The organism is Paraburkholderia sp. BCC1884, assembly GCF_900996225.1.
GTDB lineage: Bacteria > Pseudomonadota > Gammaproteobacteria > Burkholderiales > Burkholderiaceae > Paraburkholderia.
The window spans coordinates 1,775,005-1,870,948 of record NZ_CAAJGL010000068.1; the positions used below are offsets into that span (position 1 = coordinate 1,775,005).

Annotated in this window: 79 protein-coding genes and 1 riboswitch (1 of these 80 cut by a window edge); of the genes, 48 read left to right on the forward strand and 31 right to left on the reverse strand. The window is 63.2% G+C overall.

Annotated features, from left to right (window positions below; all coding sequences use genetic code 11):
- Together FQ705_RS14690 and FQ705_RS14695 are read left to right on the forward strand one after the other, a co-directional pair.
- A protein-coding gene (locus FQ705_RS14690) for a GntR family transcriptional regulator (protein ID WP_144142114.1) crosses the window boundary here: on the forward strand, positions 1-12 show its final stretch. The gene continues 723 nt to the left of window position 1, outside the view; the window shows 12 of its 735 coding nt (coding positions 724-735); its start codon lies beyond the left edge, outside the window; its stop codon occupies positions 10-12.
- Positions 13-22: 10 nt separating this feature from the next.
- The gene (locus FQ705_RS14695; protein WP_144142116.1) at positions 23-613 is read left to right on the forward strand and encodes a flavin reductase family protein; all 591 of its coding nucleotides are present in this window, start codon (positions 23-25) and stop codon (positions 611-613) included.
- Between the two features lie 10 nt (positions 614-623).
- Here the strand turns inward: FQ705_RS14695 and FQ705_RS14700 are convergent, their stop codons facing one another.
- The 3 genes from FQ705_RS14700 to FQ705_RS14710 are packed head-to-tail and all read right to left on the reverse strand — an operon-like array spanning position 624 to position 4,217.
- The gene (locus FQ705_RS14700) at positions 624-2,210 is read right to left on the reverse strand and encodes a gamma-glutamyltransferase family protein (RefSeq protein ID WP_144142119.1); all 1,587 of its coding nucleotides are present in this window, start codon (positions 2,208-2,210) and stop codon (positions 624-626) included.
- A gap of 10 nt (positions 2,211-2,220) precedes the next feature.
- Positions 2,221-3,420 (reverse strand): amidase, encoded by a 1,200-nt coding sequence (locus FQ705_RS14705; RefSeq protein ID WP_144142121.1) that lies wholly within the window; start codon positions 3,418-3,420, stop codon positions 2,221-2,223.
- Positions 3,417-4,217, reverse strand: a complete 801-nt coding sequence (locus tag FQ705_RS14710; RefSeq protein ID WP_144142123.1) for a cysteine hydrolase — start codon at positions 4,215-4,217, stop codon at positions 3,417-3,419. The genes FQ705_RS14705 and FQ705_RS14710 overlap by 4 nt, the downstream gene beginning before the upstream one ends.
- A gap of 209 nt (positions 4,218-4,426) precedes the next feature.
- Between FQ705_RS14710 and FQ705_RS14715 the strand changes: the two genes are divergently transcribed.
- From FQ705_RS14715 to FQ705_RS14780, 14 genes are all read left to right on the forward strand, one after another.
- Complete coding sequence (locus FQ705_RS14715; RefSeq protein WP_144142125.1) at positions 4,427-5,404, forward strand: BMP family protein; 978 nt, start codon at positions 4,427-4,429, stop codon at positions 5,402-5,404.
- A 1-nt stretch (position 5,405) separates the two neighbouring features.
- Positions 5,406-7,052, forward strand: coding sequence for an ABC transporter ATP-binding protein (locus FQ705_RS14720; RefSeq protein WP_186307853.1), 1,647 nt, complete (start codon positions 5,406-5,408; stop codon positions 7,050-7,052).
- Complete coding sequence (locus FQ705_RS14725; RefSeq protein WP_144142127.1) at positions 7,049-8,146, forward strand: ABC transporter permease; 1,098 nt, start codon at positions 7,049-7,051, stop codon at positions 8,144-8,146. The genes FQ705_RS14720 and FQ705_RS14725 overlap by 4 nt, the downstream gene beginning before the upstream one ends.
- Positions 8,146-9,063, forward strand: coding sequence for an ABC transporter permease (locus tag FQ705_RS14730; RefSeq protein ID WP_144142129.1), 918 nt, complete (start codon positions 8,146-8,148; stop codon positions 9,061-9,063). Before FQ705_RS14725 ends, FQ705_RS14730 begins: the two co-directional genes overlap by 1 nt.
- Positions 9,064-9,151: 88 nt before the next feature.
- The gene (locus FQ705_RS14735; RefSeq protein WP_144142131.1) at positions 9,152-9,868 is read left to right on the forward strand and encodes a TetR/AcrR family transcriptional regulator; all 717 of its coding nucleotides are present in this window, start codon (positions 9,152-9,154) and stop codon (positions 9,866-9,868) included.
- Between the two features lie 242 nt (positions 9,869-10,110).
- The gene (gene atzF / locus FQ705_RS14740) at positions 10,111-11,961 is read left to right on the forward strand and encodes an allophanate hydrolase (protein ID WP_144142431.1); all 1,851 of its coding nucleotides are present in this window, start codon (positions 10,111-10,113) and stop codon (positions 11,959-11,961) included.
- 23 nt (positions 11,962-11,984) lie between these two features.
- On the forward strand, positions 11,985-13,082 hold the full coding sequence (locus FQ705_RS14745; RefSeq protein ID WP_144142133.1) for a BMP family ABC transporter substrate-binding protein: 1,098 nt from the start codon (positions 11,985-11,987) through the stop codon (positions 13,080-13,082).
- Positions 13,083-13,116: 34 nt separating this feature from the next.
- Positions 13,117-14,241: an ABC transporter permease gene (locus FQ705_RS14750; RefSeq protein WP_144142135.1), complete on the forward strand. Its 1,125-nt coding sequence runs from the start codon at positions 13,117-13,119 to the stop codon at positions 14,239-14,241.
- The gene (locus tag FQ705_RS14755; RefSeq protein WP_144142137.1) at positions 14,234-15,160 is read left to right on the forward strand and encodes an ABC transporter permease; all 927 of its coding nucleotides are present in this window, start codon (positions 14,234-14,236) and stop codon (positions 15,158-15,160) included. The genes FQ705_RS14750 and FQ705_RS14755 overlap by 8 nt, the downstream gene beginning before the upstream one ends.
- Positions 15,161-15,217: 57 nt before the next feature.
- Positions 15,218-15,910, forward strand: a complete 693-nt coding sequence (locus FQ705_RS14760; protein ID WP_144142139.1) for a cysteine hydrolase family protein — start codon at positions 15,218-15,220, stop codon at positions 15,908-15,910.
- Between the two features lies 1 nt (position 15,911).
- Positions 15,912-17,525 carry an ABC transporter ATP-binding protein gene (locus FQ705_RS14765; protein WP_144142141.1) on the forward strand — a complete coding sequence of 538 codons (1,614 nt, stop codon included), beginning with the start codon at positions 15,912-15,914 and terminating at the stop codon, positions 17,523-17,525.
- On the forward strand, positions 17,522-18,205 hold the full coding sequence (locus tag FQ705_RS14770) for a cysteine hydrolase family protein (RefSeq protein WP_144142143.1): 684 nt from the start codon (positions 17,522-17,524) through the stop codon (positions 18,203-18,205). The genes FQ705_RS14765 and FQ705_RS14770 overlap by 4 nt, the downstream gene beginning before the upstream one ends.
- Positions 18,206-18,207: 2 nt before the next feature.
- The gene (hpxZ, locus tag FQ705_RS14775) at positions 18,208-18,594 is read left to right on the forward strand and encodes an oxalurate catabolism protein HpxZ (RefSeq protein WP_144142145.1); all 387 of its coding nucleotides are present in this window, start codon (positions 18,208-18,210) and stop codon (positions 18,592-18,594) included.
- A gap of 37 nt (positions 18,595-18,631) precedes the next feature.
- Positions 18,632-19,387: a GntR family transcriptional regulator gene (locus FQ705_RS14780; RefSeq protein WP_144142147.1), complete on the forward strand. Its 756-nt coding sequence runs from the start codon at positions 18,632-18,634 to the stop codon at positions 19,385-19,387.
- Between the two features lie 13 nt (positions 19,388-19,400).
- Here the strand turns inward: FQ705_RS14780 and FQ705_RS14785 are convergent, their stop codons facing one another.
- Positions 19,401-20,444 carry a rod shape-determining protein gene (locus FQ705_RS14785; RefSeq protein ID WP_144142149.1) on the reverse strand — a complete coding sequence of 348 codons (1,044 nt, stop codon included), beginning with the start codon at positions 20,442-20,444 and terminating at the stop codon, positions 19,401-19,403.
- A gap of 327 nt (positions 20,445-20,771) precedes the next feature.
- Between FQ705_RS14785 and FQ705_RS14790 the strand changes: the two genes are divergently transcribed.
- Positions 20,772-21,977: a GNAT family N-acetyltransferase gene (locus FQ705_RS14790; protein WP_144142151.1), complete on the forward strand. Its 1,206-nt coding sequence runs from the start codon at positions 20,772-20,774 to the stop codon at positions 21,975-21,977.
- Positions 21,978-22,013: 36 nt separating this feature from the next.
- Here FQ705_RS14790 and FQ705_RS34090 read toward each other — a convergent pair whose 3' ends face one another.
- The 4 genes from FQ705_RS34090 to FQ705_RS14805 all read right to left on the reverse strand — a co-directional run bounded on the left by FQ705_RS34090 (position 22,014) and on the right by FQ705_RS14805 (position 26,194).
- Positions 22,014-22,184, reverse strand: a complete 171-nt coding sequence (locus tag FQ705_RS34090) for a hypothetical protein (protein ID WP_186307854.1) — start codon at positions 22,182-22,184, stop codon at positions 22,014-22,016.
- 167 nt (positions 22,185-22,351) lie between these two features.
- Positions 22,352-23,497: a substrate-binding domain-containing protein gene (locus FQ705_RS14795; RefSeq protein WP_144142152.1), complete on the reverse strand. Its 1,146-nt coding sequence runs from the start codon at positions 23,495-23,497 to the stop codon at positions 22,352-22,354.
- Between the two features lie 70 nt (positions 23,498-23,567).
- A complete protein-coding gene (locus FQ705_RS14800; protein WP_144142154.1) occupies positions 23,568-24,569 on the reverse strand; it encodes an ABC transporter permease in 1,002 nt (333 codons plus the stop codon).
- On the reverse strand, positions 24,566-26,194 hold the full coding sequence (locus tag FQ705_RS14805) for a sugar ABC transporter ATP-binding protein (protein ID WP_144142156.1): 1,629 nt from the start codon (positions 26,192-26,194) through the stop codon (positions 24,566-24,568). The genes FQ705_RS14800 and FQ705_RS14805 overlap by 4 nt, the downstream gene beginning before the upstream one ends.
- Positions 26,195-26,446: 252 nt before the next feature.
- On the opposite strand from FQ705_RS14805, the gene deoC reads away from it, so the two are divergent.
- From deoC to FQ705_RS14840, 7 genes are all read left to right on the forward strand, one after another.
- The gene (deoC, locus tag FQ705_RS14810) at positions 26,447-27,460 is read left to right on the forward strand and encodes a deoxyribose-phosphate aldolase (RefSeq protein WP_144142157.1); all 1,014 of its coding nucleotides are present in this window, start codon (positions 26,447-26,449) and stop codon (positions 27,458-27,460) included.
- Positions 27,461-27,476: 16 nt separating this feature from the next.
- Positions 27,477-29,873, forward strand: coding sequence for an aldehyde dehydrogenase family protein (locus FQ705_RS14815; protein ID WP_144142159.1), 2,397 nt, complete (start codon positions 27,477-27,479; stop codon positions 29,871-29,873).
- A gap of 168 nt (positions 29,874-30,041) precedes the next feature.
- Positions 30,042-31,004, forward strand: coding sequence for a ribokinase (rbsK, locus tag FQ705_RS14820; protein ID WP_144142161.1), 963 nt, complete (start codon positions 30,042-30,044; stop codon positions 31,002-31,004).
- 34 nt (positions 31,005-31,038) lie between these two features.
- A complete protein-coding gene (locus FQ705_RS14825; protein ID WP_144142163.1) occupies positions 31,039-32,088 on the forward strand; it encodes an ABC transporter permease in 1,050 nt (349 codons plus the stop codon).
- Positions 32,089-32,187: 99 nt separating this feature from the next.
- Positions 32,188-33,192 (forward strand): autoinducer 2 ABC transporter substrate-binding protein, encoded by a 1,005-nt coding sequence (locus tag FQ705_RS14830; protein ID WP_144142165.1) that lies wholly within the window; start codon positions 32,188-32,190, stop codon positions 33,190-33,192.
- Positions 33,193-33,257: 65 nt separating this feature from the next.
- Positions 33,258-34,826: a sugar ABC transporter ATP-binding protein gene (locus tag FQ705_RS14835; protein WP_186307855.1), complete on the forward strand. Its 1,569-nt coding sequence runs from the start codon at positions 33,258-33,260 to the stop codon at positions 34,824-34,826.
- 15 nt (positions 34,827-34,841) lie between these two features.
- Complete coding sequence (locus FQ705_RS14840) at positions 34,842-35,900, forward strand: ABC transporter permease (RefSeq protein ID WP_144142167.1); 1,059 nt, start codon at positions 34,842-34,844, stop codon at positions 35,898-35,900.
- 48 nt (positions 35,901-35,948) lie between these two features.
- Here the strand turns inward: FQ705_RS14840 and FQ705_RS14845 are convergent, their stop codons facing one another.
- Positions 35,949-36,674 (reverse strand): DeoR/GlpR family DNA-binding transcription regulator, encoded by a 726-nt coding sequence (locus FQ705_RS14845; RefSeq protein WP_144142169.1) that lies wholly within the window; start codon positions 36,672-36,674, stop codon positions 35,949-35,951.
- 210 nt (positions 36,675-36,884) lie between these two features.
- Here FQ705_RS14845 and FQ705_RS14850 point away from each other — a divergent pair, with 210 nt between their 5' ends.
- The 4 genes from FQ705_RS14850 to FQ705_RS14865 all read left to right on the forward strand — a co-directional run bounded on the left by FQ705_RS14850 (position 36,885) and on the right by FQ705_RS14865 (position 38,991).
- Positions 36,885-37,844: a DnaJ C-terminal domain-containing protein gene (locus FQ705_RS14850; RefSeq protein ID WP_144142171.1), complete on the forward strand. Its 960-nt coding sequence runs from the start codon at positions 36,885-36,887 to the stop codon at positions 37,842-37,844.
- Positions 37,841-38,161 (forward strand): chaperone modulator CbpM, encoded by a 321-nt coding sequence (locus FQ705_RS14855; RefSeq protein WP_144142173.1) that lies wholly within the window; start codon positions 37,841-37,843, stop codon positions 38,159-38,161. The genes FQ705_RS14850 and FQ705_RS14855 overlap by 4 nt, the downstream gene beginning before the upstream one ends.
- Positions 38,162-38,248: 87 nt before the next feature.
- Positions 38,249-38,665: a MarR family winged helix-turn-helix transcriptional regulator gene (locus FQ705_RS14860; protein ID WP_144142175.1), complete on the forward strand. Its 417-nt coding sequence runs from the start codon at positions 38,249-38,251 to the stop codon at positions 38,663-38,665.
- A gap of 53 nt (positions 38,666-38,718) precedes the next feature.
- Entirely contained in the window at positions 38,719-38,991 is a 273-nt protein-coding gene (locus FQ705_RS14865) for a hypothetical protein (RefSeq protein WP_144142176.1), read from the forward strand.
- Between the two features lie 84 nt (positions 38,992-39,075).
- Here FQ705_RS14865 and FQ705_RS14870 read toward each other — a convergent pair whose 3' ends face one another.
- A complete protein-coding gene (locus FQ705_RS14870) occupies positions 39,076-40,155 on the reverse strand; it encodes a catalase family protein (RefSeq protein WP_144142178.1) in 1,080 nt (359 codons plus the stop codon).
- A 212-nt stretch (positions 40,156-40,367) separates the two neighbouring features.
- Between FQ705_RS14870 and FQ705_RS14875 the strand changes: the two genes are divergently transcribed.
- Together FQ705_RS14875 and FQ705_RS14880 are read left to right on the forward strand one after the other, a co-directional pair.
- The gene (locus FQ705_RS14875; protein WP_144142180.1) at positions 40,368-40,640 is read left to right on the forward strand and encodes a DUF2934 domain-containing protein; all 273 of its coding nucleotides are present in this window, start codon (positions 40,368-40,370) and stop codon (positions 40,638-40,640) included.
- Between the two features lie 205 nt (positions 40,641-40,845).
- Positions 40,846-41,856 (forward strand): aliphatic sulfonate ABC transporter substrate-binding protein, encoded by a 1,011-nt coding sequence (locus tag FQ705_RS14880; RefSeq protein WP_144142433.1) that lies wholly within the window; start codon positions 40,846-40,848, stop codon positions 41,854-41,856.
- A 78-nt stretch (positions 41,857-41,934) separates the two neighbouring features.
- On the opposite strand, the gene uca is transcribed toward FQ705_RS14880, so the two are convergent.
- The 6 genes from uca to FQ705_RS14910 all read right to left on the reverse strand — a co-directional run bounded on the left by uca (position 41,935) and on the right by FQ705_RS14910 (position 49,832).
- Positions 41,935-45,558 carry an urea carboxylase gene (gene uca / locus FQ705_RS14885; protein WP_144142182.1) on the reverse strand — a complete coding sequence of 1,208 codons (3,624 nt, stop codon included), beginning with the start codon at positions 45,556-45,558 and terminating at the stop codon, positions 41,935-41,937.
- Between the two features lie 198 nt (positions 45,559-45,756).
- Positions 45,757-46,398 (reverse strand): urea amidolyase associated protein UAAP2, encoded by a 642-nt coding sequence (locus FQ705_RS14890; protein WP_144142184.1) that lies wholly within the window; start codon positions 46,396-46,398, stop codon positions 45,757-45,759.
- Between the two features lie 13 nt (positions 46,399-46,411).
- The gene (locus tag FQ705_RS14895) at positions 46,412-47,116 is read right to left on the reverse strand and encodes an urea amidolyase associated protein UAAP1 (protein ID WP_144142186.1); all 705 of its coding nucleotides are present in this window, start codon (positions 47,114-47,116) and stop codon (positions 46,412-46,414) included.
- A gap of 11 nt (positions 47,117-47,127) precedes the next feature.
- Entirely contained in the window at positions 47,128-47,919 is a 792-nt protein-coding gene (locus FQ705_RS14900; RefSeq protein ID WP_144142187.1) for an ABC transporter ATP-binding protein, read from the reverse strand.
- On the reverse strand, positions 47,916-48,731 hold the full coding sequence (locus FQ705_RS14905; RefSeq protein ID WP_144142189.1) for an ABC transporter permease: 816 nt from the start codon (positions 48,729-48,731) through the stop codon (positions 47,916-47,918). Before FQ705_RS14905 ends, FQ705_RS14900 begins: the two co-directional genes overlap by 4 nt.
- A gap of 33 nt (positions 48,732-48,764) precedes the next feature.
- A complete protein-coding gene (locus FQ705_RS14910; RefSeq protein ID WP_144142191.1) occupies positions 48,765-49,832 on the reverse strand; it encodes a putative urea ABC transporter substrate-binding protein in 1,068 nt (355 codons plus the stop codon).
- A 58-nt stretch (positions 49,833-49,890) separates the two neighbouring features.
- Positions 49,891-50,000: riboswitch (guanidine-I (ykkC/yxkD leader) on the reverse strand.
- Between the two features lie 414 nt (positions 50,001-50,414).
- On the opposite strand from FQ705_RS14910, the gene FQ705_RS14915 reads away from it, so the two are divergent.
- The 5 genes from FQ705_RS14915 (at position 50,415) to FQ705_RS14935 (ending at position 54,710) form a co-directional block, all read left to right on the forward strand.
- Complete coding sequence (locus FQ705_RS14915; protein ID WP_144142193.1) at positions 50,415-51,284, forward strand: STAS domain-containing protein; 870 nt, start codon at positions 50,415-50,417, stop codon at positions 51,282-51,284.
- A gap of 1 nt (position 51,285) precedes the next feature.
- Complete coding sequence (locus FQ705_RS14920) at positions 51,286-51,669, forward strand: STAS domain-containing protein (RefSeq protein ID WP_144142195.1); 384 nt, start codon at positions 51,286-51,288, stop codon at positions 51,667-51,669.
- A gap of 71 nt (positions 51,670-51,740) precedes the next feature.
- On the forward strand, positions 51,741-52,067 hold the full coding sequence (locus FQ705_RS14925) for an anti-sigma regulatory factor (protein WP_313955669.1): 327 nt from the start codon (positions 51,741-51,743) through the stop codon (positions 52,065-52,067).
- Complete coding sequence (locus FQ705_RS14930; RefSeq protein WP_144142199.1) at positions 52,052-53,044, forward strand: ATP-binding SpoIIE family protein phosphatase; 993 nt, start codon at positions 52,052-52,054, stop codon at positions 53,042-53,044. The genes FQ705_RS14925 and FQ705_RS14930 overlap by 16 nt, the downstream gene beginning before the upstream one ends.
- Before the next feature lies 1 nt (position 53,045).
- The gene (locus FQ705_RS14935) at positions 53,046-54,710 is read left to right on the forward strand and encodes an ATP-binding protein (RefSeq protein ID WP_144142201.1); all 1,665 of its coding nucleotides are present in this window, start codon (positions 53,046-53,048) and stop codon (positions 54,708-54,710) included.
- A gap of 78 nt (positions 54,711-54,788) precedes the next feature.
- Here the strand turns inward: FQ705_RS14935 and FQ705_RS14940 are convergent, their stop codons facing one another.
- The 3 genes from FQ705_RS14940 to FQ705_RS14950 all read right to left on the reverse strand — a co-directional run bounded on the left by FQ705_RS14940 (position 54,789) and on the right by FQ705_RS14950 (position 58,464).
- The gene (locus tag FQ705_RS14940) at positions 54,789-55,412 is read right to left on the reverse strand and encodes a response regulator transcription factor (RefSeq protein WP_144142203.1); all 624 of its coding nucleotides are present in this window, start codon (positions 55,410-55,412) and stop codon (positions 54,789-54,791) included.
- Complete coding sequence (locus FQ705_RS14945; RefSeq protein ID WP_144142204.1) at positions 55,409-57,394, reverse strand: ATP-binding protein; 1,986 nt, start codon at positions 57,392-57,394, stop codon at positions 55,409-55,411. The genes FQ705_RS14940 and FQ705_RS14945 overlap by 4 nt, the downstream gene beginning before the upstream one ends.
- Positions 57,395-57,696: 302 nt before the next feature.
- Entirely contained in the window at positions 57,697-58,464 is a 768-nt protein-coding gene (locus FQ705_RS14950; protein WP_144142206.1) for a hypothetical protein, read from the reverse strand.
- 220 nt (positions 58,465-58,684) lie between these two features.
- On the opposite strand from FQ705_RS14950, the gene FQ705_RS14960 reads away from it, so the two are divergent.
- Together FQ705_RS14960 and FQ705_RS14965 are read left to right on the forward strand one after the other, a co-directional pair.
- Entirely contained in the window at positions 58,685-59,047 is a 363-nt protein-coding gene (locus FQ705_RS14960) for a response regulator transcription factor (RefSeq protein ID WP_144142208.1), read from the forward strand.
- A 38-nt stretch (positions 59,048-59,085) separates the two neighbouring features.
- A complete protein-coding gene (locus FQ705_RS14965) occupies positions 59,086-59,493 on the forward strand; it encodes a hypothetical protein (protein WP_260854501.1) in 408 nt (135 codons plus the stop codon).
- 44 nt (positions 59,494-59,537) lie between these two features.
- Here FQ705_RS14965 and FQ705_RS14970 read toward each other — a convergent pair whose 3' ends face one another.
- The 8 genes from FQ705_RS14970 to FQ705_RS15005 form a co-directional block, all read right to left on the reverse strand.
- Positions 59,538-60,755, reverse strand: coding sequence for a hypothetical protein (locus FQ705_RS14970; RefSeq protein ID WP_144142210.1), 1,218 nt, complete (start codon positions 60,753-60,755; stop codon positions 59,538-59,540).
- Between the two features lie 11 nt (positions 60,756-60,766).
- Positions 60,767-61,762 (reverse strand): DUF2950 domain-containing protein, encoded by a 996-nt coding sequence (locus FQ705_RS14975; protein WP_144142212.1) that lies wholly within the window; start codon positions 61,760-61,762, stop codon positions 60,767-60,769.
- Positions 61,763-61,845: 83 nt separating this feature from the next.
- Positions 61,846-63,336, reverse strand: a complete 1,491-nt coding sequence (locus tag FQ705_RS14980) for a DUF3300 domain-containing protein (RefSeq protein ID WP_144142214.1) — start codon at positions 63,334-63,336, stop codon at positions 61,846-61,848.
- Positions 63,337-63,444: 108 nt separating this feature from the next.
- Positions 63,445-65,544, reverse strand: a complete 2,100-nt coding sequence (locus FQ705_RS14985; protein WP_222105645.1) for an HlyD family efflux transporter periplasmic adaptor subunit — start codon at positions 65,542-65,544, stop codon at positions 63,445-63,447.
- A complete protein-coding gene (locus FQ705_RS14990) occupies positions 65,541-66,887 on the reverse strand; it encodes an efflux RND transporter periplasmic adaptor subunit (protein ID WP_144142216.1) in 1,347 nt (448 codons plus the stop codon). The genes FQ705_RS14985 and FQ705_RS14990 overlap by 4 nt, the downstream gene beginning before the upstream one ends.
- The gene (locus FQ705_RS14995) at positions 66,884-67,660 is read right to left on the reverse strand and encodes an efflux RND transporter periplasmic adaptor subunit (RefSeq protein WP_144142218.1); all 777 of its coding nucleotides are present in this window, start codon (positions 67,658-67,660) and stop codon (positions 66,884-66,886) included. The genes FQ705_RS14990 and FQ705_RS14995 overlap by 4 nt, the downstream gene beginning before the upstream one ends.
- Positions 67,641-69,308: a TolC family protein gene (locus FQ705_RS15000; RefSeq protein ID WP_260854502.1), complete on the reverse strand. Its 1,668-nt coding sequence runs from the start codon at positions 69,306-69,308 to the stop codon at positions 67,641-67,643. The genes FQ705_RS14995 and FQ705_RS15000 overlap by 20 nt, the downstream gene beginning before the upstream one ends.
- Positions 69,309-69,386: 78 nt before the next feature.
- A complete protein-coding gene (locus FQ705_RS15005) occupies positions 69,387-80,003 on the reverse strand; it encodes a VCBS domain-containing protein (protein ID WP_144142222.1) in 10,617 nt (3,538 codons plus the stop codon).
- Positions 80,004-80,739: 736 nt separating this feature from the next.
- Between FQ705_RS15005 and FQ705_RS15010 the strand changes: the two genes are divergently transcribed.
- Entirely contained in the window at positions 80,740-81,366 is a 627-nt protein-coding gene (locus FQ705_RS15010) for a DUF2092 domain-containing protein (protein WP_222105647.1), read from the forward strand.
- Positions 81,367-81,376: 10 nt separating this feature from the next.
- Positions 81,377-81,853: a hypothetical protein gene (locus tag FQ705_RS15015; RefSeq protein WP_144142225.1), complete on the forward strand. Its 477-nt coding sequence runs from the start codon at positions 81,377-81,379 to the stop codon at positions 81,851-81,853.
- A gap of 68 nt (positions 81,854-81,921) precedes the next feature.
- Here the strand turns inward: FQ705_RS15015 and FQ705_RS15020 are convergent, their stop codons facing one another.
- From FQ705_RS15020 to FQ705_RS15030, 3 genes are all read right to left on the reverse strand, one after another.
- A complete protein-coding gene (locus tag FQ705_RS15020) occupies positions 81,922-82,509 on the reverse strand; it encodes a YSC84-related protein (RefSeq protein ID WP_144142227.1) in 588 nt (195 codons plus the stop codon).
- Positions 82,510-82,674: 165 nt separating this feature from the next.
- Complete coding sequence (locus FQ705_RS15025) at positions 82,675-83,472, reverse strand: hypothetical protein (protein WP_186307857.1); 798 nt, start codon at positions 83,470-83,472, stop codon at positions 82,675-82,677.
- Positions 83,473-83,538: 66 nt separating this feature from the next.
- Entirely contained in the window at positions 83,539-83,940 is a 402-nt protein-coding gene (locus tag FQ705_RS15030) for a YidH family protein (protein WP_222105648.1), read from the reverse strand.
- Positions 83,941-84,408: 468 nt separating this feature from the next.
- Between FQ705_RS15030 and FQ705_RS15035 the strand changes: the two genes are divergently transcribed.
- From FQ705_RS15035 to FQ705_RS15075, 9 genes are all read left to right on the forward strand, one after another.
- Positions 84,409-85,752, forward strand: a complete 1,344-nt coding sequence (locus FQ705_RS15035) for an anaerobic sulfatase maturase (protein ID WP_260854517.1) — start codon at positions 84,409-84,411, stop codon at positions 85,750-85,752.
- Positions 85,753-85,904: 152 nt separating this feature from the next.
- Positions 85,905-87,395 carry an arylsulfatase gene (locus FQ705_RS15040; protein WP_144142233.1) on the forward strand — a complete coding sequence of 497 codons (1,491 nt, stop codon included), beginning with the start codon at positions 85,905-85,907 and terminating at the stop codon, positions 87,393-87,395.
- Positions 87,396-87,431: 36 nt separating this feature from the next.
- Entirely contained in the window at positions 87,432-87,653 is a 222-nt protein-coding gene (locus FQ705_RS15045) for a hypothetical protein (protein WP_144142234.1), read from the forward strand.
- The gene (locus FQ705_RS15050) at positions 87,653-88,477 is read left to right on the forward strand and encodes a transporter (protein ID WP_260854503.1); all 825 of its coding nucleotides are present in this window, start codon (positions 87,653-87,655) and stop codon (positions 88,475-88,477) included. Before FQ705_RS15045 ends, FQ705_RS15050 begins: the two co-directional genes overlap by 1 nt.
- A 66-nt stretch (positions 88,478-88,543) precedes the next feature.
- The gene (locus FQ705_RS15055) at positions 88,544-90,595 is read left to right on the forward strand and encodes an alkyl/aryl-sulfatase (protein ID WP_144142236.1); all 2,052 of its coding nucleotides are present in this window, start codon (positions 88,544-88,546) and stop codon (positions 90,593-90,595) included.
- A 45-nt stretch (positions 90,596-90,640) separates the two neighbouring features.
- Positions 90,641-91,141, forward strand: coding sequence for a hypothetical protein (locus FQ705_RS15060; RefSeq protein ID WP_144142238.1), 501 nt, complete (start codon positions 90,641-90,643; stop codon positions 91,139-91,141).
- A gap of 188 nt (positions 91,142-91,329) precedes the next feature.
- Positions 91,330-92,283 (forward strand): hypothetical protein, encoded by a 954-nt coding sequence (locus FQ705_RS15065; protein WP_144142239.1) that lies wholly within the window; start codon positions 91,330-91,332, stop codon positions 92,281-92,283.
- A gap of 143 nt (positions 92,284-92,426) precedes the next feature.
- Complete coding sequence (locus tag FQ705_RS15070; RefSeq protein ID WP_144142241.1) at positions 92,427-93,209, forward strand: aldolase; 783 nt, start codon at positions 92,427-92,429, stop codon at positions 93,207-93,209.
- A 184-nt stretch (positions 93,210-93,393) separates the two neighbouring features.
- Complete coding sequence (locus tag FQ705_RS15075; protein ID WP_144142243.1) at positions 93,394-93,975, forward strand: helix-turn-helix domain-containing protein; 582 nt, start codon at positions 93,394-93,396, stop codon at positions 93,973-93,975.
- A 76-nt stretch (positions 93,976-94,051) separates the two neighbouring features.
- Here FQ705_RS15075 and FQ705_RS15080 read toward each other — a convergent pair whose 3' ends face one another.
- Positions 94,052-95,386, reverse strand: a complete 1,335-nt coding sequence (locus FQ705_RS15080; RefSeq protein WP_144142245.1) for an MFS transporter — start codon at positions 95,384-95,386, stop codon at positions 94,052-94,054.
- Between the last annotated feature and the right edge of the window lie 558 nt (positions 95,387-95,944).

Here is a 95,944-nt window from a genome sequence, read left to right on the forward strand (position 1 = left end):
ACTTCCAACTAGGCGGTCCAGCATGGAAATCGATTTCGAAGCGATCACCGAATACCAGCGTTACAAGCTGATGGCGAGCCTGATCGTGCCGCGTCCGATTGCGCTCGTCACGACGCTCGGTGCGGACGGCACCGTCAACGCGGCGCCGTTCTCAATGTTCAATATGCTCGGCGAAGAACCGCCGATCGTGATGATCAGCATCAACCGGGTGTCCGACGGCACGCTGAAGGATACGGCGGTCAACATCGTGCGCACCGGCGAGTTCGTCGTGCATCTCGCCGACGAAGCCATCGCCGAAAAAATGCATCGCTGCGGCGAGCGCCTGCCGCCCAACGTGAGCGAACTCGCCGAAGTCGGCTTGACGCCGGTGCCGAGTTCGCACGTCGCGCCGCCGCGTATTGCCGAAGCGCCGGTGGCCTTCGAGTGCACGATCTGGGAGACGCTGGAGACGAGCAGCCGGCAGATTTTCATCGGCCGGGTGCATCGGCTGCATGCACGCGATGAGTTGATCGACACCGAAACGTGGCGCGTGCGCTTGCAGCATTACTTTCCGGTGGGCCGCTTCGGCGCGAGCGACTACATCACGACGCGCGACAGGTTCACGCTGGGTTGAATCGCCGGCATCAAACACCGAGGGCGCGGCCGTCGCTGCGCGGGTCGTGTGCGCCCGTGGCCGAGCCGTCCGCCGCGATGCGAATCACGCCAGGATGTCCCGCTAGCGGACTCTGTGCTGGAATGGCGCTGACCTCGTGACCGCGCGCGGCGAGCGCTTCGAATACTTCGGTGCCCGCGTCCGCTTCGAGCTTCAACGCATCGCGCGCATCGGAGAAGGTTCGGCCGAGCAGAAAGCGCGGACGGGCAAGGGCCGCGAGCGGGTCCATACCGTAATCGATCAAACGCGTGAGAATCGCGGCGAGCGTCTGCGGCTGACCATCGGCGCCTTGCGTGCCGAATAGCAGATGCGGCCGGCCGTCGCGCAGATACATGCCGGGATTGAGCGTATGGAATGGCCGCTTGCCCGGCTGCACGGCATTGTGATGCGCGGGATTCGTGCTGAACGACGCGCCGCGGTTGTGCCACAGAATGCCGGTATCGCCCGCTACCACGCCGCTGCCCCAATCGAAGTAGACCGTTTGCAACACGCTCGCGCTACGGCCTGCGCTATCCGTCGCGCCGATGAAGACGGTGTCTCCGGGGCGGAACAGATGCGGCCACGCGCGCGCTTCACGCTGGCTGATGACGCGGGCATGCGCATCGAGCGCAGCGGCCGACAGCATCTGCTCGACCGGCACCGCATTGAAGTCCGGATCGCTGACGAAGCGGTCGCGATCGACGAATGCGCATTTCACTGCCTCGACCAGAAGATGATAGTAGTCGGCGCTACCTTCCGGAATCGCGGCAAGGTCGAAGCGATCCAGGATGCCCATGATCTGCAAGGTCGTGACGCCCTGAGTGGGCGGGCGCATGCTGACGAGTTCGCCGCCGCGATAGGCCACGCGCAAGGGCGCTTCGTCGCGGGCGTGGGTGCGGGCGAGGTCGCTCGAACGCAGTGGTGAGCCGGCCTCGCGCAGTCCGCGCGCGATTTGCCCAGCCAGGTCGCCTTCATAGAATTCGCGCGCGCCGAAGCGTGCAATCCGCTTGAGGCTCTTCGCCAGCGCGGGTTGAACGAAGCGCTCGCCGATTGCGGGAATCCGCCCGTGCGGCGCGAATGTCGTCGCGAAACCGGGCAGGGTGCGCAATTCGTCGGCGCGCAGGCTTTGCCAGAAATGCTGCGACGGCGTGACGGGGAACCCTTCGGTGGCGTAGTCGAGCGCGCGGTCGAAGAGCGACGACCAGGGCTGCGTGCCACCCCACGCGCACTGACTGATCTCGTAAGCCTGATGCCACGTGTCGACGGTTGCGGCGCTGGTGATCGCGGCTGCCGCGCCACGCGACGGAATCGCAGCGTCGTACGCGGGCAGTTGCGCGGCGGCCTGGCCGATGCCCGAGATCGTGCGCAACATGCCGTGCCGATCGCCGATCACCCAGAATGCGTCGCCGCCCAATCCGGTGAAATGCGGATACGTCACGCACAGCGCCGCGCCGATGGCGATGGCCGCTTCGATTGCGTTGCCGCCCGCGCGCAGCACGTCGCGGCCCGCTTCGCTCGCGAGCGCATGCGGACTGGTGACCATGCCGCCGCGCGTGCCGGCGAGTATTGGATTCTGCATAAAGGCTCCGCTACCGAAGGTTCGCCGAAGCGTGTCGCGAGTATAGATCGCGCGCGATGCCCAGCAAGGCGCGATCGCTGCCGCGCGGACCGACGATCGAGAGCGCGAGCGGACGGTCGATGGCGTCGGCAAACGGGAGCGTGATTTGCGGCAGGCCGCCGAACGCGGCGATCGAATTCATCGTGAGCGCGTCCTGGTAGAAGGCGCCGAGCGTCTCGTTCGAGGCGTCTTTGGGCAAGAGCGCAACGGGTGTGGTGGGCAGTAGCAAGATGACGTTCTCTGATTCGAACAGCGTGTCCGAAGCGGCACGCAACTCACGCAGAACCGCGTACCAGTGGGCGGCATGTTGCTTATCTAGCGTATCGAGCCGCGCGAAGCGAGGGGCGATGGATGGGCCGAATCGTGGCCGCGTCGAACGGATCCAGTCGCCTAGCGAGGCGTCGATTTCGTGGTCTTGCACGGCCTGGTAGCACGCGAGCCAGCGTGAGCCGTCGCCGTCGAACATATCGAGTGACGTCTGTGCGCCCAACGATTCGGCGATGGCGGTGAGCCGCGCGGCATCGTCAGGTTCGTGGCGGGCGCGGGCCGCGAAGGCTTCGTTGACGCGAATGAGGCGCATGGGTTGCTCTGGAACAGCAGGGGTGCCTGGCGCCTCAGGCAACAAGACGTTGCCCACTGCCGCCAGCACGTCGATCGACCGCGCGAACCAGCCCACCGTATCGAAGCGCGGCGCAAACGGCAGCACGCCGTCGAGCGGGATCGCGTCGTGAGTCGGGCGCATACCGAACAGCCCGCAAAACGCCGCGGGCACACGCACCGAACCGCCCGTGTCGGTGCCGAGAGCAAAGTCCACCGCGCCGCCTGCCACCGCCGACGCCGAGCCGCTCGACGAGCCCCCCGGCAACGCATGCGGCCAGCGCGGATTGAGCGGCGTGCCGTAATGATGGTTCGCGCCTTCGAGGCTATAGGCGAGTTCGTCGGTGAGGGTCTTGCCGTCGAGCATCGCGCCGGCCGCGAGGAGGGCATCCACACAGGGCGCATGGGTGAGGGCTGCGGTATGGCTTGCGAGCCAATCCGGATTGCCGCCGCCCGTCGTCACGCCGGCGACGTCGATCAGGTCCTTCACCGCAAAGCGCAACCCGTCGAGCGCTCCACCCGACGTCGCAACCACTCGCACAGGCGGGCCGGGGACAAACGCACTCGCGTTCATGCAACGTCCGCCAGCGCGTCGACGATCCGCACCGAATCGGTGACGAAGCCAAAGCATTTCTTCACGTTCCACACGGTCGCTTGCGTGCAGAAGTCCGGCGACGACGTCGCGCAACAGTCCTCCACCAGCACGCAGCCATAGCCCAGAAAATTGGCGTCTGTCAGCGAATGCATCACGCACTGATCGGTATTGACACCCGCGAACATCACCGTGCGAATGCCGAGGTTGCGCAGGATGCTGTCGAGCGGCGTGTCCCAGAAGCCGCTGATCCGGTACTTGTCCACGCAGATATCTTCCGGCAGCGGCGCGAGTTCGTCGACCACGGCCGCCGCCCACGAATCCTTTTCGAGCACATGCGAGCCGTTGCTCGCGAGCGGCTCGCCGAGACCGGTTCCGGTGCCGGTCGGCTTATATAGATGCAACTGGTTCGGCGGCATGTTGGCGAGGTCGGGGCGATTGCCCCAATTCACCCAGATGACCGGCACGCCGTTTTTGCGCAGCACGGGCAGGAGGCGCTGCAATGGTGCAATCGGCGCGCGGTCCACATCGAAATCGCCCCCAATCTGGGCAACCCATCCTCCCTTGGTGCAGAAGTCGTTTTGCATGTCGATCACGATGATCGCCGTGCTGCGCAGATCGATCCGCACGTTTTGCGGCTCGCACGGCAGCGTCGCGACGACCGGTGCGGGCGCCGGCAAGGCCATGTCGACGAGCGTCGCGCTGGCGCTCCAGCGGGGCCGGCCGTCGCGCCCCAACTGACCGGAAACGCTTGTGCCATATGCGTCGTGCTGTTTCATCGAAGCTTCTCCATCGGGTCTGAATCGCGAGTGAACTGAGGTGGCGGGGACGTCGTTCGAGCGCGTCATGAGCCGCGTTCGATGCGCTGTTTCCGCCAGCCTGGAACGAAGGCCAGATGCTGCCGGAACTACGGGATGGCATCGAAGTTGCATTGCTTTCGTTCATGAATAACCTACTTACCGAAACTCAACGCAAAAGGAATGCCAGAATGTCGATCGTCAAGTTCAAAACCCTCGCTACCTGCGTCGTCGCACTCGCCGCATCCACCAGCGCGATGCATGCGGTGGCGGCCGATCCGCTGCGCGTCGGTGTGCTGATTCCCGGCTCGAAGTCGGACAAGGGCTGGATGGAGTCCGGCTATGACGGTCTGGTCGCCGCGCAGAAAGAACTCGGCCCGAAGCTCAAGACGCAGATGATCGAGAACATCAACTACGCCGACATGGAACAGGCGTTGACCAATCTGGCTTCGAAGAACCAGCTGGTGATCGGCGTGGGCGGACAGACGCAGGCTTCGGTGCTGAAGATCGCCCGGCGCTTTCCCAATGTGAAGTTCGCGATCGTCGGCGGCAACAAGGGGCAGGACATGCCGCCGAACGTGGCCGGCTATGACGTTAAGCAGGCCGAGATCGCCTACGTGGCCGGCGCGGCCGCGGCGATGCTGTCGAAGAACGGCGCGGTCAGCTACGTGGGCGGCATGGAGATTCCGTCGATCGTCAATGCGGGCAAGGAATTCGGCAACGGCGCGCGCTCGATCAATCCGAAAATCAAATACTTCGAGAGCTACACGGGTGACTTCGACAACGTGTCGAAAGCGAAGGAAGCGACGCTCGCCGCGATCTCGCAAGGCGCGGACGTTCACTATCACATTCTCAATCTCGGCTTGCGCGGCATGGAGCAGGCCGCCAACGAGAAGCACACGCATGTGATCGGCAGCTATACGGATCGCTGTGGCACCGACCCGCTGTATATCGCGTACTCGATCACCGGCGTCGGCTATCAGGTGCAGTACGCGATCGACCAGATGGCGGCCGGTACGTGGCAGCCCGGCTATAAGGCGTTCGGTCTGGCGATGGGCCCGAAGGCGTCGGGCATGGTCGTGTGCAAGCCGACCCCGGAGATGTCGACGAAGATCAAGCAGATCGAAGAAGACATCGAAAGCGGCAAGATCAAGGTCTCCGAAGGCTGACATGGACGCGATTTCCCCTTCTGCTACCGCGGCGGCCGACCTGAGCGCGCAGGCGGCTGACGATGCACCGCGCGCCGCGGTGCTGCGCATGGAAGGCATCGTCAAACGCTTCGGCGCGTTTCAGGCGTTGGGCGATGTCTCGCTCGAACTCTTCGCGGGCGAAGTGCATTGCCTGCTGGGCGAAAACGGCGCGGGCAAGTCGACGCTGTGCAACGTGATGTTCGGCGTGCACCAGCCCGACGCGGGCGCCATGTGGCTCGACGGTGCGCCGTATCGGCCGCAGAGTCCGCGCGATGCGTTGACGCACGGGATCGCGATGGTGCATCAGCATTTCAGCCTGGTCGAAGACGTGAGCGTGCTCGACAACCTGCTGCTCGGTCAGGTGCGTGGCTGGCTCGATCGCCAACGCGAGGCCGCGCGCGTGCGCACCCTGGTGGCGGAACTCGGGCTCACGCTCGATCCTGATGCACGCGTCGCGGACTTGTCGGTGGGCGAAAAGCAGCGCGTCGAGATCGTTAAGTGTCTGATTCGCGAGCCGCGTCTACTGGTGCTGGACGAGCCGACCGCGGTGCTGTTGCCGGCGGAAATCGACGCCTTGCTCGACACCTGCGCCCGCGTGGTCACGCGCGGCTGCGCGGTGGTGCTGGTCACGCACAAGCTGGCCGAGATCCGTCGTATCGCCGATCGCGCGACCGTGCTGCAAAGCGGGCGCGTCGTGGCACGTTCGAGCACGCCGTCCACCGATGTCGACGCGCTCGTGCGAGCCATGATTCAGCGGCCAGGCAATGATGAACACCACGGCACGCCAGCCGCGATCCTGCACGCACGGACAAACGCGGCGCCGCGTTCGGCCACGCTCAGTGCGTCGCCCTACGGCCGTCCGCTCGCCGACGAAGCGTTACAGATCGACGGCCTGACCGTGCGCGACGCGGACGGCGTGACGCGCCTCGAAGACTGCACGCTGGTGGTCAACCGTGGCGAGATCGTCGGCATTGCGGGAGTGGAAGGCAATGGCCAGAGCGAACTCGGCGCGGTACTCGCCGGCATGCAGAAGGCGAGCGCGGGGCGTTTTTTCGTGCAGGGTAAAGACTGCACCCAGGCCGCGCCGCAGACCTTGACGAAGGCGGGCGTCGGCGTGGTGCCGGAAGACCGTCACGCGGTCGGCTGCGTGCCCGACATGAGCTTGACCGACAACCTCTTTCTCAATCGCCTCGACGACTATGCGCGGCGCGGCTTCATGCGGCGTCGCGCGATGCGGCGCGATGCGCGCGCGCTGATGCAGCGTTTCGACGTGCGCGCGGCCAGCCCCGATGTGGCGTTTCGCGGACTCTCGGGCGGCAATCAGCAGAAAGCCGTACTGGCGCGAGAGTTGACGCTCGACGGCCTCGCCGTGCTGGTCGCCGCGCAACCGACACGCGGACTCGACGTCGGCGCGGTGGCCGCCGTCTACGACCACATTCGCGCGGCGCGCGACGAGGGCGTGGGCGTGCTGCTCATCTCGTCCGAACTCGACGAGTTGCTGTCGGTGGCCGACCGCGTTCTCGTCATGTATCGCGGCCGCATCATGGGCACCTGTGTGCCGGATGCGTCGCAACTCACTCTTCAACGCGAGCGCATTGGCGCATGGATGGCAGGGCAGACAGCATGACTCCGACCACTTCATTGGCAAGCTTCACCCGCGCCGGCTGGCGCGGTTCGCGGCGCGTGCGAACCGCCGCCGTGCTGGGCGGTGCGGCGCTCGTCGCGATCGCGGCGGCGCTGGCGCTGATCGCGATCGTCCACGTGCCGCTCGGCGACGCGCTCGCGGCCTTCGCCGACGGCGCCTGGGGCTCGGCGTATGCGATCGGCGCGTCGGTCAATCGCAGCCTCGTGTTTGCGCTGGTGGGCAGCGGCTTCGTGCTGGCCAATCGCGCGCAGTTGACCAACGTTGGTGGAGAAGGGCAGATCGCGATGGGCGGCATCGCGGCCACGGCGGTGAGTCTCTATGGACACGTGGCGCATCTGCCGTTTGGCCTGGCGTTCATCGTGCCGATGCTGGCGGCCGCGCTCGCGGGCGCCGTGTGGGGCGCGATTCCGGGTTGGCTCAAAGCGCGCGCGGGCACCAATGAAGTGATCAGCACGTTGCTGCTGACCTTCATCGCAGTCTGGTTTCTCTACTGGTGCGTGCAATCCGAAACACTGCTGCGTCAGCCGATGAGCAACGGGGCGACGCTGCCCGAATCACTGGATATTCCCGACTCGACGAAGCTGCCCATGCTCTCCAGTGCGAGCTCGACGGGCCTGCATATCGGTTTGCCGGTCACCATCGTGCTGTGCGTCGCGGTGGCGATCGCGCTGCTGTACAGCCGCTTCGGCATGCATCTGCGCGCGGTCGGTCTGAACGCGCTGGCCGCGCGGCGCGCGGGCATGCCGATCACGTCGACGATCGTCGGCGCGCTGGCCCTGGCGGGCGCGCTGGGCGGTCTCGCCGGTGCGTTGATGTTGCAGGGCGACCAGTACTCGCTGAAGGCGGGCTTTTCCTCGGGCTATGGTTTCGACGGCCTCGTGGTTGGCCTGCTCGCGCGCGGCTCGATCACCGGCGTGTGCGCGGCGGCGCTGCTGTTCGGCTTTCTGCGCTCGGGCGGCATCAATATGGAAATGGTGGCGCAGGTGCCGTCGGCGCTGGTGCTGGTGGTGCAGGGCATCGTGATCGTCGCGCTGGCGGGCGGTTCGTTGTGGCTCGAACCCAAAGGGGCACGGTAATGAATGCGGAATTCGTGGCGGTTTTCGTCGGCTCGTCGATTCGCTTCGCGGCGCCCTTGATGCTGGCATCGACCGGCGAGTTGATCAGCGAGCGCGCCGGTGTGCTCAATATGAGCGTGGAAGGCATGATGCTCTCGGGCGCTTTCCTTGGCGCGGCCGGCGCATGGGCGACCGGCAATGCGACGCTCGGGCTCGCCATCGGCATGCTCGGCGTGTTGCCGATCGCCTTGCTGCAAGCGTTCCTGAGCGTGACCTTGCGAGCCAATCAGATCGTGACGGGCATCGGCATCAATATCCTCGCACTCGGCGCGACGACGCTCGCGTATCGCGAGATGTTCGGCGAGCGTTCGAGCGCCGTGATTCCGGGTTTGGCGCGCTGGTCGCCGCCGGGGCTCGGTGCGATTCCCGTGATCGGCGAGCCGGTGTTTCATCAGGTGTGGCTCGTCTATCTCGGCCTTGCGATTCTGCTCGCCACGTCGCTCGTGATGCGCCGCACTGCGCTCGGCGTCGCGCTGCATGCGGTGGGCGCAGCGCCGAAATCGGTCGATCAATCCGGGCTCTCGGTGACCAGACTCCGCTATGGTGCGGTGCTGTTTTCCGGCCTCATGTCAGGCGCGGCAGGCTGCTTCATTTCGATCGGCGACATTCACACGTTCACCGAAGGTATGACGAGCGGCTCCGGCTATCTGGCGATTGCCGCGATCATCTTCGGCAACTGGAAGATCGGGCGCACGGTGGGCGCGTGTTTGCTGTTCGGCGCGGCGAGCGCGTTGCAATTCCAGTTGCCGCTGATCGGCGTGCATGTGCCGACCGCGCTGCTGGTGATGCTGCCGTATCTGCTCGCGCTGATCGCGGTGGCAGGGTTGATCGGCCGGCAAACCGCGCCGCTTGCGCTGACCCAGCCGTTCAGGCGCTGAGGCGGCGCTTACAATGCCAGCAGGCGCGCCCCGGCGCGTCCTGTCGATGCCACCATGCAGCCGTTTGGCTTTAATTCGCTTTGACCTTATGACACGAGCTTCAGCCCGATCAGGTTACGCAACCCCCGCCGCCAACCCGTCCTCGGCTGCATCGTCGACGGCGCCCGCGACCCAGCGTCAGAAGCTCGCGGCGGCGACCCGTCAGCGGATCTTCAGGATCGCGATAGCCGAGTTCTCGGACAAAGGCCTGAGCGGCGCGCGCGTCGAGACGATCGCCAGCCGCTCGAAGGTCAACATCCGCATGATCTATCACTACTTCGGCGGCAAGGAAGCGCTCTATCTGGAGGTGCTCGAATTCGTGCTGGCGCGGCTGCGTGAAGCCGAACTGAAACTCAAGCTCGACGTCGACCAGATCGAGCCGGTCACGGCCATCGTGCAGCTTTACGATTTCATCGAAGGGCATTTCGCGGCGCATCCCGAACTGTCCAAGTTGCTGTCGTTCGAAAATCTGAATCGCGCTCGCGTGATGAAACGTTCGAGCGCGATTCCGGAGATGTCGTCGCCGGTGCTCGCGCTGCTGAGCACCGTGATCGCGCGTGGCGAAAACGACGGCTCGTTGCGCCGGGGCATGGACCCGCTGCATCTGTATGTCGCGCTCGTGAGTCTCTGTTCGTTTCATAAGTCGAACGCTTATACGCTGTCGCGCATCTTCAACACCGACATGCTGGCGAAGCAGTGGCAGGAAGATCACAAGGCACAGGCGCATGAGATGGTGCGCGCGTTCGTGGTGACAGGGGCGGCATAGCCGGGTGCGAATGCGGGGCGTGAGAGCCCCGAGTTGGTGAGCGATGCACCGCCGCCGCCACGGCGAAAGGTACCTGCAAGCAAGGCAGGCTGCCTGAAACTTTGCCATGCAGATGCGCTGGTCAAGGGTTTGCAAGGATTTTCCGGGTTACATCACGCACTTGGCATACCTCCTGCTAAGTTGAGTCCAAACTTGTATTCAAGATTGAACTCAAGGAAAAACAGGTGCCAAATTCGTTACCCATGACCGTCAAAGGACTCCTCGACGCCTACGCATCGGGAAGCCTCACACCGAGCCAGACTGCAACCGCGGCGTTGGCGCAAATCGATGCCATCGACCGGCCTGAAGTCTGGATCCTGCGTGTGCCGTCCGCCGAGGTGCAAGCACGCGCCCGGACGCTGGAAGCTTTATACGCAGCCCAAGGCAACGCCATCTTTGCGCAGATGCCTTTGTTCGGCGTGCCGTTCGCGGTCAAGGACAACATCGACGTCGCCGGCTTGCCGACCACGGCCGCGTGCGAACCGTTCGTCTATACGCCGGAGGCGTCCGCCTTCGCCGTGCAACGTCTGCTCGACGCCGGTGCGATCCTGATCGGCAAGACCAATCTCGATCAATTCGCCACTGGCCTGGTCGGCACGCGCTCGCCGTTCGGCGCGGTGCGCCACACCGAGTCGCCGCTGCGCGTCTCGGGCGGCTCGAGCTCGGGCTCGGCGGTCGCGGTGGCGGCGGGATGCGTGGCTTTTTCGCTCGGCACCGACACCGCCGGCTCCGGCCGCGTGCCGGCGGGATTCAACGGGCTCGTGGGCCTCAAGCCTTCGCTGGGACTCGTCAGCAAACGCGGCGTGGTGCCGGCGTGCCGCAGCCTCGACACGATCTCGGTGTTCGCGCACGACGTCGACGACGCATGGCGCGTGTTCAGCGAGATCGCCTGCTTCGACGCGCTCGACGGCTTCTCGCGCAAAGTGCCGAGTCTCGGCTTGCTGCGTTCGGCGCCGCGCATCGGCGTGCCGGAACAGCTCGAATTCTATGGCGACGCGACTGCGAGCCAGGCCTTCTCCGCAGCGCTGGACTCGCTCACCACGCATCTGCATCTGCCGAGCCAGACGATCGACTTCGGGCCGCTCAAGGCGGTCTCCGCCTTGCTTTACGACGGCCCGTGGGTCGCGGAACGGCGTGCCGCGCTCGGCACGTTTTTCGAAACGCATCACGAGGCAATCGATCCGGTCGTCGCCAGCGTGATCGGCAAGGCCGCACAATTCAGCGCCGCGGACGCGTTCAACGGCCAATACGCGCTCGCCGACCTGAAACGCCATGCCGAGGCGCTCTTCGAAACGATCGACATCCTGGTCGTGCCCACGACGCCGACGCATCCGCTGATCGCCGACGTGCAGGCCAATCCGGTCGAACTGAATAGCCAGCTCGGTCTCTACACGAATTACGTCAACCTGCTCGATCTGTGCGCGCTGGCGGTGCCCTGCCAGCGCCGCAGCGACGGTCTGCCCGCCGGCGTCACGCTGATCGCGCCGAGCGGCGCCGACCGGCGTCTCGCCGAACTCGGTGCGCGGATTCAGGCGCTGTTTGCCGACGCGGGCGATGCCGCCGGCGCCGATACGAATGCGACGGGCATCGAACCGCTGCCGTTCCAGGAGCCGACTGTCACGCTTGCGGTGGTCGGCGCGCATCTGCGCGGCGAGCCGCTGAACTGGCAACTGCAGGAAGCGGGCGCACGTTTCGTCGAAGCGACTCACACCGCGCCGGACTACAAGCTCTACGCGCTCGCCGGAACGCAGCCGCCGAAACCCGGCCTCGTTCGCATCGCGCAAGGGCAGGGGCAAGGCCAGCCGATCGCCATTGAACTCTGGCAGGTCCCGTTGCGCACCTTCGGCAAATTCGTAGCCGAGGTGCCCGCGCCGCTCGGCATCGGCACGCTGCAACTCGCGAGCGGCCATACCGTGAAGGGCTTTATCTGCGAACCGTCCGCCGTCGCGGATGAGAGCGGCGCGCTCGACATCACCTCGTTCGGCGGCTGGCTCGCATACCTCGCCAGTCTGACGGACAAGCCCTCGGCAACCACACAGCCCATCGCTCTTTAACCTTCGATCAGGAATCGGACACCATGACCAGCCGCCGCCATTTCATCAAGAGCGCCAGTCTGCTGACGCTCGGCAACATTCTGCCCATCCAGTCGGTGTTCGCTGCGCCGAAAACCACCGTCGGCGTGATCTACGTCGGCGCGCGCGGCGACTATGGTTACAACCAGGCGCAGGCGCAAGCCGCCGCCGTGATCAAGAAAATGCCGGACGTGAAGGTGGTGGAAGAGGAGAACGTGCCTGAAACCATCGCCGTGCAAAAGACCATGGAAGCGATGATCGAGCAGGACGGCGCCACGCTGATCTTCGCGACCTCGTTCGGCTACTTCGACCCGCACGTGCTGAAAATGGCGGCGAAGTATCCGAAGGTGCGATTCGCCCACTGCGGCGGTTTGTGGAAGCAGGGCAACCCGTCGAACATCACCAGCTACTTCGGCTACATCGACGAGTGCCAGTACCTGAACGGCGTGGTCGCGGGTCACATGACGAAGAGCAAGAAGCTCGGTTTCGTCGCGGCCAAACCGATTCCGCAGGTGCTGCGCAATATCAATTCGTTCACGCTCGGCGCACAGTCGGTCGATCCGTCGATCACCACTCAGGTGATTTTCACGGGCGACTGGTCGATGCCGGTCAAGGAAGCCGAAGCGACCAACAGTCTCGTCGATCAGGGCTGCGATGTGCTGACCTGCCACGTCGACGGCCCGAAGGTGGTGGTCGAGACCGCCGAAAAACGCGGCGCAATGAGTTGTGGTTATCACGCGAGCCAGGCCGCGCTTGCACCCAAGGGCTATTTGACCGGCGCGGAATGGGACTGGGCGACGCCGTACCGGCAACTGGTGACGGGCGCGCAAGCCGGCACGCCGCAACCCAACGTATTGCGTGGCGGCCTGAAGGAAGGCTTCGTGAAGATGTCGGCGTATGGCCCGAAAGTTACCGCCGCCGCCAAGCAAAACGCCGACTCGATCAAAAGCAGCATGGTGGCCGGCAACTTCGTGATCTTCAAAGGCCCGATGAAGGACAACAAGGGCGGCGTGGCAATTGCCTCAGGCGCGAGTCACGGGCAGAGCGACTACACGCTGGAAAGCATGAACTACCTGGTCGCGGGCGTCGTCGGCCAGATCTGACGACGGCGGTGTTTGTTTGAACGAAGGAGCCGCGATGCGTGCCCATGCCCCCAATGCCTCTGCCGCGAGAGTGATGCTCGCGCTCCTGCCAGCGCTGCCTACGGTGCTGGCGGTGCTCGGCACCCTGCTGCTGTTTTCGCTGTTCCTGCTGGTGCAGGGGCAGCCGGCGCTCGATGCCATCGTGCTGATCTTTCAGGGCGCGTTCGGTTCGTCGTTCGCGTGGCAAAGCACCTTGCTGCGCGCCGCGCCGCTGATGCTGACCGCCTTGTGCGTGGCCTTGCCCGCTCAGGTCGGGCTGATCGTGATCGGCGGCGAGGGCGCGCTGGCACTCGGCGGCATGTGCGCAGCCATCGTTCCACAGATGCTGCCGCACGGCACGCCCTGGCTCATCGCCACGCCGTTGATGGCGCTCGCCGGCATGCTGGCGGGCGGCGTGTGGATCGGTGCGGTCGGCGCGTTGCGGCAATGGCGCGGCGTCAACGAGACGATCAGTAGCCTGCTGATGTCGTACATCGCGATTGCGCTGTTCAAGCATCTCGTGGAAGGACCCCTGCGCGATCCCGCCAGTCTCAACAAACCGTCCACGCTGCCGGTGCCCGACTCGATGATGATCGGCTCGATCCCCGGACTCGACACGCATTGGGGTTTGGTCTGGGGCATCGTCGCCTGCATCGCGGCGTGGGTGTTCGTCAAGTTCAGCACCAGGGGCTTCGCCATGCGCGTGGTGGGCGGCAGCAATCGCGCGGCGCGTCTGGTGGGTCTGCCGGTCAACCTGCTGGCGCTGACGGCGTGCGTGCTCGGTGGCGCAGCGGCGGGCCTCGGCGGCATGTTCGAAGTCGCGGCCGTGCAGGGCAGTGCGAATGCCTCGCTGCTGGCGGGCTACGGTTACGCGGGCATTCTCGTCGCGTTTGCCGCGCGCCAGAATCCGCTCGCGATCATCGCCTGTGCGCTGATGATCGGCGGCATCGAGGCGAGCGGCAGTCTGCTGCAACGGCATCTCGATCTACCCGACGCCACCACGCTCGTTCTGCAAGGCCTGCTGTTCGCCAACCTGCTGGCGTGGGAAGCGCTCGGCGGCCGCATCGCCGCGTGGCGCGTGAAGTTGCAGGCCGCCGCGCAAACCGATCTTCCCGTGCAACTGGAGCGCACTCATGCCTGATATGCACTCGCCCATCGTGATCCTGTTGCTGTCGCTGTTCGCCGGTGCGATCCGCGTCAGTACGCCGTATCTGTTCGTGAGTATCGGCGAATGTCTGACCGAGAAAGGCGGCCGCGTGAATCTCGGCCTCGAAGGCATTCTCGTGTCCGGCGCGATGAGCGGCTACGCCGGTGCGTTTCTGAGCGGCTCGCCGTGGGTCGGTGTGCTCGCCGCCGGTCTGGTGGGGCTGCTGCTCGGCTGCCTGCACGGGCTCGTCTGCTCGTTGCCGCGTGTATCGGACATTGCCTTCGGCATCGCGTTGATGCTGCTCGGCACCGGACTCGCGTTCTACCTCGGCAAACCTTTCATCGAGCCGCAAGCGCCGATGCTGCCGTTCATCGATCTCGGCACATGGACCTCGTCGCCGCAACTGCATAACGCGCTGCATCTGAACCTGCTGTTCGTGATCGGCGTGGTGCTCGCCTTCGTTCTGCAATGGGGCCTGCGCAATACGCGGTGGGGGATGGTGCTGCGCCTGGTCGGCGATCACGCCGAAACGGCGCGCGCGATGGGCTATCCGCTCACCCGCGTACGGATCGCGGCAACGGCGGTAGGCGGCGTATTCGCTGGAATCGGCGGCGCCTATCTTTCGCTCGTGTATCCCGGCAGCTGGAACGAGGGGCTCTCCAGCGGGCAAGGTCTGATGGCGGTTGCCCTGGTGATCTTCGCGCGCTGGCAGCCGTTGCGCTGCCTGTGGGCCGCCTTGCTGTTCGGCGCGGCCGGTGCGCTCGGCCCCGCGTTGCAGGCCGTTGGCGTGACGAGCGGCTACTACCTCTACAACGCCGCACCGTACGTGCTGACGCTCGTGATCATGATCATCAATTGCCGGCCGGATCGCACGCTCGCGGGTGCACCTGGCGAACTGAGTCTGACTCGCTGATCGCGCCGTGCCGATTCAGGATCTTTGTTTTAGCGAACTCACACAGGATATCCGACCATGACCCGATTCATCGAAGCCAAACCGTACCCGTGGCCCTACGACGGCAACCTGCGCCCGGAGAACACGGCGCTCGTGATCATCGACATGCAGACGGACTTTTGCGGCCACGGCGGCTACGTCGACAAGATGGGCTACGACCTCTCGAACACGCGCGCGCCGATCGAGCCGATCAACAGCGTGCTGAAAGTCATGCGCGAACAGGGCTTCACGATCATCCATACGCGTGAAGGCCACCGGCCCGACCTCTCCGATCTGCCTGCCAACAAACGCTGGCGCAGCCGTCGCGCGGGCACGAACGGCGTGGGTATCGGCGACGACGGCCCATGCGGGCGGATTCTCGTGCGCGGCGAACCGGGCTGGGAGATCATCGACGAACTCAAGCCGCTGGCAGGCGAGATCATCATCGACAAGCCGGGCAAGGGCTCGTTCTGCGCGACCGATCTCGAACTGATCCTGCGCACGCGCGGCATCGACAATCTCGTGCTAACCGGCATTACGACCGACGTCTGCGTACACACGACCATGCGCGAGGGCAACGACCGCGGCTTCGAATGCACGGTGCTGGCCGACTGCTGCGGCGCGACCGACCAGGGCAATCACGACGCCGCGCTGCACATGATCACCATGCAAGGCGGCGTGTTCGGCACGGTGTCCGACTCGACCGCGTTGCTCCAGACGCTGGGTGGCTGACATGTCGACCCCGACGCGCAAGGCCATGGGCGTGGAAGTGCTGCATGCGGGCAAATCGTTCGGTGCGTTTCGCGCGCTCGACGACGTCTCGATGAAGGTCAAGCCCGGCACGATCCACGCGCTGCTCGGCGAGAACGGCGCGGGCAAGAGTACGCTCGTGAAGGGCCTGGTGGGCTACGGCGTGCTCGACGAAGGGCAGATCGCCGCCGACGACCGCGAAGTCCACATCCATTCGCCGCGCGATGCGCAGGCGCTCGGCATCGGCATGGTGTATCAGCATTTCACGCTGGCCGCGGGCTTGTCCGTCGAAGAAAACCTGCTGCTCGCACGCGGCCGACTGCCGTGGAAAATCGACTGGAAAGCGGAACGGGCCGCGCTCACCGCATTCATGCAGCGCATGCCGTTTCGCTTGCCGCTCGACACGCCGGTGTCCGCGCTCGCAGCCGGCGAAAAGCAGAAACTCGAAATCCTCAAGCAACTCTATTTGCAGCAACGTTTCCTGATCCTCGACGAGCCGACCTCGGTGCTGACGCCGCAGGAGGCCGACGAAGTGCTCGGCCTGATGCGCGATCTCACCACGCGCGGCGAGCTGACCGTGCTGATGATTACCCACAAGTTCCGTGAAGTGATGGCCTACGCGGACGACGTCACTGTGTTGCGCAAAGGCCGTCAGGTCGGCACGACCGCGGTGGCCGACACGAGCCGCGACCAGCTCGCCGCATGGATGATGGGCACGGTCGCCACGAGCGACGCGCCCGTGATGGCCGCCGTGACCGTGGAGCGCATCGCGCGCAAGCCGCTCGACGAAGCCGCGCAGGTGCGTCTTGCGCTGCGCGATTTCTCGGTGGAAGACGATCGTGGTCACATGGCGGTGAAGCATGCGAATCTGGCGGTGCGAGCCGGCGAGATCCTCGGGCTTGCGGGGGTGTCCGGCAACGGTCAGAAGGAACTGGTGGAAGCGCTGGTCGGCCAGCGGCGCGTCAGGACCGGCGACATGCAGGTCGCCGGCAAGCCTTATCAGGCGACCCGAGAACAGATGACGCGACGCCGCGTGTTCGCCATCCCCGAGGAACCGCTGAAAAACGCCTGTGTGGGCAGCATGAGTGTGGCGCAGAATCTCGCGCTGCGCGACTTCGACCGGGAACCTCTGCGACGTGGCGGCTGGTGGCTCGACCGCGGTGCGATGCGCGCGCGTGCCGTGCAATTGATCGGCGAATTCAATGTGCGACCGCCCGTGCCGGAGCGCGCGATCGGCACGCTTTCCGGTGGCAACGTGCAGCGCGCGGTGCTCGCTCGTGAGCTCGGGCAACCGGTGGACGTGCTGATCGTCGCCAATCCGGTTTTCGGGCTCGACTTCGCGTCGGTGGCCGACATTCATGCGCGCATCATGGCGGCGCGCGACGCGGGCGCAGCCGTGCTGCTGGTCAGTGAAGACCTGGACGAACTGCTGGAACTCGCGGACCGCATCATGGTGATCGCCGAGGGCGAACTGGTGTTCGAAACGCCTGCCGCGCGCGCCGATCGAACCGTGCTCGGCCAGCATATGGCGGGCCACGGCGATACGCCCGCGCAGCCCGTGGTGCCCGCCGAAAAACAGAAGGAAACGATTGGATGACTTCCGCCCAGATGCTGACCATCGACGCACAACCCAGCCCATTCACTTTCGAGGCCGCGAAAACCGCGCTGATCGTGATCGACATGCAACGCGACTTCATCGAGCCGGGCGGCTTCGGCGAATCGCTCGGCAACGATGTGTCGCTGCTCGCGGAGATCGTGCCGACGGTGGCCGATCTGCTCGCGTTCGCACGCCTGCATGACTGGCTGGTGATCCACACCCGCGAATCGCATGCGGCCGACCTGTCCGATTGTCCGCCGGCCAAACGCCTGCGCGGCGCACCGAATGCGCGGATCGGCGACACCGGCCCGATGGGCCGCATCCTGATTCGCGATGAACCCGGCAATGCGATCGTCGACACGCTCGCGCCGCTAGCCGGCGAACTCGTGATCGACAAACCCGGCAAGGGCGCGTTCTACGCCACGCGGCTTGGCGAAGAACTGGCGATGCGCGGCATCACGCATCTATTTTTTGCCGGCGTGACCACCGAGGTCTGTGTGCAGACCTCGATGCGCGAAGCCAACGACCGCGGCTACGACAGTCTGCTCGTCGAAGACGCGACCGCCAGTTACATTCCGGCCTTCAAACAGGCCACGCTCGACATGGTGCGCTCGCAAGGCGGCATCGTCGGCTGGACCGCGCCTCTTTCCGCCTTGTTGCAACTCGAGGAGACTCACTGAGTATGGAAGTCAATCAGCCCGACATCGTCGCGCAGGTAAGCGCGGCCTTCGTGGAGTACGAGCGCGCGCTGGTCGACAACGACGTCGCGGCGATGAACGCGCTTTTCTGGAATACGCCGGAAACGGTGCGTTATGGCATTGCGGAAATCCAGCATGGCGGCGAAGCGATTCGCCTCTGGCGCGAGAGCTGTCAGCCGGTGCCGAAATCGCGCACGCTGCATCGGACGGTGGTCACGACCTTCGGCTCGGACTTCGCCACCGTCAGCACCGAATTCACCAGCGACGCCACGCCTTTGCTCGGCCGTCAGATGCAAACCTGGGCGAGACTCGGCCCAACCGAAGGCTGGAAAATCGTCGCGGCTCACGTCAGTCTTATCGCCGCGCCGTGAAACGTCGATAATAAGAACAAAGGGGGAATCCGGCCTCATGAACGAACCGACCAATCTGCTTGAGCAGCCGAGTGCTTCGAGTGTGCAGGAGACATCCGCGGCACCTGTTGCGGCCAACCCGCTTGCCGAACAGGTCTATCAGCAGTTGAAGAACGACATCTTCAGCTTTCGCCTGTTTCCCGGCGACCGCTTTTCGGAGAACGGCATTGCGCAGCACTATGGCGTGTCGCGCACGCCGATGCGCGACGGTTTGTTCCGTCTGCAACGGGAAGGCTATCTGGAAGTGGGTTTCCGGCGCGGCTGGAAAGTGGCGCCGATCAACTTCGATCAACTGGACCAGCTTTACGATTTACGCATCGTGCTGGAAGTAGCGGCGGTGGAGCGCATTGGCGCGGGCGGCGACGTCGCGCACGAGGCGGTGGAAGGGTTGAAGGCAGTCTGGTGCGTGGCGCCCGAACTGCGTGAAAGCGATCCGGTGAAGATGTTCGGCATGGACGAAAACTTCCACCGTCAACTGGTTGCCGCCACCGGCAATGCCGAAATGCTGCGGGTACATAACGAAGTGACCGAGCGCATCCGCATCGTGCGGCGGCTCGATTTTCTGAAACCGCATCGCACCAGCGCGACCTACGACGAACACTCCACCATGCTCAATCTGATCGAGCGCAATCGTCTCACCGAGGCGATCATCCTGCTGCGCGCGCACGTCACACAGAGCAAGCTGGAAGTGCGCAAGATCACCTTGTCGATGCTCGCCGCCGCGCGCGACAGCAAGCTGCCCTTCGTTTCCTGAGCGCGCTTCGGGTTCAGTCGTAAGAGAACGCGCCGCCGAATTTGTCGATGCGTTCCAGCGCCATGCCCGAGCCACGCACCACGCAAGTGAGCGGCGCCTCGGCGACGAACACCGGCAGGCCGGTTTCTTCAGCCAGCAAACGGTCGAGGTCGCGCAACAATGCACCGCCGCCCGCCAGCATGATGCCGCGCTCGGCGATATCCGCGCCGAGTTCCGGCGGCGTCTGCTCCAGGGCGATTTTCACCGCCGAGACGATCTGGTTGAGCGGATCGGTCAGCGCTTCGAGAATCTCGTTGCTGGACACGGTGAAGCTGCGCGGAATGCCTTCCGACATATTGCGGCCCTTGACTTCCATCTCCTTGACTTCGGAGCCCGGAAACGCGGAGCCGATTTCCTTCTTGATCGCCTCGGCGGTTTGTTCGCCGATCAGCATGCCGTAGTTACGACGAATGTAGTTGACGATCGCGTCGTCGAACTTGTCGCCGCCCACGCGCACCGAGCCTTTATAGACGATGCCGCCGAGCGAGATCACGCCGACTTCGGTCGTGCCGCCGCCGATATCGACCACCATCGAGCCGGTTGCTTCCGACACCGGCAGGCCGGCGCCCGTGGCCGCGGCCATCGGCTCTTCGATCAGATACACCTGCGAGGCGCCCGCACTGTGCGCGGCTTCCTTGATGGCGCGCCGCTCCACCTGGGTCGAGCCGCACGGTACGCAGATGATGATGCGCGGCGACGGCGCGAACATACGCGTCTCGTGCGCCATCTGGATGAAGCGCTTGATCATCTGCTGGGTGATGTTGAAGTCGGCGATCACGCCGTCTTTCATCGGGCGAATCGCCTCGATGTTGCCCGGCACCTTGCCGAGCATCTGCTTCGCTTCCTTGCCGACCGCCAGAATGATTTTCTTGCCGTTAGGACCACCCTCCTGACGAATCGAGACCACGGAAGGCTCGTCCAGCACGATGCCCTTGCCACGCATGTAAATCAGGGTATTCGACGTGCCGAGGTCGATGGCCAGGTCGTTGGAAAAATAGCCGCGCAAAAAACCGAACATGCAAATTCCTGTCTCTCGGATAACGGGCGCCAGAGCGCCTTTGGGGAGGGCCGCCGGAAGGCGGCCGCCGACCAGCGGGGTCGGAAGAGTGGGAAGCTTAACAGTTTCGGGATTTGTCGCACGGATGTCGGCTCACGGACGGCCTGCGATGCCCCAGCGTCGAAAACGCCGTCACGACGCGAAGAAACGTGCGCCTGCGCACACACCGTAAGCCAACGGCAAGGCATTCTCCTTGCAACCCTTACAGTGTGTACCGCCAGTCCGGCACGCGTTTTCCCGCCCGGAGCGGGAGAGGGAAGCAGTATTGCTCATCTGCAGTGAGGCGATATGGACGAGACAAAGCTGAACGCGCGGCGCTACGACGTCATCACCGATGAAGCCGGATTTCGCGCCTTGCAGCCCGAATGGGACGCGTTGTGGTCGAGGGCAGAGGGCTTCTGTTACCAGTCGTTTGCATTTTGCTGGCTGGCCTGGCTGCACGTGTCGAAACCACATGGACGCAAGCTCAAGTGTCTCGTGTGCCGGGAAGGCGGCCGCCTGGTGATGGTCTGGCCGCTCGAAATGGTTAGACGTTCGCTCTGGACGTACCTCGTTCCGCTCGGACCCGAAGGCGGCGATTTCACCAGCGTGCTGGTGGAGAACGGCGCACAGACCGCCTCGCTCGTGACGGGCGCATGGGAGGTGGCAAAGCGGCGTTGCGGGGCCGACTTCATTCATTTGCCGTATGTACGTGAATCGCTCGTGCTGCATAAGCTCGTGACCGGCGAGCGCAGGATCGTATTCGCCGAGCCGCACAATTCGTCGGCGGCGAAACTGCGCGGCGAGGGAACGTGGGACGAGTATTGCCAGACCCTTGGCACGCTGTTTCGCAAGAAGCCAGGCGGCTTCACGAAGAAGCTCGCGAAAGAAGGCACGGTCGACGTGCGCATGCTCGACCCCGCCGAGGAGAGCGAGACGGCGTCGATCGTCAAATGGATGTTCGAGTGCAAACGTGTCTGGAGCGGCCGGGTGGGCAAGCATAGCGTCTGGCTCGATTCACCCGAGTTCGAGCGCTTCCTGTGCAAGCTGATCTATTCGGGCGACGTGGCTTCGATGGCGCGGCTGATCGTCGTGACGCTGGACGATGCGCCGGTAGCGGCGCTGATCGTCAGTCTCGGCAATCCGTGGGCGAGCGCCATCATTTCCGGCTATGACCCGCACTATGGCAAATGCTGCCCCGGCCTGATCGGCATCGAGCACTGCGTCAAATGGGCGTTCGAAAGCGGCTACGACCTCGATTTCGGCGTAGGCACCGAGGAATTCAAGGCCTATTGGTCGCGTCGCCGGGCGACGACCGCGTGGACCGTTCAAACGATCAACTCGACATGGGGGCTGGTGGCGATGCGCGGGCGGCGTTTGATGCGCGAGGCGATGGAGCGGGTGAGGAAACCGACGCCTGAGGAAGCCGGATCGCCGGAAACGGACGCGGCGCTCGCGCCCGGCATGCGGCTTCAGACGCCCGACGCCGCGAGTCAGCGCGGCATTGGAGAATGAGTTGATGCGACGAAAGGATTTCCTTCCAGAGCACGTCTACGAACGGTCGCGGCTGCGTACCCGCGTCGCGCCGGTAATCACGGCGACGCCGAGCATGATGACGGCGACGATGGCGATCGTATGTTGAGCGACATGCATGGCCATCAATCCCCAGGACACGCCGCCGATCAGGATGATCCAACCAATCAGATAAATAACCAGCGTCATTGTTGTTCTCCTTGTTCGAGTTGACGAAAGGCAACGGGTCTATCGAGTAGCAGATTTCGCGCCCGATACGTTGCAGTCACGCCTGCACGGAGAAAAACGACGCGGTGAGGAACGAAGCACGCACGCCGCAACGCGCGCGCCTCGTCCGCCTCACCAGGACATGCCGATCAACCACAGGCCGGTTTGGCCTTCTTGCACGCATCGGCGAGCTGCGGCGGCGGGTCTTTCTTGAACACCGTCTTATACGATTCGAGCACGTTCGACTGAACCACCGGCAAGGACTGCACGCCGATCCACGCCGGCGGCGTCTGGCCGATCAGCGCCTTCATCATCGCCATGGCTTCGGCCACGCCCTGATCGTACGGACGCTGGGAGCCGGTCGCCTTGAGCGGACCACCCTTGGCGATCTCGATCGCGGATTGCAGGCCCAGATCGACCGTGGTCATCGGAATCGTCACGCCTTGGGCGCGCATCGAGGTGAGCGTATCGAGGGCCGGTTGGTCCCACACCGCGAACAAGCCCTTCACGTCCGGATTGCCGGTGAGAAAGTCACCCGCGATCTGGCCGACCTTCGACGGGTCCGTGAACGCGACCTGCTTGATCTTGATGTCGGGGCGATTCTTTTTGAACCAGTCGTTGACGGCCTTGGTGCGCTCCGTCGTGCTGAAGTAGTCCACGCCGAAATTCACGAGGCCGATCGTCGAGCCTTGCGGCACGCACGAGGCCAGCACCTTCGCCGCGATCTGGCCGTTGCCTTCGCTGTCCGCCGAGATCATCGCGGCATACTGTTCAGGATGCTTCAGGCCGGTTGGCACGTTATCCATGAACACGAGCTTGATGCCGGCCTCGGACACCTTCTTGTAGGTGGCGGCCGTAGCCGTGCCGTCGACCGGAATCGAGATGATGCCGTCGGGATGGCGCTGAATCGTGTTCTCGATGTCGGCGATCTGCTTGTCGACCTGGTACTCAGCCGAGGCCGTGCCGATCACTTCCACGCCGTATTTTTTCAGCGTGTCGGTGATGCCTTGCACCTGCAGTTGCGACCAGTCGAGATTCATCGTCTGCATCGAAATGCCGACCTTGAATTTGCCCGCCTTGATCTTGGCGATGTCCGCATCGCTCAGCTTCACGGCATCCACCGAAGCGGCTTTCTCGCCGTTCGGCCCTTGCCCGACGATGCCCTTCGGGCCGATCTGTCCGGCGGGAATGCCGGTCACGCATTGCGCGTAAGCGCCCGAGGCAGCCAGCGAAGCCACCACGGCTGCCGCCATCACGCTGGCTAACGCCATTCTTGAGCCACGACGTTGTTTCATGTTTCTCCTCCATTGGTTTTGATGTCGGTACTACGTCTCCTGCCAATCCCGTCAACGGGCTGCTTACGGATTACTTCCTCGTGAAGGCGACCGCCGCGACGATGATCACGCCTTTGATCACGAGTTGCAGCGATGAACTGACGCCGAGCAGCACCAGTCCGTTGTTGAGCGTGCCGATGATCAGGCTGCCGAGCAGCGTGCCGAGCACGAAGCCGCGTCCGCCGAACAGACTGCAGCCGCCGAGCGTGACGGAGGCGATCACGTCCAGCTCCATGCCTTGCACGACGTCGGGCCGCGCCGCATGCGAGCGGGCGGACAGCACGAGCGCGGCGAGGCCGGCCAGCGCGCCGGTGAGAATGAAGGCGAGGGTGGTCACGCGCCGCGTGTTGATGCCGGAGTAGAGCGCGGCCGTCGGGTTGCCGCCCGCCGCGTAAATCTGCCTGCCGAACACGCTGTAGTGCAGCAGCAGAATGCCCGCGATCACCGCCAGCAAGGTCCAGATGATCGGCACCGGCACGCCGAAAATATCGCCCTCGCCGAAGATCGAGATGAACGAGTCGTTGTCGATGATGACGGGCTTGGTGGTCGTCACCATCAGCGCCAGTCCGCGTGCGGCGCTCAAGGTGCCGAGCGTGACTAGAAACGACGGGATGTTGATCCGTGTGGTGACGATGCCGTTGATCGCGCCGACGATCGCACCCGTGCCGATCCCCGCAATGGCGCCGATGACCCAGTTGTTGCCGACATACGCCATCGCCAGTGCCGCCGACATGCCGGAGAGTGCCAGCGTCGAGCCCACCGACAGATCGATCTGCCGCGCGATGATCACGAACGTCATGCCGATCGCGATGATCGAGACCAGCGCGGTTTGCCGGCCGATGTTCAGGAAGTTGTCGATGGACAGAAACCACGGCGACGCGAAACTGAACACGACGAGCAGAATCGCGAACGCGGCATACAGCGCATACGGTCGGTCGCCTTGCAGGAGGACTTGCGCAATGCGCCGCATACGGCTTTTTTGCGGCGGCGCGGCCTGCCGTTGCGCCGTCAGCGGCGAGACAGAATCATTCATATTGCGGGCTCTATTGAAGAACGGGACAGTTGGATCATGTGATGCAAGGCTTCGGCGCTGGCCACCTCGTTACGCTCGACGGTCTTCACGATCGCGCCATCCGCGACGATCGAAATCCGGTCGCACAGCCGCAGGAGTTCGTCGAGGTCGGAGGAGACGACCAGTACGCCCGTGCCGGCTTGCGCGGCGTCGTTGACCACGCCGTAGATTTCCTCGCGCGCGCCGACGTCGACGCCGACGGTCGGTTCGTCGAGCATGAGCAGTTTGGGACGCGGGTGATTCCACTTCGCGAAGACCACTTTCTGCTGGTTGCCGCCGGATAGAAACCTGACTGCTGTAGACGAGCCCGGTGCTTTGACGGCCAGCTCTTTCATGGAACGCCTGGCTTGTTGCACGGCGGCCTGGCTGCGCAGCCATCCCCAGCGCGAGAAATGCGGCAGGCGTGGCAGCGTCAGGTTGCGTTCGATCGAATGATCGAGCACGAGGCCCTCCAGATGACGGTCTTCCGGCACCAGGGCGACACCTAGCTGAATGGCTCGCGCCGGTACGATGCGTGGGAGCCGCTGAGCATCGATTTCGATGGTGCCGGTGTCGACTGATCGAAGCCCGAAAATGGTTTGCAGAATCTCCGTGCGGCCACTACCGATCAGGCCCGCGAGTCCATGAATCTCGCCGCGATGAAGCGTCAGGCTGACGTCGCGCAGCCGGTCGTTGCTCACGTTCGACAGTTTGAGCACGGGTGCAGCGGGGGAGTCGGTCTCCACTGCGCGATCTCTCTCCGGTGGCTGCGTGTCTCCCGCAACCGGACGCGCCTGTTGCGCCGCGCCAACCGCCGTCTTTTCTCGCGCCTGCAACGCAGCGTGGCCGGGGCCGACGATCGCGGCCACCAGTTGCTTCATATCGGTTTGCGCGGTCGCAAACGATCCTGCGTTGGCGCCGTCACGAAACACGGTGACATGCTGCGCAATCCGGAACACTTCGTTCAGCCGATGCGTCACATAGATCACACCGACGCCGCGATCGGTAACCGCGCGAATCGCGTCGAACAGAATCTGTTCTTCACCGCCAGTGAGCGCCGAAGTCGGTTCGTCGAGGATCAGCACGCGCACTTCGCCCATCAAGGCCTTGCAGATTTCCGTCATTTGACGGTACGCGAACGGCAGCGAATCGACCTGCGCCTTTGGATCGAGCGGAATGCCGTGCGAGCGCAGAAATTCGCCGACGGTCGCCATCAACTGACGGTTCTTCACAAAACCCAGACGCGTGCGCGGCTCGCGGCCCAGCATCAGATTGGCGCCGACCGAGAGCGACTCGACCAGACTCAAGTCCTGATAGACCACGGCAACGCCGGCATCGCGCGATTGAGCAGGCGAGTCGAACACCACTTTCTGGCCGCCGATTTCGATCACGCCGTCGTCGTACGCATGCACGCCGCTGAGTATCTTGATCAACGTGGATTTGCCCGCACCGTTCTCGCCGAGCAGGGCATGCACTTCGCCAGGGAAAACTTTGAGGTTGACGCCGCGCAGCGCTTGCACGCCGCCAAATCGCTTGGTGACGCCTGCAACACGGATCAATGGAACCCGAGGCGATGACGCGGCCGCGACCGCAACCGGCTCACTCATCTGGCATGTCTCCTTCGTCTAGGTGACGAGATTCTTTTCTTTATCTGACGCTAGTCGGCCGGGACCGTGTTGTGATCTTCGCATCATGAATATGGTGCGTCAATAACATTTACGGGCTTTCCCTAGGCCTTAAGCGCCTGCTTATGTAACGATTACTCGCAAAGCTTGTTATGATTCTATCAATCGTTGTAGCATAAGTGCGAACAAATTGTCGGCGGCAGTTGTGCGCCGCGTCATATTTCCGGATGTCTTATGCCCGAAGCCCCGTTGCAATCTTCTTCCTCGGTCGTCGCCTTACGCGGCATGCCGATCGTTCATCCCGCGCGCAATCCCGGCATGCCGTTCGACGCCTCGTGGCTCGACGGCTTGCGCGTCAATCAGTCGGCCGTGGAAAGGCGCACCGCCACGCTCGGCACCCGCCGCACCGTCAAGAAAGACGCGCAGGCGGCGTGGTTGCTCAAAGCGGTCACGTGCATCGACCTCACCACGCTCAGCGGTGACGACACCGAAGGCCGCGTGCGCAGACTCTGCGCGAAAGCGCGGCAGCCGGTGCGCACCGATCTGCTCGAAGCACTCGGCATCGCCCCGCAAGGCATCACGACGGGCGCGGTGTGCGTGTATCACCGCTTCGTCGGCGCCGCGGTCGATGCGTTGCAGGGCAGCGGCATTCCGGTCGCGGCAGTGTCCACGGGTTTTCCCGCGGGACTGAGTCCGCATCCGCTGAAGCTGAAAGAGATCGAAGCGTCGGTGGCGGATGGCGCGCAGGAAATCGACATCGTCGTCACGCGTGAATACGTGCTGACCGGCAACTGGCAGGCGCTCTACGACGAAGTGCGGGACTACCGCGCGGCCTGCGGGCCGGCGCATCTGAAAACCATCCTCGCCACCGGCGACATCCGCACGCTGTCGAACGTGGCGCGCGCCTCGATGGTCTGCATGATGGCCGGCGCCGATTTCATCAAGACGTCCACCGGCAAGGAGGGCGTCAACGCAACATTGGACGTCTCGCTCGTGATGGTGCGGATGATCCGCGAATACCACGAACGCACCGGCGTGCTGATCGGTTTCAAGCCTGCGGGCGGCGTCTCGACGGCAAAATCGGTGCTGTCCTATCAGATCCTGATGAAGGAAGAACTCGGCCGCGCGTGGCTCGAACCGGAACTCTTCCGCATCGGCGCATCGAGCCTGCTGGCCGATATCGAACGCCAGCTCGAACATTACGTGAGCGGCCGTTACTCCGCTTTCAACCGTCACCCCGTAGCCTGAATAGAAGATCGATCCCATGAGCGTAGCCGAGTATTTTTCATCGATGGAGTACGGTCCCGCACCCGAGGACGATCAACCCGCGCGCGCGTGGCTCGCGCAGCATGAAGCGGGCTTCGGGCATTTCATCGGCGGTGCGTGGCATGCGCCTGCGGCCGGAGAACGTTTCGCGTCGAACGCGCCGGCAACGGGCGAACGGCTGGCGAATATCGCGCAAGGCGACGCAGCCGATGTCGACGCCGCGGTCGCCGCTGCGCGTGCCGCACAAGCTGGCTGGCTGGCGCTGGGCGGCGCAGGACGCGCGCGCCATCTGTATGCGCTCTCGCGCATGGTGCAGCGTCATAGCCGTCTGTTTGCCGTGCTCGAAGCGCTCGACAACGGCAAGCCGATCCGCGAGACGCGCGATATCGACGTGCCGCTCGTGGCCCGTCACTTTTTGCATCACGCCGGTTGGGCGCAGTTGCAGGACAGCGAATTTGCCGACTACGCGCCGCTTGGCGTGGTCGGTCAGATCGTGCCGTGGAATTTCCCGTTGTTGATGCTCGCATGGAAGATCGCGCCGGCCATCGCCACGGGCAATTGCGTGGTGCTCAAGCCTGCCGAATACACGCCGCTCACCGCGTTGCTGTTTGCAGAACTCGCGCATCGTGCGGGTCTGCCTGCGGGCGTGCTGAATGTCGTGACGGGCGATGGCCGCACCGGCGCGGCGCTCGTCGAGCATCCGCAAGTCGACAAGATCGCGTTTACCGGTTCGACCGAAGTCGGCCGCCTGATCCGTTCGGCAACGGCCGGCTCGGGCAAATCGCTGACGCTCGAACTCGGCGGCAAATCGCCGTTCATCGTATTCGACGACGCGGACCTCGACGGCGCGGTCGAAGGCGTCGTCGACGCGATCTGGTTCAACCAGGGTCAGGTGTGCTGCGCGGGCTCGCGGCTGCTGGTACAGGAGGGCGTCGAAGCACGCTTCATCGCCAAGCTGAAGCGACGCATGGAGACGCTGCGCGTCGGCACGTCGCTCGACAAGAGCATCGATCTCGGCGCGATCGTCGATCCGCTGCAACTCGAACGGATTCAGTCGCTGGTGGAAACCGGCCGGCGCGAAGGTTGCGCCGTGTGGCAATCGCCCGATACCACGCTGCCTGCGGGCGGCTGCTTCTATCCGCCCACACTCGTGACCGGCGTGGCGCCGGCTTCCGTGCTGGCGCAGGAGGAAATCTTCGGCCCGGTGCTGGTGGCGATGAGCTTTCGCACGCCCGACGAAGCGATTGCGCTCGCCAACAACTCGCGTTATGGACTGGCCGCGAGCGTGTGGAGCGAAACCATCGGCCGCGCGCTCGATGTCGCGCCGCGTCTGGCTTGCGGTGTGGTCTGGATCAACGCGACCAATCTGTTCGACGCGGCGGTGGGCTTCGGCGGCTATCGCGAATCGGGCTACGGACGCGAAGGCGGCCGTGAGGGCATTTACGAATATCTGAAACCGCGAGCGTGGCTCAATCTTCCAGATCGGCGCGCCGCGCGCAGCATCGGCGCGGTGAGCGACGAGAACGTGCTCGATCCGCTGTCGAATGTGACCTCGATCGATCGGACCGCGAAGCTCTTTATCGGCGGCAAGCAGGTGCGCCCGGACAGCGGCTATTCGATGCCGGTTCACGCACCGGATGGCACGGCGGTCGGCGAAGTGGGCGAGGGCAATCGCAAGGACATCCGCAACGCAGTCGAGGCGGCGCGCGGCGCGCAGAAGTGGTCGCAGGCCACCACGCATAACCGTGCGCAAGTGCTGTTCTATCTGGCGGAAAACCTCGCTGTGCGAGCAGACGAATTCGCGCGGCAACTGGTCGTGCGCAGCGGCGCGACGGAAGCGGCGGCGCATGCGGAAGTGGATGCCTCGGTACAACGCCTTTTCACCTACGCGGCGTGGGCCGACAAGTTCGACGGCGCCGTACATACGCCGCCTTTGCGCGGCGTCGCGCTCGCCATGCATGAACCGCTGGGGGTGATCGGCATTGCATGTCCGGCCGAAGCGCCGTTGCTCGGTTTCGTTTCGCTGGTGGCGCCGGCGCTGGCGATGGGCAATCGCGTCGTGGTGCTGCCGAGCGAAGCATCGCCGCTCACGATCACCGATTTCTATCAGGTGGCCGAGACCTCGGATGTGCCGGCCGGCGTGCTGAATATCGTGACGGGTACACGCAATGCCCTGCTGCCGGCGCTTGCGAAACACGACGATGTCGATGCCGTCTGGTGCTTCGGCAATGCGGCGGACTCGACGCTGGTGGAGCGCGAATCGGTCGGCAATCTGAAGCGGACCTTCGTCGATTACGGCCACCAGTTCGACTGGTTCGACGGTGCCAGCGAAGGGCGGCCGTTGCTGCGCCAGGCGGTGCAGGTCAAGAACATCTGGATACCGTACGGAGACTGAACGACAGTCGCGCCGATGGTCTGAACGACACGCACGCCAACCAGAAAATGGAGGAGATACCGTGCTGAACAATCTGGATCTGCAGGACCACGCCGAAGTGCCTCGCGCACTTCAGGCAACGCAGGAACATCTCTTCAACCCGATTCGCCGGGTACGGGGGGAAGCCGCATGAGCACGTCTTCGCAACGCAACGGAAGCGTCGTCATTCTCGGCATCTATGTGACCGACCTGACGTTTCGCGCCGGACGCATGCCGCAGATCGGCGAAACCATCGCGGGGACGGCTTTCGCAATGGGGCCCGGCGGCAAGGGCTCGAATCAGGCCGTGGCCGCTGCGCGCGCCGGCGCAAACGTGGTGTTCTGCACCCGCCTCGGCAACGACGCGTTCGGCGAGATTGCGCGCGCCACGTGGACCAAAGAAGGCATCACGGCGCGCGCGACCGTGATCGACGGCGTCTCGACAGGCGCCGCTCATATCTTCGTCGACGACAACACCGGCATGAACGCGATCATCGTGGCTTCTGGCGCGGCCGGCACGATGGAGGCCGCTGACGTCGACGCCATCGAAGACGATATCGCCGCCGCTCAGGTTTTCGTCACGCAACTCGAGCAGCCGCTCGCGGCAGCGCGTCGCGGGCTCGAAGTGGCGCGCCGGCATGGCGTCGTCACCGTGTTCAATCCGGCGCCGGCCATGCCGCTGGACGACGGCATCTTCCCTTTGTGCGACTACATTACCCCGAACGAAACCGAAGCGACCGCGCTCACTGGCGTGCCGATCGCGAACGCGGAGGACGCGCGCCGCGCCGCCGACGTTCTGCTCGCCAAAGGTGTCGGCACGGTCATCGTGACCTTGGGCGAGGGTGGCGCACTGCTGCATTCGGCCACGCAATCGATCCTCGTGCCCGCATACCACTGCGGCCGCGTCGTGGAAACCGCGGGCGCGGGCGACGGCTTCACGGGCGGTTTCGCGGCGGCTCTCGCACGTGGCGAAGACGCCATCACCGCCATGCACTTCGGTTCCGCGCTGGCCGGCATTTCCGTGACCCGTCCGGGCACGGCGCCGTCCATGCCGACGCTCGACGAAGTGAACCAGGTGTTGAACCAGCCGGCCGGCCTGTCCCAGGCATCCTGAGCGTTTGCGTAGATTGAAGGAGCGTGTCGTCACCATGAAGTCAACGTTTGCCGCTGGAAAACTGTTCGGCGACCGGCAACTGAATTTTCTGCTGATCGTCAACGTGCTCGTCGTGCTGGTCGCGACGTGGCTCTCGCACGGCCAGTTCGTCGATATCGACAACCTGCAGTCGATGGGCGGCCAGTTGCCCGAACTCGGCCTGCTCGCGCTCGGCATCATGCTCTCGATGGTGTCCGGCAACGGCGGCATCGACCTGTCCGGTGTCGGGCTCGCCAATCTGTCCGGCATGGTGGCCGCGCTGATCGTGCCGCACTTCGTCAATGGCGACGATTCGCCCGCGCTTTACACCGCGCTCTTTTGCGTGATCGTGGTGGTGATGGGACTGCTCGGCGGCTTGCTGAACGGCGTGGTGATCGCGCGCCTCAGACTCACGCCGATTCTCTGCACACTCGGCACGCAATTGCTCTTTACCGGCTTCGCGGTGGTGTTGAGCAACGGCGCGTCGGTACATGTCGACTATGTGGACCCGTTGTCGGATATCGGCAACGGTACGGTGTTCCAGGTGCCGATCGCGTTCTGCATCTTCATCGCTGCCGTGATCGTGCTGGGGTGGCTCCTCAAGCGCAGCCCGTTCGGCTTGCGGCTCTATCTGATGGGCACCAATCCCAAGGCCGCGTTCTATGCCGGCATTCCACGCGCCCGCATGCTGATCACCACCTATGCGATGTGCGGCGTGCTCGCGTCGCTGGCTGGATTGATCAGTGCGACCCATACGTCCAGCGCAAAATGGGACTACGGCAACTCCTATCTGCTGATCGCGATCCTGATCGCGGTGATGGGGGGCGTGAATCCGGCGGGTGGGCATGGCCGCATCATCTGCGTGTTTTTCGCGGCGACCGTGCTGCAGTTTCTCTCCAGCCTGTTCAATCTGATGGGCGTCTCGCAGTTCTTCGGCGATTGCGCGTGGGGTTTTCTGCTGCTGCTCTCGCTCGCGTTCGCGGGCGGCGAACGGGTGCGGGCGATCTTCGGATTCGGCGGTGGTGGCGGCGGTGGCGGTGGTTCGGCCGCGACGCCCAGGCGTTAGCCCAGGCACCGACAAAAGTTTCAGTACACAGCGGACAACGAGCCCCGGCTGTCCGTCACGGTTAAGTGGGCGACATCGAACGAAGAAAGGAGACATCGCATGAAACTGACTCGACTGAGCGCCGCGCTGGCGGCAGGCGTTCTTACTGTTGGCGTGATCGCTGCGGCGCACGCGGCGACCAACGAAACGATCGTCACGGTCGTCAAGGTGACGGGCATCAACTGGTTCAACCGGATGGACGACGGCGTGAAAGAGTTCGCCAAGGACAACCCCGGCGTGACTGCGTATCAAACCGGCCCCGGCCGCGCGGACGCGGCACAACAACTGAAGATCATCGAAGACCTGATCGCCAAGAAGGTCACGGCGATTGCCGTGGTGCCCTACGATCCGCCGACGCTCGAACCGGCGCTGAAGAAAGCGATGGATCGCGGCATCAAGGTGGTCACGCATGAAGCGGACAACGAGAAGAATACGATGGTCGACATCGAAGCCTTCGACAACACCGCCTACGGCGCGGGCCTGAACGAACGTCTCGCCTCGTGCATGCACGACGACGGCAAATGGGCCGTGCTGGTCGGCTCGCTCGGCAGCCGCTCGCAGGTGCAATGGGCGGACGGCGGCATCGGTAACGCCAAAACCAGGTATCCGAAGATGGATCTGGTCGAACCGAAGCTCGAAACCAACAATGACGGCGAACGTGCCTATGAAGTCGCGAAGGAAGTGCTGCGCAAGCATCCCGACCTGAAGGGCTTCCAGGGCTCGTCCTCGCTCGACGTGATCGGCATCGGCCGTGCGGTGGAAGAGGCCGGCATGCAGGGCAAGATCTGCGTCTACGGCACGGGTCTGCCGACTGAAGCGGGCAAGTACCTCGAAAGCGGCGCGATCAACGGCATCGCTTTCTGGGATCCGAAGCTCGCAGGCATCGCGATGAACAAGATCGCCAAGATGCTGGTGGACGGCAAGACGGTCGAGAACGGCGCCGATCTCGGCATTCCGGGCTACACGAAAGTGACGGTCGCCAAAGGTCCGGGCAAGGGCATCATCGTGCGCGGTCAGGGTTGGGTGAACGTCGACAAGTCGAACTACAAACAGTATCCGTTCTGAGTTTCCTGCAGTACGTGTAACGACGCGTGCCCGCAAGGGCACGCCCTAACCTGCGACTCGCCACCATGAATCAGGACGTCAGTTCACCGCAGTCATCCCCGTCACCGCAAAGCGGCACGTCGCAAGCTTTCCTGCAGGTGGTCGGCGTGCACAAGCGCTTTACCGGCGTGCATGCGCTGCGCGGCGTGAGCCTCTCGTTCGAACGCGGCCAGATCTATCACCTGCTCGGTGAGAACGGCTGTGGCAAGAGCACACTCATCAAGATCATCTCCGGTGCCCAGCCCCCGGACGAAGGCGAGCTCGTGATCGAAGGCGTGCGGCACGCGCGTCTCTCCGCGCTCGAATCGCTCGCGGCCGGCATCGAAACCGTCTATCAGGATCTCTCCCTGTTGCCGAACATGAGCGTGGCGGAAAACGTTGCGCTCACCTCGGAACTGGCCACGCACGCGGGCAAACTGGCCCGCACGTTCGATCGTCGTGCGCTCGCCAGCACCGCGGCCCGCGCGCTGACTTCGGTCGGCTTGCCCGGCGACGCCCAGTTTCAGGCCACGCTCGTCGAGCAATTGCCGCTGGCCACGCGGCAGCTCGTGGCGATTGCGCGCGCGATCGCCAGCGAGGCGAAGTTCGTCATCATGGACGAACCCACCACCTCGCTGACCCAGAAGGAAGTCGACAATCTGATTGCCGTGCTCGCCAAACTGCGCGCGCAGGGCGTCACCGTGCTGTTCGTGAGCCACAAGCTCGACGAGTGCTACGCGATCGGCGGCGAAGTCATCGTGTTGCGTGACGGCCAGAAAATGGCGCAAGGGCCGATCGCGCAATTCAGCAAGGAGCAGATCAGCGAGTTGATGACAGGACGGCATCTGTCGAACGAACGCTATCGCGAAGGCGCCTGCGAGCCGAATGTCGTGCTCGACGTGCGCGGCTACACACGCAACGGCCAGTTCAGCGAGGTGTCGTTCGCTTTGCATGGCGGCGAAATTCTCGGCATCACCGGGCTGCTCGATTCGGGACGCAACGAACTCGCGCGCGCACTGGCAGGGGTCGCGCCCGCGCAATCCGGACAGGTGCTGCTCGACGGCAAGGCGATCGCATTGCGCACGCCGTCGGATGCGAAGGACCATCGGATCGGCTATGTGCCGGAAGACCGCCTGAACGAAGGGCTCTTTCTCGACAAACCGATTCGCGACAACGTCATCACCGCGATGATCTCCAGCCTGCGCGACCGTTTCGGACAGATCGACCGCAGCCGCGCGCAAGCGCTGGCGGAGCAGACGGTGAAGGATCTGCAGATCGCCACGCCCGGTGTGGATAAACCCGTGCAGTCGCTCTCCGGCGGCAACCAGCAGCGCGTGCTGATCGGCCGCTGGCTCGCCATCGATCCACGCGTGCTGATTCTGCATGGCCCTACCGTCGGCGTCGACGTCGGCTCGAAGGACATCATTTATCGCATCATGCAGCGGCTGTCGCAACGCGGCATCGGCATCATTCTCATCAGCGACGATTTGCCTGAACTGCTGCAGAACTGCGATCGCATTCTGATGATGAAGAAAGGCCGCGTGGCCGACGAATATCGGGCCGATGCCTTGAGCGAAGCCGATCTGTATCACGCGCTGCTGTCGGAAGCGGCATAAAGGACGTTCCCACCCATGAACTCGCGCATCGATTCGCGCCTGAACCAGACCATGACCACCCCGACCGTCGTCGAAGTCGCCCCCGAGGTCAAGCCGCCGAGCTTGCGGGCCAAGCTCGCCCGCAATCCCGAATGGTTCACCGCCGCTTTGATCGTGGTGACGTGCCTGATTGTCGGCGCGATCAATCCACGTTTTTTCCAGTTGGCCACGTTGTTCGATCTGCTGCACTCGGCCACCACCATGTCGCTGTTCGCGCTGGGCACGCTCGTGGTGCTCGCCTCCGGCGGGATCGACGTGTCGTTCACGGCGATTGCCGCGCTGACCATGTACGGCATCACCAAGGCCGTGTTCGCCTGGTGGCCCGATGCGCCATTTGCGCTGATTCTGATTACCGGTGCGCTGGGCGGTGTCGTGCTGGGCATCGTCAACGGCTTGCTGGTGCATCGACTGAAAGCGCCTTCGCTGATCGTCACGATCGGCACGCAATATCTTTATCGTGGCTTGCTGTTGACGTTTATCGGCACGTCGTTCTTCATGAATATCCCGCACAGCATGGATCGCTTCGGGCGCATTCCGCTGTTTTTCTATCACACGAGTGATGGTTTGCGCGCCGTGCTGCCAATTTCGGTGGTGGCGCTGGTGGCTGCGGCGGTGCTCACCTGGTGGCTGTTGAATCGCACGATGATGGGTCGCGGCGTCTACGCGATGGGCGGCAGTCTCGCGATTGCCGAGCGGCTCGGCTACAACCTGCGCGCGATCCATCTGTTCGTGTTCGGCTACACGGGGATGCTTGCCGGCATCGCGGGCATCCTGCACGTCTCGAACAACCGGCTCGCAAATCCGTTCGACCTGGTGGGCTCGGAACTCGATGTGATCGCGGCGGTGATTCTGGGCGGTGCACGCATAACGGGCGGCACGGGGACGGTGGCGGGCACCTTGCTCGGCGTGGTGCTGGTCACGCTGATCAATAGCGTGCTGATTCTGGTCGGCGTGCCGAGTACCTGGCAGAAGGTGATTATCGGCGCGTTCATTCTGATCGCCGGGACGCTGTTTGCTTTGCAGCGCAAGAACTGATGCGAAAGCGCATGGAACGCGAGAGCGTTCCATGCTGGACGTCAGCGCTTAACGACGCTTGCGGTGATCTTGGCCTTTCTCGGTGATGATCGAATCGAAGTCGTCGACTTGCGAGAAGCGCACGGCTTTCACTACACCGAATTTGCTTTGATCCACCACCAGATGACGCTCGACCGCACTCGCCATCGCGGCCTGCTTGAGCGCCACCTCATGAAAATTCCAGCAGGTCACGCCGCGCGCCGCGTCCACGCCGCCTGCTGAAATGAAGGCCTTGTTGATGCCCATGCGGCGCAGCATCTCCAGACTCTCTTCGCCGGCGAACGAATCCGACGAGGGCACATAAACGCCGCCCAGCAGAATCATTCGCACATTCGGCTTGCGCCGCAAAATTTCCGCGACGTTCAACGAGTAGCAAACGACTGTCACGTGCCGTTCCACCGGAATCAGTCGGGCCAGCGTGGTAAGGGTCGTGCCGCAGTCGATGAACAGCGTTTCGTTATCGCCGATCAGTCCCGCCGCCACCGCCGACGCTTCGGCCTTGGCCTGCGCGAAGTGGTCTTTTTCTTCTTCGAGTGAGTAGCCGGCGTTGTTGGGAACGTCGGTTGCGCTGACGATATAGCCGCCGAGATACGTGAACCGTTCCGGACTGCCTGCGATGTCGCGCCGCACGGTCATCTCCGAAACGCCTAGCAGGGCGGCGGCGTCGCGCAGGCGCATCACGTTTTGCCTGGCCAGCGCATCGGCGAGGGCGCGGAGGCGGTCGGGTTTCAGCATGGAGGTCCTGTCGCGCAGTGTGGAGGGGCGTTATGTTTTGTTCGAGTTGATGAAAGGATTATAACAAGAGCTGGTCCGCGCGGCGAGTGCGGCGTGAGGCAGGGATGCCTGCCGTGGCGTCGATTTGTTGGTATAAAGTAGGTCGGCGACCGCGATGCGGCGCGATGGATGTGCATCACCTCCACTGTTCCTTATGGGTCTGCCTCCGCGATGAAATACAAGGACTATTACGAGCTTCTCGGCCTCGAGCGCGCTGCGTCGCAGGACGACATCAAGCGGTCGTATCGCAAGCTCGCGCGCAAGTATCACCCTGACGTCAGCAAGCTCGACGACGCGGAGGAGCGCTTCAAGGAACTCGGCGAGGCTTACGAGGTGCTCAAGGACCCCGAGAAGCGCGCCGCCTACGATCGCCTCGGCAGCGACTGGCGCAACGGCCAGGACTTTCAGCCGCCGCCGAACTGGGACGAGGGCTTCGAGTTCCGTGGCGCGGGCGGCCAGAGCGGCATGCATGGCGAGCCGCACGACTTCAACGATTTCTTCGGTTCGATGTTCGGCGACGCGCGCGCCCAGCACGGCCAGCATGCGCGTCACAGACCGTTCGAAGCGCGTGGCGAAGATCATCACGCGAAAGTGCTGATCGATCTCGAAGACGCTTATCGCGGCGCGCAGCGCTCCATTTCGCTGCAAGTGCCGGTGGTCGATGCGCAAGGCCATGTCGCGCTCGAATCGCGCACGCTCGACGTCACCATTCCCAAGGGCATTCGCGAGGGCCAGCATCTGAGGCTCGCGGGGCAGGGCGGACCGGGCACGACACCCGAAAACGCCGGCGATCTTTATCTCGAGATCGGCTTTCGCGAGCATCCGCGTTTTCGCGTGGATGGCCGCGACGTCTCGATCGAATTGCCGGTCGCGCCCTGGGAAGCCGCGCTCGGCGCACCGATCGCGGTGCCCACCCCCGACGGCACGGTCGAGATGACCGTGCCGGCCGGTTCGGCCGGCGGCCGGCGTTTGCGTCTCAGAGGCAAGGGCATCCCCGCCAACCCGCCCGGCGACCTCTACGTGGTGTTGAATATCGTGCTGCCGCCCGCCGACAACGAGTCGTCGAAAGCGGCTTACGAGGCGATGCGCCTCGCGTTCAACTTCGATCCGCGCGCGCACTTTTATGGGTGATCATCGTGAAAGAGACTAATACGACGACCTGGTTGCAAGGGCAGATTGTCGATGACAACCTCGAGTTCACGCTCGTCGAACTCAGCCGCGCAAGCGGGGCCACGGAAGACGAATTGACGCTGTGGGTCGCCGAGGGCGTGTGCGAGCCGGTCGGAACGCAACCCGAAGAGTGGCGCTTCAGCGGCACGGCGCTGCGGCGCGCGCGCACGGCGCAGCGGCTCACGCACGGCCTTCAGATCAATGCGCCCGGCGTCGCGCTGGCCCTCGATCTGCTCGACGAGATCGCGGCGTTACGTGCGCGAGTCAAGCGCCGGTAGACATCCCCGCTCATTTTGCGAGGCACGCCCGCTTTGGGCGTCGATATTTTAGTTGCCTTGCTAATCATATTGCGTTCTAATCTTCTTATGTTCGATCATTGCCTTTACTTCAATTCGTCCGCGTTGATGCGCCTCGTCGAGCGCGAATGGGCTTCAGCGTATGCGCCTTTCGGGCTGACGCCGGCGCAGGGATTCGTGCTGCGCGTCGTGCTGGCCTCGCCCGGATGTCTCGGCAGCGAGGTGGCGGACTTGCTGGGCATTGCCCGTCCCACGGCCACGCGATTGATCGACAACCTGGGTGACAAGGGTCTGGTCGAGCGCCGTCAAGGCGAGGCCGACGGCCGCGAGTGGTATGTCTTTCCCACCCGCGCGGGAAAAGCGCTCGACAAGCCGATCAACGCAGCGAGCGCCGCGATTGCGAAGGCATTGCGCGAGAAGCTCGGGGCGGATCTGTTCGGAACCACGGTTGCCAATATGCATAGCGTTAGAAAAGCGTTGTCGTGACGGCAGCGTTTTTTTTGATCAATAGTTGTCATGCTAACTAAATGGGAAGACTGATGAATCACTCATCGACGTCGTGCGCGAAGACCAGCCGAAGTGCGCGCGAGCAAGTAGAAAGAGGCCGATGGATTGTCGGTCTGCTGGTGACGCTGGTGGTCGTCGCTGCATTCGTTGCAGCGGTTGCGTACGCGCCGGCAAGCATTCGTGCAAATAACGCGCTGTGTCTGCAGCAACTCGCGAATGAGGAGCACACGAGTCTGGAGGCGTTTTTTCAGAATCCGGTCGAGCAGGATGCCTTGGTGCAAGCGGTTGCCGTTTGTGCGCGCTGAAGGGACCGGCGCAGGATGATCTGCCGGCCGACCTGGCGATAGCGTGCGGGAGAACCGCACGATCGCCACGTTCTCGCCACTTTGTTATCCGTGGACCGGACAACCGTTGAAACGCCCACGAAACTCCGCCGAGTCTTCATACGCTGGTTTGCGCGCGCGCATTACGCCGCCGAGCGGCCGGTGCGCGGCAAGCCCATGCCACGGACTGAACAGCATGCCGTCGTCGATGGCAGCCGAACGCGCGTCGCTCCACGCAGGTTGCTGTGTCACGCGGATGCGCGCCACCGCCACGTATGGGCTTTCATCCTCGGGCCACGGCACCGAGGCATCCTCCACCGGCATCTTTTCGATGTCGGTGGCAAGTTGCACGCGCACTTCCCATTCGCCGGACTGGGTCGCGAAAAAGGCGTTGACCGCGTCACGTAAAGCATCGGGATGTCCGTTGACATCCAGCGGCGCGTCCGTCAGGGCAGTGAGTTCAGCAGAGACCGGCGCGACGCTGAGTTTGGCGAAGTACTGTCCGTAAAGAAACGGCACGCCGGTGTAGAACGTCTCGCCAAGAATGTGCGTCTCAGGATGACCGCCCAGACTTTTGAGCGTGCCGCTTTCGCCGCCCACCGCCTCGACCACTTTCTCGGCACCACGCAGCACCGCCGACAGCACCTTCTTGCCGGTGGGCGCGCGATCGGTGGTTTTGGCGAGCAGTTTCAGTGTCGAAAGAAACGCCTTCGGCGTGGCCACCGTGAAAGCAGGCGCGTTGATCATGACGAAGTCCTGAGTGGTCTGGGCTTCGCTCCCGGGCAACCGGGCGCCTTCGACATCCGCGATCTTGATGGCCAGACCGCGCGGGGTCGACACGCTGTCGTCGAGGATATCGCCGGGATTGGTCGACAAACGCATCACCACCTTGTGCGTGCCGGGTCGCGCGAAAATGCCCTGAGCAAGTTCGGGCGGCAAATTGTCGAGCACGGTCAGTTCGCCGTCGAGCAAGCCATGACTTTTTGCATGCACGCTGCGAACGGCGTGATGGTAATCCTGCGACGTTTTCTCCTGAATACCGTGCAGTGCGTCGATCAGTTGCCGGGTTGTGTCGGCCTCGTCGTCAGGTATTTGTTCGAAAGTCGTGTCGAACGTAAGCGGGCGAATGGCAAATAAGGTGCTCATTGATGGGCTCCGGGCAGGTTTTGAGGGCAATGCTGTTGCGGGCGCAAGCGATGTTCCCGGCGCGTTGCCGCCTCCGTACGCCAATTCGACTGCTGCGCGCGTGGCGCGGTATGGTCGTTGCTCATCATGGATTGGGCTTCTTCAGACAAACACCCCCTGAGAGCCGGCGGCAACGGGCCCTTTGCCCGATGCGCACATTGGAGACTGTAACCATGAATAGCGATCTCGAAGCCCGTATCCGGACGCGGGCCTATCACATCTGGGAAATGAATCCTTCACAGGACGGCAATGCGGAGCAGCACTGGGAGGAGGCGCGCAGGCAGCTCGAAGCCGAGGGCGAACTGGATGGCACCGCGCCGTCGATGAGCGCGGATCAGTCGGCGGAACGTGAGCGCGGCGATCAGCCCATGCAGGAAGATCGGCTCCAGGACATCCCCGATAGCGCGCCATTGCAGGAGGATGGGGCGCAGCGTCGAAAAAAATGACGTGTCACGCGGGCGAAAGCAACGCGTTACGCGGCCGGCGGCTGCCGGCGAATTGCATGCACGCGGCGCCTGACAGGGGAAGGCGTCGCGCCGTTATCCAGTTGGGTGCTAAGCATAGTTAAAAAGCTCGTTTATCCGGAAAGGGCGGCGTTGCTACGATCGCAGTTTCGTCGTCGCTACCCTAACTGGAATTCGAGCCGTGACATTGTCTATTTTGCGTTTCCTCGCCCGGACGACGCTGATTTCGCTACTCGTCGTGAACGTCGCCCATGCGCAACGTGCCGTCAATACGACGCAGGTAAAACTGCGGATCGGCTATCAAAAGTCGTCGACACTCATCACGATTCTGAAGGCACGCGGTTCGCTCGAGCAGGCGCTGGCACCGCTCGGCGTGAGCATCAGCTGGAACGAATTCGCGAGCGGCTTGCCCCTGACCGAAGCGCTCAACGCCGACGCCGTCGACCTGAGCGCGGACGTCGCCGACACAGTGCCGGTGTTCGCGCAAGCCGCGCACGCGCGCTTCGTCTATGTCGCGCAGGAGGCGCCGTCGCCGGGCGCTCAGGCCATCATCGTGAAAAGCGCGGGGCCGCTGCACAAACTGGCTGATCTGAAGGGACAGCGTATTGCCGTGACCAAAGCGGCGGGCAGTCACTATCTGCTGCTTGCCGCGCTCGCGAAGGCCGGTCTCACGCCCGCAGACGTGCGCATCAGCTATCTCACGCCCGCCGATGGCCGCGCCGCATTCGAACGCGGCAGCGTGGATGCATGGGTGACCTGGGACCCGTACGTGGCGTCCGTGGACAAAGCGGCCGATGTGCGCATTCTGGCCAACGGTCAGGGTCTCGCCTCTTATCAACGCTATTACCTGGCATCCAGCACGTTCGCTGCGGCACATCCCGACGTGATCGCAACCGTGTTCGCGCAGTTGCAGTCGGCTGGCGTATGGGTTCGCGCTCATCCGGACGAGGCGGCGAGGCTGCTCGCGCCAGTCTGGGGCCTCGATGCGTCGACGATCGAGCGAGCCAATGCGCGGCGAAGCTATGAGGTCCGCGCAGTAGACGCGCAGAATTTCGGCGAGCAGCAAAAGATCGCCGACACTTTCTATCGCGCGGGCCTGCTACCGGCGCCGGTCGAAACGGCGACGGCGCAGCGCTGGAACTTCACGACGAAACGGGCGGAAGCGGCGGGGGTGACGACAACGGCGTCCGGCGGCTGATCAATGCAGGGGGCCAATGCCGGGAGACGTTCGGCAATTTCATCACTAACGGCTCCTGGCGTTCGCCCCTCGCGCTTTTCACGCGCGACCGATCACCACCACCCGCTGACCGGCCCGCACCGGCGACCCCGGCGCGACGTGGACCGCATCGACGACGCCCGCGCACGGCGCGGTGACCGAAATCTCCATTTTCATCGACTCGATCACGAGCAGCACGTCGCCTTCGGCCACGCTCGCACCGGGGCTCACGTGAACCTGCCAGAGGTTGCCCGCGATCTCGCTGTCCACGGCCACCTGGTGATCGTCGAGCGGCGCGGTGCCGGTGTCGGAGGCCACAGGCGGTTCCAACGCTTCTTCGACATCGCCCGCTTCATGCCAGCGTTGCCGCTCGGCCTGAAATGCCGTCTGCTGACGCGTGCGAAACCGCTCGATGCCTTCCGCTTCCTGCTGCAGGAAGGCCTGATAGTCCGTGAGCGACAACGCGGTTTGCTCGATACGCAACGGATAGCGTCCGAGCGGAAAGTCTTCGCGAATCTGCAGCAGTTCCTGAGCGGGGACTTCGTAGAAGCGGATCTGATCGAAGAACCGCAGCAAGTACGGTTGGCCCGCGAAGTCAGCGGTCTGCCTGAAGCGATTCCACATCTGTAACGTGCGACCGACGAACTGGTAGCCGCCAGGCCCTTCCATGCCGTATACGCAGAGATAAGCGCCGCCGATCCCCACCGAATTTTCCGCCGTCCAGGTTCGTGCGGGGTTGTACTTGGTCGTGACGAGCCGATGACGCGGATCGAGCGGCGTCGCAACCGGCGCGCCGAGATAGACGTCCCCGAGACCCATCACCAGATAACTGGCGTCGAATACGATGCGCTTCACCGCCTCGATCGACTCGAGATCGTTGATGCGGCGGATGAACTCCAGATTGCTCGGGCACCACGGCGCATCCTTGCGCACCGTGGTCATGTATTTGTCGATCGCCAACTGGCAGGCGGGGTCGTCCCATGACAAGGGCAAATAGACGATGCGCGAGGGCACACGCAAGTCCTGCTGCAGCAAGACGCGCTGCCAGGTGGTTTCGATCGTCGCGAGCAGCGTGACGAGCGGCAAGCGTTCCGGCTGGTAATGAATCTGCAGTGAGCGGATGCCCGGCGTCAGATCGATCACGCCGTCGAGGTCGAGCGCTTCGAGCGATTGCATCAGCGCGTGGCCTCGAAAACGCAGCACGAGGTCGAGTTCGGCCGGTCCGATTTCGAGCAGCAGATGGGTGTCGCCGGATAAACGTGCGACCAGCCGCTCGCGATCCGCGCCAATATCGAGCACGATCGGCGAGGCGAGCGCGGGCGTCGCGAGAAGACTTGCCGCGTCGCGCGGCGCAGCGTCCACCATGACCTCGAGCGTATCCGTTTCAATCTTGCGGGCTTGCGCGGCGGCGCGCGCAACCGCGATATCGACCGGCACGAAGCGCACCTTGTCGCCGGCCTTCAACTGACCGATCTGCCACAAGTCGGCCTCGATGATCGTCACCGGGCAGACAAAGCCGCCGAGGCTCGGACCGTCGGGGCCGAGTATCACCGGCATGTCGCCGGTGAAATCGATCGCGCCCACCGCATACGGATTGTCGTGAATGTTCGACGGATGCAGTCCGGCTTCGCCGCCATCTTCGCGCGTCCACTCCGGTTTGGGTCCGATCAGCCGCACGCCGGTGCGGCTCGAATTGAAATGGATCTCCCATTCAGTCGAGAGAAACCGGTCGATATAGCGCGCGCTGAAGTATTCGGGCGCGCCATGCGGGCCGTAGATCACGCGCAATACGCGCACATCCTGAAGCGGCGGTGACAACGGCTCGGGCAGCACTGCGCCGGCCGTGCGATCGACGAGCGGATGCAGATGCAGCACGTCGCCGGCGCGCAGCGCGCGGCCCCCGTGACCGCCGAACTGGCCGAGCGTGAACGTGCTGCGGCTGCCTAGATACTGCGCGACGTCGAAGCCGCCGCGCACGCACAGATAGGCGCGCGCGCCGGCGCCGCGGATGGTCCCTAGCGCGAGGATCGCGCCCGCAGGCATCAGCAGCGCCGTCTGCATCGGTTGCGGCTCACCATCGAGCGTGACCGGCAACGCCGCGCCGGTGATGACGACGACGGCGTCGGTATTGAAGCGCAGCGTCGGGCCGCTCATGGTGATTTCGAGTGCGGCGGCCGTGGCGTCGTTGCCGAGCAGACGATTGCCGAGGCGCAAAGCACGGTCGTCCATCGGACCCGAAGGCGGAATCCCGACGGCCCAGTAACCCAGTCGCCCGGGATAATCCTGCACCGTGGTTTGCGTGCCGCCGCTCATGACTTCGAGCGTGGTCGCGTGATAGCGCAGCGATTCGAGACAACGCGTCCACGGCTCACCGCTCGCGAACGGCGTGTCGTCGATGATCTGCCGCAGATAGTCGCGATTCGTTTCGACGCCATACAGGCGCGTTGCGCCCAGTGCATCGGCGAGCGCGTGGCGTGCACCGTCCCGGGTTTGCGACCACGCGATCAGCTTGGCGAGCATCGGGTCGAAGTAGGGCGGAACCTCGCAACCGGTTTCGATCCAGGTGTCGATACGTAACGCGCGGCCATCGGCAGCGGGGAATGCGACGTCGGTCAGCAAACCCGGGCTTGGTTTGAAATCGCGACCCGGATCTTCCGCGTAAAGCCGCGCCTGGATCGCGTGGCCTGACGGGCTCAGTCGGCTGGCGAGGGTCGTGAGCGGCGCGAGCGTGCCGGCCGCCAGTTCGATCATCCAGCGCACGAGATCGACGCCCCACACCTGTTCGGTGACGGCGTGTTCGACCTGCAGACGCGTATTCACTTCGAGAAAATAGAAACGCTGCGCCAGACTGTCGTAGACGAATTCGACCGTGCCCGCAGAGCGATAACTCACTGCCTTGGCCAGGCGGATGGCCGCCTCGCAGAGCGCATCGGCCATGCCGTCGGGCAGGTTGGGCGCGGGCGTTTCTTCCAGCACCTTCTGGTTGCGCCGTTGCACGGAGCAGTCGCGTACACCGAGTGCGATGGCTTCTCCCGCACCGTCGCCGAATACCTGCACTTCGAGGTGCCGTGCCCGCTCGATGTATTTTTCGAGGAACACACCCGCGTCGCTGAAGTTGTTCTGGCCGAGCCGCTTCACCACGTCGAAGTGAGCGGTGAGTTCATCGGCCGACCCACAGACGCGCATGCCGATGCCGCCGCCGCCCGCGGTGCTTTTGAGCATCACCGGGTAGCCGATGCGTGGTGCCGCCTCCAGCGCCGCCGCGAGATCGTCGAGCAGGCCGGTGCCTTCCAGCATCGGTACGCCTTGCGTGGCGGCGATGGCGCGCGCGGTATGCTTCAGACCGAACGAGCGCAACTGCTCGGGCGTCGGCCCGATGAAGGCGATGCCGGCCGCTTCGCACGCTTGCGCGAACGCCGCATTCTCAGAGAGAAATCCGTAGCCCGGATGGATCGCCTGAACGCCTTCGGCACGCGCCACCTCGAGAATTTTTCCGACGTCGAGATAGGTCGCCCCGGCCGCGCCTTCACCGAGACAATGCGCCGAGGAGGCTTGCGTTACGTGCAGGCTCGCGCGGTCGGCCTCGCTATAGACCGCGATACCCGCGACGTCGAGTTCGCGCAGCGTGCGCAGGATGCGGCAGGCAATCGCACCGCGATTGGCAATCAGGACTTTGTCGAACATGAGAGGACGTTTTAGGCGTGGGCGGGCCGTCCCGCCACGTGGGCATGCATACCGTGGTCGTCCACGGCAGATCGGCGATGAGCAGCGAGGGCGTCTAGGGCCGACTCTGCGCGGGCGACCGGCCAGCGCGATGACGCAGAGGCCAATGCCGTTCGGCGCGCACGCGCAATACGTCGTAAAACCAGTCGCGCAAGGTCTTCAGTTCCATATGAGCAGCTCCGCGGGAGTCGGATTGTAGGCGTTGCAGGGGTTGTTCAGTTGCGGGCAGTTCGAGATCAGCACGATCACGTCCATCTGCGCACGCATCTCGACGTATTTGCCCGGTGCCGAAATACCGTCTTCGAACGTCAGACCGCCGCTCGCGGTTACCGGTACGTTCATGAAGAAATTGACGTTCGCGTTGATGTCGCGCTTAGTCAGCCGTCCATCGTGCGCGCACGCTCGCAGGTAGTTATCGCGGCAGCTGTGCATGTAGCGCTTTTCCAGCGCATAACGCACCGTGTTGCTCTCCTGTGCGCAAGCGCCGCCGAGCGTGTCGTGACGCCCGCAGGTATCGGCGACGATCGTTAGCATCGGCTTGCCCAGATTCGAGTAGAGGACCGTGCCTGTCGTCAGATAGAGGCTTTGCTGACGGCGCAACGTGCGTTGCGCGTCGTAGCGCTCGCGTGGATCGGCGAGGCTGTAGAACAGCGTGTCGACCGCCTGGTTGCCTTCGAGGTCGTGAATGCGCAGCGTCTGGCCGGCTTTCACTTCCTTGAGCCAGGGTTCGCCGGCCGCGAGTGTTTCGCGATAGACCGCGTCGGCAGGACGGCGGGTGCTTTCGGTGAGCGTTGTCGTCATCTGGCGTCTCCGTTCAAAGAAAGAAGCGTTCGGTGTTGATGAAGCCACGGACGTTTTCGTCGCATGAGGTTCGACAGATTTCCGCGACTTGCGGGTCCGTGGCCTGCAGGCTGAGCTTGACCGGCTTCGGCGCGTAGTCCGGATTGGGATCGAGCGGATGCTGGATCGCGGTCAGCACGACGAGCGTATTCATCGGCGCGTACAACTCGACGTAGTCGCCGGCCTTCGAATTGCCCGGCACGAAACTCAGCATGCCCGCCTCGGTCACGTCGACACGGCTGAACAGGTTCAGCGTCATCAGCAGATCGGGCAGGCCGAGTCCCCACTTGCCGAGTTCGACGAGCAGGTTGTCGGTGCCATTGCGAAAGAAGGCGTTGCGCAGTTCCTGATAGCGGCCCGCACCGTATTTCTCGAAGACTTCTTCCGCGTTGGAGACACCCGTGAGCGTGTCGTGCCAGCCGCACGTGTCGGCGACAACGGCTGCAAGAACGCGGCCCATGTCCGAGTAGAGACAGTGCCCGCTAGTCAGTTTCGCGGTGTGCTGGCACTTCAGCGTATCGGGCAGATTCAGGCGTTCGCTTTTTTCCTGCGCGTTGACCATCATCACGCTGACGTTGGCGCCGCCGCGCAGATCGGTGACGCGCAACGACTGCCCGCGTTTGACGATGAGCGACGCGTGGCCGCCGCCCGGGATGGTTTCTTCCAGTAGCAGATTCATGTCGGAGTTCCTTAAGCCGCGACCGTGTCGGCACGTGACGCGCCTTGCACCACGGCCTGCGCCAGGTGAAGGGACGACGTCGAAGCGCGACTGTGATCGAGCGGAATGTTGTAGGTGATGCGTGCGCCATAAGCGTGCGGCGCCTGGGGATCGACCCGCACCTTGTCGAACACGAGCACGCGGCTGCCGAGCGCAAAGCCTTCCTTCAGATCGTGCGTGACCATGAAGATCGTGAGCCCCGTCTCGCGCCACAGGGCCAGCAGCAGATCCTGCATGTCTTTACGGATGCCGGGATCGAGCGCGCCGAACGGTTCGTCGAGCAGCAGCACGCGTGGCTTCATCACCAGTGCTTGCGCGATCGCCAGACGTTGCTGCATGCCGCCGGACAACTGATGCGGATACTTGTCGAGCGCGACGCCGAGGCCCACGCGTTCGAGCATCGCGACGGCTTCGTCTTGCGCGGCTCGCCGACGTGCGCCGAACAGACGCCCGGTGAGTTTCGCGTGCGGCAGTTCGAGCCCGAGCAGAACGTTGCGCATCACACTCAGATGCTCGAACACCGAATAGCGCTGAAACACCACGCCGCGATGGGCGTCCGGTTCACCGGGCAAGGGCTGGCCGTCGAGCAGGATCGCGCCGCGCGTGACGCGTTCCTGACCGAGCAGCAGGCGCAAAAACGTCGACTTGCCGCAGCCCGACGCACCGACCATCGAACAGAATTCTCCCTGTTCGATGCGCAGGTCGAGGCGCTCCAGCACGACCTGTTCGCCGTATTCCTTCCAGACGTTGCGGACTTCGATCATCGCGCGCCTCCGCCGTACCAGGGGAACATCGCTTTCGTGAGACGCCGCAGTGCTTCGTCCATCAGCCAGGCAAGCAGCGTGATCCACATGACGTACGGCAGGATCACGTCCATCGCCAGGTAACGGCGCACGAGGAAGATGCGATAACCGAGGCCGTCGGTCGATGCGATCGCTTCGGCGGCGATCAGGAACAGCCACGCCGAGCACAGCGACAGACGCAACGCCACCAGCAGGCGCGGCAAGAGTTGCGGCACGATCACACGCAGCATCAAAGTCCAGCTGGTCGCGCCCAATGTCTGCGCTTTCACCCAGAGTTCGTCGGGGATTTCGCGGGCGCGCTGCTGCAGGTCGCGGATCATCATGGGCGTAATGCCGATCACGATCAGCACGACCTTCGACAGTTCATCCAGCCCGAACACGATGAACAGGATCGGCAACACCGCGAGCGGCGGAATCATCGAGATCACGGTGATGAACGGCGAAAACGTTGCCGTGACGAGCGGAATGCTGCCCGTCAGCAGACCCGCTGTCAGCGCGATCGCCGCGCTCACCACCAGCCCGATGCCGAGTCGCCGCAGACTGGACGCCGTATCGGCCCACAGCAGATGTTCTCCGGTGCGTTTGTCCTCGGTGAAGGCGAACTGTTTGATGGCGTCGCTCATTTGCGTCGCACTGGGCAGCAGCTTGTCTTCGGGATTCGCCGCCAGCCGCAGCGTCGAACCCGTGAAATAGACCGCGACCAGCACGATGAATGGCATGAGCAGCAGCATCAGGGCAGCGCTTCGCCCGGGGTATCGATTGATGAGTCGCATGACGTACCGCCTGGTATTTCTGGAGCGTGGGAATTAGAGCTTGCCGTCCGCGGCCATGCGCACGTAGGTCGGATCGAAGCGCAGCTTCACGTTGCTTTTGCTGCCGACGATCACGCCTTTATCGAAAGCCATGCCGACCGCGTTTGCGTCAGGCGCGCCTTGGCCGAGCAGGCCGTGATCGAAGGAAAATCTGGCCACGCGCGTCATGGTCTGCGGCAGGGTCGGGCTGGTGGCGAAGTCGAGCGCGGCTTTCGGTGTGTAGAAGAGGGCGGTGGTCGAGAGTTGACCCTTGAAGCCCGCGAGGTCGGTGCCGGAAGCCTTCGCCATCGAAGTCAACGCGGTTTTGCTGGTGGCGCTGTCCGTGTGCATCAGCGCGACCATTTCAAACCACGCGCCGGTCAATGCTTTGCCTAGCGCCGGATTCTCGTTGAGCGTCTTCGTGTTCACGACCATCATGTCCATGATTTCGCCGGGGATCTTGCTGGAGTCGAAGACTTCGGTGACGTTCGGCTTGGCCTTCAGATCGGCCAGCATCGGATTCCACGTGACGGCGTCCTTGACCGTGGGAGTCGCGAAGGCGGCGGAGATGTCGGCGTCCGAGGTGTTGACCACCTTCAGGTCGCGCTCGCTCAGACCGGCCGATTCGAGCGCGCGGGCGAGCAGGTAATGCGACACGGAGAACTCGACGAGGTTGACCTGTTGGCCCTTGAGGTCCGCGACCTTCTTGCCGCTGCCCTTGATGAGCACGCCGTCGTTGCCGTTCGAATAGTCGCTGATGATCAGCGCGGTGGAGTCGACGCCGCCGGTGGCGGGGATCGTCAGCGCGTCCATGTTGGTCATCGCGCAGCCGTCGAACTTGCCGGCGGTGTACTGGTTGATCGACTCGACGTAGTCGTTGAGTTGCACGACATCGACATTGATGCCGTATTTTTTCGCCCACTTCGACACGATGCCCTGGGTTTTCGCTTCGCCCCACGGCATCCAGCCGGCGTAGATCGTCCAGCAGACTTTGAAGTCGGTGCGTCCGGCGGCGAACGAGGGGGTGGAGGCGAAAACGGAGAGAGCGGTGACGGCAGCGGCGAACAGACGGAACTTGCGCATGAGGTTGACCTCGAGATGGCGGGTTATCGACGGTAGGAGCGGCGCGACGAATCGCGTTCTCTCCCGGGCTTTTATCCCGCCGTGTAACCTCGCCTGAGGTCGACAGCTCTCGGACCAGCATCTGCATCGCTTAACGCGATGCGGACCGGAACCCTAGCCGTCCATTGCAAATTGTGACTACTAAACCGGATGTGGCGCCGGCTCCTGGCTGTTCTCTAAGCGAGAAGCGTGCCACCGGGGTCGGATGGCGTGTGGCCTTACTGGGCGCTGAAAACGCAGACACGCTGGCGTGATGATGCGGCGGCGCGAGGCTAACGCGCCTGTTTGTGGTGCGCGGGTGCACTGGTTAGGGTTGCGGTTTCCGTTCGCCTCCGACGTTCAAGGAAGGCGATGGCGGCCGTCACGAAGCTCGATTCCTGCGCGGCGGCGCGCGACGCTGCGCATGTGCCTGAACGTGTATGCTGGCCAGTCGTGCGATCAGAGAAATCCCCAATGCCGTGAGGAACCGCTGCTTCTGAAAATCACCCCGTTGTATGATATGGCACTTGTTAGATAGCGCGTGAACCCATTCAGGAGCGAACATTGAGCGATCAGACCGATTTGGCGAACATTCTTGAAAAGAATGAAAATACGATTTTGGCGGCATGGGTTGAAGGACAGTTGGCAGGCGCTTCGCGGCAAGGCGTGATTTCGGCGGGCGAGTTGAAAGAATCGTCGCGTGCATTTCTTTCCGCTTTTGCAAAAGCGGTAAAAAGTGACTACGACGAACAACTGGACGGCGATGCGTGGGAACCACTACGCGCTCATCTGACCGCCTTGTCGCGCGAGCGCGTGATCCAGGGGTTTTCGCCGGCAGAGACCGCGACCTTCATTTTCTCGCTGAAGAAACCGCTGTTTGACGTGCTGCGCAAAGATTTCGGTAAAGATTCCGCCGGTCTGGTCGACGAACTCTGGAAGCTGACGCAAACGCTCGACCAACTCGGCCTGCTTACGGTCGAGGCTTATCAGGCCACCCGCCAGGAAATCATCGAACGCCAGCAACAGGAATTGCTCGACCTGACCACGCCGGTGGTGCGCCTGTGGGATTCGATCGTGGCGCTGCCCCTGATCGGTACGCTCGACAGCGAGCGCACGCAGGTCGTGATGGAAAGTCTGCTCGACTCGATCGTCGAGAACGAAGCCGCGATTGCCATCATCGATATCACCGGTGTACCGACGGTCGACACGCTGGTGGCGCAACACCTGCTCAAAACGGTCGCCGCCGCCCGCCTCATGGGCGCGGAATGCATCATCAGCGGTATCCGTCCGCAGATTGCGCAGACCATCGTGCACCTAGGCGTCGATCTGGGCGATGTGGTGACGAAGGCCACGCTCGCCGAGGCGCTCAAGGTCGCCTTGAAACGCGTAGGCCTCGCGGTCGGCAAGATTTCGGCTCTGAAGCAGGACAACTGAGATGGAACAGATTCCAATTCTCAAGCTCGGCGAATTTCTGCTGGTGTCGATTCAGGTCGAGCTCCATGACGAATTGGTGCTGAACCTTCAGGACGACCTGACCTCGCGTATCGAAAGTACGCGCGCACGCGGCGTTCTGATCGATATTTCCGCGCTGGAGATCGTCGATTCTTTCATTGGACGCACACTCGGCCATATCGCGGCGATGGCGCGCGTCATGGACGCCACGACGGTCCTCGTAGGCATGCGTCCTGCCGTGGCGATCACGCTGGTCGAACTCGGCATGTCGCTGCATGGGATCCGTACCGCGCTCGATGTCGACAAAGGCATGGCTTTACTGCGCGCATCGATGGACGACGCGGGAGAACCGCCATCGTTAAGGTAAGCGAAGTCGTACTGGACATCCGGTCAGGCGACCAGGTCAACCTTGCTCGGAAAACGGTCCAGGACTGGGCTGTGCGCCTGGCGTTCGGCACGCTCGAACGGACCAAATTCGTCACCGCGGCGAGCGAACTGGCTCGCAACACGCTGGTTCACGGTCGAGGCGGGACGCTCACGATCGAAGAGGTCAATCAAGGTGGCCGGACTGGCATCAAACTCGTTTTCGAAGACGCCGGCCCTGGCATTCCCGACATCGAGCGCGCGCTCGAAGATGGTTTCAGCACAGCAAAAAGCATGGGCTTGGGACTGGGCGGCGCGCGACGGCTCGTCAACGAGTTCGACATCACATCAACAGTAGGACAGGGCACCAGAGTGAGTATTGTTCAATGGAAGCGACGCTAAGCCTGGCAGAAAAAAGCGGCGTCGCAGATGTTCGTCGGCGTGCGATACACATGGCTCATGTACTGGGTTTATCGGAGAAGCTTCAGGCTGACGCCGCACTCATCGTGACCGAGGCCGCGACCAATATTCTCAAGTACGCAGGGCGGGGCGAAATCACGCTCAGGAGTTACCAGGAGGGCGCCTCCCAAGGCCTCGAAGTCGTTGCGCTCGATCGCGGACCCGGTATCGCCAACGTGAGCTCGGCACGCACCGACGGGTTTTCCACCGGTGGAAGTCTGGGAGCCGGACTCGGCACCATCGCACGACATTCGACCCTGTTCGATATCTACTCGGTACCCGGCAACGGCACCGCGTTGATTGCGCGAATTGCAGGTACGCGCGACGTGGCTTCCTGCGCTTTCCAGATCGGCGCGAAGTCAGCGCCGAAACTGGGACAGGATGTGTGTGGCGACGCATGGAGCGCGCGGTATGTCGGCAAACATCTATGGATCACTCTGCTCGACGGGCTTGGCCATGGCCCGCTGGCTGCCGAGGCGTCGAATCGTGCCATCCAGATCGTCCAGCAGGCAAACCCGGACGATAAGCCCGCCGATGTGCTGCGAGCGGCCCATCAGGGCATCAAGACGACACGCGGTGCCGTGATGGCGATCGCGATGTTCGACACGGACAGTGCGCTCATGCAGTATGCCGGTGTGGGCAATATCGTTGCGATCGTCGCGTCGGGCGACGACACTCAGCATCTGATTTCGACGGACGGCACCGTCGGCTATAACATGCGTACCGTTCGTCCCACCGAGGTTGCCTGGCGAAAAGGCAGTGTCTACATCGCGACAACCGACGGGCTTTCTACGCGCTGGAACCTCAATCGTCACCCCGGTCTCACGGACCGGCATCCGAGCCTGATCGCCAACGTCCTGCATCGCGACTTCGGACGCGACGCGGACGATGCAACGATCGTCGTCGTCAAGGCCTCCTGACATGCGTCACCGAATCCTTTCGACGCCGATCAGTACGAACCTGAGCCTCGTCGCCATCCGCGACCGCTCGCGTCAGATCGGCGAACTGTTCGGCCTCGACAACGTGCAGCGCACGCGCTTCATTACGGCCGTCTCGGAGATCGCGCGCAATACGATTCAGTTCGCGGGCGGCGGCACGCTGACCTTTCTCGTCGGCGATGCCACCGATGTGGACGACACCCAGTGCGTGATCGCGCAGATCAGCGACAACGGGCCTGGCATCGCCAATCTCGACGAGTTGCTCGGCGATTATCCCGGCCGCTCCGGCGAAGTGGGCGTCGGCATTCCCGGCAGCCGGCGCATGATGGACGGCTTCTTCATTCAGTCCGAGGCCGGCAAGGGCACCACGGTCACACTGGAAATTTTTCTGGCGCGAGGCACGGCACGCCTGTCGGGACGGGAGCTCAGTGCTCGCGTCGAGCAACTGACCCGACGCAAACCGCAAACGCCGGTTGAGGAACTCGAGCAGCAAAACCGCGAGATGCTACTTACACTCGAAGAGTTGCGTCGAAAGAAGGCTGAACTCGAAGAAGCCGACACACGAAAAAACGAGTTTCTGGCCATGCTGGCGCACGAGTTGCGAAATCCGCTGGCGGCGATCTCGCTGTCACTCGAGTTGGCGCAAGCCAGTGCGGCCGACCCGCGCGAGCAGACGTTCGCCGTGATCGGACGGCAAACCGCGCAATTGTCCAGGATGGTCAACGATCTGCTGGACGTGTCCCGCATCACGCGAGGCAAGGTGGAGTTGCAAACCGAAGTCGCCTCGATCGCCGCGCTGATCGACGGCGGGATCGAAATGTCGCTGGCGGAGGTCAACCGCCGAGGTCACAGAATTCAGGTCGACTACCCGCACGAACCGGTCTCCGTACGAGTCGATGTCGCGCGCCTGAAGCAGGTTTTCAACAACATCATCCACAATGCCGCGCGTTATACGTTGCAGCCCGACGTGATTCACATACAGGCTGAGCGTGTGGGCAACGACGTGCACATCGCGGTGATCGATCGCGGGGTAGGAATCGACTCCTCGATGCTGCCGCGCGTGTTCGATCTGTTTGCTCAGGCCTCGACTTCGATCGGACGTCAGGACGCCGGGTTGGGCATAGGGCTGACCGTGGTGCAGCGGCTCGTCAGAGATCATGGCGGGTCGGTTACCGCGTTTAGCGAGGGAGTGGGCATGGGTAGCCGTATTGTCGTCGCGTTGCCGATCGTCGACGAGGAAGTCGCGCAGACGTTGCCGGATGTTCCCCAGCGGGTCGGAAACGGCGAGCAGAGGGTGCTGATCGTCGACGACAACAAGGATTCGGCGGACGCATTGGCGGCACTTCTGGATTTGCACGGCTACGAGTGCGCTGTCGCTTACGACGGTGGCAGCGCCTTGTCACTGGCGAAGACATTCAGCCCGACCGTCGGAGTGATCGACCTCGGCTTGCCGGATATGCCGGGGTTCGACGTGGCGGCGGCATTACGCAGGCAGCCTGTTTCGGCTTGCCTGACGCTGGTTGCGTTGAGTGGTTACTCCAGCGCCGATTACCGAAGCAGCGCCGCTCAGGCAGGCTTCGATCATTATTTTGCCAAACCCCTCCTGATCGGCGACTTTATGGCTTTTTTGTCGACGCTCGACGAGTAATTTGCGCAGGGACCTCATGGCTACAACGTTCGACGCCGTCGGGCGTGGGCACTGCGCTCGCCCTTCGCGGCACGTGTGTCAGACCTGCGCCTGAGCGCGCATGACCGGTGCAGCCAGTCTCACGAGGTCGGCAAGCGAGTGGGCGTGAAACTTGTGCATGAGATCGGCCCGGCAGGATTTGATGGTGCGCTCGCTCAAGTCCAGTTCCGCGGCGATCTGTTTGTTGAGACGCCCGGCGACAACGCCACGCAGCACAACCTGCTCGCGCGCGCTTAGATCGATGCCGTCGGTCGAACTGACGGCGTCCTCCGCGAAAAGCTCGACGTTGGCCGAGGCCAGCGCACTTTCAATCGCGGCGAAGAGTGCCTGCGCCTCGATCGGCTTGACGAGAAAATCGCGCGCCCCCGCCTTCATCGCCATGACAGTCCTGGGAATGTCCTGATGCGCGCTGATGAACACCACCGGCATCGGGTTGCCCATACGCTGCAACGCGCGCTGCAAATCCAGACCGTCCGGTCCGGGGAGTTCAAGATCGAGCAGCAGACACCCGACTGCGGCGTCAGAAGGTGCGACGAGAAAGTCACCGGCGCTCGCGTAACCCTTTGCCGTGAAGCCCGCGTGGCTCAGCAACCGCGTCAGCGCGACGCGCAGCGCGTCGTCGTCGTCAACGACATGGATGACAGCTTCGGTGTGATCGCTCACGGGTGTCCTCCTTGTGGTTCAGGCCGCGTTTCAAATGTAGCCTTTTCAGCGCGCTTATCAAGCTCGAGTCGAGCGCCCGCCATCGCGCGCTTCGGCAGTGAGGGAAGCCAGACTTTGAACAGACTGCCGCCGCCCTCGCGAGCCGAGGCCGAGACATGTCCGCCGTGAGTCATCACGATAGTGCGGACGATCGAGAGTCCGAGGCCCATGCCGTGCGGTTTCGTCGTATATAGCGAGTCGAACAGACGCGGGCCGGTACCCACGGGAATGCCGTGTCCGCAGTCGGCAACCGACAACTCATAGCCTTGTCCCGCCACGCGCGTGGAAATCGACACGATGCGGTTCGCGGCTGGCGTGTCTTCCATCGCATCCATTGCATTGATCGCGAGATTGAGCAGCACCTGCTGCAATTGCACGCGGTCACCCAGCACGAGCGTATCGATCGCCGCCAAATGCGATTCAATGACGATGCGCCGCCGCCTCGCTTCGAGGTTGAGCAATGCCAGCGCTTCGTCGAAAGTCGAGTTCAGGTCGAGCGGGTTGAGCTTGACCGTGTGCTTCTGCAGCAGCGCTCTGAGTCGCTGGACCACCTGGTTCGCGCGCAACGCGTCACGGCGTATGTCGCCGAGAATCGAGTGGAGTTCGCCGACCTCGGGTTCGTCTCTGAGCATCAGGCCGGCCGCGTCGGCGTTGCTCAGAATCGCGCCTAGCGGCTGTCCGACTTCATGTGCGATCGATGCACTGAGTTCGCCCGCCAGCGCGAACCGCCCCGCGCGCGTCAGCTCCCCGAGGCGCTCGGTGGCTTTATCTTCGGCGATGCGGCGTTGCCGGCGCTCCCAGAGCAGCGCCGCAATGGTCAACGCCTGCAGCAGGACAACCGCGACTGCAATCAGCACGACGATCCGATACTCACGCCACAGCGTGGGCGGCACGTCGATCAACTCGCAGCCTTCGGGCAAAAGGTCGGCGCGCAGCCCCAGCCTTTCGATCACGCCGACGTCCGCGACACACCGGGACGCGCCAGAGGAAGCCATGGCGTCCTGACGCGGCGCCTTGCCGAGCAGAATCGAGCGGGCCAGTTCGCCGACGACGCGGCCGTTGGTCTCGACGCTAGCCACCGAGCCCGCCGCCAGGCCATGGCCGAGATAGGTTGGGTACCAGCCGTAGATCGGCGCGCCGGAACTCTTTGCCATCGGCGCGACGACGTCATAGGGAAAATAAGTGCGGCCGTTGCGGTCGCGATACATCGTCGTGTAGAGCACGGCGGTATCGCGTTCGAGTGCGGCGAGCCGGCGCTGTAGTTCGGCCACGGTCAGGCCGCTCCATTCGTCCACGGTCCACGGATGGGATTTGCGTGCGCGCGCCGTATCGGCGGCCCGTTGCGCAGCCCGAAGGTCGACGTTCGCCGCGCCCGACACGACCACGAGACGTCGCGCTTTGGGCTGCAGCGTCTCCGCCAGCGCGAGGGTGCCGTCCAGGTCGAAATGCATCGGCACGTAAATAAATCCCGAGGGAATGTCGTGTTGACGTGAATCGCCGACACTGGAAATCACCACCGGCGCGGCCGGCCAGATCTCGTCGTGATATTGCTTCGTGAAGTCCAGCGCAAAGTCACCCAGGCCGATCACGATATCGACCGGTCTGTGCTCGTACTTTCTCTTCATCAGCGCGAGAAAGCTGGGCATCAGGTCTGCAGCGTCGAACCGGAGATCGTCGAGCGGATCGGTGTAGAACTCCACCCCGTCCGGCGCAGCAGCAGAAATAGCACTGCGTATTGCGCGAACCTGCTCCTGGGCAGCCGGCTGCGAAGAGTCCGCACCGGGCAGAATCACGACGCGCCAGGGATGCGCCTCGCAGGCGCCTGCGGATAGCCCGAGTACTGCCAACGCGGCAAACAGGTAGCGCATGGCATAGGCACGCGCAATCGCAAGCGGCGCGCGGCGGCTAGTCGCATCGTTCCTCGAACTGCGTTGCTCGTTCATAGATTCTGCGAGAACTGGGCGTCGCAGTCACTATGCCAGAGCATCCTATGGGCAGAAAGTATTTTGTAGGAAAAAAGTCCAATAAACACTACTGATTAAGCAACTTCAGCCCAATGAATACGTTGCTCAATGCGCAATGGGAGACGATGAATCGAGTGGCCATGCTCCTGCATGCGAATTGAATCGCGAAATTCGCATGCCGCGTAATGGCCATTCGACAAGACAGGAGAAGACGAGGCGAGGCGTTCGACCATGCGCGATGCAACTGGCTCACGAATTGCTTTCGCGTCGGCGGCGAGCCGCTATTGTTTTGGCAGCGATTGCATAGTGCTGATCAGATTCTGCGGCACGACCCGGATAATGCCGTTGCGCGGACTATCGATATCCGCAATCAACATGAATGAAAGCGACACGGTCAAAGGCATGATCAGCAAAAAGCGGTTTTTAGCCGCGGCGTTTTTCACGCCGTATCCCACCAGCAAATTGCTGAAAATACCAACGACGATCATCAGAATCCATGCAGCCACGGGGATTCGGTTCCACCACGCCGCCTGGGTGTAGCCCTGCGTGTTGATGACGTCGTTCATGCCCGCGACTGCCAGCGCGGTGACCGGGTTCGGCTGTGCAGTGGCACCGCCCGTGGCGGCCGCCCACAACTTGTTCTGCAAATCGGCGGTTGCGGCATCGATCTGCTCGACGCGTTGCAGGTCGCGGGTCTGATAGTAGTCGATTCGCAACTCGAGATACCGAGTGAGGTCCGCACGGATTGCAGCGGCCGCACTGGCGGGCAGCAGATCGGCACGAACGAACTCGGTTCCGATTGCATTGGCTTCTTCTTCCTCGTAATTTTTTCGCTGATCGTAGCGTCCCACCGCCATCGACAGACTGAACCCGATGACCAGGGCGAGCAACGTCAGCGTGGCCGACTGCACGATCTTGAAGTCGTCGCGCGTGTCTTCGTCGAGATGGACGCGCGCTCGCAGAGCGGTGCTCCCGATCCACGCGGCGAACGACATCACCACGAATGCGACAAAAAACAGGATGATCGGATGTCTTATCAGTTGCGCCATTCGCCGCTCCTTTGGATGTTCGGTTCACTCGCGAGGCCTGCTTCGCTCAGTGTCATACACACGTTGTAATCCCGACATAGGGACTCGGGGCAATTCGCCGGCCTCGACCTTATGTAATATTGCCCGAAGGGGCAACTGGATTGCCCGAAATACCTATGGTGCTCGACCTGCGGCTGTGCGAAAAATTGGCACTGGCAAGCGGGTCGCCCGTAGGGATGAGATGCCGAACCTGATCATGATCCTCGAAGACGATGTCAGCTTGCGGCGCGCTGTCGAGCGTTTGCTGAGCGTATCGGGATTCGACACACGCTCGTTCGCGAGTGCGGAAGAGCCGGACGTACTCGAGAGTGCTTCATCGGCATGTTGTCTGATCCTCGACGTTCAGTTGCCGGGGCTGTCAGGTCCCGCCTTCTATGAAACGCTGCGTCCGCCACGACCGCCGGCGGTGTTCGTCACCGCTTTCGACAACCCCGCCACGCGCGAGGCCGTGCGAAGGGCGGGGCCGCACGCGTTGCTGATCAAGCCATTTCTGGGCCATGCCCTGGTGGCCGCCGTACGCGAAGCGATACGGGGTTTGCCGTGAGGTGACGCCTCTCATCCCGGGTTTCCTTTGGAGCGCATATGGACTCGAATCTGGTGGAGCGCTTGGTCATCGCACTGCGGCAAACCGCGCGCAATCGCACCGTCTTGCCGTATCAGCGGCTACACGCGCTGTTGCCGGCGCGCATGCCGATTGCCGAACGCTACGACGTGCTCGAAGCGGCAGCAAAAGAACTCGAAGACCTCGAAGTCTGCGACTACGGCGTGCTGCTCGCACTGGATTGCGGGATGCCGGGTTCTGATTTCTTCCTGCGTTTCAGGAGACGCCGCTTTGCCGACTACGTTCTGGCCTTGGGCGACCCGCGCTATACCCGCCCAACGCAGAAGAAAAAAACCGCGCTCGTGGCCGCGGAGCGCACACGTGTTTATCAGCACGCAGCGTCTTCCACGGCGGCACATCCTGAGGCGCAGCGATGCGCGCCACACTGAGCGCGTGCATGCATGAAGAGCGGGCGTCGCGGCTTAATCATCCATCAGATCAGCGTTTCGAGCACTTTCGCCACGATGCTTTCCAACGGCAGTTGCGTGGCGGCGACGATCAGCATGGGCAAGGCGGCCGGCACGACGATCGCAGCGAGGCCCAGCTTACCGATCGGCATCCGGCGCATGCTTTTGATTGCGCCGTAGACGGCTTGCACGTCCGCGACCGGACCTAGTTCGGGCGCGTCCAGAATCTCTGGCGAACCCACGTCTTCTTTCAGGATCCAGCGCCGGTGCACGAGCCGGCCGTGATGGCCGACCAGACTCCCATAGCTGAACATGGCATCGCGTTTGACCTTGCCGAGGGCGACGACGAACGGTGTGAACGGCGCCAGAAAGATCACGGTCAGCAGGACGGCGGTGGCGATCAACTCGTCTTTGATATCGGCGACGCTGACGCCGTGATACATGACGTCGTGCGCGAACGAGGCCGCCACGACCGTCGAGACGGCGAACGCCACCGGACTGAAAATGAACGCGAAGCGCTCGACAAAACCCGCGCCGGCGAGGCGATCGGGATGGACGGGAACGTAGGCCAGCGGGAATCGCGACAGCTTGAAGAACAGCACGAACACGAGGCACGCACGCCATAGCCACGCCAGCAGCAGCGCCGTGAACAGCGGACGCACCACCAGGATGAACCACCAGCCGCCGAAGGTGATGGCGCTCGACGTGTCACCGGGCCCGCTCGGCCAGATCACGTCGTCGATCTGGTTGCGCACGGCGCCCGCGGTGGTCCACGCGATCACGATGCCGGCGATCAGCACCCACGGCAAAGCGTGATTCCTGACGCGCACGAAGCTGACGATGAGTTCGCGGAACGCTTGCAACTTGTCCTCGGGCACGAGTCCCGATTCGACGAAGTAGCGCAGAAAGCGCGGCACGGTCTTCTGCGCCATGCCTTCCGCGATGACGAGCACGGGAATTGCCACCAGACAGCGGACATGCACGCCGAAATGGGCCAGCAAGGCATCGCCGTGCTGGCTGCCGGACGCACGGCCGGTCAGCGCGGCCCAAACGACGATGGGCAGCCAGCAGACCGCCGCGAAGATGAGCGCGCGGCGCGCGGTGCCCATGCCCACGCGGGGAATCAGACCGAGGCGGCGCTGCAGACGAAAACCGGGGTCGTCGCGCACCAGCGATGGATCGATTCCGGACGGATAGGCTGCTGCGCCCGCCGCGCCGGAATCCTGTTCTTCGCTGGTGGACATCGCGCGCCCGGCTAGTTCTGGTCACCGGCCAGTTGCGCATCCGGCACGGCTTGCCAGCCGGGGCCCGGGTCGTACACGCGGATGCGTGCCGCCGCGGCCGCCGACTGCGGCCCGAGGTCCTGCTGATAGACCTTGCCGTCGCTTGAGCTGATGAAGCTCATCACGCCGGTCTGTCCGTAGTCTGCGGGCCAGGCGATGACGGCATAGCCGCCGCTCATCTTGCCGCCTTCGAGATAGCTGTGCGCACCGCCCGGCGCGTGCGGCCCCTGGCCACTCAGGATACGGTAGTGATAACCGTGATACGCCTGATTGGGCGGCGCGGTCGGGTCCATCACCGAAGCGAGGTCGCCTAGCGGACTCTCGGGTTCGCCTTCGGCGCTCGGCCAGTACAGCCCATCCTGCTGGCCCGGATGACTGATGAAGCGCTGCGCGTAGACCGTCTCGCCCTTGGCCTTGGCGAAGTCGCGTTGCGCGTCGCCGATCGCGAGCACTGTCTGCATCGCCGCGAGTTCGTTGCGGCCAATGCGGCGAATCGCCAGTTCGTTACGCGCCTGGTGGACGTCGAAATGCCAGCCCGCTTTCGTCTGTTTGATCGGGACTGGCAGCGTCCAGCCCGAGTCGCCTGCCTGCAGATGCGCGGTGCCCTTGCCGTCGTCGACGATCTCGTGGTGCTTCGCGTACGCCGAGAGGAAGGTGTACACGTCGTCCATGTCGATCGACGCAATCGGAATGAACTGTTTGTAGTCCGCGCCCAGCACTTTCGCGAGTGCGTCGGGGTCGTGCGTGGCGAGCGCCTGCTGCAACGCGTCGCCCGCTGCGTCAGGCGTCGGATAAACCGCCTGTGCGCTGCTCTGGCCGGACGCGATCGATAACGCGCCAAGCATGGCAAGGCGCAGCGCGATGGATGAAACACGCGGGACGGCCAACCGAGCTGCCGCGCTGTACTCGCGTGGCCGCTCAAATGAAGCGGCAGGACGATGAGAGAACAATTGCGCAAACCGGATCATGTAGCGCTCCTTGCTTCATTACGGGGTGAAAGTGGATATCGCGGCGCACACGGCGAACGGGCGACACGTGCGCGAAGCATCGTCTAATGGCGCCGATGCCCACCGCCACCGCCGCCGCCACGTCCTCCGCCGCCGCCACCGAGGCCGCCGCCGCGTCCACCACCACCGCCCATCCCACCGCCGCCACCGGCAGCACGTCCGCCGCCCGAGTGATTCGCGGCCGCTGCGCGAGCGCCGCCCGCATTGTTCTGCCGCGCATTGCTCATGGCGCCGCTGCCACGCGAGCCCGCTTCGGCGCGGCTTTGCTGGCCGCGCTGGATGCTTTGGCGGCTCGCGTTGCCATTGCCGGCGTCGCGTAACGCATTGTCCCGGTTGAGACCCTGCGCACGATTGCCCACTTCCGCGCGGTTGGCGCCCGCCGCGCCGCCGCCGGCACGCGCACCCGCGCCGCGATTGCCGCCCGCGCCGGGCTTCGCACCGCCGCCCTGTCGGATGTTGTTGACGCGGTCGTTAGCGGAACCCGACATATTCTGCCCGGTGCGCTGGCTCAGCGTCTGCCGGGCCTGATCGCGTTGCGCGTTGTCGCGACCACGATATGCGCTTCGGTCGGCTCCACCGCCTGGACCGCCGGGGCGTCCGTTGATGCCACCCGGACGATTACCGTTCGCCTGCATGCGCGAGCGGTTGTTGATCGCGTTGCTGCGATCCCAGTTGGAGGTCGAGCGGTTGGCGTCGATGCGGTGATTGACGTTGATATTGTTGTAGCGATTGACGTTCACATTCACGTCATGACGCCCCCAGTCGCAGCCACCCCACAATGAATTGGTGATGGCGATACCGGCGCCGAACGCAAGTCCCGTGGCGAGTGCGGTTCCGATGGCGTAGCCGGGAGGCGGCGGCAGATAAGTCGGCGGGTAGGCCGCGTACGGCCACGGTCCATAAAAGGTCGTGGGGTTATAGGTCGGGACGTACACGACCTGGGGATTGGCCGGCTGGATGACAATCGTGTTATTGGCCGGTTGCACTTCCACCTTCTGCTGCTCGGAGGTCTTCAGGTTGCCGGCTTTATAGGCCGCTTGCCGCAGACGCTGCACCGAGTCCATCACGTCGCTGGACTGGGCGAGGAAAGCCTGGCCGATGGCATCGACCCAGTTGGGATTCTGGGCCATCGTGGCGAGCGCTTGTGGAAATGCCACCAGCGACTGCACGCTCGGGTCCCACGGCATGCTCGATACCGCCTTCACCGCATCATCGCCCTTCACCTGGGGATGGTCCTTCGACCACGCCGCCGCAGCGGCGACGTCGTCGGGAAAGGTCGTCGCCATCAGGACCTGGGCGAGCAACGCATCGGGATACGCGGCAATCGGCGCGGTCAACGCGTCCAGTTGCTGCGCATCGAGTTTGGGCGCGGCCGGCGCGGCATTCGCGGGTGCGGGCGCCGGTGGCGGTGTCTGCGCGAAGCTCTGCGCGCCACCATAGGACGCAGCGGTGAGCGCCAGAATCGCGACACTCCTGAGGCTCGTGGTGAAAACACTTGCGGCAATCCGGCCAGCAATTGCGGCGACCCTTGTCATATCGTGTTCCCCTTGTTTTGACGCTCGTACGTGGCGGCCGTCGGCCTCTTGGAACTTTAGTTCGTTCACCCGGTTATTTCCATACGACTGTGCCTAAACCGGCTTCATTCAGAATCCGCTCTCGCGAACCAACGCGGCGACCAGGTGCGTGCCGCCCTCGATCAACAGACTGCGGCGGTTGCCGTCGATCTGCAGTTGCCCGCGGGTTTCCCATAGACCGGGCGGGGCATGATCGAGTTGAACGAGCACGTGGAACATGGGCGGATTCGGGATTAGCGCATCGCGATCGGCGGCCACCGTGACGGGGCCCTTGTAGCGCGAGGCCAGCATCGGATGAGGCAGCACGCGCACGCGAGTCGAGTCGATTGCAACCACGTGGCCCGCAATCGGCGCGGCCTGCCCAATCGGATAGAAGCGCGCGGCATCGCCGGCGGCGAGACGTTGCACGTCGTCCTGTTTGACGTAGGCATCGACTTGCCAGCGGCTCGGATCCACCAGCACGCCGACCGGTTCTTTCGGATTGATCCATTGGCCCGCCTGCCATTGCGGATCGACATCCATCCAGCGGCCGGCGAACGGCGCGTGCAGGATCAGCCGGGCGATCTCCGAACGGGCCGCCTGGGCTTCCTCGTACTGAACCCGTAGACGCTCGCGTGTCGCCGCCTGCTGCTCGAGGCCGCCGGTGTCCGCGATCAATCCCGCAAGGCGCGCCTCGTAACCGCGCACGCCGGCCTCGCTGCCTTGTACGTGCGAAGCGATATCGGGTTCTTCCATGATCATCAGCGTGTCGTCGGCCTGCACGAGGCCGACCGGATGAATCGTCCTGATCCGCGCCGGAAAGGGCACGAAGACGCGCAGTTGCCGCTCGGTGCGCGCCACGCCTTCCGCATGAACCTGAGTGCGCCAGGGTATCGCGATCAACAACAGGAACGCCGCCGCCGTCACGCCAAGCAGCAGTTTGCGATCCGGCCGGATGCGCCTGCGATTGGCCCACCAGTATTGCAACTCGCGCACGACGGGCATCATCACGAACCAGCTGACCTCGACCACGAACAGGAAGATGCCGAGAAGTTTAAAGAAGAACAGATAGACCGTGACAGCAATGCCGAGAAACAGAACCAGCCGGTAAAGCCAGGTCACGAATTCGAACGCGACGAGCATGCGGCGCTGCGCAGCGCTGAACGGCTCGGGCCAGTCTTCGTCGAGGCCGAGCAGCACGCGACGGATGGCCACACGCGCCAGAGCCGAGGCTCGCAGATGCAGATTCGGAAAATCGAGCAGATCGGACAGAATGAAGTAGCCGTCGAAGCGCATGAACGGACTCGCGTTCAGGCCCAGCGACAGCACCCAGCTGGTCGTCGCCAGATACAGCAGCGCATTGCGTAGCGGGCCGGGATCGCTCAAGGCCCAACCGAGCGTGGCCAGCCCGGCGAGCGACAGTTCGCAGAGAATGCCCGCCGAGGCGATCGCCAGACGCTGGCGCGAACTGCGCAGCTTCCAGCTTTCGCCGGTGTCGGTATAAAGCATCGGCCAGAGTACGACGAACGCGATGCCCATATGGGCGACCCGCAGACCGAGCCGCGTCGCGACAAGCGCATGCGCCAGCTCGTGCAACGTCTTGGCGACCACCAGCGCAGCCGCGAAGCTGATCAGACCGTCGGTCGAAAACGATTCGACGACAGCGCTCGTGAAGGTGTCCCACTGCTGCAGCACGAGCACGATGCCAAGCAGACCGAGCAGCACGACGACAATCGGCGTGACGGGCGTAAAGAGCCAGTCGAGCCACTTCACCAGCCGTCCCAGGAAGCGCTGTGGCCGCACCAGCGGAATGCGAAAGAACAGGTAGTGATGCAACCACCAGCGCCACGTCAACCAGCCGCCGCTGCGGTCGCGTTGTTGCAGGCGCGCCAGCCGCTCGGGCGTCGCCCTGAGCAGTTCGTGCTGTTCGAGAAAGCTGCGGAAATCGAGAATCTGTTCCAGCTCGGGCCGCAAGGCGGTCTGCTCGCCGATTTCCTTGCAGATCTGCGCGGGCGGTTTGTCCCAGCGGATCAGGCATTCGAACTCGAGCCAGCCAACCCGGTAGAAGCGGTTCAGCACCGTATCCTGGATCATCCACGACGGCTCGCCATCCTTGCCGCTCGCCGCTTCGCCCAGACGCAGGTCGTCACGCAGCGCGGGCGAGGGCACCTGGGGGTCGAACGCGATCACAGTCCGCTCCACGCGCGGAAGGTAGCGAGCGGCCGGCGCAACAGAAAATAGGCCAGCGTGACGCGTTTGCCGTAGAGCTTCGCCGTGCCGTGCAGGCCGAGGCGCGCCTGGTCGCGTTGGCCGTCGCCGTCCACGCTTGCCAGCAACCGGTACGCGACGATGCCGTCTTCGCTGGCCTTCGCCTGATAACTGGTTTCGAGAATGCGTCCGTGCAGCGGTGCGAGTGGGTAAGCGGTGAGATAAAGCGTCACCTCGGCGCCGGGTTCCAGCGCGATGGCGTCGGCCACGGCCAGCTGAATCAGGATCGCCGGCTTGTTGGGATCGGCCAGTTGCAGAATACGTTCGCCGGTGACGACGGGTTTGCCGATCCAGTCGTTGGGGTCGCCGAACACTGCGACGCCCGCTTCGGGCGCGAATACCTGCGTGCGCTTCAGTTGTGCAGTGACGGCCGCGAGTTCGGCACGGCGTTGTTCGGCCGTGCCGTTCAGCACGGTCAATTCGTTCTTGCTCTGCGGATTGTCGAAGGCACGTTGGCTCGCCGCCATCAGTTCGGCGTCGGCGACGGCGACCTGTCGGCTGAGCACTTCGACGCGGCTTCGCAACGAGGTTTCGTCGAGCGAGAACAGCAGCGTGCCTGCTTTCACGGCCTGGTTTGGACGCACCGCCATGCGTTCGACGACGCCGTCGATCGGCGAACTGATGATGCGCGCGTCGCTCGATACGATCTCGGCGGGCGCGAGTACGGTCTGCCGCACTGGAATCAGCAGCAGGATCGCGGCGGCGGCCAGCGCGCCGGCGCTCTGACGACGCGTCGGCCGCCAACGCAGCGGACGGCGTTGCCGGACCAATGCGTTCCAGCAATAGCCCCAGGTCTGCACGACCCCGCGCAGGGTCGGCGCGAGCGTTTCAGCCGGGCGCTCATCGAGCAGCGTCAACAGCAGGCCGAGCCGTTTGCCGTTCGGCTCGTGAATGGGCACGCACCAGAGTCCCGCCGGCCACCATTCGGACCAGCCGTCCGCGATATCGGGCGGCGGCTCCGCCGCATCGCGCGCGAGCCACTGCGGCTCGCGGCCTTCGAGTTGCGACGCCAGCCAGCGAACCGCGCGCTGCAGCCAGACGAGGTAAGGCGAGTCTTCGGTCGGTTTGGCGAGCCCGGAAATACACAGCAACTCGAAGCGCTTGCCGTGTTCGGCGAACACGAGCGCCTGACGGTAATTGAGTAGCGAGTAGGGGTCGTTGGCGATCGAAAACGCCAGCGTATTCAACGAATCCGCCGCCAGTGCGCGATCGCGCAACGCATCCAGATACAGCAGCAATTGGGGATGAGGAAGCGCTTCGTTCATTGCGCGGGCGGGAAACGAGCCGTGCCGCTCATGCCGGCAACCAGTTCGGGATGATCGCCGTCGAGTTGCGCTTCGAGTTCGACCGTTTGCGCTACCGCATCGACACGGGAATTCACCGCACTGACATGCGCGGGATAAGTCTTGCCGGTTTCGTGAATCGTGATGTCGAGATGGGCGTTCGGCTTCAGCTTCACCAGAAGCGAGGAGGGCACGTTGAGCCGCACCTTGAGCGCGCCGTCGCCGACGAGGTCGACGATCGGCGTGCCGGCGCTCACCGTCTGATAAGGCTTCACGTAAACCTTCGCCACGTGTCCGCTGAACGGTGCGATCACGCGGCAATAGCCGAGTTGCGCGTTGGCGAGCGACAGCGCGCCCTGTGCTTTCTCGACCTCGGTGGCGGACATGGCGACCTCGATGTCGCCGGCCGCCTTCAGTTCGCGCAGACTGCGTTTGGCCGTGAGGTTCTGCCGCGCCATGTTCAATTCCGCCTTGGCGACATCGGTGCGCGCCTGCACTTCGGCGCAATTGAGCAGGGCGAGCACGGCATTGCGCGCGAAGGGTTTGCCCAGCGTCGCGCGCAGATCGGTGATCGTGCCGTTCATCTGGCTCGACAGGGTGGTCTCGAGGTTCGGCGCAAGGAGCACGCGAATCGCGTTGGGGTCGTCGAAGCTGTCGCCGCTGCCTGCGGGTTTCGCGGCGTGAGCGGCGGTGACGGAAAGGAACAGCGCTGTAGCGAGCGCGACATGGCGGGACTTACTGGACAGCAGGCGCATTGCCACCTCCATTGGGTGTGGCGATCTGCGGGCCGAGGCTGGTATGTGTGGCGGCGCTCGGCAGCCACTGTTGGCTTTGCGCGCTGAGTGCAGGCATAAATTGCGAGGCGGGTGGCAAGGTGGGCTGTAAAGTCACCGGTTGCGCCTGATCGGACGAGGGCGAAGGTGAGGGCGAAGGTGAGGGCGACGGCATGGGCAGTTGCTGCTCCTGTTGCTGCTGCAGGTCGACCGTTTTTTCGATTTCCTGCGCGAGCGTCTTGACGTCGTCTTTGGCGATCGCGTCCGGCATCACGTCGAAACCGATCGAGTTGTACAGACGGCCCCACGCGGCCTGAGCATCCGAATACGCGGCCTCGCGTTGATAGCGCGACAACAGATAACGACCTTCAGCGCGAATCACTTCGAGCTCCGAACCGAACGAGGTCGTGTGCGCGGCCTGTGCATAGTCGAGCAGGCTGCGATCGACGCGCAGACTGTCGTCGGCGAACTGGACCTCTTCGAGCGAGAGCCGGTAGCGCAGCGTGCCGACCCGCACTTGCGTGAGAATCGCCATCGACAGCGCGAGCCGGCGCATATCGTCGGTCTTCGTCTGCGTGTCCTGCTGCGCATTCAAAGAAGGAATCTGCAGCAGCCGGAACAGGTTCATCGACACCCGCACCCCCACCGCCGACCAGAGGTTGTTGTAGAGATAAGTGTTGGAATCGTAGTTCGTGCTCAGATCGATACCGATGTTCGGCCAGAGCTGGGTCTTGGCGATCTTGATGTCGTTTTCGTTGACGCGTTTTCGATACCACTCTTCCATGATTTCAGGCCGGTTCTGCAAAGCCAGTTGTTCCAGTTGCGGCTCGGGCACCGAAAGCGGCGGCAACGCGCCTTCCTGCGTATCGGCCAGCACGAGCGGCGTGCCGGGCGGCAAGGACATCAGCGCGGCCAGTTCGGACTGCGCGAATTCGAGATCCTGACGGCGGATGGTCAGCAGCGAGACGGAGTCGAGCAGTGCGCGCTGGTACGCGAGAATTTCCTGTTTCGGCAGCAGGCCCTTGTTCTCGGCTTCGCGTGCGGCGCGCAATGCGGTGAAGGTGCGCGCCAGCAGTTGATCCACTTCCGGCTTGAGGCGCTGTGCCGCCAGCGCGCGCCAATACGCGTTGCGTACGTCCTGCAGGACGTTTTGCGCGACCTTGCGGCGCCGCTCTTCCGCCATCAGCACCTGATCGGCCTTCTGCTGCGTGCGGTAATAAGCCACGCCGAAGTCGAGCAGATTCCAGCTCATGCCGAGTGCGGCGACCTCGTGATAACGCTGTTCGGAGGTGGACGGCCGCAACGTCACCTGACGGTCCTCGATGCCGACCGAGGTGCCGCCCGAATCGTTGCTGCGATCCGAGTAACCCGCCGAGGCGACCAGCTGCGGCAACAGTTCATTGGTCGAGACATCGCGCAGGTTCGAGGCCAGTGCGCTTTCGAGCAGTTTGAGCCGGTAGTCGAGGTTGTACTTGAGCGCGCGGGCCGCCGCCTCATAGAACGTAATCGGGCCCGTAACGGGTTCTTGCGCGCTGTACATCGCGAGCTGATCGTCGACGACCCGTTGACGAACTTCGTCTTTCGTCGTCGGGCGGGGCTGAAGCGATGCGCAGCCCGTCAAAACCAGCATGGTGCACGTGATCGTTGCACCCAGGACGTGAGCCTGGTGTTTCCGCATAACCGGTCCTCGTTCGCATACGTTCGAATACTAATGTTCGACGGATTTTTCTACGTTCTGAGGTGCTTCAGGCAACTTGAGCGCCGCGACGCGCAATTGATTCACGAAACTTTGTGCTGTCCGGGCCGGCGCTTTTTCGACGATCGGCTTGAGCCCGTGGGTGAGATGGTCGGAGAGCGGGGCGAACAGCGACGGGTCGGGCAGCAGGCCGTCTGCGGTGAGATCCGTGCGCGAGTGCTGGCCGAACGCCCAGGCGCGGTCGAAGGCGCTCTCCCGTTGGCTGGCACGCACGGACTGTGCGACGAATTGGCCGGGCACGTGGCCAAGCCCGTCGCCGACGGGGGTCTCGTCGTCGAGCGGATAAAGCGGCCAGCCAATCTGGCTGCCGTCGGTTTCACGCGCCGAGACGAGTGAACGCACCGCGTCCCGTTCCACGACCGGCGTGATGAACACCGCCGGCTCGAACGACAGCGCGGGCGGTTGGTCCGCGCGGTTGCCCAGATCGCGGTCCCAATGCGCGCCGCCGCTCGGTGGAATGTACGGCGAGGCAATGTCGAGATTGATGACGAGCTGGGCCTGATCGGTCGCGCCGGCGAGATCGCTGATCGTGTAGGTGAACGGGTCGTGCAGCACCTGACCGAGCCCGGCTGCGGCGAGCACCTGCGGGTTGGTCAGGTCGAGGACATAGGTGTAGGTGCCGTTGGCGTTGAGCACGAGGGTGCCGTAGCGCCCCGCCAGGGCCTGGCCCGGCGTGCCCGCCGTGCCGCTGCCGGTTTCTTCGCCCGTGCGGATGCCGACCACGCTCAGGTGATCGTTGGCGTCGACGTCGGTGTCGTTGCTCAGGACGTTGCCGCTGGCTTGCGGTGTCGGCGACTGGTCGCTCGCCACGTTGCTGTCATCGTGTGCGACGGGCGCATCGTCGGCGCCGTGGATCGTGATGGTGAGGCTGGCCTTCGCAGTCGCACCGGCCGTGTCGCGCAGGGTGTAGGTGAACACCTCGGTGAGCGTCTCGCTACTGGTGCGCAAGGCCTGCACCGCGGCGTTGGCGTTGTCGACCACATAGTCGTAGTTGCCGTCCGCATTCACGACGAGATGGCCGTAGCGTCCCGCGAGTTCGGCGCCGGCATTGGCCGATTGCCCGTCTGCGTTGGCCACGTCGACCACGGTCTGGGTCTCGCCGTTGGCGGCGCTGTCGACATCGGTATCGTTGCCGAGCACGTTGCCGGTGGCGTCCCGCCCCGGCGTGCCGTTGTTGACGCCGCCCGCTTCGAGCGCGGTGCCCGCGTCGTTATTGGCGACCGGCGTATCGTTCTGCCCGTCGATCGTGATGCGCAACTGCGCCGTGGCCTGGGCGCCGAGCACGTCGTCGACGGTATAGGTGAACGTGTCCTGCAAGGTCTGACTGGCGGTGCGCAAAGCCTGTACCGCGGCCGAGTCGTTGTCGACCACGTAGCTCCATGTGCCGTCTGCGTTCAGCGTGAGCGTGCCGTACATGCCTTGCAGCGCGCTGCCCACCGCGCCGGTGGTGCCCGTGGCCGTGGCGTCGCCAGTGCGGATTCCTGCCACGTGGATCGCGTCGCCGTCCGGGTCGGAGTCGTTGGTCAGCACGTTGCCCGATGGGTTCACGCCCGGCGTCGTGTTGGCGATGCCGCCCGCTTCGAGCGCGGTGCCCGCGTCACCGGTGGCCACCGGTGCGTCGTTACGTCCGCGTACCACGATGGTGATCTGCGCGAGGTCGGAGAGGCCGCCCTTGTCGGTGGCCTGGTAGGTGAAGACATCGGTCACCGCCTGCAGCGGGCCGAGCGCGATCAGTGTCGCGTTGCTCGTATCGACGTCGTAGACATAGGTACCGTCCGCGCCGAGCACCAGGTCGCCGTACTGGCCGTGCAACACGCTCGCGTTCGCGCTGCCGCTGCCGGTCCCGGTTGCAACGGCGCTCAGCGCACCGCCCGCGGCTTCTGTGCCGGAGCGCGCGGCGGTGACGGTCAGCGCGTCGCCGGCGTCCACGTCGGTGTCGTTGGTCAGCACGTTGCCGGTCGGATTATGGGCGTTGCCGTTACCGTTGTCCGCCGCCGCGAGCGCGAGGTCGTCGTTCGCGACGGGGGCATCCCACGCGCCTTGAATCTGCACGGTGAGTTGGGCCGTGTCGGACGCGCCCGCGGTGTCGTGCATGCGATAGCTGAACGTGTCGGTGACGCTTTGGCCGGGAATCAGCGCTTGCACCGCCGCGAGGCTGTTGTCGACCGTGTAGGTGTAGCTGCCGTCGGGATTGAGAGTCAGCGTGCCGTAGGTGCCCGCAATCGTCGTCGCACCGTTCACGGCGGCGAATGCGCCGCCGGCCGCTTCGGTGCCGCTGCGCGCGCCGTCTACCGTTTTCGTGTCGCCGGCGTCGACATCGGTATCGTTGGTCAGCACGTTGCCGGCCGGATTGACGCCCGCCGTCGCGTTATCGGTGCCGCCCGCTTCGGTGGCGCCCGCCTGATCGTTCTGCGCGACCGGCGTGTCGTTCTGCCCGGAAATCACGATATCGAGCTCGGCCTGATCCGTCGCGCCGTGCGGGTCCGTCACCGTGTAAGTGAAGTGCTCGACCAGCTGGTCGGTCGGCAGGCGCAGCGCCTGCACCGCCGCATTGCCGTTGTCGACCACGTAGGTATAGGTGCCATCGGCGTTCAGCGTCAGGCTGCCGTATTGCCCTTGCAGCGATTGCCCGACCGTGCCGGCAGTGCCGGTGCCGGTTTCCGCGCCCGTGCGGATCGCCGAAACGGCGAGGGCGTCGCCGTCCGGGTCGCTGTCGTTGCTGAGCACGTTGCCGGCCGGATTGACGCCGGGTGTGCCGTTGTCCACCCCGCCGGCTTCGCGGGCCTGAGCCGTGTCGTTCTGCGCGACCGGCGCGTCGTTGATGCCGACCACGGTGATCACCAGCTGCGCGCGATCGGTCAGGCCGCTCGTATCGACGATCTCGTAGGTGAAGGTTTCGGTCAGCGTCGCACCGGCCGCGAGCCCGCGCACGCTGGCGTTGCTGCTGTCCACGTCATAGGTGTACGAACCGTCCGCTCCGATATGCAGCGTGCCGTAGTTGCCGTTCACCACGGCACCGCTCGTCGCAGTCGTGCCGGTCGCGACCGCCGTCAACGTTCCGCTTGCGGCTTCGAGTCCGCTGCGCACGCCGTCGACCTGGAGCAGGGTATCGGGCTGGTCGGTATGGTCCACGTCCGTATCGATACCGTTGCCGCCAGGCTGATCGACCGAACCGGGACGGCTCGCGGTCGTGATGACATTGCCGCTCGGATTGACGGGGTTCACGCCGAGCTGCGTCGAGCCCGCCGTCGCGGTGGCCTGGTCGTCGCTTGCAACGGGGTTGTCGTTTGCGCCGTGGATCTGGATTTGCAGTTGCGCCAGATCGCTCAGGCCGCCCGCGTCGGTGAGCTGATAGGTGAAGGTGTCGACCAGCGGGGCATCGCCCGGCACGCGCGATTGCACGACGGCATTGTTATTGTCGACCACATAGCGATAACTGCCGTCGGCGCCGATGGTGAGCGTGCCGTACGTGCCGACGATGATCGTGCCCGTCCCGCTCGTCGTGCCCGCCGCGACCGTGGCAAGCGGGCTGTTGACCAGCGCCTCGGGCCGATTCGTGATGCCGGTAACCGCTCTGGTCTCGCCGTTGGCGGCGCTGTCGACATCGGTATCGTTGCCGAGCACGTTGCCGGTGGCGTCGCTGCCGGGCGTGCCGTTGAGCACGCCGCCGGCTTCGGTCGCAGAGCCGATGTCGTCGACTCCGATCGGCGCGTCGTTCGCGCCGTGAATCGTGACCGTGAGTGTGGCCGTGGAAGTGGCGTTGCCCGTGTCGGAAATCGTGTACGTGAACACCTCAGTCAAGGTTTGACCCGGCAAACGCAGCGCCTGAACAGTTGCATTGCCGTTGTCCACCGTGTACTGGTAGCCGCCGTTGATGCCGATGGTCAGCGAGCCGTACAGACCCGCCAGTACCGTCTGGCCGGGCAACGCGATCGCCGTGCCGTCCTGGCTGCTGACGCTGATGACCCGCAGCGAATCGCCGTTGGTGGCGATATCGACGTCGGTGTCGTTGGCGAGCACGTTGCCGGTCGGATCGACGCCGGGCTGGTTGTTGGCGCTGCCGCCCGCCTCGGTCGCGGAAGCCGTGTCGGCGACGGCCACCGGCGGGTCGTTGACCGGCACCACGGTGATCGCCAGCGTGCTTTGGGTGTTGAGCGCGTCGCCCGGCTCGCCGGGAATGCCGTCGCCGTCGTGATCGCCGAAGTTGCCCAGGTCGTTGGTGTTGATCGTCAGCGTGTCGGCGCCGTTGTAGTTCAGATTGCCGAGATACTGCAGATTGGCGAGCGCGGTGTTCAGATCGGCCTGGCTGCCGGTCAACACCAGCACGGCGGTATTCGCGCCGCTCTCGGTCACACCGGCTGGCAGCGCGCTGAGCGACAGCGTGCCGTGCAGCACGGTCAGCGTGATCTGCAGATCGCGATTGCCCGCATCGACGTCGGAGACCGTCACGCCGGCGACACTGAAGGTGATGTCTTCGAGTCCCGAAGGCGAGGCCGTGGGCAAGTGATTGACCGGCGCGTCGTTCTGTTCGACGTAGCCGGCATTGGCGGCCGCCGTGCCGCCGTCCGCGAGCGCGACGCCGATGGTGCCGAGCGGCGTCGACGCATCGCTGTCGATGCGCACCGCCAGCGTGCCGACCGGCTGCGGATAGCTCAGCGTGCCGGTTGGCGTCTGGATCTGGTAGGTCCCCGTGGGGAGCACGCCGAAATGATACTCACCGTTGCTGTCGGTGATGGTCGTGTAGACGAGGTTGTCACCGGTCGTGGCGAGCATGCCGTCCGCGCCGGCCCACGTCAGCGTGACCGTCTGGCCCTCGAGACCGGGGCCGTCCGGCGTGCTCGACGAAGTGGCCGAGGCCGTGTCGTCCCACAGCGTGCCGCTGATCACACCGAGCCCCGCAGCGGCCTCGCGAATATAGGTATTCGGGCCGACGCCACTGCCGGTGCGCTCGCCGTCGCTGTTGCCGGGCGTGGCGCCCACGCTCGAACCGCCCCAGGTGGTGAAACTGCTGGGCAGGCTGGTCCAGGTGACGGTGGCATCGGTCGGCGCAATGGCCGCCGTATTGGGCGCGCTGGCAGAATAAAACACCGAGACTTGCGCGTTGGAAGCGAGTCTGGCGAACGTGATGTCAAGTCCGTTCGTCATATCGACGCTCACGCCGATGCCCGCGAGTTGCGCGGCCGTGTACGACTGGTTGTTGAGAACGAGGTGGTCGAAGGTGTAGTTCGACGCGGTCGGAAAACTGTCGGTCAGCGTGACGTCGTATGCGGGCGAGCCGCCGCTTTGCGTGAAGCCGATCTCGACGCTGGCGGTGCCGAGCCCCGGCGTCGCGCTGGTCGGATTGAAGCTGACGACCTGCTTGGTCATGCCGGTGATGGACGGCTCGACCACGTCCTCGCGCACGGTGTCGGAGTGCGACAGATCGGTCGCGCCGGAACGATCCACGGCGCTCACCGAGAGCGCCGTGCCACCGACGTTCGATGCCTGGTTGAGCACCCGCGCATTGAACTCCAGCGACACGCCTTCCTTGTCCGCGTCGCTGTCCATGTTGACCAGGTTGCCCAAATGGAAGGTGATGACCTGGTTGCCGTTGCTGTCGGTCGTGACGTCGATGTCCGCCGCATTGAGCACGCCGTCAGGCGCTGCGCCGGTGAGACCGGGCGTAATCGGCTCGGCCTGCTCGCTGAACTGGTTGCCGACGACGTTGAGCGTGCCGCCGGTAATCAGATTCGCAAGATTCGTGGTAATGCCGTTGTTCGAAATGAACGCGAGCATGGCCGTACCGTCGTTGATGAAGCCGAGTCCGTTCTGCAGGGTGACTTGCAGCGTGTAGTCGTTGGTTGAACCTTCGGCGAGAATCGCGACCACGCGATAGCGGACGATTTCGCCTACCGTGACGCTTTCGTCCGTGGCGTCGGTAGGCGTCGCGGCGGGGGTGTCCGGCAGGCCGCCCACGCGCGAAACGATGACCGTCTGCGCGACCGGCACGACCAGCGTCGAATCCGACCGATAGTCGTTGAGCACGCCGCTGTTGAGCGCGCCGTCCACGCCGGTGCGCTCGCCGGCCGGATCCGCCGTGCCGCCGACGCTGCCGTCGAGGCTGGTCCATTGCACGCTCGCCGTGTTGGCGAACGACGGCTCGCTCGCCGCCGCGGCCAGTACGGTGCCCGAGACGCGCAGGGTGATGCTGCCGCCCGTGGCGATGTCGACGTTGGCGCCGGTTGCCGTGCGCAACTGTCCGCCGACCAGTTCGAAGTCCGCACCGCCGTTATTGGTCGCGCCGCCGCTGTAAGTCACGCCAAGCAGCGTCAGGCCGCTCAGCTCGGTGGGCAGCGTGTCGAGAAAGCTGATGTCGTAGGCGTTGAAGTCCGTGCTTGCCGTGCCATTGCTGATCGTGATGTCGTACTCGACCGTGTCGCCCTGATCGACGCCGAGGCCGGCGGTCGAAGTCGAGGTCTGCGCAATCACCAAGGTGGGCTCGCGGATTACGACGGTCGGCGCGGCTGCCGTGGGCGCGACGGTTCGGTCCAGCGGCGCCGTGCCATTCGGCGTGTCGCCGTCGGGATCGCTGAAGACGAGTTGCGCGGTGTTGGTCAGTGTGGTGCCCGCCTGGTTGCCGGCCACGTCGCTCGCCACCAGCCGCACGCGGATCACGAAGCTGTTGTTGCCCGCGTCGTTGTCCGCATTGGCCTTCGATACCGTGAAGGTCCAGTGCCCACCGACGCCATCCGCGCCCAGCGTGCCGCCGTTCAGCCCACTCAGCGCGTCGCCGCTGAGCGTGCCGTTGAAGTTGGCGGTCAGCGCGGCGCTGCCGGCCACTGTCGTGATCAGCTGATAGCCGAGACCGCCGTTGAAACTGGTGTCGAGATGCAGGCCGGCCGGAATCAGATCGTCGATGCGGAGATTTTGGGTACTGCCTTCGGGCAAGGTCACGACGATGTCGTACTGCATGCTCTCGCCGATTACCAGATCGCTCCCGGTGGTCTGCGCGGCGCTGGAGTCGCCGTTATCGAGCGTGCCGCCGGCGTATTGCACGCTGACTGTCGGCGCGGCGACCTGCTCGGCGGCGGTGTCGGTCAGATCGGTCGGCGTGAAATCGGCGCCGCCTTCCACGCTCGCGTAATTGGTGAGCGCCGCGCTGGTCTGCAAGGTGCTGTCGGCAGGGATGCTGGCATCGACCGTGACGTCGTAGGTGATAACGACCAGGTTCGACCCGCTGGTGTCCGCCGTGGTGCCGCTGCGGCCTGCGAGCAGGGTGGCCACGCCGCCCGCATCGAGAAAAGTGACCGTGTTGCCGGACACGCTGTAATCCACCCCGGCGACCAGCAAGGTGCCGTCGCCGCGATAGATCTTGAGGCCCGATGTCGCGAGGCTGCCCCCCACGAACTGCAGGCCGGCGGGTAGCGTCACGCTGGTGGATACGTCGAATGCACCACCGCCGCCGGTGTTTTCGATCGCCGTGGCGAGGCGCAGCGTGTCGCCCGCGTCGATGCCGCTAACATTGCCGTCGACCGCGGCCAGGTCGGTCACGCTGCCGGTGAATGGCGTGCCGGTGCTGCCGGGCGCGCTCCACGTGCCGGTCGTGCCGGTGACCGTGCCGTCGCTGCTCGACACGACGCCTTGCTTGATGGCGAGGGTCGGTTCGGCGACGGAGACGATCGTCGTGACATCCGACGAGATCAGCGGCTGATGCGCGATCGTCGTCACCTGGCTCGATTGTGCGAGCACGTCGAGCGAGCGTTGGTCCGCGTAGGGCGTATCGCCGACGCGCAAGGTGAATTGCACCTGAATCGTGCTGCCGGCGCTCGCATTGGTGGCGAAGCTGCCGAAGTTGAAGATCAGCGAATTGCCCGTGCCATCGGCCACGCTGAGTACACCGCCCGCGTTCGTGTTGGCCGCGCCGAGCGACCATTGTCCGACGCCCGTGCCTTCGCTCCACGTAATGCCCGAGAGGCTCAGCAACGGCAGCGGCAGATAGGCGGCCAGCTGGAACTGTTCGTAGTCGCCTGTTACCAGGTTGTACGTCATGCTGAAGGTAATCGTATCGCCCGGATTCAGTTCGCCGCTCGCGGGCGGCGCCGCGCCGTTGACCGACACGATCGCGATATCGACGGTGTGGGTGGGGATCGTGCTGCTCGTCTCCGATTGATCGGTGACGGCGCTGCCCGTGAGGTTGAGGTTGTCCGTCAGCAGGGTGGCGGTGACCGTGGCATTGTTGCCGATCGAATCGCCTTCGTTCAGGTCGCTCTGCGCGTAGGCCGTCGTGTAGCGCTGGTCGACGAGGGCGGTGTAGTTGACCGTTGCTGTGGTCGCGCCTTGCAGCACGTTGTCGAAGGCGAGGTCGCCGGCCAGGTTGCCGGCCTGCAGCACGCCGGCCGCCCGGATCGAGGCGCCGATGTCGAAGGTGACGGTCGTGGTGCCGTCGGCATTGACCGTGCTCGTGCTCACGAGTGCAATGGTGTGCGAGACGCCGGCGCTCACATAGGTGAGCGTGGGCGTGCCGGTCAGCGTCTGGCCGTCGCTCAGCTGGTCGGTAATGACGAACTGGCCTTGACCGAGTTGCGTCTGGCCCGCTGCGAAGTAGTCGGAAATCGCGATGTCGAGCGTATAGCCGAGCGTGTCGCCCGGCGAAATGCCCACGGTGCCCGTGTCGACCTGATCCGTGACCTGCTTTTCCAGTGTCACCGATTTGGCGATGAAGGTCGTGCCCGTGCCATCGGCCGAGCCGCTGAATGCCACCGAGGTGGCCGGCGGCGTCAGATCGCGCGGGTCGAGCGGCGCCCACTCGCCGCTGCCGCTCGCCGTGCCGAACGCGATCGTCACCGGCGCACCGGAAACCGGGTCGATGACGGGCTGCCCGAATGCGTCCGTTTCCGGCACGTAGAAACTCACCACCGTATTTTCCGGCGCGCTGAGTGTGGCGTACTCGATTGAATACGAACGGATGAAGACCGAATCGCTCGCGATGGCCGCTGCGATCAAGGTGGGATTGGTGAGCGTCGTGCCGTCCTGCAGCGTGATCGACGTCACGCTGCCGCCGGCGCCCGGCGTGATCGCCGTGACCTGAACGTTGGCTGGAATATCCTGCGTGACGGTGACATTCGTGAGTGTCTGCCCCGGCGCCGGCGATGCGGTCACCGTTTCCGTGTGCACGTAATTTGGACCGCTGACCGTTTCTCCTTCGGTCATATTGACACTCTGCGTCAGCGTCACCACGGTCGGATGGACGACGAAGTCATGCAACGAAGCTTCGACCAGCGTGGGGTCCACCGTCGGGTTGTCGAGCTGGTCATTGCCGAACTGAAAGCCGCCGCGTGCCTGGATCGTCAGGTCGGGCGTAGCGTTCGAAAAGGCGGTGTCCGCGAGATCGCTGAGCGTCGCGGTCACCTGCACCGTGATCGCGGGTTGCCCTTGCGAGACGCTGCCGAACGGGAGTTCCAGTACGACCAGCTGGTCGCCGGCGTGCAGCCCGTAGGAGGCGGCATTGATCACCAGCGGGTTGCCGTTGGCGTCCTTGGCGAGGGGATGAATCGCGTTGCCGTTCGCGTCGAAGGTGACGATGAACGACGTCACCGCCTGGCCGAGATAGGTCGCCGATACGAAGCTGGCGCCGTCGTTGCCGTCCTTGCCGGTGGCCGGCATCAGCAGATCGATATACGGCGCGTAGCCCACCTGCGTGGATGAATTGGTGAACGAAACGTCGAAGGTGAACTGATCGCCGAGCAGCACGTTTTGTCCGCCGGACGAGACCGCTACGGTCGGACTCGCGTCGGCCAGCAGGCTATTGAAGTGGCTCAGCGCATCCGCGCTGAGCGCGATCGGTTTATCGATTGCGCCGCTCGTGACCTCGAGTGTCCAGTCGCCGCCCAGTGCGGCGCTGCCGGTGTTGTCGTTCGACGCACCGACGGTTGCACCCGTCACGCTTGCGAGTTCCTGAACCAGCGCCTGGCCGGCGGCTCCGGCGCCCACGTTGCAACCATAGAGTTCAATGTCCGCACCGGCATTCAGGCCCGTGCGCCACGCGCCGAGCGTACTGGCCATTTGCGCGATGCTGGCGCTTGTGAAGGTCTGATCGCCCAGCGTGAACTGCCCGGATGCGCCGTGAGAAAAGATCTGGATCGAATCGACTTTTCCCATCGAAGCAAGGGCCGCGCTGATTGCGCTGACCGCGTCCTGACCGGGATCGATGATCAGCACCCGGGTATTGGCCGGCAAATTAGCCAGTAACTCGCTACCGTTGTCGACCCGGCTATCGAGCACGACCAGATTCTGATGCACTGCGGGTGGGGGCGCCTCGGTAGGCGCTGCGGAGGCCGCAGGCGTGGCGGTTCGCGTGGGTGTTGCAGTGCGGCTGTCCGCATGGGTGTTCGCATTCGCGGCGGCGGTGTGGCGCGACACCTCGCCATTCGTGCCGACCGCCGCCACACCGCCGGCCGAATCGCTGTGATGGTGATGTTCGACGGCCGCTGCAGCCGCGCCGTCGAACAGAATTCTTTGCTCTAGCGCCAATGCATGCCGACGTGGCCGGAGGTGGTCGGCAGCACGCGGCGATTCAGACTTTAAAGGCATTTCGTTATGCACTCCGGATAGGTCCAGATGCGATAAGGAATGGACATGCGATAGCAGTCTTAGTCACGATTCGGCAATTATTTAATAGCCGTACCGACGTGGCCTTCGCCGCTTTGTCCAATGCGCTGCAGCAATCATCCGAATAAGTATAGCGACGAATTCTCTCTGTGGAGCATGTGCGTAGTGAGATCGTCATAATTTCGCGTCATCAATGTACTTCCATTGATGCGGTGTGGTATGGACTTCTACGTATCGACAACCACGAATTAAATTTTTATTGTTGACGGCATCTTGAGTGGCGAAAAGTGAAGTAAAGTCTGATGCAGCCCCACACCTTTCCGTCATTGCCGCGCTCACGCAATGGTCACGCCATTTCTTCGCGGCACGCATGACACAGTTCGCATGGCTTCTCACTGGCCAGCGTGAGGACGGCTTCCAGCTGGTTCGCAATTCATCGATATACGCATCAACGAAGCATAACCAATAACTATCGGGCTATGGATAGCCTGCGTTGACCTGTCTTTTGGCTCGCTGTGCGAAGTCGCTTTTACCTTTGTTTCCTTATCCTGTACAACGACGATTCAGGAGAAGTTTTATGGCACCTAGCGCCAGATTGCTATGTCTGCTTATGGTTCCACTCACCACAACCGTCTGGGCTGCGGAGGCGGCCAGTGCCCCCGATGCCGCCGACACGGCCGACGTGGTTAATCCGCAAGTAGTGGATAAAGTGGTGCAAATGGGAGATTACCTCCGCAGCCTGCCCGATTTCCGGGTAGACGCCACTGTCGAGCGTGATGTCGTGCTCGACAACGGCCAAAAGATCAAGACACTGGGCACCACGGAGATGGTGGTGCAGGGCAGAAGCCACCTGTATGCGCGCGCCGAAACCGACACGCAAAGCCGCGAGTACTTTTACAACGGCAAACAGCTGACCCAGTACTCGCCGGCCCTGAAGTACTACACCACGGTGAATGCGCCACCGAAAATTCTCGATACCTTGCATCAGGTCGAAGACTACTACGACCTGCGATTGCCAATGGAGGATCTGTTTCTGTTTGGCCGCGATCAATCCCAGATCGACGCGATCAAGAGTGCGGCTTACGTCGGTCCGTCGAAGGTAGACGGCAAGACTTGCGATCATCTGGCTTTCCGTCAGGATGGCGCCGACTGGCAACTGTGGGTCTCGCGCTCCGATAAGCCGTTGCCGTGCAAGCTTGTCATCACCACCACGAGCGACGACAGCCGTCCCGAATATAGCGCGGTGTATCGCTGGAATCTGACGCCGGCAATCAAGGAGTCCAGCTTCACTTTCGTGCCGGGCAAGGGCGATACGTCGATCCCGTTCAAGAAAGTCAAGGAATAAGGGTGACCACATGAAACGAACCAATTCGCAATTCGTTCTGCTGGCGCTCACGGCTGTTGCGCTACTCGGTGCCGTCGTGTCGGCCGACACTCTGGCGGGGCCGCATGAGAGAGGGCAGGCCAGAGCTTCAGTGAATCGTGCCGGAGCGTCGGGCGGCAATCGCGTGGAGCGCAATTCGAGCAGAACCACCGTCAATAACAACCGCAACGTCAACGTTCACAGCAATCGCGATGTGAACATCAACGTGGATAACCACGGCGGCCGTTACGATGATCACTACCATCCGGTCGCCACCGCAGCGGCGGTGACCGCGACGGTGGCAGTCACGTCGGCCGTGGTCGGATCGATCGTGCACGCCAATCAGTTGCCGCCGAGTTGCGCTCAGGTCATGCGCGGCAATGTCGCCTACATGCAGTGTGGAACCGTTTGGTATCAACCGCAGTATCAAGGCAGCGACGTAGCGTACGTCGTAGTCAATCAGCCCTGAGTTCCCGCGAGGAGCGAGCGTTCGGCCCTGCAAAGTTTCGCAGGGCCGCTTTTTCGCGGATCTAAGAATCAGATCTTGAGGCGGGAAACCTTCGTTCCAGCGATCGACACATCGCCCATCAATCCCGCATTGGTCAATACGAATACCTCGACAGGCGCGGTAGCCGTGGTGGTGTCGATGGCGCCATTCGCGCCGACCTTCACCAGCGCGACCGACGCGTCGCCGCCGGCCGACCAGCCGTCCGAACTGCGGAAACTGGCCAGCGCCTCCTGAGTCATGAACAGGAAGATGATGGCCTTGGACTGCGCGCCCGCCTGGAAGCCGAACGAACCGGATACGGTACTGTAGTAGCCCGCCGTGCTGCCGGCGACACGCAGCGAACCCTCGCCATATTGTCCGCCGACGATGAACCCGACTTGCAGCACCGAAGGAAACACGAGCACGCCACGCGCTTTCGACACCAGTTCACGCGAACCGTTGACGCTTGAATAAAGCTTCGACAGGGTGCCGTCCACGCTGGCATCGATAGACTGCCGTTTGGACATATCCGTTGCGGCCGAATCGTGCGATCCAGACGATGTCGTGCAGCCCGCCAGCGTCAATGCGCCGAGTGCGAGAGAAGCCGTGGTGGCCGAAAGAAAATCGCGTCGTTGCATATCATGTCTCCCCTGGGTTCGTTGACATCCGCAAGAGGCCGGCAGACAGACGATCGATCTGCAGAACCCGCGCAAGATGCTTTTACCGAGCTTGCATTCTTTCAGACGCTCTGGCGCAGCGCTATAGGGACTTCGGGCAAAACGCCTGCCCCTGAGGGCAAATCCCTAATTCGCGCCGGCGCGTTTTCGCCAGGTCAGGTAAACGCCCGACACGACGACGACCGTGAGGAAGTAGGAGACGATGAAAACGGCCGTCTTGACGCCGGCGAATTCTGCCGCGACGACCAGCGCGATGCCGACGTGGCGGGTTGCGCAAGCGATGGCGAGGGCCGTTCGGTCATCCGCCTGGGGGCCGCCCAGAAGCTGGCCGGTTGCCAGCCCCAGAATCATCAGCGCCACGAGCGCGACCACGCCGCCCACGCTCAGACCGCTCAGCAAGCGCCAGTGAGTCGCGAGCAGGAGCACGCCGGACGCTGCCAGCACGAAGCCGGCAAGCGTAATCAGCCGGTCCGAGAGCCGCTCCGACTGGGCCGGAAAAATGACACGGAGCAGCATGCCCAACGCAATCGGTAACAAAATCGCTTTGGCGATGGCGAACAGCACGGTACTGGCGGTCAGCTTGACCGAAACGTCGAAATAATTGCTGAGCAGGGCGACCCACAACGGGACGGCGACGATGGCGACCAGAGAGGATGTAACCAGCAAGCTGAAAATGTACTCCTGGCTGCCGAGCTTCTTGAGTTTCTTGGGCAGCAGCGGCGCGCCCGACGAGACCGCGAGAACCAGGATCGCGGCCTTGACGCCCGCCTCGATGGGGGCGATCAGCACGATGCCGAACGCGATCAGCGGAATCACCACGTACATCGCCGCGAGCGAGCGAAGTAATAGTCGAGGTCGCCGCCACAGATAGGTGAGGTCGGCAGGCGAGGTTCCCGCGCCCACCGAAACGATGGTGACGACCACCGATGCCTTGAGCAGAATCAGGAGGATTTCAGTCACGACATTGGCGCCTTCCAGGTCGGGCCATCGTTAAAGTAAGCGGATGATGATGCTCAGAAAGACGAAGCTGCCCGAGCAAGCCATGATCAACGCGATAAAAAAGCTCGGTCGCCAGAGACTCTCCTCTTGATACTCACGGAGCATGGCAATAGCCCGCGCATATTCGATCGTGCCCAATACCATCGACACCGTGCCCATTGCGGTCAGGAACAGACCGACCATTCGAGGGCTATTCGGATGATTCAGATGCACGCCGGCGTCCGCAAAACCTTGCAGCACCTTGTAGATCGTGAAGCCGAAGCTGATCATCGACAGCGCGGTCCGGATCCACGCCATCAAGGTGCGGTCCGCCGCCATCAGCGTACGCGTTGCTGCGAGGCCGGTGCGATCCACGGCCAGTTGGTCCGACGTGCGTGCTTGCGCTTGTGTCACGCGAACCTCCGTGTGGTTACATCCGGGTGGGAGCGTTTTACGCACCCAGATTAATCTAGTTCACGTACGACACGATTGCGAGAATATCTCCGGCTTGCCGGAAATAGTGGGAAATCCGCCGAGGCCACCCTACATGTAAGTATCCTGTTCAAACGAGGTCATGGCAACGTCGAGCCTGCGCTTCGCCTCGCCCGTCAGTCACCGAAAGCTTCACGTCATGCGTTTAAATTGCAGATCATGCATATTGCGTTTGCTTTCCCACGATAAGCCGACTTAAATACCCATCACGTGTGCGTCGCGCACTCGTACTCTCACAGAGCAGGCTGACCTAGCACATCGCCGCGAAGCGCGGCCCAGGGGATTATCGCAATGCAGGCCACACTGCTGTCTCCCGCTACGACATCGGACTCCGAAGCACACCAGGACGCCGGCGTCCGGCCATCCGACGCGCCGCCATGTTTTCATCTGCTGGCAAAGCCAAGTGGCTCCACCTGCAATATCGATTGTAAATACTGCTTCTTCCTCTCGAAGGAAGCGTTGTATCCGGACGAGAAGCATCGAATGTCGCAGGCGACACTCGAAACTTATCTCCGCCAACTCCTCGAGTCCCATCGCACGCCCGAAGTGACCGTCGCGTGGCAGGGTGGTGAGCCGACGCTGATGAAGGTCGAGTTCTTCAGGCACGCGGTCGAACTGGTCGAGAAGCACCGCAAGCCGGGGCAGGTCGTGAAGCACACTTTTCAGACCAACGGGATTCTTCTCGACGATGAATGGTGCGAGTTTTTCCGGCAGCACGACTTTCTTGTCGGCCTGAGTGTGGATGGCCCGCGCGAGATTCACGATACCTTTCGCGTCGACCGCCGTGCGCAGGGCACGTTCGATCTGGTGATGCGAGGCTGGCAGCAGTTACGCAAGCACGGCGTCGAGTTCAACATTCTTTGCACGGTCAACGCCGCCAATCAGAACCACGGCCGGGAGGTCTATCGCTTCTTTCGCGATGAACTCGGCGCAAAGTGGGTGCAGTTCATTCCTATCATCGAACGCGCCACGGAACAGACCATCCAATTGGCGAATCTGGGCTGGAGCGAACAACCGGGTCGCAAGCGCGTGCTCTATACACAGACCGGCAATCGGGTCACCGACCGTTCCGTGGGCGCGCGGCAGTATGGGCAGTTCCTGCTGGATATCTTCGAGGAATGGTTGCGCCACGATGTCGGCCGCGTGTACGTGCAATTGTTCGACGTGACGCTGGAAGCACTTTTCGGCCGCCATCTGTTGTGCATTCACGCACCGACCTGCGGCCTGGGTCCCGCGCTCGAATCCAACGGCGATCTGTATTCCTGCGACCACTTCGTCGAACCCGGCTTCCGGCTGGGCAACATTCACGAAACTCACATGCTCGAGTTGATGGCATCGCCCGAGCAGCGCAAGTTTGGACTGGACAAGCGCGATGCGCTCACCGCCCAGTGCCGGAGTTGCGAAGTCAGGGCACTGTGCAATGGCGGTTGCCCCAAAGACCGGTTCGCGCTCTCCCGCGATGGCGAGGAGGGCCAGAATTATCTTTGCGCGGGACTGGAGTTGTTCTTCACCCGTTCGCGTCCCGCCATGGAGACCATGGCGAAACTGTTTCGCTCCGGCCGTCCGCCTTCGGACGTCATGGCGCTCACTGCAAGCGAAGACAAGCGGCGCGGGCCCTATGCGCCATGTCCATGCGGCAGCGGGCGGAAATTCAGGTTTTGCCACGGCGATAACTCGCCGCGGACGTTGTCCGGTACGGCGAGTACCTCGGCGCAGCACAGTTCATCACCGTAGTATTGGCCGGCCAACATCGGCCTTCGCTCTACCTCTGCATAGCTGGGATTGCCTCGTGACACGCGGTGGCTGCAGTTCGTCGATTGACGCAGCCTCTTCGCCCGGTTGGCACCACGCTCGCCGGGCCTTAACTGAAAGGAGTGGAAGCGAACATGGCAACAAAGCAACCGAATATCCTGATTCTGTGGGGCGACGATATCGGCTGGTGGAATATCAGTTTCAATAGCCGCGGGCAAATGGGCTATCGCACACCGAATATCGACCGCATTGCCAACGAGGGCGTGGCGTTTACCGACTACTATGCCCAACAAAGCTGCACGGCTGGACGTGCGGCGTTTATCACCGGACAAAACCCTATCCGGACGGGACTGACCAAGGTCGGCATGCCGGGTGCGGACGTTGGCCTCTCGCCGGAAGACCCGACCATCGCGGAGATGCTCAAGCCGCTAGGCTATGTCACGGGCCAATTCGGCAAGAATCACCTGGGCGACAAGGACGAGTTCCTGCCGACCATGCACGGCTTCGATGAATTCTTCGGCAATCTCTATCATTTGAATGCCGAGGAAGAGCCGGAAGATCCCGATTACCCGAAGGATCCGGAGTTCAGGAAACGTTTCGGACCGAGAGGCGTATTGCATTGCTGGGCGGATGGAAAAGGCGGGCAGAAGATCGAAGATACCGGCGCGCTCACCAAAAAGCGCATGGAAACGATTGACGACGAAACCACCGCTCATGCCCAGGCGTTTATCGACAGCGCCCATAAAGACGGTAAGCCGTTTTTCCTCTGGTACAACACCACGGCCATGCATTTCCGCACTCACTGCGCCGAAAAGCACAAAGGTAAAAGTGGGCAAGGCGAATACAACGACGTGATGGTTGCGCACGACGAGAACATCGGACTGATGCTGGCCAAGCTCGACGAGTTGGGAATCGCCGATGACACCATCGTCATGTACTCGACCGACAACGGGCCGCACTACAACAGTTGGCCGGACGCCGGCATTACTCCGTTCCGCTCGGAGAAGAACACCAATTGGGAAGGCGGCTGGCGTGTCCCTGCATTTATCCGTTGGCCGGGCAAGTTTCCCGCCGGTACGGTGCTCAACGGGATCGTGTCGCATCAGGACTGGATGACGACGCTGCTGGCGGCGGCCGGCGAACCTGAGATCAAGGAGAAACTCCTTAAGGGACACAAGGCGGGAGAGAAAACATTCAAGGTTCATCTGGACGGCTTCAACATGCTGCCGTATTTAACGGGCGAAGTGAAAGAAAGCCCGCGAGAGTCGTTTTTCTATATCAGCGACGACGGCGACATCATGGCGATCCGGGTGAAGGACTGGAAAGCCGTGTTGCGGGAGCAACGCGCCAGACAGTTGGCGTGCTGGTCGGAGCCATTCGTGCCGTTGCGGATTCCGAAGATGTTCAATCTACGGCGAGATCCGTTCGAGCGAGCCGATGAGAACTCGAACACTTACTATGACTGGCTGATCTCGCATGCCTATCTGATCTATGGCATGCAAGCGGTGGTGGCATCGCAGATCGAACAGTTCAAGGCATTCCCGCCTCGGCAGAAAGCGGCCTCCTTCAATCTGGATGCAGTAATGCGACAACTCGACGAGGTTGGCGGTAGCGCCGGACATTGACCCGGCGGCAAACACGTAGTACCGCAGGCGGCCTTGGTGACCTACGAATTCGCCAGGCCCGTCTGCGGCAAATCGATTGCCCCCCGGGGCAATTTTTTTGCCCTAAGTACCTATAGTGCGGAGCCGGCTTCTGTGCAAAAAATTGGCATTCGCAAAAGGGACGCCAGAATGCACGCACTGCCGGATTCGAACGTGATAATGCCGCATCTTTTTGCCTTGCCGACGTTCGGCTCCAGCCACGTCTGGGCGCGGCTCTGATGCGCGGCAAATCGATCACTACGCGCGGCATTCTGCCGATCATGGCATGTTGTGTGTCGTTGCTCAGTGCGTCGCCGTCCGCTTTTTCACAAAGCGACGAGGATCTCGCCAAGCAACTGAGCAATCCTGTCGCCGCGTTAATCAGCGTACCGTTTCAATTCAACTACGACGGCAATCTCGGTCCCAATCGGGATGGATACAAATACCTCCTGAATTTCCAGCCCGTCATTCCATTCCATCTGAACGGGGACTGGAATCTGATCTCCCGCACGATCGTGCCGGTCGTGTCGCAGAACAACATTGCGCCGGGTTCTGGCTCGCAGACCGGATTAGGCGACATCGTCCAGAGCTTTTTCTTTTCGCCGTCGAAGCCGACAGCGGGTGGACTGATATGGGGCGTCGGCCCTGCGCTGCTGTTACCCACCGATACCGACCCGCTGCTCGGCGCCGAAAAATGGGGCGCCGGTCCAACCGCCGTTTTGCTGTGGCAGGCGAACGGATGGACCTACGGCGCGCTGGTCAATCACATCTGGTCCTTCGCCGGCAACGGTGACCGGTCGGGCGTCAGTTCGACTTTCCTGCAGCCCTTTCTCAACTACACGACGAAAGACGCGTGGACCTTCGGCCTGAACACCGAATCGACCTACGACTGGAAGCGCCATCAATGGTCGACCCCGATCAATGCAACGGTCAGCAAGTTGCTCAAATTCGGCAAGCAACCGGTGAGCATTGGCGGCGGTGTGCGCTATTGGGCGGCAAGTCCGGACTCCGGTCCACACGGATGGGGCGCTCGCCTCGTGGTGACCCTGCTGTTTCCGAAATAGAACTGCATCCTCGCCGTTGAAGAATGGTTCAACAACAACGTTGTCGTCACATAACTGGAGGCCGTCATGTCCGAACCGAAAGAACCCGCAGAACCCGGCGCTCGCAGAGCGTTTCTGAAAAACGTCGCAGTGGCTGGCGCTGCAACGGGTTTGTCTGGCGTGGTAGGAGAAGCGTTGGCTCAAACGACATCCGTGCGATCCACCAGCGCGGCGAGCAAACCCGCGACGAAGGCGACGCTCGATATCAATCGGCAGTATGCGGAATTTCTCTCGTTCGCCGATACGCAGGATTTCGCCGATGCCACTCGCGGACTGGTCGCGACGCTTCCCGAGCCGGTCATCATCAAAGGGAAGGGCGATTATCCGGCCTGGGATCTGCAACAGTTCGCCTTTATCACCGGCGGCCCGGAAAACAATGCGCCGCCAACCGTCAACCCGAGTCTCTGGCGTAACGCCAAGCTCAATATGCATCACGGGCTTTTTCAGGTGGTCGACGGCATCTGGCAGGTACGGGGCTACGACCTGTCGGTCATGAGTATCATTCGCGGTAATCAGGGGTACATTGTCGTCGACCCGTTCGTCACCGAGGAGGTCGCAACGACCGTCTGGAAACAACTGGTGATCCCTCAACTGGGGGATAAGCCCATCACGCACGTCATCTATACGCATAGTCACGTGGACCACTACGGCGGCGTACGAGGTCTGATTAACGAAGACGACGTGACCTCGGGCAAGGTGAAGATCGTGGCCCCCGCTGGTTTCACAGAAGCGGCGGTCGGCGAAAACATCATTGCAGGCAATGCAATGGGACGGCGGGCAAGCTACATGTACGGCTCGCTGCTGACGCGAAGCCCTACTGGCGGTGTCGATGGCGGCCTCGGCAAGACGACCTCGGTCGGCACTATTACGCTGATTACGCCGACGGTATTCGTGGAGAAGACCGGGCAGACCATGACGCTCGACGGCGTCGACATTACCGTGCTGATGGCGCCGGAGTCAGAGGCGCCATCCGAATTCATGTTCTATTTGCCGAAGTTCAAGGCCTTCTGCGCGGCAGAAGACGCCACCCACACGCTGCACAACCTCTATACGCTGCGCGGAGCCAAGGTACGGGACGCACTGCTCTGGTCCAAATACCTGCAAGCGGCAATCGACATGTTCGGTGGGGACATGCAGGTGCTGTTCGCATCGCACTACTGGCCGACCTGGGGCAACGATCGCATCCTGCCGTTCCTTGGTGCGCAACGCGACATGTACCGCTATCTGCACGACCAGACGATGCGGCTGGCAAACATGGGGTACACGCCTCGTGAAATCGGCGAGACCATCCGCCTGCCCGATAGCCTGGCGAAACACTGGTATTGCCGGAGCTATTACGGCACCGTCTATCACGACGTGGTCGCGCAGTACAACCTGCGTCTCGGCTTCTTCGACGGCGTGCCCGCCAATCTGCATCAACTGCCGCCCGTGGAGAATGGCAAGCGTTATGTCGAGTTCATGGGCGGTGCCGCTGCCGTTCTGAGCAAGGCGCAGGTCTATTACGACAAGGGTGAGTATCGATGGGTCGCCGAGGTCGTCAATCATGTCGTCTTCAGCAACCCGCAAAATACGGCTGCGAAACAGTTGCTGGCGGACGCTTATGAGCAGCTCGGCTACCAGTCCGAGGCGGCGTCGTGGCGCAATTTCTATCTCACCGGCGCGATGGAACTGCGCGATGGCATCAAGAAAGTACCGGCACCTGCACCACAGAGCGCCGACACGATTCGCGCGATGCCGCTCGACATGTTCCTGGATTATCTCGGCATCCGCCTGAATGCCGATCGCGCTGCCGGCAAAGCGGTGTCGTTCAATCTGGCGCTCACCGACACCAAGGAAAATTATCTACTGGGAGTCGAGAATAGCGCGCTGCATTACTCGAAGGGCAAAACCTCGGGCAATGCGAATGCGACAATCACTATGACGCGTGTCGATCTGAACAACATCATGCTTGGGCAGACCAATATGCAAAAACTGGTGATGTCAGGCGGCGCGAAGATAGACGGCGATAGCCAGAAGCTCGGCGAGTTCGTGTCCTGGCTCGACAACTTCGAGTTCTATTTCAACATCGTCACACCCTGAGGTGCTGGAATGTGTGCAATCTGTGACTTCAAGATTGAATTCAGCGTGGGGCATCCCCAGGCATTGACGGTCGCCGTCGCGACGCGAAAGGCAATCGAAGCGGGACTGCTGCGTGAGCCCGATGTCGAAGGCGCGCTCGCGCAGGCGCGGTTGAGGATGACGGCGGTCGACACGCTCAACGGCTTGCAGGGCGTCATCCAGGATGCCCTGTCGGTGGATGAGCTGTTGGCTCTGCCGGACTTCTACGTGTTACTCATCGAAAACGACACATGGGGTTTCTTCCATGCCACGACGGAGGGCTTCGACCCCGACATCGTGCCGGATATACCCAATGTGCTTGCCGACAATGTCGACGAACGCAGCCTCGTCGTGGTGACCTCTCAAGTCGCGCTTCAAGCGTGGCTCGACGAGGAGTTGGAAACCAGCAGGCTGACGACGGATTCGCTGTTGTTCGTCGATGGTCCGCTGCATCAACGTGACGAACTGCTTTCGATGCTCAGGGCAACGGCAATGGCTGACGTAAAACAGGCGGCCACCATTCCTTGATGAAACCGTCAGCCGATCGTCTTCGAGATCGGCTGACGCGGCGCGACCAGTCACGATGCAGCGCCCGCTCGACGGGAGGGAAGATGGCAGGGAAGCCCGACAGGATCGATCGATGCGTTCGCAGCCTGGGCGTTGCGAGCCGCGCGCCAACTTTCCGGCGCATCGGGACACACCGGCGAGGACGGACGATGCGGGTTGCAAGCTCGTGTCTGCTGGCGGTCGGACTGTGTCTACTGGCCGAAGCGGCCGAAGCGCAAACCTCGTCCAAGCCGGCATTTACCGGCCCGGATGTGCAACGGCGGGCGGATGCCGTACTCGCCTTGCTGTCCTTCACCGTGACACCCGATCTTTCCGCCAGCACACTCGGCATCCGGAACGGGTCCTCCGGGAACCCGTCGTTGAATATGACACAGTTCGGCGGCGGCTTTACCTTGAGTCCGAACTTTCCCCTTTATCTGGAGGGAGCGTTAGGGGGGTCGCGCTACGACCCCACGTTTGTGGTCTCTGACGGTCAGGAGCAACGCGTTCTGCCGACGCGCTGGACGAACGTAGCCGCAACCGGCGGGATAGGATGGGATTTTCCGCTCAATGAAAGCAAGAGTCTGGTCATCCGGCCGATCTTCAACTTTTCCCTCGGCGAAGTATTGAGCGACGCGACGGCGGCGCAATTTCTCATCAATCGCAAGACCGACAAGAACATCGATTTCATCCAGAGCGGCTCGCTCAATGCGTACGGGCTGGGCGGTTCGCTAATGCTCGGCTGGTATCCGCGCATGGAACCCTATGAGTTCGATCTCGAACTGCGCTATACGAACATCTATCTGCAAAGCTTTGGCTCATCGAGCGGGGTGCGCGGCGCCGCCGACGCGGAGTCGACGAACCTCTATGCCCGCTGGCGCGCCCCGACAGGCTTACTGGCCTTCCATCGCCCGCTGCGATACGTCCTCGAACTCTCTCACTCGACCTACCTCGGAAGCCAGGCTGACATTCTTGGCTTCAATCAACTGACCTCGCTGGGCGCAGGTGTCGAAATCGACACGGGCGCGGTAACGAAGCTCTTTTCCCGCCTCCGCATCGTTGCGAGATACGCCTTTGGCAAGGACGTAACGGGCGTTTCCGTCGGACTCGCGCTCAGTTTCTGATCGGTACGACGGCTGGTTTTCATCCCGGACTCAATTCATTCAACGGCTGGCGCGTGTCTGACACGGCCGCTTTACATCGTCTTATTGATCTCATAAAGTAGAGGCAATTCTACTTTTGGTGGATTTAATAAGGGGTCGATGGCATGGCAGAAACGCTTGAAATGTCCAAGAAGGACCTGATTGCACTCGCGCAGCGCAGGCTCGACGCCGATGTTCGCAAAGGCAGCTGGACAGTGTCGGAAAAACTCGCGCTGACCTGTCGAATCCTGTTCGACGGCGGCCACGATTCCGGTCTCGCCGGGCAGATCACCTCCCGCGCCGAGGCCGGCACGTTCTACACGCAGCGTCTGGGCCTTGGGTTCGACGAGATCGCGCCGTCCAACCTGATCAAGGTGAACGAAGATTTGCAGGTGGTTTCCGGCGAGGGAATTCCGAACCCTGCGAACCGCTTTCATACGTGGATCTATCGCGCGCGGCCCGAGATCAAGTGCATCATCCACACGCACCCGCCGTATATCTCCGCCTTGTCGATGCTCGAAGTGCCGCTGGCGGTGTCGCATATGGATACCAGTCCGTTGTTCGAAGATTGCGCGTTCCTCGAAAAATGGCCGGGCGTTCCGGTCGGCAACGAGGAAGGGGAGATCATTTCGACGGCGCTGGGCGACAAGCGAGCCATCCTGCTTGCGCACCACGGCCAACTGGTGGTCGGCAAGACGATCGAAGAAGCCTGCATGCTGGCGCTGTTGATGGAACGGGCGGCGCGTCTGCAATTACTGGCGATGGCGGCGGGCACCATCAAGCCGTTGCCTCAGGCGCTGGCCGTGGAAGCACACGACTGGGTGTCCACGGACAAACGCGACGCGGTCACCTTCGCGTATTACGCACGGCGCGCATTGCGTAATCATCCGGATTGTCTCGTGGTGTGACGTCGCCGGGTGCCCTCGCGGCGCCATTTGGCGCCGCGCGTTCGGAACGCTATAAAATCACGGGATTCAAACGAACGCGAATTCGACTGTGATAAAAAGCAAAACCGGCGCGCGGCAGCCTTCCCGTTCGACCAGCCGGACGGCGCGTGACGACGCCGCTCCCGACGCAGAAGACTCTGCGGTTGTGACCCAGGGCGCCGCAACGTCGACCAACGCAGCGCTCGGCGACGAATTGCGCCGTCAACGCAAGCTGAAAGGCATGTCGCTCGACGACCTGGCCAACGCGTCGGGCGTCAGCCGCGCGATGATCTCGAAGATTGAGCGCGCGCAGTCGTCACCCTCCACGTCGATCCTCTCCAAACTCGTCGATGCACTCGATACGACGGTCGCCCGCCTGCTTGGCCAGGAGGTGCGCCAGCATGATGTCGTCGTGATGCGTCACGATCAGCAAACCGTGCTGGTCGACCCTGACACGGGGTTTTCGCGGCGCATTCTTTCGCCCATTTTGCCGGGGCGCGGGCTGGACTTCGTGATGGCGGAGATGCCGTCGAAATCGGACACGGGTTCGCTGGTTGCACACACCTTGCCGGTCGAAGAATACGTGTACGTGCTATCGGGCTCGCTGACCGTGACGGTCGGCGACACACGTACCGTGCTCGATGCGTCGGACTCGTTGTACTACCGCGCCGACGCGCCGCATCGTTTTGAGAACCTCGGACGCAGCGCCTGCAAGTATCTGATTATCATCAATCCGGTGCGAGGCTGAACGCGGTCGAAATGCGCCGGCCGTATCCGTCGCCCGTAACCGCGCGCGAGGATACGGCTCAGAAAGATGCCTTGGCTCAGGTCCGCAACGGCGCATGTGCGGTTTCGGGCGCGTGCCACGCGGCCAGCAAGGTGATGCAGGCGGTGCAGATAAGCAGAATCGAAACCGGCCATGTCGCGCCGCTTGCCCAACTCATTAGCAAGGTGGCGACCAGCGGCGTCAGGCCGCCCGAGATCGCGCCACCCAACTGGAAGCCCAACGATGCGCCGCTATAGCGCAGACGCGTTGGGAATAGTTCAGACACCCATGCTGCCTCCGGGCCGAACATGATCCCTTGTCCGAGGCTGACTGCGATCGCGATGGTCAGCGCGATCGTGGTCGGGTCGCGCGTATCGAGCAGATGGAAGAGCGGAAACGCGAACACGATCGAAAACACGCAACCGGCGAGAAACATCGCGCGTCGTCCGTACAGATCGGACAGCCAGCCGAACAGCGGAATTGTCACGAGTTCGAGTGCGGCCGCCCACAACAAGCCGTTCAGAATCACGCTTTTCGGCAGGCCGAGATGGATCGTCACGTAGCTGATGGTCACGATGGTCGCGACGCTGACCCATGCAATTTCCGAGATTTTCAGGCCGACCGCCAGCAGGAAGGTCCGGCGATGGGTCGCGAGAATCTCGAAGAAGGGGACCTTCGCGAGCTTCTCCGGTTGCGCGACGCGTTCGAAGGCGGGGCTTTCAGCGACGCGCAAGCGGATCACGATCCCCGCCGCCGCGAACAGGATGCTGATCAGAAAGGGCAAACGCCAGCCCCAGGAGAGGAAGTCCGCTTGAGGCAACCACGCCATCATCGAAAACACGGCTGTGGAGACGAGCACGCCGACTGGATAGCCGAGTTGCACCAGACTGCCGAACAGACCGCGCCGATGGGGTGGCGCGTGCTCGACGGCCATCAGGATCGAGCCGCCCCATTCGCCGCCGATTCCGAGACCTTGCGTGAAGCGCAAGACGATTAGCAGCGCGGGCGCCCACAAGCCGATCTGCGCGTACGTCGGCAGACAGCCGATCAGAAACGTGCCGATGCCCATGATCGCGAGCGTCAACGACAGCATCGCTTTGCGCCCGAGCCGGTCGCCGAAGTGGCCGAACACGACGCCCCCTAGCGGCCGCGCGACGTAACCGACCGCGTACGTGCCAAACGCTGCAATCGTGCCGACCAGCGGATTCGTCGTGGGAAAGAACAGTTTGTTGAAGACCAGCGCGGTGGCGATGGCATACACGACGAAGTCGTACCACTCGAATATCGATCCAATCACGCTGGCGATCAGCACGCGCTTTCGTTCTCTACCAAGATGCTGCGACGACGCGAGTTCCGCACTGGAAACTGGGGCATCGGCGGTGACTTGACTCATGGGGGCTCCCTGTAACGATGGTAGAGGTAATTCTCCTAAAGTAGAGCAACGTCCATGCCATTTTGTGACTTGTCGGCGGACAGGTCTGCGAGGGAAGGCGGCGAAGCAGGGCGGCGGATAGGGAGAGTCGCGCGAATAGGCGGCGGGAGGTGAGTTTGCTCGCTTTTTGGGTGGCGAAGAAAAGCTTGCTGGTTTTTTACGGTACGGCTTTGAGGACCACCGTGGCTGAGGACATCGCTCGTTTTTGAGGTGCTTTATCGTGCAGCAGTGCACCGTCACGTTTCATCGCACCAGTGCGTGACATGAATTCCACTATTGTGGATTTGGCGACTGGATGACGGACGCGTTCCTTGTTGAGATGAATCCACGTCCGTCCATTGCCGGCGTTCCCGAAGAGCTGCTGGCAACCAACTTATCCGCCGCACCCCCGAAGCGGACATTACTTATATGGTCGCCTCCCATTTGCAAGGTGATTGTTCGTAGCGAGAAGGGTGGTTGCGGACTTATATTCGGACTCGATCGCGGGCATGCCCGCCGGCCCCGATGGATTTCGCCGCA

Coding starts and splice junctions, on each gene's coding strand:
- FQ705_RS14695 (WP_144142116.1), top strand. CDS start 23: ATGGAAATCGATTTCGAAGCGATCACCGAATACCAGCGTTACAAGCTG.
- FQ705_RS14700 (WP_144142119.1), bottom strand. CDS start 2,210: ATGCAGAATCCAATACTCGCCGGCACGCGCGGCGGCATGGTCACCAGT.
- FQ705_RS14705 (WP_144142121.1), bottom strand. CDS start 3,420: ATGAACGCGAGTGCGTTTGTCCCCGGCCCGCCTGTGCGAGTGGTTGCG.
- FQ705_RS14710 (WP_144142123.1), bottom strand. CDS start 4,217: ATGAAACAGCACGACGCATATGGCACAAGCGTTTCCGGTCAGTTGGGG.
- FQ705_RS14715 (WP_144142125.1), top strand. CDS start 4,427: ATGTCGATCGTCAAGTTCAAAACCCTCGCTACCTGCGTCGTCGCACTC.
- FQ705_RS14720 (WP_186307853.1), top strand. CDS start 5,406: ATGGACGCGATTTCCCCTTCTGCTACCGCGGCGGCCGACCTGAGCGCG.
- FQ705_RS14725 (WP_144142127.1), top strand. CDS start 7,049: ATGACTCCGACCACTTCATTGGCAAGCTTCACCCGCGCCGGCTGGCGC.
- FQ705_RS14730 (WP_144142129.1), top strand. CDS start 8,146: ATGAATGCGGAATTCGTGGCGGTTTTCGTCGGCTCGTCGATTCGCTTC.
- FQ705_RS14735 (WP_144142131.1), top strand. CDS start 9,152: ATGACACGAGCTTCAGCCCGATCAGGTTACGCAACCCCCGCCGCCAAC.
- atzF (WP_144142431.1), top strand. CDS start 10,111: ATGACCGTCAAAGGACTCCTCGACGCCTACGCATCGGGAAGCCTCACA.
- FQ705_RS14745 (WP_144142133.1), top strand. CDS start 11,985: ATGACCAGCCGCCGCCATTTCATCAAGAGCGCCAGTCTGCTGACGCTC.
- FQ705_RS14750 (WP_144142135.1), top strand. CDS start 13,117: ATGCGTGCCCATGCCCCCAATGCCTCTGCCGCGAGAGTGATGCTCGCG.
- FQ705_RS14755 (WP_144142137.1), top strand. CDS start 14,234: ATGCCTGATATGCACTCGCCCATCGTGATCCTGTTGCTGTCGCTGTTC.
- FQ705_RS14760 (WP_144142139.1), top strand. CDS start 15,218: ATGACCCGATTCATCGAAGCCAAACCGTACCCGTGGCCCTACGACGGC.
- FQ705_RS14765 (WP_144142141.1), top strand. CDS start 15,912: ATGTCGACCCCGACGCGCAAGGCCATGGGCGTGGAAGTGCTGCATGCG.
- FQ705_RS14770 (WP_144142143.1), top strand. CDS start 17,522: ATGACTTCCGCCCAGATGCTGACCATCGACGCACAACCCAGCCCATTC.
- hpxZ (WP_144142145.1), top strand. CDS start 18,208: ATGGAAGTCAATCAGCCCGACATCGTCGCGCAGGTAAGCGCGGCCTTC.
- FQ705_RS14780 (WP_144142147.1), top strand. CDS start 18,632: ATGAACGAACCGACCAATCTGCTTGAGCAGCCGAGTGCTTCGAGTGTG.
- FQ705_RS14785 (WP_144142149.1), bottom strand. CDS start 20,444: ATGTTCGGTTTTTTGCGCGGCTATTTTTCCAACGACCTGGCCATCGAC.
- FQ705_RS14790 (WP_144142151.1), top strand. CDS start 20,772: ATGGACGAGACAAAGCTGAACGCGCGGCGCTACGACGTCATCACCGAT.
- FQ705_RS34090 (WP_186307854.1), bottom strand. CDS start 22,184: ATGACGCTGGTTATTTATCTGATTGGTTGGATCATCCTGATCGGCGGC.
- FQ705_RS14795 (WP_144142152.1), bottom strand. CDS start 23,497: ATGAAACAACGTCGTGGCTCAAGAATGGCGTTAGCCAGCGTGATGGCG.
- FQ705_RS14800 (WP_144142154.1), bottom strand. CDS start 24,569: ATGAATGATTCTGTCTCGCCGCTGACGGCGCAACGGCAGGCCGCGCCG.
- FQ705_RS14805 (WP_144142156.1), bottom strand. CDS start 26,194: ATGAGTGAGCCGGTTGCGGTCGCGGCCGCGTCATCGCCTCGGGTTCCA.
- deoC (WP_144142157.1), top strand. CDS start 26,447: ATGCCCGAAGCCCCGTTGCAATCTTCTTCCTCGGTCGTCGCCTTACGC.
- FQ705_RS14815 (WP_144142159.1), top strand. CDS start 27,477: ATGAGCGTAGCCGAGTATTTTTCATCGATGGAGTACGGTCCCGCACCC.
- rbsK (WP_144142161.1), top strand. CDS start 30,042: ATGAGCACGTCTTCGCAACGCAACGGAAGCGTCGTCATTCTCGGCATC.
- FQ705_RS14825 (WP_144142163.1), top strand. CDS start 31,039: ATGAAGTCAACGTTTGCCGCTGGAAAACTGTTCGGCGACCGGCAACTG.
- FQ705_RS14830 (WP_144142165.1), top strand. CDS start 32,188: ATGAAACTGACTCGACTGAGCGCCGCGCTGGCGGCAGGCGTTCTTACT.
- FQ705_RS14835 (WP_186307855.1), top strand. CDS start 33,258: ATGAATCAGGACGTCAGTTCACCGCAGTCATCCCCGTCACCGCAAAGC.
- FQ705_RS14840 (WP_144142167.1), top strand. CDS start 34,842: ATGAACTCGCGCATCGATTCGCGCCTGAACCAGACCATGACCACCCCG.
- FQ705_RS14845 (WP_144142169.1), bottom strand. CDS start 36,674: ATGCTGAAACCCGACCGCCTCCGCGCCCTCGCCGATGCGCTGGCCAGG.
- FQ705_RS14850 (WP_144142171.1), top strand. CDS start 36,885: ATGAAATACAAGGACTATTACGAGCTTCTCGGCCTCGAGCGCGCTGCG.
- FQ705_RS14860 (WP_144142175.1), top strand. CDS start 38,249: ATGTTCGATCATTGCCTTTACTTCAATTCGTCCGCGTTGATGCGCCTC.
- FQ705_RS14865 (WP_144142176.1), top strand. CDS start 38,719: ATGAATCACTCATCGACGTCGTGCGCGAAGACCAGCCGAAGTGCGCGC.
- FQ705_RS14870 (WP_144142178.1), bottom strand. CDS start 40,155: ATGAGCACCTTATTTGCCATTCGCCCGCTTACGTTCGACACGACTTTC.
- FQ705_RS14875 (WP_144142180.1), top strand. CDS start 40,368: ATGAATAGCGATCTCGAAGCCCGTATCCGGACGCGGGCCTATCACATC.
- uca (WP_144142182.1), bottom strand. CDS start 45,558: ATGTTCGACAAAGTCCTGATTGCCAATCGCGGTGCGATTGCCTGCCGC.
- FQ705_RS14890 (WP_144142184.1), bottom strand. CDS start 46,398: ATGACGACAACGCTCACCGAAAGCACCCGCCGTCCTGCCGACGCGGTC.
- FQ705_RS14895 (WP_144142186.1), bottom strand. CDS start 47,116: ATGAATCTGCTACTGGAAGAAACCATCCCGGGCGGCGGCCACGCGTCG.
- FQ705_RS14900 (WP_144142187.1), bottom strand. CDS start 47,919: ATGATCGAAGTCCGCAACGTCTGGAAGGAATACGGCGAACAGGTCGTG.
- FQ705_RS14905 (WP_144142189.1), bottom strand. CDS start 48,731: ATGCGACTCATCAATCGATACCCCGGGCGAAGCGCTGCCCTGATGCTG.
- FQ705_RS14910 (WP_144142191.1), bottom strand. CDS start 49,832: ATGCGCAAGTTCCGTCTGTTCGCCGCTGCCGTCACCGCTCTCTCCGTT.
- FQ705_RS14920 (WP_144142195.1), top strand. CDS start 51,286: ATGGAACAGATTCCAATTCTCAAGCTCGGCGAATTTCTGCTGGTGTCG.
- FQ705_RS14930 (WP_144142199.1), top strand. CDS start 52,052: ATGGAAGCGACGCTAAGCCTGGCAGAAAAAAGCGGCGTCGCAGATGTT.
- FQ705_RS14935 (WP_144142201.1), top strand. CDS start 53,046: ATGCGTCACCGAATCCTTTCGACGCCGATCAGTACGAACCTGAGCCTC.
- FQ705_RS14945 (WP_144142204.1), bottom strand. CDS start 57,394: ATGAACGAGCAACGCAGTTCGAGGAACGATGCGACTAGCCGCCGCGCG.
- FQ705_RS14950 (WP_144142206.1), bottom strand. CDS start 58,464: ATGGCGCAACTGATAAGACATCCGATCATCCTGTTTTTTGTCGCATTC.
- FQ705_RS14960 (WP_144142208.1), top strand. CDS start 58,685: ATGCCGAACCTGATCATGATCCTCGAAGACGATGTCAGCTTGCGGCGC.
- FQ705_RS14965 (WP_260854501.1), top strand. CDS start 59,086: ATGGACTCGAATCTGGTGGAGCGCTTGGTCATCGCACTGCGGCAAACC.
- FQ705_RS14970 (WP_144142210.1), bottom strand. CDS start 60,755: ATGTCCACCAGCGAAGAACAGGATTCCGGCGCGGCGGGCGCAGCAGCC.
- FQ705_RS14975 (WP_144142212.1), bottom strand. CDS start 61,762: ATGATCCGGTTTGCGCAATTGTTCTCTCATCGTCCTGCCGCTTCATTT.
- FQ705_RS14980 (WP_144142214.1), bottom strand. CDS start 63,336: ATGACAAGGGTCGCCGCAATTGCTGGCCGGATTGCCGCAAGTGTTTTC.
- FQ705_RS14990 (WP_144142216.1), bottom strand. CDS start 66,887: ATGAACGAAGCGCTTCCTCATCCCCAATTGCTGCTGTATCTGGATGCG.
- FQ705_RS14995 (WP_144142218.1), bottom strand. CDS start 67,660: ATGCGCCTGCTGTCCAGTAAGTCCCGCCATGTCGCGCTCGCTACAGCG.
- FQ705_RS15000 (WP_260854502.1), bottom strand. CDS start 69,308: ATGCTGGTTTTGACGGGCTGCGCATCGCTTCAGCCCCGCCCGACGACG.
- FQ705_RS15005 (WP_144142222.1), bottom strand. CDS start 80,003: ATGCCTTTAAAGTCTGAATCGCCGCGTGCTGCCGACCACCTCCGGCCA.
- FQ705_RS15010 (WP_222105647.1), top strand. CDS start 80,740: ATGGGAGATTACCTCCGCAGCCTGCCCGATTTCCGGGTAGACGCCACT.
- FQ705_RS15015 (WP_144142225.1), top strand. CDS start 81,377: ATGAAACGAACCAATTCGCAATTCGTTCTGCTGGCGCTCACGGCTGTT.
- FQ705_RS15020 (WP_144142227.1), bottom strand. CDS start 82,509: ATGCAACGACGCGATTTTCTTTCGGCCACCACGGCTTCTCTCGCACTC.
- FQ705_RS15040 (WP_144142233.1), top strand. CDS start 85,905: ATGGCAACAAAGCAACCGAATATCCTGATTCTGTGGGGCGACGATATC.
- FQ705_RS15050 (WP_260854503.1), top strand. CDS start 87,653: ATGCGCGGCAAATCGATCACTACGCGCGGCATTCTGCCGATCATGGCA.
- FQ705_RS15055 (WP_144142236.1), top strand. CDS start 88,544: ATGTCCGAACCGAAAGAACCCGCAGAACCCGGCGCTCGCAGAGCGTTT.
- FQ705_RS15065 (WP_144142239.1), top strand. CDS start 91,330: ATGCGGGTTGCAAGCTCGTGTCTGCTGGCGGTCGGACTGTGTCTACTG.
- FQ705_RS15070 (WP_144142241.1), top strand. CDS start 92,427: ATGGCAGAAACGCTTGAAATGTCCAAGAAGGACCTGATTGCACTCGCG.
- FQ705_RS15080 (WP_144142245.1), bottom strand. CDS start 95,386: ATGAGTCAAGTCACCGCCGATGCCCCAGTTTCCAGTGCGGAACTCGCG.